This window comes from Terrisporobacter mayombei (assembly GCF_020748465.1).
Lineage (GTDB): Bacteria > Bacillota > Clostridia > Peptostreptococcales > Peptostreptococcaceae > Terrisporobacter > Terrisporobacter mayombei.
In genome coordinates, this window is the sequence record NZ_JAHZMP010000005.1 from 1 (window position 1) to 115,343 (window position 115,343).

Genomic DNA, 115,343 nt, shown 5'->3' on the forward strand with positions numbered 1-115,343 from the left:
CTTTCTATAAATAGTTTTAAATCCTCTTCTCTTGTTTGATTTAGCAAGAATTTTTTAATAGGGACTTGTGCCTTTTCTACTGCTTCCTCAAATTTTATTTCTTCATTCATATATGGCTTAATAGCCTCATTATTTATTGAGTTTATTGTAGGAGCCATAATAAAAATTGTTAATGACAATGCTATTCCAATTAATATTTGATTTGGAATAGATTGCGTAGCACCTAGAGCCGATTTAATAAATGAAAATGTAATAATGATTCTTATAAAACTCGTCATCATAAACACAATTGTCGGTAGAAACATCATAAGCGTTAAAACAATAAATAGTTCTATTAAAGGAGTAAGTTCTTGTTGATTATTTGAAATTATTTGTGTTAGTTCGTTCATTTTTTATCCCCTTTAATCTAAATTTTTTTATGTCTTTTAATTTTAAATCTATATTATTTCTACTATTATTTTTAACCTCTTCTTGTTTTCTTTCTATTTCTTCTATTTGATGACTTGTAAGTTCTTTTATTGTATCTGTTTTAGTAGGTGATGAGACTATAACACAGCCTTCATCACCTACTTTTAGAACATACACTTCGGTGTCTTTATTTAAGTTTGTTCTTTCTAAAACCTTTACGTATTTGTTTTTTGCTAATCCATTAATGCTTGACTTGCTAAGTCTTATAGTTATTATTATTAAAGCAATGGTAAAAGGTACAAATACTATTAAATTTATAATGTATTTTAGTATATTGTCCATTTTATTTCTCCTTTTGCTGTTCCTTAACTATTAATATGTCAACTCTTCTATTTATCGTTCGATTTTTTGTAGAATTATTCTCTACTAACGGCTTGTACTCACCGTATCCTTTAACTGCAAATCTTGTTGGATCTAATTTTTTCACTGAAACAAAATACTTTACAACACTAACAGCTCTTGCAGTTGATAATTCCCAGTTCGATTGAAACTCTTTGTTAAACATAGGAATATCATCTGTATTTCCTTCAATTAATACATCATTTGGTAGATCCTTAACAATTTTTGTAACCATATTTAATACATTTTGACTTTTCTTCTTCAAATCTGCTTTACCAGGGTCAAATAGTATTGTTTCATCTAATTGAAGTACAACCCCTCTATCTTCCTCTCTAACTTTAATAACGTCAGTAAAGGAATTTGCTTCAATTGTTTTATTTAACTTTTTCACTAAATCTTCTTGTGTTTGCTCTATATTTTCTTTATCATTAGTAGCTATTTCATTAATATCTGATAGTTCTTCTACTTTAATATCACCTTTTAAAGATTTTTGCAGTGCATCTGATAATTCACTTAGTTTCTTAGAATCAATAGATGACATTGAATATAACAGTATAAAAAATGTAAGAAGGAGTGTTATTGTATCAGCATAAGTATCTAACCACGCATTAGGGTTAATATCATCACCTTTTTTTTTCTTACGCGACATCTCCATCTACCTCACTATCGTCAACTTCTCTTTTAAAGTAATTTTTCTTTTCTGAATTACTTAAATATGTTAATAATTTTTCTTCAATAATTCTTGAACTTTCACCATTTTGAATGCTTCCTATTCCACAAATCATCATTTCCATAAGCTGAACTTCTTTTTCACACTTAATTTGTATATTATATCCTATTGGATTAAGGACAGTATTTGCAAGTATTGAACCGTAAAAAGTTGTTATTAACGCTTTCGCCATTCCCGATGATATAGCAGTTGCATCATTAAGTCCTCCTGCAAGCATTTGTATAAGACCAATTAGCGTACCAACCATTCCCATTGCTGGAGCAAAAGAACCCCATAGTTTAAATATTTTAGAACTATTTTCATATTTACTTTCAAATATATTAATTTGATTTTCTAGTATTTCTTCTATGCTTTCTGTATCTAAACCATCAATAACAAGCTCTAATCCATTTTTCATAAATTCATTTTCTATCTCTTCAACATCATCTTCAATTGATAGTAGGCCGCCTTTTCTAGCTTTTCTAGATAATTCTTTAAACTGACTAACTAAATCTACCTTATTAGTTCTATTTATCTGCATCGCTACTTTTATTGATGCTGGAATCTGTTTTAAATCATCAAATGAAAATGTAATTAGCACTGCAGCTAATGAGCCTCCTACTGTTATAATAAAGGATGGCATATCTATAAATGCCGCTACTCCTGCTTTATCTTGTCCAATTCCAAAGATTAGCACAGCTAATACAAATAAAAAACCAATAGGAGTTAATATGTCTGGCTTTTTCATGTCTTACCCCCCTCTGTTTTCTATCTTTTTAGATTAATAATTTCTTGTAATAACTCATCACTAGTAGTTATAACCTTACTTGCTGCCTGAAAGGCTCTTGTTGTCACTATCATCTCTGTAAATTCTTCTGATAAATCAACATTTGACATTTCTATGGCACCTTGTTTTACATTCCCGTAAGCTGCATTTACAATAGGATCTCCAGAGTTAGCTGATACTCCATAAAGGTTACTACTTAATGCTTCAAGACCTTCTGGATTTTGAAATATTGCTATACCTAGTTTTTGAGCTGCATTTCCTGCTTCTGGATATTTACTCCCGTCTGCCAAAAGATATGATACTTCTCCCTCACTTGATATGTTATAAGACAATACTTTTTGACCATTTTGTTCTTTAGGTATTTGAATAGGTTTTTTATCAGTTCCAACTACTTTATATCCATCAGCTGTAACTAAATTACCATCTTTGTCAATGTTAAAAGATCCATCTCTAGTGTATGCATATTGATTTTGACCAATTTGAATAGTAAAATATCCATCTCCATCAATAGCTAAATCAGCACTTCTACCAGTTGGTTGTATATTTCCTTGTATTGTATTTTTAAACATACCACTTACTTTAGTTCCTATACCTACTTGTCCTGGACTTACTCCACCAACTATAGTTCCTGGTGAACTACCAAATATTAAAGTTTGATATAATGCATCACTAAATCTAACATTACTTTTCTTAAATGCTGTAGTTCCTACGTTTGCAACATTGTTACCAACTACGTCCATCTTAGTTTGATTTGCCTTCATACCACTTATTCCTGAATACATCGATCTTAGCATTTAAATTATTCCCCCTTATTATCTTCTTCTACATTTGTATTAGTGCCCTTTACTTTAGTAAGTGCTCCATATTCAACTTCTACCAATTCTCCACTCTCGAAATCTCTTACATTCATATATACAACTCCATCTTTTATATGAACACTTTCAACTTTTCCTGACATTGTCTTTGTAGTATCATATCCTTCTTCTGTAGGAGGATATACTTCAACATCTTTTCCTATTAATGCTGATGCCGAACCCATTGCTGAATTTACCAAAAGCCCATTTGTCATTCCTATTAAGTACTCCATACTATCATTAAGAGCCATAGTTTGTTCTAACATATTAAATTGTGCTAACTGAGTTACATACTGAGTTGGATCTTGAGTGTTAAATGGATCTTGGTTTGTCATCTGAGCTACTAGTAATTTTAGAAATAAATCTTTATCTGTCTTATCACCTGAGTCAACAACCTTTGTCCCCTTTTCAGTTACTGTACTATTTCTACTTACACCTGTTATATCACTCATTTACTACTCCCTTAAATTAAAATATTTATATTATCTTCCATTTCAACTTCTTCAATGTCCTCTAACGATTCATCTACTGATCTGATATTTTTTTTGCTACCATGTTGACTTCTCTTATTATTTCTTTCAAATTCTTGATTCAAATTTGATGAGAAGCTATTTTGAGTATTTCCTTTCATTTCAACTGATATCTCTTTTACATTAATATTTAAATCTTTTAGATGTTTTGCAATCTCACTTTGATTTTCATTAACTAAATTGAAGACGTCACTTTTACTTATTACAATTGCAACACTAGCTTCCTCATGATTATTAATAAGTTTAATAGTCATATCACCTAATTCTCTTGGACTTATCTTAATTGTTATTTCTTCTTGCCCACTAGATTTTAAATATTTAACAGTTTTAATTATGTCTTCTCCAATATATTCTTGTCTAATTGTTGGAATTTCTTGTCGTGAAGTAACATTTGTCGAATTTATATCTTTATTAGTTAGTTGATTATTATTTAAAATAAAATTGTTATCATTATCTCCATTTAAAATGTTCTCTAAGGTATTTAGTTCTTTATCAATTTCTTCATTAAATTCATTATTTCTAATCAAGTTAAGTTTATCTGTTGTATTGCTAGTTTCCAGTTGACTAAATTCTTCATTATTAACTATTTCTTCATTATTAACTATTTTTTCATTAATTCTATTTTCACTGTTCTCTAATTCACCATCATCTAATTTATTTATTTGAGGTAATTCATTATTATTTTCTATTTTGTTATCTGAGATAATATTATCTAATTTTTTTAATAATTCAATTTCTTTATCACTTAGCTCAATTCCAATATTTTCATTATTTATTATTTCAAACTCATTTTCAAAGTTTTTTTTCAAGTTACTTAATATTTCAAGCTCTTCACTACTTAGTAGGTTCGTGTTAATCTCATGACCATTTGATATTATATTAAGTTCTGTTTCATTGATGTTGTTGAAAATACTATTTGAACTTTCCACATTATCTGAGCCAGTATGAACTTTCTCCATATGCTGTGAATTTTCTTGATTATTAAATAATTTTAGATTATTTAGTAAGTTCAAAATCAAGTTATAATCTATATCCTCCGATTTATCACTATCTTCAAATATTCCTTCTAATACGTTATCAAATATTCCTTGTTCTGTTTCCCCTGAGATATTTTCACTATTTCCTTGGAAATAATTAATAATATCTGCTACACTTGTTGATAAACTTAAATTAAATTCCATATTTACCACCTTTTTGTGAAACATTTACATTATTTCGTATATATGCATAGAGAGCAAACTCATCATTTCTAATTTGTTCTATTCTTGCTTCTTCTTTTCTTACTCTCTCTATTTCTTTTTCTTTAAGAATTTCTAATGATTTTCTTTTTATCTGCTTTTTTATTAGGTCATTTTGAGCTTCAATGACTTTTTTTTCTTCCTCTTTAAGTTTCTCATCTGTAAACTTTATAGACTGTGTAAGAGTAGCTAAATAGTTTATTGTAACCTTTTGTGAGATTACATCATCAGCTCTAGTAATATCCGAATATTTTTTATAATTTTCTTCAAGTCTTTCCAAATTTTTTTCTACTATTATTTTTTCATTTTGAGCCTGAGTGTATTTTAACTTGCTTTCATCTTCCTCTTTTATATTTATGTCTAATAGCTTTTCTAGTTTGAACTTAAATTTTTTCAACTAAACTACTCTCCTTTAGGAAAACATATTTATCAATGAATTTTTACTGTCTTCAAATAATGTGTTCTCATTTACATTTTGTTTTAAAAAATTATTAACAGAATCAATATATTCAATTGACATATCAATATTTTTATTAGACCCTTCTTTATAGGCTCCAATATTTATTAAATCTTCTGCATCTTTATAAGTTGCAAGTATATCTCTCGCATAAGATGCAGCTTGATTATGCTTGTCATCCGAAATCTCTTTCATAAGTCTACTTACACTATTTAATATATCTATTGCTGGATAATGATTCTTGTGGGCCAATGTTCTTGATAAAACTATATGTCCATCCAGTATACCTCTTACAGTATCTGCAATAGGTTCATTTAAATCGTCACCATCTACTAAAACTGTATAAAACGCTGTTATGGATCCCTTGTCTGAAGTTCCTGTTCTCTCCATCAATTTTGGTAACATAGCAAACACAGAAGGGGTATATCCCTTTTGTGCTGGTGGTTCTCCTATAGCTAGTCCCACTTCTCTTTGTGCCATTGCAAATCTAGTAACAGAATCCATCATAAGTATTACTTTTTTCCCTTGATCTCTGAAATACTCAGCAATAGCCGTTGCAGTTAAAGCTCCTTTTAGTCGTACTAAAGGTGATTTATCAGAAGTAGCACACACTACTACTGATTTTTTCATTCCTTCTTCGCCTAAATCTCTTTCTATGAAGTCGAGAACTTCTCTTCCTCTTTCTCCAACTAGAGCAATTACATTTACATCAGCTTCTGCTGTTCTTGCTATCATTCCTAAAGTTGTACTTTTACCTACTCCACTTCCAGCAAATATTCCTATACGTTGTCCCTCACCACAAGTTAAAAAACCATCAATAGCTCTTATTCCTGTTGGCATTATATTTGTGATTCTCGGTCTTTTCATAGGATCTGGTGGCTCATTGAGCAAACTGTATCTTTCTCCTGATATGATTGTTTCTTCATCAATGGGGTTTCCTAATCCATCTAAAACTTTCCCTAAAAGATCGTCACTACATCTTACACTTAATGGTATTCCTTGAGCTACAACTCTACATCCTGGACCTATTCCTGCTAACTCTCCAAGTGGCATCAGTATAACATCTCCATCCTTAAATCCAACAACTTCACAGTTAATTGTGTCATTTCTATTATTATAAACATGACACAATTCACCTACAAAGCATTTAACCCCTTCAACCTCTAGTGTAAGCCCTATGATTTTTTTTACTTTTCCCTCACATATTACTGAAGGAATATCTTTAATTTTTTTTACAAGTTTTTCAAACTCTATATCAATCATAGTAACTCCTCTTTTATCTTTCCTACTACTCCGTCAATTCCTACTATTAAGCTTCCGTTGACATTATCTATAATTGCATTACCAGCTTCAATAGACTCATCTCCTAGAACAAAAACATCTCCACTAATCTTATAAGATTCTTTTAGCGCTAATACTTGTTTATCTAAACTTTCTTTATATGTAGGATTGACTTTTATAACAAAGTTTTCTTTAAGTTCATATTCTTCAATTACATTTCCTATTAAATTATCCATTGCTGAAATATCTTCAAATTTTTCTTTTAATACTTGCTCTGCTATGCTAATACTTATGTTTAAGATATTATTTCTATTTTCTTTCATATAGTTTGATATTTCATTATTTGCTTGGATTAAAATGTTGTTAGCGTTTTCAATTATTTTATTTGCTTGTTCTTTGGCTTTCTCAACGTACTCTTCATAAACTTCTTTGTATCCATCTTCATATCCATTTTTTAGCCCTTGTTTATGTCCTTCTTCGTATGCTCTTTTTTCTATATTGCAAACTTCTTCTTTGCTTTGTTCTATAATTTTTTGTCCCTCTGTTTGCGCATCTTGGATAATTTGATCACCCTGCTCTTTTGCTTCATTCAATTTCAACTCTATCTCTTCTTTGATTTGTGACATTTCATTTTCTCTTTTCATATCAAATTCATCACTTTCAATTCCAAAGTTAGACTTATTTGAGTTGACTTTTATTTTTCTTTTGCCAAGTATCTCTACTTCTTCTGATTTAATAATATTACACAATAAATTCATCATCTGAGCCTCTAGTTAAATTTATTTCTCCCATATCTTCAAGACGTCTAATAGTATTCACTATATTTTGCTGAGCTTCTTCCACTTGAGATATTTTTACCTTTCCTAATAAATCAATTTCTTCCCTAAGAGCTTGAGATGCTCTATGAGATTGATTTTTAAATATAGTTTCTGAAACATCTTTAGAAGCACCTTTAAGAGCAAAGGCAATATCCTTAACATTAATTTCTTTAAGTATTCTTTGAATTGCAATATTTTCAAGTCTAACAATATCTTCGAATATGAACATATTAGATTTAATTTCTTCTGCCAATTCATCATTTCTATCTTCTATATACTTAATAATACTTTTTTCTGTTTTTCTATCAACATTCCCAAGTATATTTACAAGGCTATCTACTCCACCACTGCTTTCTATTTCTCTTTGGCCTAGATTAGCTAGTTTCTTTTCAACAGCTTTATCTATTGCTTTTATAACATTTGGTGAAATAGAAGATGCTGAACCTATCTTTAAAGATACTTCATTCTTAACCTTTTCGGGAAGTTCGGCTAAGATTACAGCTGCTTTATCAGGTTGAATATGTGTTAAAATCACAGCTATAGTTTGAGTACTTTCTCCTTGTATACAAGCTAATATTTGTTCTGGTTCAGCTTTTCTTGCTCCCATAAACAATTTTGTATATGCATCATATTTGATTCCTTCAAGCAGCTTTCCAGCTCTCTGACTGCCTAATGCTCCATGAAGTAATGATGTAGCACTTTCTATACCACCTTCCATTACATATTCTTTACCTTTGTTTAGCTCAATAAATTCTTGTAATATTTCTCTTCTTTCTCTTGCGTTGATGGTATTTATATTTGCTATTTCTACTCCTATTTTTTGTATCTTCTTATCTGATAAATTTTTCAATACTTCAGTTGAAGCTTCTGGGCCTAAAGTCATCAATAATATTGCTGCTTTTCTTGCCCCTGTTACACGCCTTACCTTTGGTATATTACCTAAGTCAAAGGCATTTTCTGATTTATTAATTTCTGTATTCAAAATAAACTCACCCTTTTATACATTTAACCAACTATTTATTAAATCTGTAACCCTATCAGGATTTTCTGAAGCATATTTTCTTACTTCTTCTTCTAATGTAATATTTTCCTCTTCTTCTTCATTCTCTAATTTCGAAGAACCTTCCATTTCTTCTATTTTTCTATTAATTAGTTCTATTTCATCTACATCATCATAGTCTTCGTATTCTTCTTCTTTTTTCTTTTTAATTCTATTTATTATGAAGAAGGCAACTATGCCTGCTAAGGCTACTGCTAATAATATAAATCCTAATAATTTCATATTGTCACTTATGCCACTTTCCTTTGATGCTTCGTCGGCATTTGCACCAAAGTCCATTGCTACGACTTTTACATCGTCTCCTCTTTTTGCATCCATACCTATAGTATTTGCTACCATATCATTAACATTTCTAATCTGTGCAGCTGTAAGTGTTCCATCTATTGCAACAGATGCTGTTATTTTATTTAACTCACCTTGAGCTTTTGTGGTTTTTGTCTCTTTTCTTCCAGTATCATACTCAATACTTTCATCTTTACTTGATGTAATTCCATTATTACGACCTGAGACATTGTTCATATTATTGTCTACTGTACCGCCTGTATTTTTTTCTTCTGTAGTTTTGTTTTCACTTCTACTTTCCTTCATAACTACTGTTTTAGGGCTTATTGACGTCTCAGTTATCTCACTATTATCAAAGTTTAAATCTGCATTTACTGTGGCCTTAACCTTTCCTGCTCCAAATATAGGTTCTAGTAAACTAACAATTGATTTTTCTAGATTACGGCTTAGTTCTTTTTCTGCTTTCAGCGCAATATCTATTCCATTTGAATTTGAAGTATTTCCTTTATCATCAAATAACCCCTCTGATAACAAATTCATTTTTTGATCTACTACTTCCACATTTTGCTTTGGAATATTCGTACTACTTGCAGAAACTAATGACATAATGGATCTTATTTGTGATGGTTCTAGAGATTGACCTGCCTTCAAAGTTAATGCTACAGCTGCACTTCCAGGAGTTCCTTCATCTGAAAACACTGACTCTTGACCTTGGGTTATGTTAACTCTAACATCCTCTACCTGTTGAAAAGTTTTTATAGTCTTTTCTATCTCTCCTTGAACCATTCTTTGTTTCTTAATACTAAATTCTTCATCTGTAAGACCAAATGAAGAAGTTTCATCCATTAATTCAAATCCTTTTGATCCATTTGAAATACTTCCTGATAACTCAAGCCTTAACTTATCTACCTGTTCCTTTGGTACATAAATACTATCGCCTTCAACCTTCATCTCTACCCCTTGATTTTCAAGTTCTTTAGTGATTGAATTTGCATCATCTGATGTTAGACCTGAAAAGAGAAGTTGATATTTACTATCACTTATATACTTGGCTCCAAATATTAATGCCAGTATAACCGCTATAACCCCTACTACAATTGCTATTTTCTTTTCTTTTTTAAGTTCCTTAAATTGTTCCTTTTTCTTCTGAAAAATATCTTTTACTTTGCTTATAATTCCTTTAAATTCCATGTGTTTGCTCCTTATTTATAGGCTACAGTTGCACTCCACTTAATTCTTTGTATGCCTCAAATAATTTATTTCTTGTTTCTAACATAAGTTGCATTGATATTTGGGATTCCTGCATTGATAACATCACATCATGCATAGAAACATCTTCTCCCTTTATAAGGGCTTCTACCATATTGTTTGCTTCTACCTGAGTTCCATTAACTTTATTAATAGCTTGTGATATAACATCACCAAATTTAATTTTTGAGTCGTTAACTGGTTGTTTTTCATTTAAATTTTTGTTCGTATAATTGTTATCTATTATATTCGAAAATATATCAGAATTTATATTTATACTCTCAATACCTTGCATCTAATTCCCCCTTATTTTCCAATTTCTAAAGCTTTTGAAATCATATTTTTTTGTGCATTTAATGTATCTATATTTGATTCATATGATCTTGATGCTGATATTAAATCAGTCATTTCTACTAGCAAATCAACATTGGGATATTCTACATATCCCTCTTCATCTGCATCTGGATGACTTGGTTCATACACCCTATTCATAGGTGAATTGTCATCTTGTATTGATACAGTCTTTACCCCAAGCATTCCTAGTTTTTCATCGTAATTTTCTTCAAATGTAGCTATTTTACGTTTATAGGCATCTCCATCTCCAGTTCTTGTTGTTTTCACATTTGCTATATTAGAAGATACAACATCCATTCTCATACGCTCTGCTGATAAACCACTGGCACTGATTCTCATCCCACTAAAAATACTCATTTATTTACCTCCCCGAAATTATACTTTTTGTCATTGCAATTTTGGTATTAGTTAAACTGACTAAGGCATTATATTCTAGAGTTGTAGCAGCTTGATTTACTTTTTCATTTTCCAGATCTACATTATTTCCATCTTCCCTCATAGATGTATTTTTCTCTGTTTTTACTTCAATTTTGGCATCTTCTAATTTATTTGTTAACGTATCTTCAAAATTAACATATTTTCTCTCATAGCCTACAGTATTTATATTGGCGATGTTATTTGCGATTACCTTACTTCTCAACTCTGTCGCATCCAAGCCCATTTTCATCAAACTGTATATTTCCATATATACCTCCCTAATTTCCTAATTTGAACAACTGTCTTAATAGCGTTTTCAACTTATCTCCCCTAACATTGCATTTTTATGGATTTTCAAATGTAAATTTAATTAAATTCATAGCTTTATTTATGCACCCCACATAAATTTATTTTTGCATAAATGTGAATTTTTTACATTTTTTGCCATCACCTTTTCTATTATACACTTTTTCCTGTTATTTATTTTAAAAAAAATATATTTTTTCGACTTTTTTGCAACTTTTTACCGACATTTTTTTACATTTCAATCATTTTTCATTTATTTGTTTAAGTTTTTTGAAAATAATCAGTATTCTTTATATTAGTGCAGGTAATAAAAAAACTATCCCAAACAATAAGGATAGTCGCCATCGAAAATATAAAAAAAATCACATTAATATTATATAAGTATATATGGTATTTATATAACACTTATACAATTAATTAATAATTTTCATAATAACAAAGAATGTGAACTCTTTGGCAACTGGCTGGCATAGTAAATTTGTATTATTCATGATAATTAATTTTACCGTAGCCCCTTTAGCTTTGCGTCTTTGAATTTCTTCAAATTTGCCAATATATTACTTTTATGTTAAGAATATCATATTTTATATTCTTTTTCAACAATTTCTGCAAATGAGATAAGAATATATATTATTTCTTCAATTTATACAGTATAATGATAAAATTATACAATATAATAATAAAATGTTCTTATAATAAACGCTTATTATCTCTTTAAGAATATATAAATAGCTACATTATATTTCAGAATCAAATACTATATTTTTATATCTACAATAATTCCTGTATTTAAATCCCCACTTATACTTATAAAATTTAGTGGATTTGATATTATATTATCATCTATATTTGCTTCTACTTTCTTTTGTGTTAAGTCCAATTCATTCTTACTTTTTTCTACTAAATATTCAAGATTAACTAATTTTGATTTGTACTGTTCAAGTTTACTCTTAACATTATTTATTTTATCTAGAGCTAGACTTATCGCCTCAATTATATCTTCTGACTCTTTTAGTTCTGTTACTTCTGTTATATATTCGTTATTCAAACTATTTACTTCTTTTTGTATCTTATTTATTTTAACTTTCTCTTTTTCTTCTTTTCCCTTAGCTTTGCTTATAGTGCTTAGATAGTATGATTTTATTCGATTTAATGATTCTTCCATATTTTCTACTTTTTGCTGCTGAGTTTGAATTTCGGATACTTTTTCTTGAATATGTCTTTTATCCCTATTTACTATACTGGCTTTATTTTTTAGGTTGTTATACATGTCATTGTTGCTTGTTTTTGATTCTTTTCTTATCACTTTAGTTGACTTTATCTCGTCATTGTGTTCTTTTATAATTTTATTGACATTATTATCAATATCTAGTTCTTTAATTTCTTTTTTATCATATGTTTTTAAATATGCCTTCTCCCCTATTATAATCATAGTTTTCCCTCACTTTTATAAAACATTTATTAATTTATGTACTTGGTTATACACTTTACCATAATTTACCTAATATTTATTGTACGGTATATTTTTTATAAACTTTATGATTTATACATATCTTACAAATTAAGTAATTTATTAATAATTATTTATAACTTATATCTATATGTTTTTCTCTAAATTTTATTAATTAAACTCATATACTTATATTTACTATTTAGTTGGATTCCACCACATTTTGTTTTTCAAGTACCATTCTATTGTTTCTATTATTCCATCTTCAAATATATATCTAGGTTCCCATCCTAATTCATTTTTTAATTTGCTAGAATCTATTGCATACCTTAAATCATGCCCAGCTCTATCTTTCACATAAGTAATAAGCTCTTCAGATTTACCTAACCTTTCTAATATACACTTTGCAACTTCCAAATTTGTTTTTTCATTGTTTCCGCCAATATTGTATACTTCTCCTATTCTTCCCTTATGCAAAATTAAATCTATTGCTTCACAATGATCATTTACATGTAACCAATCTCTTATATTTGCCCCACTACCATATATAGGCAATAGTTCATTATTTAAAACTTTTGTAATACTTAAAGGTATAAGTTTTTCACAGTTCTGATATGGCCCATAATTATTAGAACATCTAGAAATTGTTGTATGCATATTATACGTCTTATTATATGAGTTTACTATAAAGTCTGCTGACGCTTTAGACGCAGAATATGGAGAGCTGGGATTCAACGATGTATTTTCTGTAAATAGCAATTCCTTTTTATCTAATGGTAATTGACCATAAACTTCGTCAGTAGATACTTGATGATATCTCTCTATACCATATATTCTACATGCTTCTAATAAAACTTGTGTTCCTACTATATTAGTTTGCATGAATATACTTGGATAGCTTATGGAGTTATCTACATGTGACTCTGCAGCAAAATTTACAACCATTTCAAATTTTTCTTTTTCAAATAATTTTAGTATAAATTCTCTATCACTTATATCTCCTCTTATAAATTCATAATTTTTTTTACCTTCTAACTCCTTTAAATTATTAAGGTTACCAGCATAGGTTAATAAATCTAAATTGACTATATTATAATCATCATATTTATTTATCATATATCTAATAAAATTACTACCTATAAAACCTGCTCCACCTGTTATTAAAATTTTTTTCATTTTTACTCCTTATATACTTTTATAATTCTTGTTTTTTTATATAAATCACAGTTTGATTTTTCTTTTTATGACATTCTAGTTATAAAAATACTAAACTTATTATATAAAATAACAAGTTTAGTATTTTTTAATATTTTGTTAAATCAACTAAATATTTGCCGTATTCAGTTTTCATTAGAGGTTTAGCTAGCTCTAACAATTGGCATTCATCTATATACCCTTTTCTATATGAAATCTCTTCTATACAAGATATATATAATCCTTGCCTAGTTTGTATTGCTTCTACAAAATTAGATGCTTCTAGTAAGCCACGATGTGTACCCGTATCAAACCACGCTGTTCCTCTACCTAATATTTTAACATTCAGTTTATTTCTTTTTAAATACTCTTCATTTATAGATGTTATTTCTAACTCTCCTCTTTGTGAAGGTAGTATATTTTTTGCTATTTCTATTACATCATTATCAAAAAAATATAACCCTGGAATAGCATAATTAGATTTAGGTGACTCTGGCTTTTCTATTACTGATAACACATTATAGTTCTTATCAAATTCCACAACTCCAAAATCTTGAGGATTATTCACATGATAACCGAATATAGTAGCCCCTTTACTATCCACTGCTTTTTGTAATACGCCACTAAGCCCTGCTCCATAAAATATATTATCTCCTAATACTAATGCAACTTTACTGCTACCTATAAATTCCTTTGCTATTATAAATGCCTCAGCAATTCCTCTTGGGTTTTGTTGAATTTTATATTTAATACTTATACCCAGATTACTACCGTCTCCAAATACACCTTTAAATAAATCTATGTCATTAGGTGTTGAAATGATTAATATATCTTTTATACCAGCTAACATTAATACTGATAATGGATAATATATCATTGGTTTATCATACACTGGCAATAGTTGTTTTGATATTGCCAGTGTCAAAGGATATAACCTAGTCCCTGATCCTCCAGCCAATATAATTCCCTTCATTTCTTTTTCTCCTGTAAAATAATTTTAAATGTATAGTTATTAATTGAGTCACTAAACAATTAAGTCACATAATTCAATATATCTTTTAGATAAACGTAAAAGAATTTCTTTCTACTTTATATTTATCCATTATTCATATCTCCATTTGACTTAGCTTATCTAATAAAATTAGATTGAAATATATATCCACATGTGCATCCTGGACATTCTCTTTTTATCATTTTTTCAATATTTTTTGAGTATTTTTCCCCTCTTAAGATGTGTATTACCTCATCTTTTCTTATATTACCTATAGGTTCCAATGCCCAACATCCACTATAGACGTCTCCATTACTTCCAATATATAAATCTGTATATCCCAGAGGACATTCACCTATTATTGGCTCTTTTTTAAGGTATTTATTTATATACTTTATTGAATTATCAGTTAATAATACTGGTTTATTGCTTAATTTCCATTCATTCAAATTATGTATAATTTCGTCCATATTTTTACAAGATATTGCATATTCATCTTTAGGTGTATTTTCAAAAATAGGAATAGAATCATCTGGTAATTCTATGTATAATTTGAAATTCAATTTTTCACAATATTTAATCATATCCTCTATAACATTGACTGTTTCATTTGTAAATAACATACCAACTTTAACATAAATATCCTTGTAGTTCGATATACTACTTAGTATACTTAAGGCTCTTCTAATATTCTTTTCACTTTCTTTAACACCTGTAAACTGAGTGTGATTACCTATACCATGATATGATATGGTAAATCGATTTACACCATTTTCAATTAATTTCAGTGCATCTTCTTCTTTTGTTATAAACGTTCCATTTGTTGTTATTGACACATTTTCACAATATTTTTTAGCAAAAGATACAATTTCTAGTATATCTTTTCTTAATGTGGGTTCTCCTCCTGTAAAAGCTATATTAGAAATGTTACTTTCATTACATACAGTTGATATAGTATCAAAAATTTCCTGTGTTGTGAGTTCCATCTCATCTTTAATATTATAGCTATTACACATTTTACATCTTTGGTTGCATTTTTTAGTTAGCTGTATATTTAATCTACACATGCTTAATTCGTTTAAGTTCATATTACACCTCCATACTAATACATCTGCTCTTTCTGATACTATAAATACTACTTCTTTTAATTATTTCTACTATCTTATCTATATCCATATTCTTCAAGCTATCATATAATGGTAAACATAATATTCTTTCTGATATATCTTCTGAATTAGGCATTACTTCATTACAATGAATATAGTTCAATTTATTTAATGATGGATAAAAGTACCTTCTAGGAAATATGTCCTCGTTGTTCATATTTTTTAGAGTTGTTAGCATCGTTTCACTATCTTTAAATACTATAGGCAAATAAGAGTAGTTTATATGTGAACTTTTATTTAGTTCTTGAAAACTTATTAAATCAATATTCTCTAATTTTTTTATGTAATATTCATATTTTTCTTTTCTTCTACTTGAAATTTTATCTATATCAGATAGTACACATAACCCCATTGCGGCCTGGAATTCATTCATTTTAGCATTTATTCCAATTTCTTCTATATAACCATTTGCACAAAATCCAAAGTTTATCATTCTCTTAGCTTTTTCATACAATTCATCGTTATTTATAATCAAAGCTCCACCTTCTATGGTGTGAAATAATTTTGTGCTATGAAAACTTATAGTTGATATATCTCCATAATTTAGTATACTTTTACTTTTATACTTCACTCCAAAACAATGAGAGGCATCATAAATAACTTTAAGATTATGCTTTTTAGCTATCTCCTCTATTTGCTCTACATCACATGCATTTCCAAATACATGTACTGGTACTATGCCCGTTGTATATTCAGTTATCTTTTTCTCTATCCTATTAGCATCAATATTATAGTCATTTTTATTTATATCTACAAAAACTGGTTTTAATCCTTGCCAAACCATTGAACTAGTAGTTGCTACAAAGGAGAATGGTGTTGTTATTACCTCATTTTCTAAACCTAAAAGCTTGTATGCAATATTAAGAGCTACAGTTCCATTTGATACTAATACTATGTTTTTTACGCCTAAATACTCTTTTAGTTTTAATTCCAACTTTCTAACCAAGTCTCCATTATTGGTAAGCCAACCGGTTTCATAGATTTTATCTATATAATCCTTATATTGATTTATATCTGGTAAATAAGTTTTTGTAACAGGTATCATCCTTTATCTCCTATATGTTATTACTTAATATAAATATGGGTCTTTTATAAAATTCGCTATTATTATATACTTTATATTCTTCTAAGTAAGCATTAAACAACTCTACATCGTATTTATTAAATTCACCAATATTTATCCCATATTCCAATAATGATTTATATTCCTTATCCCTATTAGTCGCATATGATATATCTATAATTTTCCATCCTGTTTCTTGTATTAAATCAATTTGATAGTCAAACATTTTTTTTATTTCACTTGGGCTTATTATTGGTTTTAACTTATTTCCACCATGATTATATCCCATCTGAAAAATCAATATCTTGCATTTATTTTTTAATTTTTCTAAATATTGATTAGCATATTGTTTAAAATTCAAATTACTAACATCTAAATTAACATCAAAATCTACACCTGCATGGTGTATTACATTTAAAAACATGTATATATCTACTTCACTTAAATAATCTATCCCTTTTAAATCTACACCTTTATTAATAATTTGTATATTTTCGAGATTAAAATTTTCCTTTATTGTATTTATAAATTCTACATGATTGTTATTTATTTCATATGATATGACTTTTTTGTCCTTCATTTCATTTGCCAAAGATAAAGAGAAGTAGCCAGTATTAGCTCCTATATCTCCAATTGAAGTAAAGTCTATATTTTTTAATTTATCATATATATAAGTTAATCTTGATGTATCACCTCTCCAGTTTTCATCCAACTGTACTTTGTATTCTATTCTATCTGATACAAATTTAGGTATATTTTGATATACGCTATGCTTTGAACCGTCCTCATAAAGTTCTTTCAACTCTTCTAAATTCATTTTTTCTCCTCATTTATTTCTATATTATATATTCCCTTTGTATCAACCCTATTATATACATCATATTTTCTATATTTAATTTTATCATTTTCTAAAAATTCACCATGATAAACCAAACTTCTATTTTCTCTTGCTAACTTTTCTATTCCACCTTCCCAAAAATACATTGCATCATAATTAATATCTTCTTCATATATATTTAAATCAAAACCTAAATCTTTTATAAATAATTCAAATAAATTTATATTTGCATCTACAAATAATTGCGAAGGTCCCCATAATCTAGGATTAGCTTCTATCATATAAAATTTATCATCATATTTTTTTAGTTCTATCATTACTAAACCTTTATATGATATATTGTTAAATAAATTTATAAATTTATTGCTTATATTATATAAATGTATCTTGGAAGCTTTAGCTGCAATTATAGATTTTCCTCTATCTTGTTGAAGTATATTTTGCTGTGAAAAAGATAGTACTTTTCCATTTTTCGAGAAATAATATAATAAGTAATATGACTCACCTTTTATAAATTCTTGAATATATACATCTTTTAAATTATTATTTTGTAAAAATAATTTAAGTTGTGACTCTTTTTCTATTATTACAGGTGATATTATTTTTTTATTTGTACAAAAATATTCTTTTGGCTTAATAACTACTGGAAAATTTTTAATAGATTCACTATATATCTCTTTAGGTACATGTATTCTATTCTTTCTACACATTTCTCCAAAACTATATTTATCAGATATTAAATTATATAATTTACTTTCAACTAATGGTATTTCAAATCCCATATCTTCCAGTATAATTTTATTTTCCAATATAAATCTGTTTATATACTCTGAACTAGGTAGAATCGTCATCTTCTCATAATCTTTAATTGTCATTCTTATTTTTTTTAATAATTCCAAGTCAAAAGTACTATCTTTTCTTTTATACACAACTTGCCTTTTGTATACAGTATGTTGTATCGTATCATCGTAAGAGCTTACTAATTTATAAGGTATATTATATTTTTCGCATACTCTGCAGAAAGAAATTATTGATCTTTGATTATATCCAGAAAAAATAAGTATACATTTTTTATTTACTTTCATAGTTTATCCTTTTCCTTAACCTATTTATTTCTACTGAACTGTCATACTTAAAATTCAATACCCTTACCTGCCACATATAATTTTATTTTTTCTTCATTACTTAACTTGTTGTAAAATTTTTTAAACGTTCCACTTGTAATCTTATCAAGTCTTCCATTTTGCAAAAGTATGCCACATACGTAAAATATTACATCCTTAAGATTCTTATCTTTTCTGATTTGTATTTCTTCACTATACTTATAATCTGTGTATTCATTTATGCTATCTAACATTTTAGATACTCTACTAAAATGTTTTATTCTATCTTTAGAAAAGTACACTCTATTAGACCATGACCCAGGTACACCAACTCTATATGTAGCCATACTCTCATCCATGTAGTAGACCTCTCCATTAATTGCAAGGAAAATTTGCAATGGATAATCTCCTACAGGAGCATCAAAATACCAATCAGGAGGATTATCCATTAGTCTCTTGCGATATACAATAGAATTTGTTCCTATAAACATACCCCCTCCTGCTATAAATTCTCTTGAGTCTATACGAGAATTGGAGTTCTTAGGTCTAATTATATTCATTATCTCTTCACTATTTTCATCAATTATGTCTACTGCATGAGTACATAATGAACAATTTGCATTGGATTCCATATACTCTATCTGTTTTTGTAATTTATATGGATCTGTCCAATAATCATCTCCCTCACATAAAGCTATATATTTCCCTTTAGCTCTCTTGTGATTAAATGTATAATTTATTATAGTTACTCCCTTTGACCATTGATTTTCTTTTTGTAATAACGGCTTGATTATATTAGGATATTTTTTATGATATTTTTTTATAATTTCTGGCGTTGAATCTGTTGATGCATCATCATGTATTAATATTTCATATTTAAAATTCGTTTTTTGCATAAGAAAACTCTGTATCGTTTGTTCTATGTATTTTTCATGGTTATATGTTATACAACTAATGCTTACCATTATTTCATCTGCCATTATTCTCATCCCCAACTATTGTATTTTTCGTAATATAACCTTCCAAACATTCATATATGTCTTTAAATATTTCTTGATTATACCAATCAATTTCAATGTCTTCTATACATTTCCTAAATTGTTCATAGGCATCATAATACATTTTATAATTCTCATTACCTACAGCATACATTAAACATGCAGTGTTTCGATTAACTAATGGTGACGTGGATAAATTAATGTCATTCTTTAATATTTGAGTATATTTTTCTAAAGCCACATCATATCTTTTTAATTCAAAATTATAAAAAGCCAATTTATAATCCACATTATTGTTAAACATAGATTCTACAAGCTTGTAATTTTTAATCATCATATTTGTAATAAAGTCAATCAATTCATACTCCCCTATAGAATTTAGATAAACCAACTCACACCTATACACATCTTCATAATAATCACTATTTATAGCTACAGATATTAAATTGTTGTAGTCCTTAATTCTACTTAACAACGTTATGTATAATTGGTATATTTCTTCAGTATTATATTTTTCATAAATCTTACTTACAATTTCTACACAATTCTTTATATTATCATTTTCCGTAGCTATCAAATATAATTCTTTCGTATATTGATCTTCTATATTTTCCAAATAGTTTTTCATATTATCATTGATTAACTTACTATCAAATTTATAATAATTTTTTGATATATAATCTAATGTACATTTTCCTGTGTCTTTATTGTCTACTAAACATACATTTTCTCTTTGCTCTATTATCTTTTTACAGTTATAAATGTTTATATCTCTAGCCATTATCAAATATGCACTATCACAAGCTTCCTTTTCAATAAACATGTCTATACCATGATTTGAATAGTTACTTTTATCTACATAATAGTTTTTGCTTGGAAAATATAATATTTTAACTTGGTCCTTCAAATTGTTTACTATAGATGATTTTCTTATGTCACTATATAATATTATAGGATTTTCATTTGTTTTTATTAAATACTTTAATATATCTTTTATTCTAGTAGAGTTAACTTCATAAATCTTTATCCCATCTTTTTTGTATATTTTTTCAGATGTAATATCTTTATTTTCAACTATTTTTATTATACTATTTTCGCTATTGCTCAGTTCTTTTAGTATAACCTTATCTTCATCTAAAACAATTATAGAGTATGTGTTAGAGTTAAATTCTTTTCTCATATGTTTTACTACTTTACAAACTTCATTTTTTAAACTTTCATCATCTGTATTTAATATACATTTTTCATAATAGTATATAGCTTGCTTGCTATCTCCTAAAAGCGTATATAAGTATGCCATATTATATAACAAATCCACATTTAAGCTATCTAATTCTAATCCTCTTTGGAAGTTTTTCAAGGCTTGTTTTAAATTATTTTCTTTTATACTAATTATTCCTGCCATTGAATATATGCTAACATTGCATATATCATAATTTTTATATATGTCCAGTAGTTTTTTAGCTTCATCTATACAATCATTTTCTATTAAAGTTTGTATTTTTACTTTCAGGTCTTTACTATAAAATTGTGTATCTAAGTAATTCCAAATTCTTTCACTTGCTCCACCATCTAAATATTTATGATAAACCTTTCTTAATTCACTTCTTTTTTCTAAATAATAGTCTTTATTCTTTAAACTTTTGTAAATCTCTTCAAATAATTCTTCTTCACTTTGAACTTTAGGACCAGCAGTCCAAAAATCATATGGTTGTAAAGCAAGACCTTTATTTTTCGAAAATTCATCGATGTCAGTATTTATAAATACTGTAGGTTTATTCATAAATAAGAAATCTCCATATATAGATGAATAATCAGTCAATAGCAAATCTCCTGAGTTCAATATTTCATATAAGTCTAAATTATTTTTCCCTAAGTCTTCATTTGAAATAGTATATATATTTTTAAATCTATCAGATCTATTCTTGCATAAAGTTTTTTCTTCTCCATGGTGAACTTTTAGTATGCATATATAATTATTCTCACCTAAAAACTCATCAAATTTATCATAATTAAATTCTTTAATTTTAATAAAACTATTTAAATCTTTATCTCCATCAACTCTTCCACTATTTTCATGAACTGTAAAGGTAGGCATATTAAAGATTACTTTTTTATTATCCAGTTTTATATTTAATATTTTTTCCAAATTTTTTCTTCCGTTACTATTCAATAAAAAATCCGTTCTTGGAATACCTGATATAAAAAATTTATCCTTTGTAACATGAGTAAATGATGCAAATAAAGTCATATCTAAGGCCGAACTAACGCAATAAGTATCTACATTTTTGTATTCGTTAGGCATAAAAGCAAATCCAGGTATATTATCCATTACACCACATGATTTAAAAGGTACCGCTCCATGGCCAACTTCTATATTGTGCATTAATTCAGGGCAAGGATAATATAAGAATAATCCATGTCCTGATACACTATATTTAGCCATAAGAGGTACTATTGCCATGTTTCTTATATTAAGGTCATCACTACCTCTCATCAATAAAGTATTAAATTTGCATTTCATCTTTTGAGGCATATTTTTGTATAGTGCATATACATTTGAATCACTTTCATTAAGATAATGAAAAGCTATAGTAGAATCTCTATCAATATTTTTTATCTCATCAAATGTTTTTTCTTCTATTTTTACTAAATATAACTCTTTTGAATATTTAATAATTACAGAAAAACTTGATAAATCATATTTAATTAAAGTATTAATAGCTTTTATGTAATTTTTGTTCAAAGGTACTATTATACTAATGTCTCCATCTCCTAAGGAACATTCTTCTAAATTTATTAAATGAACATATTCGTCATTAAACATTACCATATCATCCACTAAATAACATAAATTCTCTTTTTTATTTGATAAAATATCTTGTATATAATTTATATTTTCCCTGCTTTGCAATAAGTCTAAGTCATTCAATATATTATTTATCATTATTTCAGAAAGAGAATCCTTAACCTCATAAAGCATTTTTTTATACTTATCACATAAATCTTGATTTTGTAAATAATCAGATAATGTTATAGCACTAGATATCGCATACGTATTTTTGTTATTTAAATTTATCGCTTTTTCACAGCAAATCAACGCTGTATCATATTCTGATATAAGTATGCAAAGCTCTGCTCTTAATGTCCAGTATGTTGAATTATTTTCATATTCTTTTTCACACTTCATTATTAAGTTAAATGCATCTTCTATATTGCGTTTCTTTAAGTATGTATGTATTTTTTTTAACATTTAAACTTCTCCTACCCATTCTTAAGCATTTACTTTAGTCTATTAAAAACTTAATTTTTACCCTTTGTCTTTATATATCAAATTAGCTTAGGCTTTCTTGTAATAATTTAATTTTTTCTTTAGCTTCTAAAATCAAACTCTCATCTTCACTGATATCCATTATTTTATTGTAAAACATTATAGCTTCTTTATTTTCATGTTTTACCTCTTTCAAATACGCTATATTGAAAATCGTATTTATATTTGTGAAATTTAAAATAAATGATTTTTTCAATAATTTTTCTGCTTCTTTATAATTATTATTTAATAAACATACAATAGACTTCATGTTTATTATCTCAATATCTTCTGAATACATATTTTCATATTCATTTATCATAATTAATGCATCCTTTATATTTCCTGCATTTATACTATTTTCTATAAGTAATTTATACTGTATCTTAAGTTTTTTTATTTGTTCACTTTCATTAATATCTTTAATAAACTTATCAATAAGAATTTCTATTGCTTTTTTATATTTTTCATTATCTAAAATCAGTTTTTTTATTTTTTTTATATATTTTAATGGTTCTTTATCTTTTAACTTTTGTACTAAATTAATTTTAACTACAAATTCATCATCTTTATCTTTTAATAAGCATATAATTTCTTCATCTGATAAATTTGGATTATATACTTGTTTTATAAAATTATATCTATATGTTATATACATATAAAATATTTTTTCGTATTTATCATTAGCAAAACCTTTATCAATCAATAAAACTTCAGATATACAACTACATATATTAAGTTTATGTAAATTCAATGTATTAGGTACTTTTAGTAAAAATTCATATAACTTTGGTAAGCAGTCTCGTTTATTCTCAATTATATAGTTAAAATAACCTTTCATATACGAATAACTTACATTTTGCAATAATTCTAATATATTTAAACTATTTTTAATAGCATAATAAATAATTTCACCATAATATGATTGCTTTCCATCTAATAACAATCTATTTAAGGTTTTTACTGTGAATTTTTCTCCTAACCTTGTTTTATTTAATAAGCCATAGTCATTATCTATATTTGATAGTACTTTATATATTTCACTTTTATCACTTTCTTTTGTTTTTAATATCATACTTTCCAGACTAATCTCTATATATTTAGTATCTACCATTGATGATATCTTCTTATTATATATTTCTAATATTTCACTTACTTTATTTGCCTTATATAAGCTTTCAAATAGAATATCATATACATCTTTCATTTCTTCAAAATCCATATTTTTATATTTTTCAATTACTTGTTCATATCGTCCTAAATAATAATAATTTTTAAGTATATTCATTTGTGCATATTCTTTTAATCCGACTGTAATTCCATCAGCATATATACTATTTGCTTGTGTTGATATATCATAGTTATCTACTAAATATATATATCTTTCATAGCAATTTAAACTTTCTTCATATTTATATAAGAAACTTTGACTAAGTGCCAAGAAATAATATATATCTATATTTTTATCATCTTTTTTTTGTAAATATTCTATACAAATTTTTTCACACTTATCAAATTGTTTTAATTCAACATAAAATTTGGCTAAGTTGGAGTAAATATATGATGGTATGTTTTTACATTCTTCATATAAATTCATAGATTTTTCCATATAATACAATGCTTCTTCTTTTTTGTTTATTGCCATAAAATTTTTACCTAATTGAAAATTTATATAAGGATCATCAGGATTCTTTTTCAACTCTTGTAATAAAATGTTTTCATTTCTTTTAAGTTTCTTATGTTTAAATTCCTCATCCACATATAAATAACCATAATGATTAAATACTGCTATATTATTATATATAGGTTCTTTATACATAGGTTGTTCATGTATCGCACCCTCATACCTAAAACCTTTTCTTTTAAATAACCTTAGATTTGCAGATTTACTATAAGATTTCCCATCTTCTGAGTTTATATTTTTTAACTCTACGGATGCTGAGTTATATTTTTGATGTAAATCTGTTTTAAAAAAATTAATCATTTTTTCATATTCTATTAGTTCTTCATCTGCATCTATAATAAGTAACCATTCACCATTAGCATAACTTATTGATTTATTTCTCATATCAGCAAAGTCATTATTCCATGTTTCAAAATAAACTTTATCTGTATATAACTTAGCTATTTCCACACTTTTATCTATAGAGCCTGTATCTAGTATTATTAATTCACTTTCAACTTTTTCTCTTATCTTATTTAATGCCTTTAATGTATTATCTAAAAATTTTTCTTCATTTTTCATCATCAATACTATACTTAGTAACATATTTATCACCCTTTTAAATTTATTAAATATAAAAAATAAAGAGTAAAGCATAAGCTCTACCCCTTAGTTTAAAATTTAATACTTATTTAAATTATCTTAATAATTGAGTTACTTGTTCTGGTTGTTGCTTAGCTTGAGCTACCATAGCTTGAGAAGCTTGAGTTAATATGTTAAACTTAGATAACTTAACCATTTCTTTAGCAACATCTACATCTCTTATTCTTGATTCTGCTGCAGTTAAGTTTTCTGTTGATGTTGTTAAGTTTGAAGAAGTGTACTCTAATCTATTTTGTACTGCTCCTAATTTAGCTCTTGATTCATTTATTTTTGCTAAGTCAGTAGTTGCTGCATCCACAACAGTTTTAGCTTTTGCTGCATCCGCTACATCTGAAGTTACTGTAGTAGCTAATGCTCCTACTTTAAATGTTCTTGTTTCACTATTAGCTCCTGCTTGTATTGTTACTGTTGTATCAGCAAATACTGTAGTATTATTAAACTTAGTATCTGAAGCTATCTTACCTATTTCTTCTGTTAATTGCTGTAATTCTACTGATATTTTATCTCTATCTGCAGTTTCTAATGTTGTATTACCAGCTTGTATTCCTAACTCTCTCATTCTTTGAACTATATTTCCTGCTTCTTCTAATGCACCTTCTGCAGTTTGTACCATAGATACACCATCTTGTACGTTTCTATCAGCTTGTTCCATACCTCTTATTTGAGATCTCATTTTTTCAGATATAGCTAGTCCTGCAGCATCATCTCCAGCTTTAGTTATTCTTAAACCTGTTGATAATTTTTCCATAGAATTTCCTGCTAAAGCAGTGTTTTTTGCCATTTGATTAGTTGATATCATAGCATTTAAATTAGTGTTTATTCTCATTTTTATACTCTCCCTAGTTTTTACGACATCCTTGTCTTATTTTTTTATACAAATACTTGGCCAAGTATTGCTTACACTATATGTATCCGGCATACTTTTAAAATACTTTATACTTTTTTATTAAAAATATTTAAATTTCCTTTATTATAATTCATATAGGAGTTATTAACTTTTTTTGACAATCTATATTCTTTTATTTCTTGCTTTATTTTTGCCATATTATTTTTTAATAGTTCATCTATCTGTCTATCTATATCAATAATTCCTTCATTAATTAACTTATGTTTAAATTCATTATTATCAATTTGATTATCTAATATTTCTTGCCTTTTATCTAATAATTTTCCTAATATATATATATCTTCATTTTTTAATGATTCAACAATTTGTAATGATATTTCTTTATATAAATTAATTTTTTCTGTCATATAACATTCCCCTAGATTTACATTTGCGCAAAATAATTCATCTGAGAATTAAATTTATTCATATTTGACTCTAATAATCCAAACTTCTTATATAAATCATTTTCTTTATCATTCATTTTTCTTTGTAGTTCTTTTATAGACTCTGCATATTTTTTTAATTGTTCTGAATAAAAATTATTAGTTGCTGATGCAGTTTTTTCAAGACCAGCTTTTTTAGCAAAAATAGAAGAAGAGTTACCTACATATTTACCTATGGTACTTTTCATATTTTCCATCACACTGGAACTTCCCTTTGCAAATATATCATATACTTTGTCAGAATTATTTTCTAATGCTTTTATAAACTTACTCTCATCTAAAGATATTTGACCTCTTTTGTTATAGTTTTCGTGAGATTTTAATCCCATTTCATTTAATATTTGCATATTATCTCCAAATATTGATTTTTGCATATCATCCATGAATTTTCTCATATCAGAATCATTTCTAAGCAGACCCTCTTTAGACTTTTCTTCCCATTTTTTTATCTCATCTTCATCCATGTCTTTTTTTTGAGATTCAGTCAATGGTGGATAGCCTCTATTAGGTTTTTGAATTAAAGTATCATATACTCTTTCCATTATTTTGTTATAATCTTCTACAAATGCTTTCATCTTATCGACTACAGGCTGTACATCTTGTTTTGAATTTAATTCAGATGTCCCTTCTGCATGAACATTGTACTTTATACCATCTATAGTAAATGAGTTTGATTGTTCTTCCAATGTTTTTGTAAACGAACCATCTTTTGATGTTACCACTACTTCTGAATTAGTCCCAGTAAAAGTTTTTCTCCCAAATCCTAAAAAATCTAAAGATCCACTTTCAGTTGTCCCATCTTCCGAAACTATTTTAAGGAAACTGTTACTTCCTGTCTTAGAAGATTCTATAGTAAACTTACCTGTCATTTCACTATAAGATGCTTTTACTTCGCCCGATGTACTATTATTTATTTTTTTCACTAAAGTTTCTATAGTATCAGCTGGTTGATCTAGTACATCTATTTCTTCTGTTTCATAAACAGGTTTTCCATCTGTATCTACCATTGGATTTCCATCTGCATCTAATTTTTGTACATAAACAGGTTTTCCATCTGCATCTACCAAAGGTTTTCCATCTGCATCTACTTGTTGTTTTGGTACAATTTCTTTTTTATACGTATTCTCAGTTCTTATAGTTATAGGTTTTGAAACTTCGTTTTCTCCATCACCATATCTAATTACAAATGTAGTTTCTCCTGATAAACCTAAGTCTTTTAAGCTATTTGTTTTATTTGTAGCCTTAGAAGATTCAGCTATAGGAGGTTGAGCTAATTTTTTTACCTCAAATTTGTAATCAACTTTATTTGCTCCAGGCGTACCTGTTGCAGTTATCACATTTGAATTAGAGCTATTTATAGTTAATGTATTCCAAGCATTACTAACTAGTATGGAGTCTTTAGATGTGAAACTAAAATATTTATCATTAAAACCTTTTACATCCTTTATAACTTCTCTATAAATTTCTTGCTGCCACTTTATAGTTTGCTCTTTTTGTTTGGCTTTGTCTATTTTATTTTGATCTCCAGTAAGCATTTCTTTTACCATTGTTTCAGTATCCATACCCGTCGCTAAACCAGGTAATCTTATTCCACTTACACTTGACATAAAAATTTCCTCCTACTTCCCAGTTTTTATCTTTTTATCTGTTTCATACCATATATCCCTGATTTCTTCTATTATAGGTAAAATATTATCAATTATCTTTACATCTTTCTTTATATTTGCTCTTCCCAGTTCATTTTTTATAAAATCATATAAATTATATAACTCTTCCATATACTTGCCAGCACTTTTGTCCATTGTAACCATTAATTCTAAAAATATATCTTGAACTCTAACCAATTCCTTATGAGCTTTAGCCATGTCTTTTTCTTGTATCGCTGTTCTTGCTATCTTTGTATATTTCACAGAGCCATCTAGTAGCATCAATAGTAATCTTTCTTTTGAGGCCATATTTACTGAATTTTGCTTGTATGTATTATACGGGTTTGATGTATACATAAATATTCCTTCCTTACTTTAACAACTTTAATATTTCATTTGTATTTGCAACTGCTTTAGTATTTTCTTTTCTTACATTTTCATATACTTCTTTTCTAAGTATAATTTTGTCCTTTGGGGCATCTATTGCAATTTTTACGCTTCCATCATCTATTTTTACTATTTTTATTTCAATATCATCACCAATTAATAAAGATTCTTCCTTTTTTCTAGTAATTACTAACATCATCCCACTCCTTATACTAAAGGTTCTTTTATGCTATACTTATCATCTTGCAATATTAATTGCTTACCTTTGTTATTTTTTATATTTATAATAACAGGAGCTTTTAAATTAACCGTACTTTTCTCTAAAGTTTTTCCTAGAGTTATTAAATTTAACACTAATACATCCTTTGGGCTATCTATTTGTAATTCTTTTATTATATCGTCACTTAAGTTTAGTTCATAATCCTTTTTCATTTCAAAAGGAGATATGGCTATGAATCCAATATTTGAATCTTCTATAGATATTATAAGCTTAAATTTTTCATTGCTTTCAACTTGACTTATTTCAAATTTGCTATATTTCTCAAGTCCTGGTATTCCCTTTTCAAAAAATATTTGCATAGATCCCTCCCACATTTTATAGATAATCTAATATAGTAGGTTGCATTAATGTACTCCCTACTTTTATAGATGCTTGATATACTAATTCAGCTGATTTTAACTCTATAAATTTATTAACTTGATCCACATCTTGGTCTAGAGATAATACTTTCTTCATATTTAATATATTTTCTTCATTAAGTCCCTTTACTTTTTCTGCTGTACTTACTCTAACACCTAAAGAGGTTCTTTCATCTAGAGCGTGATTATACAAGTTATCTATATTATCCTTAGTCGTTCCTAATAATTGTTGTTTAGCTTTACTTTTTTCATCACCAGTTCCATTTGCTATTTTATTCATAAGTTTAGATACATTATTAATTTCTTCAAGAAAATTTATTTGTTTACCATTATTATCTTTTCCATTAAAAATTTCACCAGCTGATATATTATAATCTATATTTATACCATCAGATATATCAGCTCTTAAATCACCTATATTTGAATTTGGATTGATTTTTAAAGTAACTACACCATCTTTGCTTTCCATTATTATAGGTGGCTCATTCACATTAGTCCCACCAAACATGTATTTTCCACCATAAGTAGTATTCATTACATCTGCAATTTCTTTTATTTTTTCATTCATTTCAGCCTGAATAGCTTTAAACTCTTCATCAGAATACACACCATTTCCAACCTTTAATATATCTTCTTTTATATCTCCAAGCATATTACCTAAATGTTCTAAAGATCCGTCTGTTGTGTCCATCCACCCAACAGTCTCATCAATATTATAATTATATTTTTCTGTATATCTTATTTCATTGTTTAAGTTCATTATCCTTATAGCTTTATGTGGATCATCAGAAACTCTATTTATCATTTTACTAGTGCCTATCTGCTCATTTGTTTTATTCATTCTAGTTAAATTTTCTTGAGTATCATACATGTGATTCCTTATCATTGAAGTATTTGTTATTCTCATATTTACCCCCCTATCTCTTTAGCCCATTTACAACTACATCTAAAAGACTATCTATAGTAGATACAACCTTTGCACAGGCACTATATGCATGTTGAAATTGTATTAAATTTACCATTTCTTCATCTAAAGATACCCCTGATGTGTTTAATCTTGTATTATCTATTTCTTTAATTATTTTGCTTTGGTTACGCTCTTGTCTTATTATTTCTTGTGATTCATTACCTAGTTTTTGTATCATTTGATTGTAGAATTTATCTATAGTAGTTGTTTCTCCTCCTATAGTTATTTTTTCATCCTTTAATTTATACATTGCTAAGGCTGTTTCTGTTGAGATTTCAAAATCTCTAGGATTATCTGATAAACCTTTATTTACACTTAATATTGGATCTTTACTTGCGTCAAATACAAATAAATCAGATGGTTTAGCGCCTCCATCTGCAAGTACTTTATTAACACCTTCAGCTATACCTTTTGCTAATTCTGTTAAAGTTGCTGTATATTCATTTATTTTATCTATCATGTCTAAAGAACCTTGTATTTCTCCTGATACATTATCCAAACCTTTGATATCATCTGCAGTTAACGGTGTAAAATTACCGTTCGCATCGTATGTATTATCTAAAAGTTTTTTAACATCTTCGTTATTTAGATCTAGCTTCATACTTAAATCATCTAAAACTTTATCTCTTTCATCCATCAAGTCATTAGGAGTTTTCCCACTGCCTTCAACTATTTTTATCTGTTTATCTAATTTTTTAAGTTGTTCAAGCATATTGTTTACTTCTTTAACATCATCGTTAAGCTTCTTATTAGCCTGTTGTGCCAGACTATCTAGTTTTTTCTTTATATTACTAATATTGTCTGCAAGATACTTAGTATTTTGAACCATAATATCCTTAGATCCTACATCAGTAGGATTCTTTGATAATTCTTGCCAACTAGAAAAGAAGTTCGCTATTGATGCTGAAATCGACGTTTCTGAAGGCTCATTGAATATGGTCTCCATATTTGTATAGTATTGATACTTTGTACTTATTTCACCGTAGTTATGAGATTCGCTTCTGTACTGATAATCATAAAAAGTATTTCTTATCCTCATAATATTAGTAGCCTCTACACCTGTCCCTAATTGACCTGCTCCAAGACTACTATTAAAACCTGGGTTACTATAAGCACTTCTTGCACTTTGTTCTACTCTTTGCCTAGTATATCCAGGTGTATTCATATTGTTAATGTTGTGAGATGTAGTCTGTATTGATGCCTGACTTACATCCATTCCCGATTTAGCTGAGTGTAAACTCCCTAATAATCCAGCCATATGTATCCCCCTATCCTATTTACCTACTTGTCCATAAGCGTTATATGTACCTATTCCTTTGTTAGGCTTGATGCAATTTATCATTTTTCTTGTAAAGAATAATCTTTGTTTTATAAGTATTTCATTTGCTTCTTTCTGTATTTCTATCATCTTTAAGGTAGTTTGTATTTCTTCATAAGCTTGCTTTATTTTTTCATCATTGCTAGCTTCAACAACTTCTTTAATGCTAGCTTCACTACCCATGATATTTCTTCTTTTTATTTCTATTCTTGCTAAATCTTTAGATACTTCATCTAATTCTTTTGCAATTTTATCCATCTTTATAACATCTTTATCTATTATAAAGTTATACTGTTCATCTAAAAGAGTTAATAAATTTTTAATAATATTTTTTTCTTCAAATATTATTACTTTTAACTGTGAATTCAATTATTATCACCTTCCATCCTTTCTATTATTTTTTTTGCTAAAGCTTTCGAATCTACTGAATATGTTCCATTTTCAATTCTTTTTTTTATATCATTCACTTTATCCATATTTACATCTTCTTTACTTATATTTACTTCATTCAAATATTTTCCCAAATCTGATATTTGTACTGAATCTGATTTATTATTTTTATTATTTATATTTTCAACTCCCAATTTTTTAGTTCTATAAACATTATCAATATTTGTAAATTTAATACTATTAATCTTCATAGTGCACCTCCTTGTATTAACTAAATATCTTGATTTACACTTTTAATCTGTGAAAGCCTAACTGCTAATTTATTTTCTATAATTATACTTTCTCCACTTGCTATCATTCTTCCGTTAACATTTATGTCAAGTGTTTCTTCAACATGCTTATCAAGCACTATTATGTCTCCCACTTTATAGTTAGCAATTTTACCAATTTTTTCTCTTGCACTTCCCATAGATATGGTTATATCCATAAGTGCTCCAAATATTTGATTAGCACTATCAGTTGGTATTTTTTCACCTTCTACTAATTGTTCAAATTCTACTGAATAAATATTATTCATATTTCCTCCTTTATAAATACATATCGACTAAAAGACCATTTATCTCGTCTATTTTTGTGGCCAAATCTATATTATCTTTCTGATCGTATAATAATTCTTTAGTAATACTCTCTAATTTTTCGTCTACTATTTTTACTGTTTTAAAATAATTTCCATCCCAAAAACTAGAATCTTGATTTAAACTATACATATAATCTACTACTGACTTTAAATATGATTTAATGGCCTTTTTATAATTTACCACATCGCTATAGTTTTGATTTGCCACTACTTTTTCACCAATTGATTTTATTTCTTTTATATATAGTTCTATCTCTTCTTTACTTTTAAATCTATTTGCCAGATTAAAACTATCATTAAAGCTACTTTTTTGTTTGTTTCCTCTATTTTCTATAGTATTAATATTCCTATTTATACCTACCTGTTCTACTTTCATATTTATCCTCTATATTATAAATATTTTAATTATTACCCTTTATAGTACTTCATTACTTTTGGTACATAGTTTTGAGTTTCTTTTGGCATTTTATATAAATCATTGATAGATTTGACTCCTCTGCTAGCCATCCTTCCCGGTCCGCCATTAAAAGCCATCAATGCCATTTGTTCATCCCCTCCATACATATCTAGATATTCTTTTATATGTCTTGTTCCACCGTCTATATTTTGTTCAATGTTAAATGGATTTTTAACTCCTAAGTCAGTACAGTTAAATGGCATTAACTGCATTAAGCCTTTTGCACCAGCACCAGACACACAATTAGGATTAAAATTTGATTCAACTTTGATTATGGCTTTAATCAAATTTTCATTTACCCCGTATTTTTTAGCACATTTTTCTACAGCATTTTCAATTCTTTCATTTACACTTTTATCCTTATTAGTTGCTTTTATTTTATTTGTATTTTGGCTACTATTTAATGTTTCTAGTCCTGAGACATTCTCAAAATTTTTATTATTTAAGTTTATATTTATATTTATATTTTGTGAATTAGTTGTAGAGATTGCTTTTAACAAACTTATCATTACCATGTCAAAAGAACTACTACTAGATTCACAACTACATTTATTTAAACCAGTCAAAGAATTGCTTAGCTGGCATTTTAATAAGTCAATGCTATTAATCATATATTCTCCTCAACCTTTTTATTTTTATAATACGTACATTTCTAGATTATCTTTATACAATAAATTATTTTTTTATTAAAGTTTAGCATTTTATCTTCAAATAAAAATGAGCTATTTACTAATTTTTTAATAACATAGCTCATTCATATTTTCTATTTGATTTGCACTTCTTTAATAAGGCCCTTTTTGTAAGCAATTATTAACATTTTCAAATCATTTACTTCTTGCTGAATTTTCATTCCATCATAAGTATCCCTTACAAACATTCTATTTACTCTATTTTCCACAATTATTGATGTGGATAATATATCTTTTTCATTAAATATAGAGTCTTCTGCTGATGAGAAGGGCTCATGTGATACTAATTGCATCATTTGTGAGTTATATATCAAAGTATATCCTGCTATCCCTGTTTTCCCTTGGTAAGCCCTAGAAAAACCACCATCAATAGCTAAAATTCTTCCACCTGCTTTTAATGGACTTTCACCATTTTTACTCTTAACAGGTACATGACCATTGATTATGTGTCCACTCTCAAAATCTAAATCAAACTCATCAAAAATCCTCTTTAAAATTTGATCTTCTTCTCTTAAAGTATAATATGGATTTTTATTTTCCCTTTGAGCTTCTTTTTCACCTATAAAATATCTTTCATATGTGGTCATATCATCTTTTCCAAATAAAGATGAACATTTGCCTGTCCATAAGTACCACATCATATCTTTTCCATATTCTTTTTCTGGATGATTTTTATCAAAGAAATATCCTTTTCTAATATAAGATTCCATCTTGTCCATTAGCGCTTTACCCTTATACTCTTTATTGTCAATTTTCATTGACATAAAGTCACCATCATTAGTTAAAGGTATACATCCATGAACAAGTAAATTACCATTAGTTTTTAAATAAATACTACCCTTTGAAAATAAAAAGCCTACGTGTTTTTGAAGTTTATCACTATTTTCAAAAGATGTAGCCAATTTCTCTATTACAATTTCTTCTCTTTGTGTTAATTTATAAGGATCTTTTGGATCTATTGTTGGGAAATTTGTGTCTTTTAATTTATAAGTTTTTCCCTTTAACCCTATTGTGCCTTCTTTATAGTCTACTTTATTTAATAATACTCTATGATCCATTTCAAACTCAGGTCTTCTTTTTATTATTTCTGCTTCTAACTTAAATTGAATTATACTAATTGCTTTGTGCATTTTTGCTATTAATGATTTTTCTGTTGTAGAAGCCTCATCATCACTAATCTTCGGCATAAATTCTGTACATGGATCATCTTTGTATACTTCTAGGGCAAATGTTGCTAAAGGTAATATATTAATTCCATAAATATCTTCTACTATATCTAAATTCGCATATCTTGCAGATATTCTTATGGCATTAGCTACACATACTTTTTGTCCTGCTGCAGCTCCCATCCATAATATATCGTGGTTCCCCCACTGTATATCCACATTGTGATAATCCATCAAAGTATCCATAATAATATCCGGTCTTGGTCCCCTATCATAAATATCTCCAACTATATGTAATCTATCTATAACAAGTTTTTGTATTGCCTTAGAAACCTCTATTATAAACACTCTTGCTCTATCTATTTCAATAATATTATCTACTATACTTTTATAATATTCATCTTTATGAGGGCTAGTTGAATCTGGATGCAACAACTCCTCTATAATATATCTAAAATCTTCTGGAAGGAATTTTCTTACTTTTGATCTTGTATATTTGCTTGAAGCATATCTTAAAAGTTCAATTAATCTATTAATACTTATTCTATAAAAGTCTTCAATTTCTTTTTGACTTTCTTGTTTTTCAATTAAATCTAGTTTTTGTTCTGGGTAATATACAAGAGTAGCCAGCCTTCTACGCTCACTTTCTATCATGGAATTTCCAAATAACTCTTCTATTTTTCTTTTTATTACTCCCGATGCATTTTTTAATACATGAACAAAAGGCTCATATTCTCCATGAATATCTGACAGAAAATGTTCTGTCCCCTTAGGAAGATTTAATATTGCTTTTAAATTTATAATTTCAGCACTTGCTTCTGATATGCTTGAGTATTGTTTAGATAATAATTTCAAATATTTAAGCTGACTATTTAAATAATCATCTGAAACTTCATATATTTCTTTCATATAAAATTCCTCCCTATTAATTTTCTTACTCTAAATTATTATAACATATATTTTTATATTAATTTTTCTTATAGTTACTCTTTATATTTTATTCCAAATGTTAATAATATATTTTTATACAAATAAAAAAGAATGAGATATCTCATTCTTTTTTAGGGAAGGTTAGATTGTTAAGAAATTATTGTTTATGGTTACACTGATTTGCAGATGAACACCCATTGCAATCACTAGAGCACTTACTTTCTCCACTTCTAGCATTCTTTATAAAATTTTTACAAGTTAAAATTACTATTAAAGCTGCTCCTATTCCAATTAAGTAATTTATCATAATATCATTCCTTTATTTAAAAAATAAACCCACATATTGTATATACTAAAAATGCAACTACCCAAGCCACTAACATTTGAAAACCTACTGTACAAAGAGTATCTTTCCAAGAACCCATTTCTTTTTTAATAGCTCCAACGGCTGCAAAACAAGGCATACAAAGTAAGTTAAATGCCATATATGAAAATGCTGATGCCTGGGTAAAGGCTGCTGCCACACCTGGAATTGCCGCACTTCCTTCCATAGCCGCCTCTGTTATTGCATCACTTGCTCCAAATAATACTCCAAATGTAGAAACTATATTCTCTTTAGCTATCCATCCTGTCACTACACCTACTGATGCTTTCCAGTTTCCAAATCCAAGTGGTGCAAATATCCACTGAATACTTCTGCCTATTGATGCTAGTATACTATCTTCCATTTCACACATACCGCTGAAGTTGAAGTTTGATAATAACCAAATCAATATTGTAGATGCTAATATAACTGTACCTGCTTTTATCGCAAACCCTTTAACCTTTTCGAAACCATGTATAAATACACTTCTTAAAGTTGGTACTCTATATTGAGGAAGTTCCATTATAAAATTTGAAGCTTCACCTTTTACTACAAATTTACTTAGTATAAGTGCTGATATTACTGCTACAACTAAACCTAGCATGTAAATCGAATAGATGATTAAAGTTTGATTACTATTTGCAAATAATGTTGCTGCAAACATTAGATAGATTGGTAATTTAGCTCCACAAGACATAAAAGGAGTAATCATCATTGTTATTTTTCTATCTTTTTCATTTTCTAAAGTTCTACTTGCCATAAGTGCTGGCACTGAGCATCCAAATCCCATAAGTAGCGGTATAAATGATTTTCCACTTAAACCAAATTTTCTAAAGATTTTATCCATAACAAATGCAACTCTTGCCATATATCCGCTGTCTTCTAAAACTGACATTAACAAGAATAACACAAGAATTTGTGGTAAGAATGATACTACACCACCAAGACCTGCTAAGATGCCATCACCTACTAGAGATAATGCCCATTCACTAGCTCCCATGTTTTGTAAAGACGTTAGTATTGTCTCAGTTAATGGTCCATCCCAAAAATCAACAACTATAGTTTGAAGCCATACACCTATGCCTAAAGGTCCTTCACCAAACGTTATAGAGAATAATCCGTACATTATCACTAAAAATGCAGGTATAGCTATTATTCTATTAGTTAGTATTTTATCTATTTTATCTGATGCAGTTTCTACTCTATTGCCATCTGCTTTTTCTTTCTTTTTAACAGTTTTTCCTACTACGTTAGAAATAAATTTGTATCTTTGATCTGCAATTTCACCCTCTGCATCTCCATTTAATTTTTCATTGGCTATGCTTAAAATAGATTTAATTTTTTCTTTTTTATCTTGTGAAAGTTTTTGAATTTCTATTGAATCCTCTTCTAATAATTTAATACTTCTCCATCTACTATTTATCTTTTGAATATCATTATCATCTATATGACGTAAAATTTCTTCTCGAAACTCCTCTACATCTTTAGAGTAAATTTTTAAATCTTTATTCTTATCATTAGATACCTTTTTAACTTCTTCCATTAACAAATCTATATTTTTACCATTTCTAGCTGCTATAGGTACAACCCTAACCCCTAAAAGTTTTGATATTTTATCAATGTCTATTTGAGTTCCACTATTTTCAACTTCATCCATCATATTTAATGCCACTATAGTCGGGATCTCTGTTTCCAATATTTGAAGTGTTAAATACATATTTCTCTCTATATTGGTAGCATCAATTATATTTATAAGTACATCTGGCTTTTCCTCTACAATATAATTTCTTGCCACTATTTCTTCTGCTGAATATGGCGAAAGAGAATAAATCCCTGGTAAATCCACTATATTCATTTCTTTATTTTTTTTATATTTTCCCTCTTTTTTCTCTACTGTAACTCCTGGCCAGTTTCCAACATGTTGCTTTGAGCCAGTAATTTCATTAAAAAGAGTTGTTTTTCCGCAGTTTGGATTTCCTGCTAATGCAATATTTAAACTCATTTTATTCCCCTTCTTTACTATAATTGATTTACTATTATTTGATTTGCTTCATCTTTTCTTAGACTTAACTCATATCCTCTTAAGTTCACTTCTATAGGATCACCTAGTGGGGCTACTTTTACTATTTGTATTTCTACTCCTGGTGTAATTCCCATATCCATCAGTCTTCTTCTTGAAGGCCCTCTTTCTCCTAAACTAGTTACTGTTCCTTTTTGTCCAGGACTTAAATCTCTTAACGTTTTCATTAATCTTTCCTCCTGCTATTCTACTACTATTTTATTTGCCATTGCTTTATTTATAGCTATTTTTGTGCTTTTAATTAATAATATAATCCCACTTGGATTTTCTGATATTACTTCAATTTTTTCGCCTGGAAGAAATCCAAGGCTCTGTAAATGTGTTTTTACTGAATCTTTTCCTCTTAACTCTTTTATTTTCTTAATTTCTCCTAAAGAAACCATTGATAATAACATATAATCATCCCCTTATATTTACATAAATGATATTTAATATTTACTGATAATCAATCTCATACATATAATAACTTTCAATTTTTCCCACGTCAATAGTTTTATGAAAATAATTATCATTATTATCGTATACATATATGAATGTCTATGTTTTTCTCTTATGTATTTTATATAAAACTCTTGGTTTTTTTAAAATTATATTTACATGATGAACATTCTCCATTACATTCATCTACTTTATCAAGGCATTCCAAAAAAGATACTTTACTGTTATTGTAATGTCTTATAACAGGTATATTTTTTTTCTTTGCTTGAGTTTCTACTACAGTTTTTAACTTATGAGATACTGTAGAAGTAAACATTACAACTGCATTTGGACTTCCAAAATCCTTAAGAGCTTTTGATGACATATTCAATATTACTTTTGTTTTGTATCCTTTTTCTTTTCCTAAATTAATATAGTCTCTCCTCATTCTTTCATTTCCACCTACTACCAATAAAGTCATTTATCTTTCATCCTCCCTTTCGAAATTGATAATGATTATCATTAGTATTTATAATATTATCATCTCATTTCCAACCTGTCAACAAATACAGGTTTTTTTCACAAATTTTACATAAAAAAACAATTATAGATTGGCTATTTTATAAGAATAATAAAACTATATAACTTTTAAGGACTGATTTTAAATGATAGATAAATTATTAATAAAATATGCTTCACCGACTTTAGCTGGAGTAAAAACGGGTAGCTTATTCAAAGTTTACACACATAATAAATCAAATTTAAATATTGAAATTAAAAATTATAATCTGCTTTTAAATTCTTTAGATGTATACTTAGATATTATTTATACTTGCGATAAATATGATTTAATTTACCTTTATAGATCAAAAATGCTTCTTAATGATTTAAAAAATAAAAGCGTTATAGATTTTTTAAGTACTTATGGATATGAATGTATTAATATAGAAGATTACATTTTTCACTTAAAAGTAAGATTTAAATTTTTTCATAAAACACCTCATGAAATCGGTGTTTTTCTAGGTTATCCTTTAAATGATGTAAAAGATTTTATTAAATATAAAGGAAATAATTTTAAAATTTGTGGTTGTTGGAAAGTTTATAACGATGTTGAACTTTGTATCAATAAATTTAAAATTTTCAAAAAATATACTCAACTATTTACTTATCTTTATGACGATAATTATCCATTAGAAATATTAATTCATAGTTGAAAAAATTTTAATTATAAGTTGTTGACAAAAAACATTCAATGTAATAAAATAGTTTGCATAAGAACAAATTAGTTTCTATGCAAACTATTTTGTTTAATTAAATTGATGAGGAGATTTTTTAATGAAACATGATTCATTTGAAATAGCAATGTTAATTAAGGAAATATACGCAAGTACAATTGAAATTGTTAACCAAAATTTAAAAGGAAGTTCCCTTACTCATCAACAAACCATGGTTATTAAGTTAATAGCACATAAAGGAAAGATCACAATCTCTGAGTTGTGTAAAGAAATGTCCTTAGCTAAGGGTACTATATCCGGAATAGTTAGTAGACTAGAAACTGCTGATTACGTAAAAAAGGTAAAATATGACAATGACAAAAGAAATACCTATGTAGAGTTTTCAAATAGAGGTTATGAATATGCTAAAAACTTTAGAAATGAAATAAATAAAAGTTTTGATAAAGTTTTTGAGAATTTTACTGATGAAGAAGTAAAAAAAACTAAGAAAGATTTAATTGAATTAAGAGATAAATTAAAAGGAGATAATAAAAATGAGTAATATTTTAATTTTTGCAATAGTAGCTATAACTTTAGCTCTAATATTTTATACAATAGGAGTATTCTCTGAAAGAAGAGCTAAAAACCTTAATAAAAATCATGTAATTATATTTTGGCTAGGTTTAATATGTGATACAACAGGTACTTTAACTATGAGTAAAATAGCCAAATCAGGTGCTGATACAATGAGTGCTGCGGGTCTAACGTTACACGGAATTACTGGATCTTTAGCAATTGTACTTATGTTATTCCATGCTGTTTGGGCCACATGGGTATTATATAAAAACGATGAAAAGAAAAAAGAAACATTCCATAAATTTAGTATTGTAGTTTGGCTTATATGGTTAATTCCTTACTTTATAGGAATGATGTTAGGAATGGGAATATAGTATTTTCATAATAAAAATAACAACTATATAACATTATATAGTTGTTATTTTTATTATATAGTAATTCTTATTTTAGTCATTTAATAAAATATTTAAAAACTTTTCTTTGCTATTTAAAAATGATTTTGTTATTTGAAAATGCTCCGTTTCCTCCACATTCACTTCTCTAATTTTGCTATCTTTAATCTCATATATTGTAGAATCAGGATAAGTCATAAGTATTGGTGAATGAGTACTTATAATAAATTGACAGTTTTCTCTTACTAATTCATTTATCCTAGTGAGCATTGACATTTGTCTACATGGAGACAGGGCAGCTTCTGGCTCATCAAGAATATATATACCATTTTTTGAAAATCTATTTAACATTACAGAGAAAAATGATTCTCCATGAGATTGATCATGAAGAGATTTCCCTCCATATGAATCAATCACTCTAGCTCCTGGACCAAGAACACTATCTAGTTCATCTATATTAGTAGCCAAGTTATACATTGACTCTGCTCTCAAGAAGAATCCATCTTTTGGACTTTTTATTCCTTTTACTAAGGTAATATATTCGTAAAGTATGGAGTGGCTATTTTTTGTATAAAAATTAAAGTTTTTGGTACCACCTTCCGGATTAAATCCATACGCTACAGCTATAGCTTCCAATAAGGTTGATTTTCCACTACCATTTTCTCCTACAATAAAAGTAACTTTTGGATGCATTTTTAATCTTTCTAAATGCTTTATTATAGGCAAAGAGAAAGGATACTCATTAATATTTTCTATCTTTTCTTTATTAATTTTCACTTCTCTTATAAAAGTATTATAATTTATTTCTTCCATTTTGCATTTGCCTTTCAATATATTAGAATCCTATTAATTCACTACTGCTAACATATCCATTTTTAAGAGCATCTTCTCTAAGATAAGCATATAACTCTGCATTTGTACTTTGTACATAAGGATTAACATAGAAAATACCAAGTATACCTATAGTAAAGATTGATAATATCTCCCATCCTAAGAATGATAAGTCCAATACAAAAGTATTCCACTTATTACCACCCATCATTCTTTTACTTATTTCAAAAGCCCTTTGTCTACTTATATCTGGATTTTCACTTAGTATATATGGTATCATTCTATATTCATAAGCCTTTATTATTCCTGGAATTATAAATAACAATGACCATAAAAACTGGAATAAACCTTTCATAAACATTGTAAATATTGTATTTTTAAGTTGCCCACTTTTGTAAATAAAAATTAAGCTGTCCAATGTCTTTTCTTCTTCTCTTATTCCCATAAAGAAATTATTTTTACCTATTTCTATTGGATAAACAATTAGTAATTTAATAATAAATAATACAATAAAAATAAGTATAAATATACCTATAAACAATAAAAAGAATCCACTAGCAAAAAATTCCTCCATTATATTAAAAGAATCTGATGCTTCTTGATCCAAATCTTCATCATAATAATATTCATCATTGCCATAATAGTAATCGTCTGTATAATTATAATCGTTATGCATAAATGAATCGTAAGTATCACTTACTCGGCTACCAGCTCCACTTCCTAAACCTCCACTTAATAGTAAACATATAAAACATACTAGCACTGCTTTCCAGTAAAATCTTTTAAAAGTAATTTTTCCTCGTTCTTTCAGTTCGCTTCTAATCCACATAATATTTCCTCCCTTTACCATAAGTATATTATATGCTAGTTTTTATTTGCATAATATTACAATATTGTATTATTTAAAATGCATAGACTTACCTTTTAATAATTTTTAAATAAAAATGGTGGATTAAAATAACCCACCATTTCTTTTTATATTAATTAATTAAATTTTATATTTATATTAGTCAGCTAATCTCTTATAGCTATCTAATCTATCTTTAGCAGATTCTTCAGCCATTGTGAATAATTGTTCTGCTTCATCTGGGAATTGTTTAGCTATAGCAGAGTATCTTACTTGTTTCATTAAGAAATCTCTGAAGCTTTCTGTTGGCTCTTTAGAGTCAAGTGAGAATGGATTCTTACCTTCAGCTCTAAGAGTTGGGTTATGTCTGTATAAATGCCAGTATCCAGCTTTAACAGCTTGTTCTTCGTTAGCTACAGTTCTTCCCATACCTTCTTTTAATCCATGAGATATACATGGAGCGTAGCATATGATTAGAGATGGTCCATCATAAGCTTCAGCTTCTACAACTGCTTTTACAAATTGGTTGTAATCAGCGCCTATAGAAGCTTGAGCAACGTATACATTACCATAACTCATAGCCATCATACCAAGGTCTTTCTTTCTAGATCTCTTACCAGCAGCAGCGAATTTAGCCATAGCAGCAACTGGAGTAGCTTTAGAAGATTGACCACCAGTATTAGAGTAAATTTCTGTATCAAATACAAGAACATTTACATTTTCTCCTGATGCAAGAACATGGTCAAGTCCACCATATCCTATATCATAAGCCCAACCATCTCCACCAAGTATCCATTGAGATCTCTTAGCTAAGTAATCTTGTCTTGATTTAACAGATTCGATTAATGCTTTAGTTTCTTCATCTTTTGGTTCAGCTTTATTTATTAATTCAACAACAGCTTTACTTGCTTTAACAGAAGCATCACTGTTATCTTTAGCATCTAACCAGTTATTGAATACTGTTGCACCTTCTTCACAACAAGGATTTGCAGCAAGTTTTTGTATATCTTCAACTAGTCTACCTCTTATTTGTTCAACAGCTAAATGTTGTCCTAATCCATACTCAGCATTATCTTCGAATAATGAGTTTGCCCAAGATGGACCTTTACCTTCGTGGTTGCAAGTATATGGAGTTGATGGAGCAGATCCTCCCCATATAGAAGAACATCCAGTAGCATTAGCTATCATCATTCTATCTCCAAATAATTGAGTTACAAGTTTGATGTATGCAGTTTCTCCACATCCTGCACAAGCTCCTGAGAATTCCATTAATGGTTGTCTAAATTGAGAACCTTTAACAGAGTTTACGTTCATTACATCACCTTTTGGAGCAACTTTGTCAGTATCTACTGAATAAGCCCAGTTTTCAACTTCTACGTCTTGAGTATCGAAAGGTTCCATAACTAAAGCTTTTTCTTTAGCTGGACATACGTCAGCACAGTTTCCACATCCTGTACAGTCCATTGGAGATACTTGTATTCTATATTGTAATCCTTCAAGTCCTTTACCTATAGCTTTTTTAGTTTTGAATGCCTCTGGAGCATTAGCTAATTCTTCTTCTGTTACAAGAACTGGTCTTATACAAGCATGAGGACATATGAATGAACATCTATTACATTGTATACAGTTTTCTGTAATCCATTCTGGAACATTTACAGCTATACCACGTTTTTCATAAGCAGCAGTACCACATGGGAATGTACCATCTTCGTATCCTAAGAATGTACTTACTGGTAAATCATTACCTTTTTGTCCACTCATTGGTCTTAATATATCTTTTATGAATGCTGGTTCTTCACAAGTTGTTGCTGCTTCATCAGTAGCATTTGCCCAAGAAGCTGGAACATTAACTTTAACTAGTGAATTTATACCTGCATCAACAGCTTGATAGTTCATGTTAACTACTTTTTCACCTTTTTTACCATAAGCCTTTACTATAGAATCCTTTAGATATTTAACAGCATCATCAACTGGTATTATATCAGCTAATTTAAAGAATGCAGATTGACATATCATGTTTATTCTATTTCCAAGACCTATTTCTTGACCTATTTTAACAGCATTTATTGTATAGAATTCTATTTCATTTTCTGCTATATATTTTTTCATTTCTGCAGGAAGGTGCGCTTCTAATCCTTCTTGGTCCCATATAGTGTTAAGTACGAATGTACCACCTTTTTTTAGTCCTTGTAGTAAATCATATTTGTAAACATATGATTGGTTATGACAAGCTATATAATCAGATTCATCTAAAAGATATGTAGATCTGATTGGAGTATCACCAAATCTTAAGTGAGACATTGTTATACCACCAGATTTTTTAGAATCATAGTCGAAGTATGCTTGAGCATATTTATCAGTGTGGTCACCGATTATTTTTATTGCTTGTTTGTTAGCACCAACAGTACCGTCTGATCCTAGTCCCCAGAATTTACATCTAACTGTTCCTTGAGATTTTATTTTAATTGGTTCAGCTTTAGGTAAAGATGTATTTGTTACATCATCTACTATACCTATAGTAAATCCAGTTCTAGGTTCTTCTATGTTTAAGTTTTCAAATACTGCATGTAAATCAGTTGGAGTTGTATCTTTTGATCCAAGTCCGTATCTTCCACCTACTACTAATGGAGATATATCAGATTTAGCAAGTACATTTACTACGTCTAAGTATAATGGCTCACCTGGAGCACCTGGCTCTTTAGTTCTATCAAGTACACATACTCTTTCAACAGTACTTGGCATTGCTGCTAAGAAATGTTCAGCTGAGAATGGTCTGAATAAGTGAACTTTTATCATACCAAGTTTTTCACCTTTAGCATTTAAGTAATCTATAGTTTCTTCTAAAGCTTCTGTAACAGAACCCATAGCAACAACTACATGTTTAGCATCTTCTGCTCCATAGTAATCAAATAAGCTATGTTTTCTTCCTGTTATTTCGCTCATTCTTGCCATATTTTTTTCAACTATTCCTACTATATCATTATAGTATTTATTAGAAACTTCTCTTGTTTGGAAGTATATATCAGGGTTTTGAGCTGTACCCCTAGTTACAGGATGATTTGGAGATAAAGCTTTATCTCTAAATGCTTGAACAGCATCTTTGTCTAATAATTGCTCGTAATCTTCATTTTCCATTAATTCAACTTTTTGAATTTCATGTGAAGTTCTGAATCCATCAAAGAAATGTATAAATGGTAATGAACCTTCTACTGCAGACATATGTGCAACTGGCGCTATATCAGCAACTTCTTGAACTGAACCAGAAGCAAGCATAACAACACCTGTTTGTCTTGCAGCCATAACGTCCTGATGATCTCCAAATATTGATAATGCTTGAGCAGCTAGTGCACGAGCAGTAACATGGAATACACCTGGTAATAATTCACCAGCACATTTATACATATTTGGTATCATTAATAATAAACCTTGAGAAGCAGTAAATGTTGAAGTTAAAGCTCCAGCTTGTAATGAACCGTGGAATGCTCCAGCAGCTCCTGCTTCAGATTGCATTTCAACAACTCTTACTTTTTGTCCAAAGACATTTTTTCTCCCTTGAGATGACCATTCATCAACTAATTCAGCCATAGTTGAAGATGGTGTTATTGGATATATAGCAGCAACTTCTGTAAATGCGTAAGCAACATGAGCAGCAGCTGTATTTCCATCAACTGTTTTCATAAATTTAGCCATTTTATGTTTCCTCCTTAATTTTACCCTAAATACTATACAATTTATATTTGTATGTTTATAAAACTATTAATTGCGTCATTGCTATAAGTGCTAGTCTGTTTTATAAAACATTGTTTACATTTATTAACAATATTCTGCATAATAATTTAAAGTCCTTCATAATTCTGACAATTTTTAAAATTCAAACAAAAAAATAATTTTTAATACAAAATTATTTTTTTAAAGTCACATTTAATACATTACCCATAAAATAACAAATCAAATCACATTAACTTCTATTGGTTAAAATTTCCTAATAACATGCTTTTAGCTTTATTTAATTATTGTCATATCTCTTTAATGTTTTGTTAATTAGATAAATTCTAACTAGTAGTTTTAATATCCTATGGTATCTGTTTTTTCTCCAGTAGCTATAGATATAGAAGCACTAGCTCCTATTCTAGATGCACCAGCATCTATAACTTTTATAGCATCTTCTGTAGTTCTAACACCGCCAGATGCTTTAACACCAATATTTGGTCCAACTACATCTCTCATTAATTTTATATCTTCAGGAGTTGATCCGCCAGTTCCAAATCCAGTTGATGTTTTTACATAATCTGCTCCAGCTTTAACTGATAATTCACATGCTATTTTCTTTTCATCATCAGTTAAATAGCAAGTTTCTATTATTACTTTTACTAATGCTTCTTTATTAGCTGAATCTACTACTGCTTTGATATCTTTATAAACAAGATCATAGTTTTTATCTTTTAATGCACCTATATTTATAACCATATCTACTTCATGAGCACCTTTTGCTATAGCATCTTTCGTTTCGAAAGCTTTTACTTCACTAGTATTTGCACCTAAAGGGAAGCCTATTACTGTGCAAACTTTTACTTTACTTCCTTCTAGTTCTTTCTTAGCAAGTTCTATATGTGTTGGGTTTATGCAAACTGAAAAGAATCCATGTTCTTTAGCTTCTTTACAAACCTTTATGACATCTTCCTTACTTGAAAAAGCTTTTAGTACTGTGTGATCAATCATATTGGCAATATTTTGTTTCATTATTATAACTCCTTTATATTATGTAATATTTCCTATATACATCGTAAATATGTATTCTTCTATTTATGATGTAATCTGCTGTTAATAAATATACTTTCATTAATATGTTAGCACATATAATTCTTTTTTTAAAGAAGAGTTTCCTTTATTTTCATAATTATATTTACATATAATTATTTTTTTTCTTTAAAAAAGAAAGTATGTTTTTCACAATGAATGAAAATAAAGTATTTTTGAGTAAAATGAAATTATTTGTTTAATTATTTACCCTGTAAAAATATTTTACAGGGTAAATATAAGAACACTCAATTTAATTTTAACAACTATTCATTTCACTTAGTTTGAACATTTTTATATGTAAATATTTTATAAAAATAAAATTTTATTTTTATTTCATAAAAAAAAGATATGTATAAAAATACATACCTTTTTCATTTTTAATATTCGATAATTATTTAACTAATTCTACTAATTCTCCGTTTTTAACTCCTGCAGCATTTCCTTCTTCTAAATCAACGTGCATTTCTAATGCGAAAGCAGCATTAGCTCTAACTAATACATTGTTGAATAAAAGTGCTCTTTCTCCTTCAGTTTGAACTGAAACTATATCTTTATCTTTAACTCCGAATTTTTCAGCATCTTCTAAGCTCATATGTATGTGTCTAGAAGCTACGATAACTCCTCTTCCTAATTCAACTTCACCTTTTGGTCCTACTAATTTACATCCTGGAGTTCCTTCAACATCTCCTGATTGTCTAACTGGAACAGCTAAACCTAATCCTCTAGCATCTGCTAAAGATACTTCTACTTGAGATTCTGGTCTTGTTGGTCCTAAAACTCTCATTTTAGTTGATCCTTTAGGTCCAACTACTTCTACCATTTCTTCACAAGCGTATTGTCCTGGTTGAGATAAATCTTTTTTATGAGTTAATTCGTATCCTGCTCCGAATAAAGCTTCAACATCAGCTTGGCTTAAATGTATATGTTTATTTGATAATGCTATTTGTAATTTCATGAAATATAACCTCCCAAAAATTTTCTTGTATATAATTATTTCTAATTACTATCTGCAATTCAATTATACATAAATTTCTATGTAAAATCAAACCATAATGATTATTTTGATAATTTCTTCAGCAAATTAAAGTAACCTGGAAAAGAAATATCAATGCATTTGTCACTATCTAGAATGACTTTATTGTTGCTAATTAAATTTGCAATGGAAAATGACATGGCTATTCTATGGTCATTAAAGGTTTGTATTTTACCACCTTGTAAATGAGTTTTTCCTTTTATTATCATTCCATCTTCTAGCTCAATAGCTTTAGCTCCTATTAAGTTTAGATTATTCACAACAGATTTTATTCTATTACTTTCTTTTATCTTCAATTCTGATGCATCTTTTATAATAGTATCTCCTTCTGCTCTAGTTGCTAAAACTGCAATTATTGGAATTTCATCTATTAATTTTGGAATCAACTCTTTATCTATGGTAGTACCTATTAAATGAGGACTATATTTTACTAAAATATTTCCAACTTTTTCACCACAAATTTCCTCTTCATCTATTATTTCAATGTTTCCATTCATTTTTTTTATCACTTCTATAATTCCCACTCTTGTATCGTTTAAACCTACATTTTTTATTAATACTTCTGAGTTTTCACTTATTAAAGCTCCTACCATTATAAATGCGGCCGAAGATATGTCTCCTGGTACATAAATATCTTTATTAAATAATTCCTCCACAGGATTTATTTTTATTTCTAAGTTATTTACTTCAATATCTGCTCCAAAAGATTTAAGCATTATTTCTGTATGATTTCTACTTCTCATTTTTTCATGAATAAAACTTGTATTATCTCCGTATAAACTTGCTAAGATTAATGATGATTTTACTTGTGCCGATGATACGGGCATATGATAATCTATATGAGTTAAATTTCCACCTTCCACAGTTATAGGTATTAAGTTTGCATCATCTCTTCCACTTATAATAGCTCCCATTTTTTTTAGTGGATCTGTAACTCTTTTCATAGGTCTTTTTCCTATAGACTCATCTCCTATAATTGTAGTTTTAAAGTCTTGTCCTGCAAGAATTCCCATCATAAGTCTTATTGCTGTACCTGAATTTCCCACATCTAAAAACAATTTATCTTCAAATGATTTTAATCCTTTTAGACCATTTCCACTTACATATACTTCATTATTATTTATTTCAATATCCACACCCATTTTTCTAAAGCAATTTACTGTAGACAAGCAATCTTGCCCCATAAGAAAGTTGCTTATTTTATTTTTCCCTTTCGAAATGGAAGAAAACATAATTGCTCTATGTGATATGGATTTGTCTCCAATTAACTCAAAACTTCCCTTAAGCATTATTGCACTCCTTTATTACTTTTAGAATAAGTTCTTCTTCTATATTGTCAAATACTTCAACCCTTCCTCCACCTACTGGAAGAACAAGGTTTATTTTAAAGAAACTATTTTTTTTATCATTTTTCATTATATTAAATACTTCATTAATATTTTCATATTCAAAAGTAGTAGGTAAATTAAATTTTTCACATACATTTATAAATTGATTGTAGTATTCTTTATTTATTAGATCTTTTTCAATAGACAATTTAAATGCCATATTCATTCCAATAGAAACAGCTTTACCATGACTTATATGACATAATTTTTCTATTCCATGTCCAAAAGTATGCCCAAGATTTAGTATTTTTCTAAGACTTCCTTCTTTTTCATCCTTATCTACCACATTTCCTTTAACTTGTGCACAAATTTTTACCATTTTTAACAATGTTGAAGTTTTTCTATCTAAAATATCTTCGCTATTTTCTAATAAAAAATTTAAAAAGTCCATCTTTTCTTCACAAATATTATCTTCTATAAAAGCATATTTTATTACTTCGCCCATGCCACTTAAATATTCTTCTTCTGGTAAAGTTTTTAATGCTTCCACATTTATATATGTAATCTTAGGTTGGTGAAAAGCGCCTATTATGTTTTTACTATTACTTAGATTTATTCCCGTTTTTCCTCCTATGGAAGAATCTACTTGAGAAAGTAATGTAGTTGGTATTTGTACCACATCTATCCCCCTCATGTATGTTGCTGCTACAAAACCGCCTAAATCTCCAACTACTCCTCCTCCTAAAGCTATTACTAAAGATTTTCTACTAAGATTTACTTTTATACAATAGTTCATTATTCTTTCGTAATCTTCTATGGATTTTGAATCTTCACCAGGGTTTACTATGTATTCATAAACATACTTTCCCTTTAAGTGCTTCATCATTTCATGCAGTTGAGTATTGTATGTATTGTAATCACACATTACAAAATAAGCATCATAAATTTTATTTAATTTTTCTATAGACTCCACATTACAGGCTTCACATAGACTTTTTTGAAAATTTCTATATCCCTCATCAACATATATTTTACAGGTATTATTGATTATTTTTTCCATCCTCTATCACCTAACCTTTTTATATAAGAATTATAATTACTTTTTAAATCTTCTAAGGAGTCTCCCCCTATTTTATCTAAGAAAAATTTACAAATTACAAAAGCCACAACATTTTCACATACTATGGAACAAGCAGGCACTGCACACGAATCTGAACGCTCAACACTGGCTTTATATTTTTCCAATGTATTTATATTTATAGTGTCTAGAGGTTTGTATAAAGTTGGTATAGGCTTCATTGCACATCTTATGATTATTTCATCTCCCGTTGTCATTCCGCCTTCTATTCCACCCAAATTATTGCTCTTTCTTATTATACCGTCTTCTTCATTGTATAATATTTCATCCATAACTTTTGACCCCATAAGTGAAGATGATTCAAACCCCAATCCTATTTCCACACCTTTTATTGCTTGTGTTCCCATCAAATGCATAGCTAAATGTGCATCTATTTTTTTATCAAAATGAGTATAAGACCCAAGACCTGGTATTAAGTTTTTTACTCTAACTTCTATTATTCCACCTAGAGTATCTCCTTCTTTTTTACACTCATCTATTTTCCTTTTTATTTTTTCTTCTAAATCTTCATTTACACACCTTATTTCACTATTATCCACACTATCTTTAATATAGTTAAAGTCATAAATTTTGTCATCTTTTATTTGTCCAATTTGTACCACATGAGATACAAACTCTATGTTAAAATTTTTAAGAACTTGTTTACAAATAGCTCCTACACCTACCCTTGATGCAGTTTCTCTTGCTGAAGATCTTTCTAATACATTTCTAGCATCATCAAAATCATATTTTAAACAACCTACTAAATCAGCATGTCCTGGCCTTACATTTTCCACTATTTTTCCTTGTTCATCTACTTCCTCCATAGGAGACATATATTTTGTCCAGTTTTCAAAATCCTTATTTTTTATTTCAAAAGAAATTGGAGCTCCAATAGTTTTCTTTCCTCTAACTCCTCCTATTATATTAATTCTATCCTTTTCTATTTTCATTCTACCACCACGGCCATATCCACCTTGGCGTTTTCTTAGTTCTTCATTTATTTCTTCTATATTAAGTTCTATATTTGATGGTATCCCATCAATAATAGTTATTAAGCTTTGTCCGTGAGATTCTCCACTTGTTAAATATCTAAGCATATTGTTCTCCTTATCTTTTTTACTTATTTTATTAGTTTATCAAAATAAATCAAAAAAAGACATATTAGTTTTACATAAAAAAGACTAGCTATTAGACATAATCTTATAGCTAGTCTCTTATATTCTTACTTTTAATGCAAATAAAATAGTTATCACAACAAGATTAAGTGAAATCCCACTGTAATAACTATTATATAATAACGTTATTAATAAAAATTTACGTTTATTTTTTAGCAAATAATTAAACTAGGTTAATAGTTTCACCATTGTTAAGATTTAAACAAGTTTCAGGTTCATCATCTATTTTAGCTATTTTAAATTTACATGCAATTAAAATTAATGATACTATTGGATTTATGATGTTTAATAATGCATATGGAGCATATACAAATGCTGATACCCCTAGTGTTCCAGCTATATAAGCGCCACATGTATTCCATGGTACCAATGGAGAACTCAATGTTCCACTATCTTCCAACGCCCTTGATAGCATTTTAGGGTGTATACCTCTTTTTTCATATTCTTTACTATACATTCTTCCTGGTATAACAATAGACAAGTATTGTTCACCTGCGATAGCATTTGTAAAGAAACATGTTATCATTGTACAAAATACTGTTCCAAATACACCTTTTGCAAATCTTAATAAAGATGAAGCAACTACTTCAAGCATACCTGTTTTCTCTAATATACCGCCAAGAGATAATGCACATATTGTCATAGATACTGTAGACATCATATTCATAAGCCCACCTTTAGATAATAAATCATCTACTATTGCTACCCCAGTCTGGGACATATAGCCATTTTGAGCTGATTCTAATATGACACCTATTGATTGTCCTTGTAAGAATATTGCAAACAATATACCTGTTACAGCTCCTACCAATAATCCTGGTATGGCCGGAACTTTAAATACAACAAGACCTATTACTATTACAGGTGCTAATAATAATACTGGCGATAATGTGTTAAAAGAAGATAACAATGTGGATCTAATTAATTCAATTTGACTCACATCTAAAGCTTGTCCTGAATATTTCATTCCAATTATACCATATATTACTAAACAAATTATTAGTGATGGTATAGTAGAATAAAGCATATATTTTATATGTGTAAATAAATCTGTTCCTGCCATTGCTGGAGCTAAGTTAGTCGTATCAGATAGTGGTGATATTTTATCTCCAAAATAAGCACCCGATATTATAGATCCAACAACTAGTCCAATAGGAATACCTAAACTTTGACCTATACCTAAAAGTGCCACACCAACTGTACCCATTGTACTCCAAGATGATCCTGTTGCAAGAGATACAACAGCACACACTAAAACTGCTGCTACTAAAAATATGTTTGGCGATAAAATTTTTAAACCCCAATAAATCATACATGGGACTACTCCACTAACTATCCAAGTCCCTATTAGTATACCTATTATCATAATAATTAATATAGCTTGCATAGCCATCTTAATACTATCAAACATACTTGTTTCAAGGTCTTTCCACTTGAATCCCAGTCTATAGACACCTACAATTCCTGCCACTGCTGTAGCGCCTACTAATGGAACATGAGGTGATGCTCCATACATAAATATTCCCACACCTAAAAATAACATCAAAGCTATAATTGGTATCATCGCTTCAAATAGAGTTGCTTTCCTTCCACTTTGTTCCTTCATGAAATATTTCCCTCCTATTTTTAAATAACTTAACCCTACTATTTATTACTTTCAATACATATCTACTTATTCAATATTAATTTATACAAGTCTGTTGATATCGTTTTTCTAACTCTAATTTTTGCTTCCAAAAAATTTCTATACGGAATTTAAAATCAGCCTTTTAATAAATTAGTTATTGTTTTGTATACCAATATAGGGGCAACTTTAAAACTATACTCTTTTTCTATACGTTCAGTAAATTTATGAGCATCCTTTCCGAAACTTCCTATGTCTAATACAGGTAAATCAAGTTTTTGCATATCTTCCAATGGTAAATGATACTTACTTCCAAAACCAGGCATATTATTTTTCAATGCGCTTATTATTTTGGGGTCTTGCGGAGCTGCTCCATAGCTCAAATCACTAATATATGGGAAAAATTTCTTATACACAATTTTATATTTAGTCTTTGTATCATCTACTGCTTTTTTAACTGCATCTAATAAATCTTTTTCTTTTTCATTTTTTCCTTCTATATATATATGAGGATAATATGGTGGTGTAAAATATACAACTACTACAGGATTTTTATCTGACCACAAGCTATGCAGTTCCTCAACCATTTTTAAAGAAAAGTCCCTTTGATCTATTGAATTATCCCTTAACATTTCCTGTTCAAAAATTTGCATATGGTTTTTTGCTTTTTCTCCCATTTCTTCTATTACTTTATCATATAGTTCTGTATAAGTAAGTACCTTTGATTTAAAAGATAATTCTTTATATTCTCTTTTGCTCATTTGTGTAAATCTTCTGTATTGATTATTTAAACTATCTATAACATTTTGAAAAGCTTCATCTGCTGCATTTTTCATTTTTAGGAGTACTTCATCTGGTGTGCTACTATGAGTTGCATAATTGAAGAATAACGTAGCTGTTTTAGCTATTTGTACTGAGTACTCTGGTTTTAGATCTCTTTGTTTTAAAGATATAGGAGGAAGAGACACTTCTCCTTCTACTTCATCACAAAAATCCACATTTAAATTTATTTTTTTTAGTATTTCTGATGATATACTATTTGGATCTATTCCTTTAAAAGATTCTCCTACATGTGTTTCTTTTCCTACTATGTAGAAGGATGGCATTAGCTTTCCTACTGTACCTATATATACGTATTTATTTTCATCACCTTCATACTCTGATGTCATATAGTCAGTATCTAAAAGAGCCAAGTATTCCAACCCTTCTTCTTCCTTTATTTTTACCAATTCAGGTATACAAGAAAGCATTCCTCCAGAATTTCCTTCTTCGTCACATACTGCACAGAAGATTAAATTCCCCTCAAAATCTTCAAGATTTTTTGATATTTTCTCCATAACCGCCATTATTATGGCATCACCAGTTTTCATATCAAATAATCCTCTTCCAAAGAGATAATCCCCAGATTCTAAATCTTTTTTAGCTTCTTCTGGAATACTTACTTGCTTAAACATTTCTGTTAATTCATAAGGCTTATTTGCATATTCCTTTAAGTTTCCATAATCAGATATACCTACTGTATCCGTATGACCTATCATTATGACTGTATTATTGCTATTTCCTTTTTTTCCTCTCAACATTGCCATTACTGATTTTCTTTTCCACGGATCATTAGGCACATCTACAAACCTTAGATCATTAGGATTTTGTTTATAATAATCCATTTCACTAAATATTTCATACACTTTATTTACAGAACCAATTTCTCCTGTTGTTTCAACAACACTTAATTGCTCAGTTAATGAGATTGCAATTTCTTCTATCCTTTTTGATATATCTAATTCCATTTTTATCCTCCTAATAAAACCAAAAATTATTACTTATTACCTATCAACTCTTTATTATTAAAGAAGCTATCTGATTCTTCTTTTACTTCTTTTCTAAGAAGTAAAACCCCAATCATATTTGTAGCTATTACTCCAGCTAAAGTAAAATCTAATAATACAATAATTTTACTTAAATCCATAGTCGATCCAACTATTATAAATAATAAATAAATAACTCTCATTATTTTAGAAAACTTACTTCCAAATAAATATTCTGCTTGTTTTTCTCCGTAGAATATAATAACTACTATAGTAGAAAATACAAACATAAGCATACAAAGAGTTATTATACCCCCGCCAAATGCATTACCAAATGTAGTCTGTATAGCTGCTGATGGCATTGCTGCCGCTTCACTAGCACCAAACTTATGCCAAACATCTGTAGTTAATACTAATAAAGCAGATAAACTACAAATCATTAGAGTAGAAACTATTACTTCAAATATTCCCCATAAGCCTTGTCTTGCTGGATGATCAGTTATCGCTGCACTATGTGCTATAGTAGAAGTACCCATTCCAGCTTCATTTGAATATGCTCCTCTTGCAGCTCCTGCTTTTATAGTTTGAACTACTGCAGCTCCTGCAAAACCGCCAAATCCTGCTTGCGCTGTAAACGCTCCTTCAAATATTAATGCAAATGCCCTAGGTAATTGATCAATATTTATTATTATAACTATCAAAACCATTATCATATATATACTTGCCATTATAGGTACTAGCTTTTCAGATATTTTTCCTATTCTTTTTATTCCACCGTACACAATAAATCCTACAAATAGTATTAAAAAAGCACCCGATACGATAGGAGCTATATTTATAGTTGATGCACTCTGAACAAATGATGCTGTTTGTGTTGCTATGGATGGCGCTATTTCTATCATTAAGAAAAATGCGAATAAGGTACCTAGCCATGGCAATTTAGCTCCATCTCTTATGTAGTACATAGGCCCGCCTACGTATTCCCCATCTTCATTTTTAATTCTATACTTTATACCTAGTATTATTTCTGAGTATTTAAGGGAACAACCAAACAATGCAATTAACCACATCCAAAATACCGCTCCAGGTCCACCTGTAGCTATTGCTATAGGAACACCAACAATATTAGAAGCTCCTATAGTTGAAGCTAATGCTGACGTAGCTGCTTGAAATGGACTTATTGTTCCATCACCACTAGATTTGCTCAGTATTTTTCCAAATGTTTGTTTTAAGATAAAAGGGAATTTTGTAAATTGAAAAAATCTTAATGTAATTGTCATAATAATTCCCCCACCTACCAAGACTATTAAAACTGGATATGTCCATAACCAATTTGTTATGCTCTCCAATAAATTAAACATACAATCACTCCTAATAAATTATTTTTTCTACATATTCGCTTGTACTCGTTGACATTAGACCTCCGTAAGTTAGTAGAAATTCGACTTCATCCCCTACCCTATAGTCATTTTCTGATTCGCTTATATCTAATATCATGTGGTCTGAACTTGCTCCTAGTATTTCTATAGAAGTGTCTATTGGCATTAAAGAATCTGTATCTATATCTTGCTTACCAATTGCTACAATTGCTCTTTTTAAAATTCCTTTATCTTCGTAAACCGGCTTATTACCAAATGCATCAATTCCTATTTCCCCTACAGGTAATGATGGCTTTTCTTTACACTCAACTACTTCACATACAAGTTTAAACGCATCTTGGTATGCCCCTTCTATGCTTTTTCCATATGCGGTTTCTCTTCCAAGTACTATAGATTCTCCTACTCTAAGATTAGTTACACCTTTTGGCATGTTATCATTCATCATTAAATCTAATGAACTCGAATTTCCGCCAGATACTATTTCTAACTTCAACCCAAAGTCATTTTCTACCTTTTTTGCTATTTCAACTAATCTTCCTGTATTTATTGGAGATGGTATAATCGCACCGTAGCACGTTAAATTTGTTGCTATACCAACTATTTTAATATTTTTAAGTTTCTGAATATTTTTTATATTATTAAATAAATCCTCCTCATAATAATATCCTTCTCTTAGATCCCCTAAATCAAACATTAGAACTATATTGTGAATTATACTTTTACTTTCACATATTTCATTTAATGCCTTTATTGTTTTCAGTTCTGAATTAAAACTTATATCGCTATATTTTATAACATCTCCTAACTCACTTATCATTGGTATTCTAATTAGTATTTTAGGTAAATCTATATCTTTTAATTTTTTTAGATTATTTATTCTTGAATCTGCAATATAATCTATACCTTCTTCAACTAGCTTCTCTACTATTTCCTCTCTTGCGCAGAATGATTTAGTTACAAAAGCTAAACTTATATTTTTATCATGGCACATGTGAGAAATAATTTTAACATTGTGTTTTAATTTATTTATATCTATTTCTAATTTAGGGTACATAATTTTTTCTCCTCAAAATTTAAACTTTTTAGCATAAGTTTTAAAGATGCCTCTTCATATTTTTTAGATAAAACACCAATAGAGGCCATAATATAATCGTTGTCTATTAATATCTTTGTTTTTTCTTTTGGCAGCAGTAATTCATTATTCTTGTTGTACCTAGTTACATATTCTAAAATTTCAAATCTATTTGGAAGTCTAGTAAGTGCTCCACCAGTTCCGATTATATAGTTAACACCTGTTAAATCCTTACCTTCTGCTATTTTGCTTTTTCCATTAGTGCCATAAATGTTTCTTATTCTTCCTGCATGTCTTATAATAGCTTTTATAACAGCCTCTTTTGTTAATCTCTCAACAAACAAAATTTCTTCTTTTGATTTTGGTATTGGCGGATAATTCTCCATTATAGAATCTATATCTATTGATAGTTCTTCTTGTAAACTTTCTTTACCTATAACATCTACTATATTGTTCATATTTACATATACACCTAAATCCCCTTCTACACTTCTCTTTGAAATTGGTTCTGGATTTACTAGTATTTTGTTTATATAATCACTTCCTTCTGTTGCAGAATGGACATCCGTAGTTGCTCCACCCACATCTAATGTCAATAAATCACCAATGTTTCTATAAAGAAGTTTAGATGCCTCCATTACTGCACCAGGAGTTGGTGTTATATTCTCATTCACCATATCCTTTATATACTTCATTCCTGGAGCGGTAGTTATGTGTTCTTCAAATACGTCTTGAATAATTTTTCTTGTTGGCTCTATATTTAGTAAATCAATTTTTGGGTATACGTTTTCCGTTATATAAAGCTTGTAATTACTATCTTCAAATATTAATTTGATTTCTTCATGATTTTCCACATTTCCAGCATATATAACTGGTATTCCTAGATTTAAAGATGCAATCATTTCTGCATTATATATGGCAGTATCTCTTTCTCCATAATCCACTCCACCAGCTATTAAAATTATATTTGGTTTTATTTCTTTTATTTTTTTCAAATCAGTTCTTTTTATTTTTCCCGCTGTAACTTGCTTAATAACTGCTCCTGCCCCTAGAGCTGCTTCCTTTGCTGCTTTTGCCGTCATATCATAAACTAATCCATGAACAGTCATTTTTAATCCTCCAGCAGCGCTTGATGTTGCAAACATATCCTTATATTTAATTTCACCTACATTTAATTTACTCGCTAAATCTTTAATGGCACCTGATAAACCGTTTCTTACATCTCCACCTTCAAAAACTGTAGTAGGTGCTTGACCCTGACTTAAGAATTCAGGGTCTTCACCATTAATATTATTGAAAGCGTTTACAACTGTTGTTGTACTTCCTATTTCTGCAACTAGAACATCTATTTCTAATATGCTATTCGGCATTTTGATTCATTTCTCTTCTTTTTTCTACTAAGAAAGTAGCTACATTTATTCCTTTGCTGTTTCTTCCAAAACCTGCATCTACTCCTTGTTCAACGGCCATTTCAGGTGTTACTTGTGTTCCTCCACAAACAATCATTACTTTATCTCTTATACCTTTTTCTATACAATACTCATGTAACTTCTTCATATTTTTGTAATGTATATCATCATGACTTATTATTGTAGATGCCAAAATAGCATCAGCATTTAATTCTATTGCTGCATCTACTAGTTTTTCTACTGGCACTGAAGTTCCTAGATAATGACACTCTATACCATATTTTTCTATGCCACCATGTTTTATATCTATTATTTCTCTTAAACCAACTGAATGTTCATCTTCTCCCACTGTTGCTGCAACAATTTTCATAGGTTTTACATCTATGTCTTCTCTTATTTCTTCATCAGTTAGTACTTTTGGTTCTTCTGGTATAACTAAATCATTTATATCTATTTCAAATGGAACTTTACCTTTCATTTCAATTCTAGTACCTTCAGACTCATGCATAACTTCTCTACTTATAACTTCAATATCTTCTAAATTCATCTTTTTGCCAAATTCAAGCGCTGCAAATTCAGCTGTTCTTTTATCTGTTGGAAGCATCATTGTTATCATAACAATACCATCTGCACACCACTCCATCTCTGGCTTTATTTTTGTTCCAAGTCTATATCCTTCTGACTCTTTTAATCTTGTTTCCACATTATCAAAATCATCAAGTTCATCTATATATACTATTTTTTCTGGATTTTCAAAAGTAGAACCTCCTATTAATGAAGCCGGATTATCTATAGCATTTTCGTCATATTGAGCAACGTTATTATATCCAAAGTGAGCAGTTACAGGAGCGAAATAGTCTTCATCTCTTTCGTAAACAGTTCCTTCTCCAACTCCTCCTTTTATTTTTCTTGATATTCCATCTCCATTTCTTTCTGGATAATTTCCTGAATCAACAAAGAATCCTTGCTCAACAGCTTCAAAATATCCACCAGCTTCAATTATTTCTTCCATGTATAATACAGCTCTTTCTTTAATCTCTCTAGACTTATCTCTTAATTCCCCCACATTTTTAAGTTCTATCATATCCATAAGTCCATCCATACCAATTAAAGCTTGTTTAGCTGTATCACATGCTTCTATATTATAAATATGCCATGGAACATTTCTACCTTCGTCAGGAGTTATAGTTGATTGTACATCAGCTCTAGTTAATACTGATGTTAATAAGTTCAGCACATGAGTAACTGTTGCTTCTCTAGTAGATGAATCCATATATTTAGTATTCATTTGAGCTCTCATTTTATAGTCGCTGAAAAATTCTCTAAGTGCAACAGCGTAAGGTAAGTCAATTCTTAAACAAGGTGCAGGAGGAGCTGTTGGAGGAACTGTTGATAAACAAATATTAGATTTATCTATTCCTATTTTTTCAGAGAAAATTGAGTTTAAAGCATGTTGTACCATAAGTTCTGGCATTACCTTCCAAGCTTCTCTAGCAGTTGCATTGGCATTATGAGCTCCATCTATTTGAGCCATATTCGCAAAAGACATTATCTGTTTAGCTTCACAAGCATCAACAAAAGATCTTATCATATTTATATTTCTATATAAAACATTATATTGTGGATCTTGGTGTGCTCCATTTATACCTTCTTCAGCAAACATTACAGCCACTTCTGGCCCTGCAATACCACTTACATATGAATGATAATTAATAGGTCTTCCAACTTCTTCTTCTATAAAATCTAAGGCTTTTCTTTGAGCTCTAACTTGCTTTCTTGTTATTGGAACACCACCAATTCCTTGAGGGGTACCTTCTATAAGACCATCGAAGTGTGATTGTCCAGCAGTTCTTATAACCATTAAGTGATCCGCACCATGGTGAGCTGCCATTCTCATTCTTCTTATATCATCTTCAAATCTTCCTGATGCAATTTCAGTAGTTATAACAGGTACCGGTTGAGGATCTATATTATTAAAATATTTAGCTGATGGTAATGCAACACCGTCTGTTAGAGGTTTTGTAGCTTGCTTGTATTCAAATGGACCCATCTCAAGATTTTCTACATGTTCTCTCCATGTCCATCCTCTTCTTTTGGGTCTATATTTATCTAGATCTTTAAGAATATAATCTATATCTAATTTTTTATTTTCTTTTAGCATTCTACTGTTTCCCCCTCTCCAGTTACTTCCATAGTTGATTTTTCATTATTATGAAATAAATCTACTACTTCATCCCAACATTCACCATTTATTAACATTAATCCTGCTTCTCTAACTGTTATACCTTTGTTTGTTGCTAATTTATAAACTACATGACCAGCACCTTTTCCTATTAATCCTCTTTCCATAACCCCCTCTAATATTGGTTTTACTTCAAGAGAAGAAAATCCCATTCTAAGTAAAATAGATCTTTCTATTGATGGTGTTGTATTTTTTCTACCTAGTTCTACCATTGGCTCAACTATTTGACTTGCTAATTGCCAGAATCTATCTTTTAATTGTTGATCACTTAGTTCTTGAAGATGTTTTCTTCTAACTTCAAAATCATCTTGTCTTTTTTGCATATATATCCCCCTCATTTATTTACCACTATAACTATGGCTTTCACCTATTTATATTTATATTTATTTAATAAATCTTATTTCAAATTATCCAAAACTTCTATTACAAACTCCCTAGAGCTTTTTGTCTCTCTCATTAGAAATTCGATATCTTCATTACTTAAATTATTAACATCACCTATTTTATTGTTTAATACACAATTTTTTATATAAGATTTTCTTATTTTGTTCATATCAACATCTACACATTTTAATAACTCTGGACCTTGTGGTAGTATTAAATTTTCACCAGCTATTTCATCTTTTGGATTACCAAATTCTATTTCTATTCCGTTTTCTTTGGCAAAAGTAAGTTGAGGATTAATATGTTTTCCTGCTCCAGTGTATTCAGTTTCTTGAACTACGATAATTTTATCCTCATCTAATTCTTGCGCTAAGGAGAATGCTGCTGTTAAAGATGTATTTCCTGCAGGACCTCTTTCAATACCTTCCAACTGTGCCAACAACTCAGTTATATAAAATACTTCTCCTTGTTTAACTAACACATATCTATCCATATATCTAAGTGGTCTAGCTGCTGATCTAGGAACATCAGATCTATCTGGCCATGTACAAAATGGAATTCCAAAACCTGTATGTCCTGTAGTAAAGGATTTTCTATTGAATTGACTATCGCTAGCCATATGTAATCCTTTTAAGTCAACGCTAGCTCCTACAACTTGAGTATTTAATGAATTTGCTTTTATTAAACCTCTGGCTGTACCTGTAAGATTACCACCACCTGCATTAGTACAAACAACAACATCAGGATTCTTGCCATATCTTTGCTTAAATTGAGCAGACAATTCATCTCCTAAAGTTTCAACACCTGCTATACCAAATGGAGAATATAAAGAAGCGTTAAAGTACCCTGTTTCCTCCAGTAAAACTAAAAATGTATAAAATAACTCTGGCCCAACTGTTAATTGAACAACTTCTGCACCATAAGCCTCACATTTTCTTGCTTTTTCTATAATTTCTGGCTGACCTACTCCATTAGAATCATAACATTCTTGAACTATTATACATTTTAATCCTTGCATAGCTGCTTGAGATGCTACAGCCGCACCATAATTACCACTAGTTGCTGCTATTACACCTTTGTATCCCATTTTTTTTGCATGATATACAGCAGTAGCTGCTCTTCTTGCTTTAAAACTACCAGAAGCGTTCATCGCCTCATCTTTTATGAAAATTCTAGCTCCTTTTCCTTTTGGAGCACATTTTCTTGCTAACTTAGTTAAATTTTTAAGTTCTATTATGGGAGTGTTTCCTACTGCATATTGTGATTGAATAGATTCTATTTCTTCCAATGTATATCCAGTTTCACTCATCATTTTTTCATAATCAAATCCAATGCCATCTTCTTCAAAGGAAGAGTAATCTAATCCTATAGCATTTTTCATTATTTCATTTTTTCTTCCCATAACAGCTTCATAACTCATATTTTTTTCTAAAACACTACTACTCATTATCCTCACCTCCAAATAATATTTTCTTTGCTTGAATTCCTATTTGAAGTAACTCTGGTATGCACTTACCATAGTCATGAGTATAATATGGATTCACTTGAACTAAATTACCTTTCACAAGTCTTCCTGTTATAGTTTTTACTTCAACCAAATCCCCTACATTAGCATCTTTTTGTATAAATCCTTTAACCCACATTTCCAATGGCACTTTCTTAGTATCATCTGGAACTTGTGGAGCTCTTTCATCAGGAGTTAATACTAGGTTGTGTATGATAACCCAATCATTACATTTCGCATCCATTTTGTTCTCCCCCTTTGCCTACTATCTACTTTTTAAACTTCAATCCTTATATCTCTACTTTTACATCTTCTTCTAATTCAACTTCTATTTGATCTCTTACGTCACCCATTATTGCTCTTGGTACTGGTATATCTAACATAGTTTTTAGACCTGGTCTTGCATTTATTATTAGAGGTATAGAGTTTACTATCATTGCATATGTTCCTATGCCTCCAGGTATTTCAGGATTTATTTGTAAATCTATATTTGGTATTCCTTTTATTGATATATAGTCTCCTGTTTTAGTTCCTTCAGCTTCTGGTATTATTTGTTGTGGATGTTCCATTTCTACTAAAACTTCTCCATTTACATATCCGTATCCGCATTGTCTACAACCAGCAACATTTCCTGCTAAAGCTTCTCCATATTTAGATTTTCTGTCTATTGTAGTCATTATTGGCTCTTTTGTTTGTTCTATTTTATCTAACTTCCATCCTAATCCATCTGTAATCATATTTATTGATTCCACAAAACCAACATGACCTGCTATTGTGTCATTTTCTACACCTTTTAAGAACTCTTCTTTAGTTACACCTACTCCTTGTTCTACCATAACTGCTTTTCCAAATGGAGATAAATCATTTACTCTTTTAGCACTTATACTATCAACTTCTTCGCAAGTTCCTGATAAAGCTAAAACTAATAAATCTAATACAAATCCTGGATTTATACCTGTTCCTAAAACACTTACACCATTCTCTTTAGCAACTTCATCCATTTTTTTAGCTAAGTCTGGATCATCAGCTTGTGGATATGCCATTTGCTCAGCAGTAGAAATAACATTTATTTTTTTCTCTAATAAATAAATTATTTTATCAAAAGCCTTTTTTGTAAAAGAATCAGTTGCTAATAAAACAACATCACAACCTCCTTCTGGGAAAGCTTCTTCATAATTACCATTTATAATAACTTCGTTTCTGTTTCCTCTTTCTATTTCTAAAACATCATACATGCTTTTACCTGCAGTACTTCTGCTGCAAACTGATACTATTTCCATACCTTCTTTTTTTAATATCATATTTGCCATTCCTGTTCCCATTGCTCCAAATCCCCAAATTCCTATTCTTACTTTTCTCATTATTACATCCTCCTAAATAAGTTGTTTTAATTTTCTTACAATTTTATAAAGCATAAATTATGCCAACTCTAGATTATCAATCTTAATTTCTTATCAAACCTTGTATTTAACTCATATATTTATTTTTTTCTCTTAGCCTTTTTTCCTAATTGATTTTTTGAAACAAAAAAAGAGCAAAAAGTTTTGCTCTTACGCAAATTTTTTTGCTCTTTTTATTTATTAAAATTTTTTATATTGTACTTTTTCATTTTATACTGCAAATTTTGCCTATTTATTCCCAAAATAGCTGCTGCTTTACTAACATTATATCCCGTTTTTTCTAAAGATTCTATTATATATCCTTCTTCTATATCTCCTATAATATGATCTAATGTTTTGTATTCTAAGTCGTCCAAAGAATAGTCATCATTTATTTTTTTTTCTTTTAAATGATAATAGTCATTTAAATGAATCATTTCAGGAACTATATTTTTTTCATTGTCCATCATACTCATAGTAGAATATATTACATTTTCTAATTCCCTTACATTTCCTTGCCAGGTATGTTTTTTTAAATAATTAATACTATCATAAGAAATACCTTTTACATTCTTATTCAATTTTTTATTATATTTTTTAATAAACATATCACAAAGTAATGATATATCTTCTTTTCTCTCTCGTAATGGTGGTATTTCTATATTTATTACATTTAGTCTGTAGTATAAATCTCTTCTTATTTTATTTTCATTTAATATTTCAGTTGGACTTTCATTAGTTGTTGCTATAACTCTAACATCAACAGGAATGTTATTTGTTCCCCCAACTCTTCTAACATAGCCTTCCTGTAGTACTCTAAGTAGCTTTGCTTGTAGCGTCATCGGCATTGAATTTATTTCATCTAATAATAAAGTTCCTTTGTTAGCTTGTTCAAACAAACCAGGTCTATCGACTGCTCCTGTAAATCCTCCTTTTATCGTTCCAAAAAGGATTCCTTCAAATAAAGATTCTGGTAATGCTGCACAATTTTGTGCTATAAAAGGATGCTCATTTCTATTACTATCATAATGTATAGATTGGCTAATTAATTCTTTCCCAGTTCCAGTTTCTCCATATATAAAAACTGATGCATCAGACTTGCTTGCTTTCTCACACTTTTTAATAGAGGCTTTCATCAACTTACTGTTTCCTATGATGTCTTCAAACTTATATCTTCCTCCTGATTTATTTTCTTTATTTGTTAAATTATTTTTTAAGTTTGTTACTTGTTCAGATAAAGTTTCTATTGTTGTAATATCCTTTGATATTTCTAAAGCACCTATGAAATCATTTCCATTTATAATTGGGATTGTAGTATTTAATGTAGTTATTTCTTTTCCATTTTTATCAACATACCTTTGCATATTATTTTCTATGGTCTTTTTTTTATTTAATACCTCTAATAATGTGCTATTTTTTATATTCATTTCATCAACAATATCCATAAATGACTTACTCATTACATAAGTTTTACTCATTTTTTCTATTTTTTCCATGCAGTCATTATAGATTATTGTTTTACCCTTATTGTCTATAAAATGTATCCCCTCATCAATATTTATTAATATTTCCCTCATTAATATTTCATATAGTTCTAAATTCAATAACTCCCCCTCCAAAATAACTGACTTAATTATGAATTTTATTATTCTTACATAAGATCATTTATTTCTTTTATGTAATTTATCACCGCCCCATTGAGCTCTTCTTGAAATACCTTATTTTCATCAAATGGTACTTCATCACTATTACTCATATAGACATTTGAAATTAATTTAGTATTTATACACTTAAAGAATAAATCCATTACAAGTTGCCCACCTAAAAATTGATTTTCATATTTAGGTTGACCTCCTACAGCTATAAACATTCCTCTACGTTCTTTTTTTACATCTATAGACGGTTTCTTTAGTATATATTTACTTGAGTAAAATACCTGAGTTCTATCTACTAATGTTTTCACCTTTGTAGAAATACTTTGGAAAAACATAGGACTTACCACAATAGTTCCTATAGATTTGTCAAAGTCTTCATATAGCGGGGTCATGTCATCTTTTATAACACATTTTCCAGTTCTTTCACAATATCCACAAGCCGTGCAGTAGTCTATATCCATTTTATAAATATTTAATACTTCGTAGTTAATCTTGTTTTCTTCTAACTTTTTAGTTATATTTTCAATTATTTTACTACAGTTTTTACTTCTTCTTGGACTACCATTAACAATTAAAACTTTATTTTGTTTATTCATAACCCCTCCTAAATATTTTTTAACATTAAAATTAAAATATCATCATCAAAATTATCATTTCCAGTAAATTTTTCTGCTTCTTTTTTAAAGTTTTCCACAATTTTGTTCTTATTATTTTTATAGTTATTTTTTATAAAACTCTTCAACCTATCGATACCAAACTCTTCCTTATAATTATTTTTAATTTCTAATATACCATCTGTAAACATAAATATCATCGGATAATTTTCTACACTAAATGTATTACTGTGATATTCGCCCTCAGGCAATACACCTATAGGAATTCCTTTTTTACAATTAATACTTTCCACTACTTCTCCATTTTCATAAATAATTATAGGACTATAATGTCCTGCATTAGAAACAGATAATATATTTCTTTCTGTGTCAAACACATTTATTAAAGCTGTAGCAAATACACCCATTTTATCAAACTCTTCATATAATATTTTATTTAGGTGAGTTGCTATTTCTCCAGGTGTTTTATACTGATAGCATAATGTTTTAAAAGCACCTTTAATCATGGCAACCATATAGTTAGCCACTATACCATGTCCCATAACATCTGCAATAATATAAGCCACCCTTTTATCATCAATTTTGTGCGCATAGTAAAAGTCTCCACCTACAACTGTCGCAGGTCTATGATAAAATTCCAATTCTTTCTTATTGTTACATTCCATCTTACTATCGTTCATTATAAGTTTTTGTTGTTTATTAAGAATATTCAATTCTTTGGCAATTAACTTATGCTTTACATTTTTTTCACTATAGTCATAAAGTTGCATAGCAACTGCAACCTGTTTAGATAATATACTTAATATATTTAAATCATCATCTTCGTATTTTTTTCCATCTGTACATAAAATCACACCAATAGGCTCCGATTCATTAGACAATTTATAAAAAATATATGTATCCACATCTAAGTTTATTTCCCTCGATTTTTCTCTATTATTTACATACTGGCCTTGAACACTTTTTGATAAAAGCAAATTAACCGTATCTTCAATATTAGAATCTCTTTCATCCAGTTTACAATAAGATCTAAATATTTTATTTTTGCAATTATTCTTGTCTATTAATATAACTGAATCTTGGCTCTTTGTAGTTTTTTTAGCTATCTCGCTTAAATCTACTAAGAACTCATCTATATTTTTATTTTGATGAAGTTTTCTAGTAGCTTCACTTATCAACTCTAAAGAACTTCTAAGTTTATCAATTACAAAATTCTTTTGACTATTTTTTTCTGTTATTTCTATAGATAAAGCTATTAAAGATGCAATAGAAGACACAAAGTCTATATCCTCATCTTTTAAAATATCACCTTCATCTAAGAAACAAGTCATAAATCCTACTGCTTTTTTATTATATATTAAAGGAAATACAATTCTTCCTGTATATTTTTCATGTCTTGCTAAATCTCTTTCCTTTATAGCGCTTTCATCTTCAAATACATTTTTTATATAAATTATTTTCTTAAATTCTACTGCGTCATGAATATAATCAGGATAATCTTCATAAAAATCAAACTTCACACCTTTAGCTTCATCTGGTTTAAAAGTTTCTCTTATGTATCCTAAGCTATTTGAACATACCAAATAAGCATGCTTATAGTCATCATTATAAAATAAGTTGACACAAGCTTTTCTAGGAAAAACAACTTCAAGCATTTTTTCTATTATTTTGTCCTTTATATCAAAAAAATTAGTAGATTCTGTAACCAATGAAGATATCTCTACTAAATTTTTCATTTTCATACTAATATCGGTCATAAGTATACACCCTTCCCTCCTATAAGATTTCCTTTTTTCTAAAACTTATTGTAACATAATATTATTTATTTATATAGATATATTACCTTTTTACATCTTTGGGGAATAAAGATATATTACTATTTAAATCTAGTATTTCTGTAGCAATTCCTTTGTCACTTGGAATAAATGTCAAATTAATTTTAAAATTTTCGATATACACATTGTTAATCATATTGATTTTGAATCTTAATAGAAATTCTAAATTACCAACTCTTTTTAAATTGTCTATATCATTATAATTTGTGTGAAATCCATTAAGAGTATCAATAACTGGTATTATATGTTCTCCTTCTTCTAAATAGATTTCCTGGGCAAACCATAGGTTTTCATTGCACTTAATATAACTTTGTTCTTTATTACATACCTGATACAAACATGGCAATATACTTAAAGTACAAGATTTTTTTACTTTTACTTTAATATTTCCACTTAAATTAACTATATAATTTCTTTTTAAAGGTATGGAATAATATACATTTTCCATAGTAATATAATTATTTGATTTTAGAATTTTGTATCCTTCTTCATCACTTTTATTTCAATTTAAAAATTTATTGAATGGTTGAGTATTTGCATAAATCTCCGTACTTTTTTCCAATTTAGAAAATTCAATTATAAAATTTCCTAAAAACTCCACATACTTACACATATCCTTATTATCTCTATCATTACCATGAAGGTTTTTCCTCCATTCAAGACAAAGAGCCGGTACTTTATATTTTTAACATACATATTTACTAAAAACAGGTGAGATAGAAGAACCAAAGATAGTTCTATTTTCCTTAGAATTGAATTTTTTAAGTGTTTCTATAAATTTTCCTAAATAATTATCTACAAATCTAGGATAATAAACTATTCTTTCTGCCTCTACAGATATAATATTGTGTAAGTCTATTAATCCTACTAAATTATCTTCAGAATATGTATCTTCTACTAATTTTTTTATGCTTTTCATTTCTAAAGGACTTTCACCCTTATAATAAATTTGACCTTTTTTAGACTTATAATTATTATACTCTTGCCACAAATAATCACTATTCCTATTTAGATCTACAGCATTATAATTATTTCTACGATTATTTTCAAACCCCCAAGGGTTTACACATGGAACAAGAATTAACCTTACTTTATTCTTAATATAATTTAAATCTTCATGGTTTAATTCATCTCCACATAGTAGTTCTAAAAATCTAGCTACACCAAAAAGGGGTATATTCATTTCCATGTATACCCGAAATTAAAATAATTGTTTTTTCGTATTTTATTGGTTTAAAATCATAGCTATAAATATTGTATTTATTTGATGAATCCCTACTCAATATTCTTTTGTGCACGTATTTATAATCTACTAGTTTATTTAATATAGCATCTAAAGATTTTTCATAATCTTTATTTAGAGGAATATCATAATCACCAAAATTAGTACTTTTTATATTTAGATTTATTTTTTGTATTTTACTCCCCTCTATAATATCCTATGTTATTATATAATCATTTTCATTGCAAATAAAAGTATTTATTTATAAAATTATCATTATATTTTTTATTGTTTAAACTCTTCGTATATATTTCTAATCGTATAGATAAATACAATTATAAAACTTATACCTATAAAATAATTAAATCCTGTAAGCACACTTATAATAAGAAGAGTTATTAATAAGTTAATGCCTCTCTTACCATTTTCATTTATAAAGTTGTTTGCTGATATTTCTATGTTATTTTTTGCATTTTCAATTACTTCTTTTACTTGCTTTTCATAACTGACTTTGTATACTAAATAAGTTACCTCTACTAACAATACTCCTACTCCAAGAAGCATTTTAACATTAAAGGATAAATAAAGTATGAACAGTGCTAAAATTATTTTTAATCCTTTAAATAAATAACTGTCTATTTTTAATGTAATATTTCTAAATTCTTTACATCCTTTTCTAAGCTCATAATCTTTATTTGGCATATTACTCATTTTAGTTTTTACTACTTCTGAGTAAAACAATTTAATTATGCTATTTATCATAACTTCACTTCCTTTTAATATATTTATTTTTATTATTGGTAAAATTTTGAATTTATATACTTTAAGGCTTAAATAATAATTTCACTACAAGTTTTAGAATAATATAATATTCTTATAAGTAAAAATTTGCTTAACTAATGTTTCATTCCTTAACATAAAAAAAGCCCTAAAAGGGCTTTTTTTATTACAAGTATTAAGTTGTGTCAATATTATGTTATTTTTGTACAAAAGTTTGACAAGATGCATCATTTGCATTTATTCTAACGTCATCTGCTGTACAGCATTGATTTTCGTTGTATTTGCAATTACAAGCTTCACATTTAATATTTTGTGGCTTTGTACATCCACAATCTGCAGAGTTAGTAAATCCATTATTAGCTATATCAACAAAAGAACTACAGCCTGTTTCGCTAGTAGTAATTGCTTCACGTCCTGCAACATTTATTGCTCCTGCTCTACATTCACAGCTTTCATTGTGTGCACAGTTAGTAGCATTACATTTTAAGTTTCTATTTTGCATAAATTACACCTCCTAAAGTTATCTACTTTATTATGTGCAAAGTTTAAAATATAATTATGTTCTCTTTAATTAATTGAGTCTATGTTATAATGAAATATTTTAATCTATTTCTTTATATGTTTTAATTTTCTGACAAAAAGTATGCAAATTTCAAATTTGGTAACAATAAAATATAAGAACTTATTTAAAATAGGAGTGGTCCCTTATGGAGATAAGAGAATTAGACTTAGAAACACGTAATAAGATTTATAGCCACACCAAAAGCATTTTGAGAAAATACCAAAAGGGGATAGTTACTGGTAAATTAACTGCCGATAAGTTTGCACAAAATCTCTTATGTGATGATTATATAAATCATATATTAAGCGAAGATTTATTAAACGAAGAAGATTTTAAGTCTTCTTACATAGAATACATAAATACTCTTATTGATATGCAAAATGAAAACTTAGCAACTTGTCGCAAAAGAAAAAAAGAAAAGAAAAAAATATTGCCACCCAACATTTCTCAAAAAGTAAAACTTAAAAATCTTTTATTAGATGAAGGCTATGATTTAATTATTCCCATACAATATCTAAATGGTAATGATATGGATAGCATAATTAAATATATTGAAACAGGAGATATAGAGTTAGGAAATGAAAGAATTTACAATTACATACGAAAAACTAATCTTAGTTAAAAAAAGCACTACTAAGCTAATTCTTAGTAGTGCTTTTAAAATTATAATTTCTGTTTATCCCATAGCTTTTTCTAACTTAGATAAATATTGTATAGGATAATATCTTAATAATTCTCTAAATTGTTCTACACTTAATCCTTCTGTAGTAGTATATATTCTTATTTTTCCATCTACATCCGCATTAATAAAGTCTTGTTTAATTTTGTTAAAATCTACTACTGCCATAATAACACTCCTTATGTATTTAATATTTTACATCTAGAGTTATTTTAACCAAGACATGTATTTTTATTTATTTTTTCTATGAAAACGGGAAAAAACCTAAATGTTCTAATAATATTTTAATACCCATTAATATTAAAATAGCTCCTCCTGCAAATTCTGCTTTTGATTTGTACTTTGTTCCAAATACATTTCCTATTTTAACACCTATGCCAGATAAAATAAAAGTAACTATTGCTATAAATGACACAGCTGGTATTATCTCTACTTGTAAAAATGCAAATGTTACACCTACTGCAAGAGCATCTATACTAGTGGCAATAGCAAGCATAACCATATTTTTGAATCCAAGTTGATTTATTTCTTCTTCTCCTACAGCTGCTTCTGTTAAATCTACAATTCCGCAATCTTCATCCTTTTCCATAGACTCTCTTATCATGTTTATTCCTATAAATGATAATAAAATAAATGCTATCCAATGATCTATGCTAGTTATATAGTCCTTAAATTGCACTCCTAATATAAATCCAATAAGAGGCATTCCTCCTTGAAACCCTCCAAAGTATAGACCTACTTTTCCACACTCTTTAAAAGTAACCTTTCTAAGAGATAATCCTTTACAAATAGATACTGCAAAAGCATCCATTGAAAGTCCTACTGCTAATATGAATAACTCAATTAAGCCCATATTTTTCCTTCCTTCCATTTATTAAAATTTCATTCTACTTTGATATATTCTTCCCAAAATTAACTCCATTAAGCCACAGTATGGGTTTTAAATTTCAGATACCCAACCATTTATCTTTACTTACTTCAAATAAAAAAAGACCCACCTATAGCCTTCGCTATAGATAAGTCTCATCATTCAAAACAAAGCCAGATAGTATAACTATCAGTATGTTGACTTTATTACACTAAAATATCAGTGCTAACTACTCCCTTATCAAAGTATTCTTTATTTTAATATATTTTATTTTATTAGTCAATATACTCTTTATTTTCTATTTCAAACAATTTTTATAATATATATGTTCATATTAAAATAAAGAGGTAAGTAAAAAGGAGTTTACTCCTTTTTACTTACCTCTACTTTTAACTATCTATTATTTTATATTTTCTAGTTATTGTTGACCTTTTCCAGCCATTTGTTGTTCTGCCATTTCAACAAGTTTTTTAGTCATGTATCCACCTACATAACCATTTTCTCTTGCTGTAAGATTTCCTTTATCTACTTGTTGATAGTTAGACATACCAAGTTCATTTGCTATCTCTAATTTCATTTGATTTAATGCTGCTTTTGCTTCTGGAACTACCTTTGTATTATTAGTGTTAGTTGCCATGTTATTACCTCTTTTCTTTTTTAATATTTGTTTCTAATACTATTATGTTACAATTGAGATTTAACATGTATGCAATTTTTGACAAAATTTTTAAGAATTGGTTCCAGCTAAATAAGCTGTTGAATAAGCTATTTGTAGATTAAATCCTCCAGTATATGCATCCACATCTATAATCTCTCCTGCAAAGAAAAGATTATTTATTATTTTAGATTCCATAGTACTCGCATTAATCTCACTTACTTTTATTCCACCAGAAGTAACTATAGCTTCTTCTATTGGCCTATATCTCTTTACAGTAAAAGTAAGATTTTTTAATAAATAAACTAAATTCAATCTTTGTTTCTTAGATATTTGATTTACTTTTAAATGTCTCGGTATTTCACTTAATTCAATTATTATTGGTATAAGTTTTTTAGGAAGTAAATCATCTAATGAATTTTCAAAGTTTTTGTTTGTATACTTTGCAAAATCTTTAATAATTCTTTTATCTAACTTTTCATCATCTAATGCTGGTTTTAAATCAAGGATAATTCTGTAATTTTCTTTACTAGTATCTTTCATTCTACAACTAGCAGATTTTATTATAGGTCCATCTAGACCATATTTTGTAAATTCCAATTCTCCAAAATCATCATATATTTTTTTATTTTTACTATTAATCACAGTGATAGCCACATTTCTAAGAGCTAATTTTTCTAAATCTTTAACAAAACCTTCTTGGACTTCAATACCAATTAAGGAAGGTTTTGGGTTTATTATTGTATGTCCTAAAGACTGTGCAAACTTATATCCATCACCTGTAGATCCAGTAAGAGGATAGCTCATGCCTCCCGTAGCCAGTATTACACTGTCACATTTTATTACCTCATTATTGTTATAAATGACTTTTTCTATTTTATTATCTTTTGCTATGATTTTATTAACCTTAGCGCTTAATATAATTTTTACTTTTTTATTTTTAACTTGTTTTTCTAAAGCTTTTACCACGTCTAATGCTTTATCACTTTCTGGGAATACTCTTTTCCCTCTTTCAGTTTTAGTTGCAAGCCCAAGGGAATTAAACATAGTTATTGCATCATAATTTGTAAATGTGTAAAAAGCACTATATAAAAATTTACCATTTGTAGGTACATTTTCTATCAATTCTTCAACATCACAATCATTAGTAATATTACATCTTCCCTTTCCTGTAATTAAAAGCTTTCTTCCTAATCTATGCTGCTTTTCTAAAAGTATAACATTGGCTCCATTATCAGCTGCAGTTGATGCTGCCATCATTCCAGCCGGACCTCCGCCTATAACCACTACTGTTTTCAAATAATCATCCTTTCCTCATAAATAGGGAAATTTATGCTAGCTTAAATAATTTAAATAACGCTGGAGCACCTGCTACACCCCAAAATACTACAATTGTATATTTTAAATATTTGATAATATTAATTATCTCTTCTGCTTTATTGACTATTAAATTATCTTGCACATAATTAAGCAATAAATAAACTGCTAATAATGATATTATCCCTACTATAAATCTAAGTATTTTTTTGCCTAAACCTTCATTTTTTGAAGATTTTTTAGCAAATATATTTTTTCTTCTAGTCTCACTTTCTGTACTAAAGTTAATAAAAGTATCTTCTACCATATAACCTAGTGCAAAACCTGTGAAAAGACCAAACATTTTGTATAAATCTTCTCCACCAATAAAATATGTGCAAATTCCAAATATTAACATCAATCCAACTAATATATAGTAGTTTTTACTATCATCTATATAGTCAAACAATTTTATAAATAATACACTTAAAACTATACCAAATCCCCATGCAACAATTACGTCCATTGGCCAATGAACACCTAAGTATAGTCTTGATATTCCTGCTCCTAAAATCATTAATATTCCTATAATATATATCCATGATTTTCTAAATAAATACATCGTAGAAGTCCAAAAAGTTGTAGCCGTTTGTGTATGTCCACTAGGGAAAGAATAACCTGTGGCTGTTTCTATTCTTAATGATTCTAATCCTTTTGTACCTATAGGTCTTGGCATTTTAACAAAATTTTTAACCCCTGCATTTATATTTAAACTTCCACAAAGAGCAAATAACGTTCTTTGCCCTGCTTTTTTATTTATACACCAATATATTATCCCTGTTAGTACAGTTATTACTGGCACTTCTGTGCATACAGTAAAGAATGTAAATACACCTGTAAGTAACTCATTTCTTATACTTTGTAAATACATTAATATGTCCAGTTGATATCCCATAATTTACCACCTTTCAATAAAATACTTCTTCTTTTCTATTTTACATAATTTTTAAAAATAAATATATATTTTTTGACAATAAATATAATATTTTGTTATTTTTCTTATAATTTACATTTTGAAATATGCTAAAAGGAGTATAAGATTCACTCTTATACTCCTTTTTTATTATGTTCTTATATATCTTCAACAATACCTATATAAGGAAGATTTCTATATTTTTCAGCGTAATCTATCCCATATCCAACTATAAATTTGTCTTCAATCACATATCCTACATAATCAACCTTAATATCTGATGTTCTTCTTTCTGGCTTGTCTAATAATGTACATAGTCTTAATGATTTTGGCTTTCTAGTTTTTAAAGCTGCAACTAATGAACTTAAAGTTAAACCTGAATCAATTATATCTTCAACTATTAATACATTTTTATTTTCTATATCTACATCTAAATCTTTTATTATTTTAACTGTACCTGATGAAGCAGTTGATGTTCCATAACTTGAAACAACCATAAAGTCCATTCTTACATCTAAATTTATCTCTCTTATTAAGTCAGCACAAAAAACACTAGCACCTTTTAATATTCCAACTACTAGTAACTCTTCTCCAGCATAATCTTTTTCTATTTGACTTGCTAGTTCTTTAACTTTATTTTTTATTTCTTCTGCTGAGTACAGAACTCCATTTAATTTATACATAATTTCCTCCCAGTAATGATGAATCATGTTTATTATAACATATATTTTGCCTTTTTCAAATATTTTCATTCGTGTTTTATGTCACATTTTTTTATTAAATATTACAGCTATTGTATTAGTACAATATTCTTTTTATTTTTGTACATATCTACATATATTTAATTTATACTATACTATATTAAGAATCAAAAAAATTGGAGGGCTAATTATGAGTGTAAATCATGGTGCTAATTTATATGATTTGTCAAAACAATACGGTTTTTCAAAAGATGAATTTTTAGACTTCAGCTCTAATATTAATCCATTTGGCACATCGACTTTAGCTAAGGAATATGTAATTAATGATATAAATATGGTATCAGTTTATCCTGATCCAGAATATGTTGAATTAAAAAAATCAATTTCATCTTATTGCAATTGTAATAAAGATAACATGGTTTTAGGAGGTGGCGCTACAGAGCTTATATCTTCTTTTATAAGTACTATTGATCCTAAAAAGGCAGTTCTTATTTCTCCTGCATATTCAGAATATGAAAAAGAACTTAAGAAAATTAATTGTGAAATAATTAAATATTTTTCTAGAGAATATAATGATTTTGAAATAGATCCTGTGGAATTTGTTGATTTTATAAATAAGCATGAATGTGATTTAATCGTCATTTGCAACCCTAATAATCCAACAGGCTTCTCTTTTTCTAAATTTGAAATAGAAATTATATTAAAAAATACTAATGCTTTTGTTATGGTTGATGAAACATATATTGAATTTACAAATACTAGTATTTATTCTTCCACACCTTTAGTTGATCAATATGATAACTTATTTGTAATTAGAGGTACTTCTAAATTTTTCTCTACACCTGGTATTAGATTAGGATATGGGTTAATTGGTAATGAAAATATAAAAAATGAAATCAACAAGAATCTTGATTTATGGAATATAAATATTATTGCTTCATCTATGGGCGAAATAATGTTTACTGACAATAACTATATTAACAGCTGCGTAAATACAATTTTAGCCGAGAGAAATTATCTATATAATTCTTTATGTGAGTTTAATAATCTTACAGTTTATGAAAGTAAAGGCAATTTTATATTATGTAAATTAAAAGATAAAACTATAACAGCTAGTGAACTTAGAGAAAAGTTGATACCTAAAAAAATTATAATAAGAGACTGCGAGTCCTTTGACGGACTTGATGAATATTTCTTTAGAGTGTGCGTTTTAAAACCAGATGATAATAGATATCTTATTAATTCTTTAAAAGAAATTTTATATTAGTCACTAAATAATAAAAAGGACATAATGTGATATGTCCTTTTTATTATTAATCAATTTCCATTTTCGTAGTATAAGTACTATTTATTTTCATTTAAGTATTTTATAATAGCACCTTTTGCAGCTTCATCTGCTAAATCATTGTACACACTTTCATTACTATGTGCCTTCACTTTTACAAAGCAAATATTCAATTCTTTACTCATGTTTTCTATATATTTTACATATTCTTGAGTATATTCATTCTTTGCCTGCCACTCACCACTTGCCCATAAAGCTATATTTTTTAGATCATGGTAAATAGCTATATTTTGCATTCCTAATTCTTTAGCTTTATTTATAGCGACTTTAACTGATTCTAACTCTCCCACTATATTCCATTGATCCCATTTGTCATACCCTGCATTATGGTAAGTTTCATGAGAATTATTATTAGGGTCAAGTACAATCACACCAGAGCCAAAAACTTGATTTCCTCTGTCATAACTTCCATCTACAAAAGCAATAAATTCATAATCATCAATAATTTCTTCTGGATTTATATATGATTTACAAGTTTTAACCTTTGCAGTACTTCTAATAGGCTTCACATCATAACCTTCTTTTAGTGGTTTAGTATTTGTTGGAGCTTTTTCCGTATGCAATACGTTCTCCTTAACTGTAGCTTCTTTTTCCATAGATTTTATATTATCATCACCTATAAAAGCCATGGCTTCTTCAATAGTTGGAAAACTTTTGTATTTTGCACCTTTATATCCTGTTACCTGTGCAGAACAGTCAACCCAAGTGAAATATATCCCTGGAGTTTTTCCAACTTTAACTGCATAGAACTTCTTTTTTGACATATTAAAATTCCTTTCATTTGTTCATCATAAACATATATTATAATATCATTAATAATACTAAATTGTATAATTAATATCTATAAGAATTATTTATTTTTTCAAATACATAATCATTAACATGTACAAAATACTCCTTTGTTCTTTCTTTTGCATGCTCTATAGTATCATAATCGATAGTATTAAATATTTCTTTTAATATGTTTTCAGTTGATTCTAGCTCTTCTATATAAATTTTTTCAGCAAAGTTTTTACTCATATTTTTCATTTGTAAAAAAATTTGTTTAAGCGTCTTTACAGCTTCTTCAATAAATTCTAATTCAATATTACCTGCCAAAAATGCTTCTTTAAGTAAAAAAATATTATAAGAATTTTCTACGCCTAAATTTCTAATAAAATCATCAATAGTAAAATTATATTGATTGTATTTATCCATTTTTTTATATTGTTCAATCATTTCTAGGGAAAATTCTATATCTTTATAATCCTGAGAAAGCTTTTTATAAAATTCATAAGTATTTTTATTGGTGCATGAAAAATATATAGTTTCTAGATCTTTAGAATCATACTTCTTCACCATTTTCCATGCTGCATAATAGGCTATATTAGCTGACTTTTCTAAAGGGAATTTATTATTTCCTGAACTGATGGAAGGAATTGCTACAGTTTTATTGTCGTATTCTACTGCCATATCTATAGAGTTTTTATAGCAGGAATATAATAAATGGCATTCATCTTCATCTCCACTTTGCCATTTAGGTGTACAGGTGTGAACTATACTTTTTACATTTAAATCATATCCCTTTGTAATAATACTATGACCTACTTGGCAAATTCCACTTTTGGATAACTTCTTACTAAGTTTTGGTCCAGCATTCTTTTGAATTAACTTATCAAGTCCATCGTTACCACTAAAACACTCATCTGTTGGATTTACAATGGCATCCACTTTAATGTCTATAACTTCTTCTTTTATAATTTTAATTCTGTTATCTATACTGTCCATATATACACCCCATTTTCAACAATAAATTATTTACTTTTCATACATTTTCTATAAAAAAGTATAAAATCCCTTTTTATTATTGACTCTACAATTTAATTATAAACATTTTTGTTAAAATTATCATAAATCAAAAGTAAAAAGTTAGACAAATCTAACTTTTTCTATATACTTAAATTATTTAGTTTTGTATATATCATCATCCTCTAACAGTCCTATGGAAAGTTCCATATAAGATAAATTTTTATATTTACACATTGCTTCTTTGAAAAATATCTTTACTATACATTTTAGTATTCTCATGTCATGCCTCCGCTGGCTTTTAACCCTATCTAACATTTACTTTTTAGGTTTAATATATATTATGAAAAATAAATATGTGGGTTACTAATAATGTAAATCATATAAAAATTAACTATTAAAAACACATATTTTAATATAAAATCGTTTATAATATCCAATATTTTATAATAATAGAAATATATGATAAAATGTTATAAAAAATGAGTTTTTATAAATGGCAGATTTTAAATATGATATAGTTGAACATTTAGGAGTCTTATCTGAAAATACTAAAGGATGGACAAAAGAGTTAAATCTTATTAGTTGGAATGGTGCTAAACCAAAATATGACTTAAGAGACTGGGGTCCAGAACACGAAAAAATGGGAAAAGGAATTACATTAAGTAATGAAGAATTTGAAGCCTTAAAAGAAATAATTAGCAATTTATAATTAGCAAATCATTATTTTTAAATAAATTTAAAGTAAAATAAAAAGCTGATTTCATAAGATGTATTTTCTTATTTTAATCAGCTTTTTTTATTTTTATTATAAAAATGATTATTATTCTATACTTGGCTAAATTCTTCTTTTTTCTCGTTTGATTTAACACATAATGTTATAACTTTTCTAAATTCACTTTCATTTAGTTTAGCATTATCAAAACCTTTAGATATCCACATTTTACTATCTCTGATTTCATCCATAGGACTATATTTTCCTAGCCAGTTGTCAGAACTATCAAATTCATTATCATGATATATTGTAGAAATTAAACCTTCCTCTAGTCTGTATCTTTCTTTTAATTCTTCCACTTCAAAACATACAAATTCAAATCTTTCCTTCATATAATTACTTATTTTTTCTTCCAAAATTGATTCGACTTCCATATCTCTAAGTTGTGCATATTTACTCTCATTAATTTTATCATTAAAATTTATATTCCAAATATACGAATAATAGTGTTCATTATAAGATAAAATAGACTTTCCTATATTTTTTCTAAAAAAACTGCTATCTTTAAATCCATTTTTATAGTGATTTTTAATTCTAACAATTAATTTATTATCCTTATCATGAGTACCTATTCTTACAATCCTATCCATATCATTATATTTTTCTTTTTTATCTAAAACTATATAAATACCATTGGTGAATGGAATTTCATCAAAATTATTGTGGTTATATCTTTTCATAGAATTAAAAAGTATATGTAGCTTTTCTCCATAGGAAATCTTTCCTCGATCTTCTTCATTTAGCTCTTCTCTTAAAAAATTTATCTTTTCTTCTACTGACAAGTGTCCTAAAGGCATATCAACTTTGTTTAAAAGTTCCACATAATTTTTGTAATAACTTTTATCTGATAAAATAATATATTCATCTTCATGTATATTAGTAAAATTGTTCAATTTTTTCAAAACTCCCAGCGACCATAATCTATTTTCCATTTCACTTGTAAAGCTGGTCGACTCATTATAAGACATGGTATAATCCCTTTCTTTTACAAGACCATATCTTGAAGTTAGTATATAAACTTCATCTGCAATCTTTTTTCCATAGTCCATAGATAACTTAAATAATTGACTCTCTTTATCTATATCCTTAACTAAATTAAACCCAGTCTTCTTTCCATTGGTGCAGGATATTAGTGCAATTTTACTCAATAATATCTCCCCCTAATTTATAATACATAAAACATTATTCCAAATAAATGAGCTATACTTCCAAGCAGCACAAATACATGGAAAATACAATGCATATAGCTTTTATTCCTTCCTATTCCATATAAAACAGCTCCAACTGTATAAAATATTCCTCCTGCTAAAATATACATAAATCCACTCCAAGTAAGAGCCTTAATAGCTACAGGAACTACTACAATTATTCCCCATCCCATTATTAAATTACATATCATAGAAAATACAGCGTATTTTTTTAAATCAATTGCATTAAATATAATTGCTATTATGGCAAGTGACCACTCTACAATAAATATACTCCATCCTACTATTGGATCTACTTCTCTTATTGAACAAAGTGCAATAGGTGTATATGTACCCGCTATCAAAATATAAATAGCGCAGTGATCTAAAACCTGAAATACTCTCTTCGCCATACCATCTTTTAAACCATGGTATATAGATGACATGGAATATAGTAATATCATTGTTATTCCATATACTACTGATGTAACTATTGCCATTATATTGTGATGCCACGCTGCAATTATTACACATATTACTAAAGCTATTACACCAATAGCACCACCTACTATATGAGATATATAATTAAATCTCTCCTCTGCTATAGAATAGTTAGGTAACTTTCTATCAATTAACTTTGTTCTCATATTATTCCTCCTACTTCTTTTCAAGTCATTTCTGTTTAGAAATATATGTATTTTATACACACTAATTATAGTACGATTTTCAACTTCGTAATTCCTTCTTATACAGAAATCTCATTCGTATTTTAAATCATTTAAACTAAGTTACCATAATTTATTTTGAATGTCAAAAATTTGGCTTTACAATGTTTTTTCATGATGATAGTATATTTTATAATAAGTAATAATTGGAGGATTAAGAAATGATAAAAATAGTATGTGATAGTATTTCTGATTTACCACAGGAGATACTTGAAAAATATAATGTTGATATAGTGCCCTTAACAGTAATTTTTAATAATAAAGAATATTTAGCTGGAGAAAATTTAACTACAAAAGATTTTTATAAAATGCTTAGAGAAAGTGATAGTATGCCAAAAACTTCTCAAGCTACTTATGTACAATTTAAATCTGTATTTGAAAAATATGATGAAAATACACAAATAATTTATATCTCTGGATCTTCAATAGCTTCTGGAACTTATCAAAGTGCCATGTTAGCTAAAAATGATGGACATGACAATGTTTTTATTTTTGACACAGAAAATTTATCTATAGGGAGTGCTTTATTTGTAATAAAAGCATGTAAAATGGTTGAAATGGGTTGCTCTGTTAATAACATTGTTTCAACTTTAGAAAAATATAAAAATAATGTTGAAGTAGCCTTCTCTGTAGATACTTTAGAATATTTAAAAATGGGTGGAAGAATTTCTTCTACTAAGGCTGCTCTTGGAAATTTATTGTCAATTAAACCTATTCTAGAAGTTAAGGATGGCTTAGTATCTCAAAAGTCTCAAGTTAGAGGTAAAAAACAAATTTACTCAACTTTAGCAAAAACCATAGTAAATAGATTTGGAGCAAATTTAAAAGATAAGACCATTATTTTAGGTTGTGGAGACAATGAAGATGATTTAGCAATAATGAAAGAAGCTTTAGAAAAGGAATCTGAAGTTAAAAATATTTATTTTGTTAATATAGGATGTGTTATATGTTCTCATTCTGGGCCAGGAGTTATGGGAATATCTTGTATGTAATAATTTTAATAAAAAATATCAAAATAGACTTAGATAGCTAACAAGTATACTATCTAAGACTATTTTAATTTTAATAATACTGCTTTTTAATATGTTTTTAAAATTTAACATATTGTAGTCCAAGTAATATTTTTAATCCTTCATACAAAGATAAATACTAATTAAGTATTTATATGTATAAGTATACTCTATCTAAAATTTCATGTATGTTGTTTAAACAACACTATTTAAGAATTTCAAATTCATTTTTTCTAAATTTTATGATTCCATCTTGTTGCATTAGAGATAATTCATGGGATAAAACACTCCTATTTACACATAAGTAATTTGCTAATTGATCTCTATCAAAAGAAATTTTAAACTTATTGGAGTTCTTGTTCTTTTTTTAAATTAATAAATAAGTTATAATCTTATCTCTTATACTTCGTTGAGATACTATTTCTATTTTATGGCATTTTTTTGCACAAGCATTTGCTAAACAAGCAATAATATTGTTATAAATTTTATAAGTATCTTTTTCAGATAAAATTATTCCATTTTCTAATATTTTTTTATCTATTTTCAAAATGAAAGATGGCTCAGCTGTATAAAAAATTGTAAAAACTATTTTGAGATAATGTACATAATATATCCATCCCAAAAACTTCATGAGTTTGTAATTTACCTATTATATCATTTTTATATACAAAAATTCATAATTCCAAGCGTTGACTCTTATATAAAAAATAAAAGTATGTTGTTAAAACAACACACTTTTATTTTTTATATCATTCTGTAATTTTTTATTTTATCTTGATTAAAGACTCTGTTATCACTTGCCCACTTTTATCATACTCCATAGATAAGATCCAACCTTCATCCTTTATTGTTCGAGTTTCTAATCTATTGTTTTTTTCTACCAAAATAGATACTTCTCTTTCTTTTTCGTCCACTATATTATAAACTCCACTATCCACATTTTTTATAATATTTCGAATAGTTTCAACACTTCCCATATTAATTAATATTTTTTCCACCTTTTGTCTCCCACTTTATTTTCATAATTTAGTCTATTTATATATTACAATAATTTAAAAAACAAAAGAAATATTATATTATTTAACTTTTATACTTTTTGAAGATGTTGCATAACCACTTTTAGACATTTTGACTGTTATAGATTTTCCTTTTGATTGTTTAGGAATAGACATTGAGTAAGTTCCATTTGATTTAACAGTAGCCTTACCTATTTGTTTATTATTAGCATAAGCTTTTACTGTTGCACCCTTTGAACCTTTACCAGTTATAGTTTTTTGTGTTGATTTTACAGAGTTAACAGTAAGCCCTTTACTGAAAACCTTTTTAACTGTTACAGTCTTAGATTTTGAAGTGTAACCAGTTTTATAGATTTTTACTGAAATCTTTCTACCAGAAGATTGTTTTTTTATCTTCATTGAGTATGTACCGTCTGATTTTACTGTAGCTTCTCCTATCTTCTTGCCATCTACAGAAGCTCTTACTGTCGCACCGCTTTTTCCTTTACCAGTTATTTTTGTAGAAGTAGATTTTACTTCATTAACTGTAAATGTAGAAAACTTAGCTTTTTCTACTTCAACTAAAGCTAACTTAGAGCCATAACCTGATTTTTCTATTTTAACTAATAATGTAGAATATTCTTCTTGCTTAGGAATAGTTAATTTATATGTATTATCTGATTTTACAGTTGTTGTATATGTTTTATAACTATCTGTCATAACACTTACTTTTGCACCAGCTACACCTGTTCCTGATAAAGAAGTAGTACCTGACAGTACTTTTTTTATAGTAAAAGGTGACATTGTTTTTAAAGTTTTTGTTGTCTTAGGACTTATTGTATAATTACCTTTAGTCGCAGTTACTAATATTGCATATTCACCTTTTTTTAATTTTAAGTTTACATTATTTGATACTTCTTTTGATTCATTTACCATTGTATCTGACCATATAATCGATTCCTCATCACTACCAACCATTGTTACTTCAAATAATTTTGAAGTTGATTTATAGCTAAGATTTATACTCTTGTCACTAGTTAGTTTAAATTTGTACATTATTAAAGATAAGTCTGCATTAACTTTATATTTTTTTTCAGTATCTAGTCTTATAGCTATAGGTTTTTCTTTAATATCTACCTCAGCGTTCTCGTCAAGTAAGATATCACCCAAAATATCTTCTATGCTTGCACTCCTTGGTCTTACATTTGTTACTTCATCTGCGAAAGACGATGCTGTTATACTTACTATCATCATAAGTGATAGTAGTAAAGATAATAATTTTTTCTTCATTAAATTTCCCCCTCATTGAAAATATTTAATTTAAACATACCATATTTAAATGTAAATTCCATATTTTTTTCAATATTGTAACTAATTTGTCAAAAATAGGTATATGAGCTTACAATAAACTCACCTACTTATTTTAATTGCATATTAAATTTAATAGTGTTTCATTGGGAGGTACTATTGGATAAACATCATAGTTCGTATTTATTACACATTCTAAAAATACTGGTTTATCTATATTTATCTCACTTAAAACATTCTTTAATTCTTCCATATTTGTTGCTTTATAACCATCTATTCCATAAGCTTTGGCTAACATTACATAGTCTACACTTGGATCAACATCAGTTTGGGAATATCGTTCATTAGAAAAAAGTTTTTGCCACTGTCTAACCATACCCAAAGTAGAGTTGTTAAGAAGCAATATTAGAACAGGTATTTTGTAAGTTGAAATTGTAGCCATTTCATTACAATTCATCCTAAAGCTTCCATCTCCTGTAACCAATACTACATTTTTGCTTGGTACTCCAATTTTAGCTCCTATGGCAGCACCTAAACCAAATCCCATAGTTCCAAGACCTGATGATGTTATAAAACTTTTACCAAGAGAAAAGTTCCAATACTTCGCAGTCCACATTTGATGTTGACCCACATCTGTGACTGCCACTGTATTATCTCCCATCTTTTTATTTACTAAAGATAATATATTTTGCGGGTGAAACTCATCTTCACTCATTATATTTTCTTTGTCTTCGTAAGTTTTTATTTCTTTTTTCCAACTAGAATTATTCTTTTTATTAACTTTATTATATAATTCCTTAAGTAATAAAGTTAAGTCTCCCACTAAATCAACTTCTGATTTTATATTTTTATTTATTTCAGAAGGATCTATATCTATATGAATTACCTTGGCATTTTTTGCAAACTCAGAACTCTTGCCTATTACTCTATCGCTAAATCTAGCTCCTATAGCTATAATTAAATCTGAATTAGATATGGCTAAATTTCCCTCTTTACTTCCATGCATCCCTAACAGTCCTAAGGATAAATCATCTCTTCTATCTATATCACCAAGACCCATTATTGTATTTAATACAGGAGTATCAATTTTCTTTGCAAAATCCACTAGTAATTTTTCCTCATTAGCAGATTTTACACCTCCTCCAGCATATATTATAGGTCTTTTACTTTCTCTTATTAAATCACAAGCTAAATCCACTTTCTTCTTATTTTCATACTCTTCTTTTAACTCATATTCACTTTTTAAAGGATTTTCAAAATTAGATGGAAGATAATCATCCATATCAAAATCAACTTCTGTCAACATTAAATCCTTTGGTATATCTATTAAGACAGGACCTTTTCTTCCACTATTAGCAATTTCAAATGCTTTTCTTATGGTTTTTGGTAAGTCTTTTGCTCTTCTTATTAAGAAGTTGTGCTTTGTTACTGATAAAGTAACCCCAGTTATATCTATTTCTTGGAAAGAATCTTTTCCTAGTAAAGCTGTCGGTACTTGACCGCTAAAACATACTAATGGAGATGAATCCATATAAGCTGTCGCTATTCCTGTAATCGCATTTGTAGCTCCTGGACCTGAAGTTAAAAAACATACCCCTACTTTACCACAACTTCTTGCATATCCATCAGCACCGTGAACTGCTCCTTGCTCATGAGAAGTTCTCACATGATATAGTTTATCTGTATAGTCATATAGAGCATCATAAAGAGGTATTACTGCTCCTCCAGGGTAACCAAATATAGTATCTACACCTTCCTTTATAAGACATTCTAATATTACTCTTGACCCATCCACCTAATTTACCTCCTTTTATATATAAATCTTATTTGTTTAAAAAAGTCATCATACTTCTTAAAGTTCTACCTGTTTCTGATATTTCTGCATGATATTGTTGTGTTCTTCTATTTAAGAAGTCTTCACATCCATCTTCATTCTCCTGTATCCACTCTTTTGCAAATTTACCATTTTGTATATCTTTAAGTACATCTTTCATAGCTCCTTTAGATGCATCATTTATTACTCTAGGTCCTGATACATATCCACCCCATTCAGCCGTATCACTAACTGAGTAGTTCATCCTTTCAAGTCCGCCTTCATACATTAAATCAACTATTAATTTCATTTCGTGTAAGCATTCAAAATAAGCAACTTCTGGTTGATATCCTGCATTTACTAAAGTTTCAAATCCAGCTTTTATTAACTCTTCACATCCACCGCAAAGCACTGCTTGCTCTCCAAATAAATCTGTTTCTGTTTCTTCTTTAAAAGTAGTTTTTAAAACTCCCACTCTAGTTCCACCTACCCCCTTTGCATAAGCAAGAACAGTATCACCAGCATTTCCACTTGCATCTTGATATACTGCAAATAAGCAAGGAACTCCGCTTCCTTCTTTATAAATAGATCTTACTAAATGACCAGGTCCTTTAGGAGCTACCATTACTACATCCACAAATTCTGGTGGATTTATTAAGTTATAATGTATATTAAAACCATGGGCAAAAGCTAGTGTTTGACCTTCTTTTAGGTTATCTTTTATATGTTCATCATATATTTTCTTTTGAGCCGTATCTGGCATTAGGCACATTACTATATCACTTGTTTTTGTGGCGTCTGATACACTAAGTACTTTGAATCCATCATTTTTTGCTTTTTCTATTGATTTACTAGTATCATGTAATCCTACTACTACTTCAACACCACTATCTCTAAGGTTTTGTGCATGTGCGTGACCTTGACTTCCATATCCAAGTACTGCTACTTTTTTCCCTTTTAAAACATCCATTTTTACATCATGTTCATAAAACATTTTCATTCCAATTTACCCCCTGTGTTTAGTTAAAATTTATAATTATGAATTTATCTGTATAGATATTACTTCATATCAATTTAATTGCTACATTACTTTTAAATCAGATATATCATGTAGTTTTCTCATATAATTAATTACATCTTCTAACGATGTTGTTTCGTCATTTATTGTTAAGTGCATTCCACAGCTTTCTGCAGACATACTCATGGACTCTACTTCAAGTTCTTTTCTTCTAAGAGTCATAGCTACTCTTAAAAATGAATCCATTCCTTGATTTAAACTTGCATATACATTTCTTTTCATATAAATTACCTCCTATTAAATCTTTACAATTTTACTTAAAATTTGCTTAGCTCTTAACTTTCCATGTAGCTTATAGAAATTGATTAGGTTTTTATATATTCTTGCAAATAAAAAAACTTCCGCCATTATAAGCAACATTTATTTGCTCATAAGGACGAAAGTTATATTCCGCGATACCACCTTATTTATAACCTAAAAAAACATACAGGTTATCTCTCATTTATTCTAGTCAGAGCTAATCTTAACTATAGCTAAGTAACGCTAGCATACGTTCATATTTACTAAGAAAACTTTTCAATATGAAAGCTGGGAGTGATTATTATATACTTAAATTAACACCAATTCTCAGCAACATTGGCTCTCTGTAATTAATTAGACTAAGTATTTTTGTCTCCGTCAAAGCTTTTAAATTTATTAATTTCAATTTATATCAGTAATTATATGCAGGTTATTGTTTAATGTCAACCTATTTTTAAAAATTTTCTGAATTTTCATTTCAATATACAATCTACATTATTTTTTCAAAGTGACTTTATCACTGTATTTCATATATAAAAACATTATAATACTTTTATATCACTGAGGAGGAAATTTAAATGGCAAAAATAAAAAGAAAAGCAATTATAGATAAAGATTACTGTGTAGCTTGCGGTAGTTGTGTAAAAGTATGTCCTTTTAATTTAATACACATAGAACAAGGTGTCTTTGCAGAGATAAACTTAGATAAATGTGTAGGATGCGGAAAATGTACAAAATCATGTCCTGCGTCGGTTATAAATATAGAAAAAGTGGAGGTAGAAGAATAATTATGAATAAAAGGAAAAAGAGATTCACCGATTATATATGGATAATAAGTCTCACATATTTAGCCTTAGGATTTTTTAATATATTATTCGCTTGGATAGGTTTATTATGTTTCTTAATACCTTTAATAATATCTCTATCTGGTCATGGTAAAACTTATTGCAATATTTACTGCGGTCGAGGCCAAATGTTAGATTTAATGGGAAATAAATTAAAATTATCAAAAAATAGAGATATTCCTAAATTTTTAAGAAGTAAGTGGTTTAGATATGGATTTTTAACATTCTTTATAACTATGTTTGTAGTTATGTTATTTAACACTTATTTAGTATTTAAAGGAACAAACGGCTTAAAAGAAGCTGTACAATTACTTTGGACATTTAAAGTACCTTGGGCATGGACTAATACTAGCATGGTAACTCCATGGGTAACTCAATTTGCCTTTGGATTTTATAGTATGATGTTAACATCAACAATTCTCGGAATAATAACAATGTTATTATATAAACCAAAATCTTGGTGTGTTTATTGCCCAATGGGAACTATGACACAATTAATATCAAAAGCAAAATATAGTGATAAAAGTAATACATCATGTAACAGTTGTAGTGGCTGTTCAAGTAAAGTTAGTTAGAACCTGTTTAAATATAAAAAACTTAGCTCTATAATTTCCGCCAGCTATTCTTATAGACTTATCTTGAGTTAAGGCTATTGCAACTTTTTCTCTGGCTGAATCTATAATATTTTAAAAAGTTTGTCTAGATACCTTCATTTTTTCTGCTCACTCTTCTTGATTTGATTTTTCAATATCTTCAATCCTCATGGCTTCTAGCCCTTCTACTTTTTCAAAAGAATAGAGGATATTTCTTATCCTCTATTCTTTATAATTATAAAATCGCTTCTAAACTTTCATCTCGATCACTTATTAATTTTTCTGCATTTTTTATACTGCTATAGGTTTTATATCCACCATCTATATTTGAAGTATTATATCCATATTGATTTAATATAGTACATGCAATATATCCTCTTAATCCAACTTGGCAACATACGTATATTTTTCTGTCTTTAGGTATTTCATTCAATCTATCTCTTAATTGTCCCAGTGGTATATTCATAGCATTTTTTATAGAACCATTTGACACTTCGTATTCTTCTCTTACATCAAGTATGTATTCTTCATTTTTTACTAGATTTTCAATTTCATACCACTGTGTATTTTTAACTATGTTTTCCATAATATTGGCACCACAGTATCCCATCATATTTACAGGATCTTTTGCAGAGTTGTAAGGTGGTGCATAACAAACTTCTGTGTCTTGCAAATCATATACTGTAAATCCTGCTTTAATTGAGTTTGCTATTAAATCGATACGTTTGTCTATACCGTCTTTTCCAACGCCTTGTGCACCTAATATTTTTCCTGTAATTGGATCAAATAACATCTTAAATGAAATTTGTGTTGCCCCTGGATAATACCCTGCATGAGATGCTGGATGAATATGAATCGCTTCATAAGGTATTTCCAAATCTCTAAGAGTTTTTTCATTATTTCCTGTGGCTGCAACAGTTAAATCAAATACTTTTGCTACTAATGAACCTAGAGCTCCTTTATATTCCACGTCTTTTCCTGATAATATATCTGCAACTAATCTACCTTGTCTATTTGCTGGCCATGCTAAAGGGATCATAGTTGGTTTTTTATTTACAAAATCCATAACTTGTATGGCATCTCCTACAGCATATATATCTTCATTCGAAGTTCTCATCTTACTATTTACTACAATAGCTCCCTTTTCATTTACTTCAATTCCAGCTTCTTTTGCTATCTTACTTTCAGGTGTTACTCCTATGGAAAGAATAATCATATCCGTTTCTATTTCTTTTCCACTTTTTAAAACAACTTTTTTACCATTATCTTCAATCCTAGCAGGTTTATCTTTTAATATTAATTTTACGCCTTTTTCGATTAAATGAGTATGAAGTACACTTGCCATCTCATAATCAACAGGCTTCATAACTTGCTCCCTTGAATGAACTAATGTTACTTCTACTCCTCTTTCATGTAAATTTTCAACCATTTCTAAACCTATAAATCCACCGCCAATTATAAGAGCTTTTTGTGGTTTATTAATATCAACGTAGTTTTTTATTTTATCTGTATCTGCAATATTTCTAAGAGTAAATAACTTTTCACAAGATTTTATTCCCTCTATATCAGGTATTTTAGGCATTGCCCCTGGTGAAAGTATTAACTTGTCGTAGGTTTCTTCATATACTTCTCCACTTTCATGATTTTTTACCTTAACTTTTTTATTATTTTTATCTATTTCTATAACTTCACTTAAATTTCTTACATCAAGTTTAAATCTTTCTTTCATTCCCTCTACAGTTTGAACAAGAAGAAAACCTCTATTTTTTATACTATCCCCTATGTAGTATGGAAGACCACAGTTGGCAAATGATATGTATTCTCCCTTTTCAAACATAATAATTTCAAAATCTTCATTCAGTCTTCTAAGCCTTGCTGCTGCAGATGCTCCACCTGCTACTCCACCTACTATCAAAACCTTTTTAGACATTAATTTACCCCCCTTAATAATTTTATCTGTTCACTTATATTATAGTCCAAATATATGTTATTTCTCATTTAATAAAGACTTTAAAATTGAATAATTATTAGAAAAAAGGCAGTTAATAATAATATACACATATAAAAAGAGCTATCCATAATTATTATTAACTATTCTGGATAACTCCTAAATTAATCTTTATAAAACACTTACTAATATAGCACCTTCTGATGTATAAGTTCCCATAACTGAACCGATTTCAGTTATGATAACCTCTTCAAAACTATGATTTTTTAGTATCATTTCCTTAGCTTTTTCGGCTTTTTCTAAACAGTTTGCATGAGCTATTGCTAGTGATGTATATTTTCCATTACTAATAATATCACTGGTTTTTCCTACAACTTTTTTAATAGAATTATTGCAGCCTCTTGCTGAATCTATTGGTTTTACAACACCCTCACTAACCTTTATTATTACTTTCATATTTAAAGCATTTATAAGTTTCCCTGCTAGAGGATTTACTCTTCCACCTTTGATAGCGTTTTCTAAAGTCTCCAATGAACCATAGAAAAATTTATCTTTCTTTAATTTTTCAATTGTATCTACTACTTCTTCAAAGTTTCTTCCTTCTTCTATTAATTTAGCCGCTTTTACTACAAACTGTCCATGTCCTATGGATCCTGCTTCTGTATCTATTACAGCTATTTTTTTATTAGGATTTTCCTCTAAGATCATATTCTTAGCAAGAATAGCTGCTGAGTAAGTACCTGATAATGCCAATGCTATTGTAAGTACTATCACATCCTCATCACCTTCATAACTTTGCATAAATTTTTCTGGTGATGGACATGAAGTCTTAGGAAGTTCCTTAGAATTTCTCATTTTTTCGTAAAATTCTTTGTTATCCAATTCTCCATCTATGTATACATCTTCTCCAAAAGAAACATTTAATGGTACTACTTTTATATTATATTTTTCAATTATATCCTTATTTAAATCACAAGAGCTATCTGTTATTATCTTTATTTTATTCATAATTTACTCCTTAAATTATAAAATTTCACAAGTCGGTCATCCGACCGATAATTAATTTAATTATATTATTTGATTAATCTAATGTCAACGTTTTATTTTGATTATCAATTTTTTACTATTAATATGTTTTAAAACAAAAAGAAAACTTTTATAGTATGTTTATATCATACTATAAAAGTTTTCTCATATTTCTTATACTTTATTCAATTTTAAATTATGGTCTTCTTGCACATATGTATTTTTTTTCATAATGTCCAGTTAAAGTTGATTTTTTCACTCCATCTCTTGGATTTGAAGCATGTATAAATTCATTATTTCCTATATAAATACCTACATGACTTACTCTTCCTTTTCCCATTGTGTCAAAGAATATTAAATCTCCTACTTGTAAGTCTTTTTGCTTAACATATTTTCCATATTCACTTTGTTCATATGATACCCTTGGTATATTTTTGCCTAGTGCTTTTTTATAAATATATTGAGTTAATCCTGAACAATCAAAATTGTTTGGTCCTGTTGCTCCCCACACATATTTTTTTCCTATTTGTTCTTTTAGTAAATCTACCGCTTTATCCATTTTAGTTTTACTTGTTGGATTAGCAACATTTTCAGTCTCTTTACTATCGCCAACTGATATTTCTATATTTGCTATTGTGTTAGCATTACTTGACTGAAGATCTTCAGGTTTTCCATAATTTATATTCACATTTATTCTATCGGAATTTATACTTCCAAGAAGTGTAGTAAGTGCATTTAAATCATTAGAATATAAATTATTATTATTTAAGTTACTAATATTATTCAATAAATTTCCTGCGCTATTACAAGAAGTACAAGAACCTCCTAAATTATTAGAATTTAGTAAACTATTTGATAAAACAGAAACAAAGTCATATGATGAATTACTAGATGAACTATTACTACTATTTAGACTTGCACTAGTGCTCATTGCCTGTAGCAGTCTACTTACAGCTATTTGGTTAATTTCACTCATATCTTACTCCAATTTATAATTTGTTTTTATAATTTATATAATACGGCAATTAATTTTCTTTATTTAGGCCTAAACTTATTTTTGTTATATTTCAGAATAATTTTTTTCACAAAAAGAGAGCCCACAAGGCTCTCCTTCTTATACAGTAGGTAGTTCATCATAACTACTTATTACTTTGTTTACTATGCCATACTCTACTGCTTCTTCACAATTTAACCAATAATTTCTATCTGTGTCATTTTCAACTTTTTCTAACGGTTGGTTTGTTGCAGTACTTATTATTTTATTTATTCTTTTACGAACTCTAGCAATTTCTAAAGCTTCTATATGAAGATCTGTTGCTTGACCTCTGCATTGACCAAGTGGTTGATGTATCATATATCTTGTATTTGGTAGAGAATATCTATTTTCTTTGTCAGCAGCAAGATATATTGTTATTCCCGCACTAGCTACCCATCCTGTACCTATAACTATAACCTTTGGTTTTACAAATTTAATCATATCATGGATAGTATCTCCAGCTTCCACATGTCCACCTTGACTATTTATGAATATCTTTATAGGCTCATCACCCATTTCTTGTAATATTAATAGTTGAGTAGATACTTTTTCTGCTAATTCTTGGTTTATCTCTCCCGAAATAAATATTGTTCTAGATTTTAATAATTTTTCCATTACCATACTAGATGTGTCTTTTCCTTTTTCCTCTTTCTCCCCTAAATAAATCATTTGCTTTCTCCTTTTATACCTTTTTAATATAAACCATGCTAAAGATTATTGTTAATTTGTCCCTTATTAAACATTATATATCTATCTTATTTGCCTTACAACTTTCCGTTTATTAAATTTTCTATTTCTTTTAATTTATTTTCACTTAATGATTTAAGATATTCTACGTAAAACTCTTCCCATTCATAATTAGTGTCTAATTTTTTAGAAAGAGTTTTTATTATATCTAACTTTTCCATTCTGTATTCTCCATAAAATATAAATTTACATAAAATACTTAGTTCTAAATTGCTCAAAGGCATAAATAGAAACAAATACTCATCTTCAAATATACAATTACTTTTCAACATATCTATATAATCTTTTATTGAATTTATTTTCTTATTTATTATATTTATTTTTTCATAAATATTATCACTGTCTAATATGTCTTCTATTATTACTCTAAAAGTCTCATCATCTAATCTACTTTCTTCATCAATAATTAACTGACTTTCATTATTTTCAATTTCATCTGTTATAACTAAAAGATTTATTAAATTGTCTCTTTTCAATTCATCTATTGTAAGATTTATAAGATCATCTTCATATTTTTTCAAGTAAGCTTTCTCATATTCGCCCAAATTATAATCTTTAATTATTTTATTTATCGATAAGCTAACCAAAATTTTTATTTCATTTTTATTTAACTTTTTCAATCTATTATTTAATTTCTCAAAATCCTTTTTACTTATTTCCAAAGAATTATTATTACAAAGTATAGAAAAAACTCCATTATTAATTGTCATTTCAAAAATATTTATAAGTAAATCTTTATAATCTATTTTATAAGTATCTCCATAAGATTTTAGAATTTTATGAATATCATCATTATTAAATTTGTTGCAGATTTCATTCTCCAAGTATAGATTCCATAAATAATTTTTTATATAGTAAAGTCCTGCCACATCCCAGTCGTCAAATGCAAGAGGATAATCTATATCTGCTACACTTTCATCTGGCTCAAATTCTAAATCATAGTACTTAAAAAAGTCCGAAATTCCAGGTAAAGTATCTTTATAAGCTCTTAAATCAGTATAAATTTGATTTTTTAATGTTTTTTCATATAAGTTTTTAGTATGAATGAAATCCTCTTTTAATATTATTTTTCCTTTTTCATAAATATATGAAATTTCCTCATTCTTTAAAATATTTATAGCTAGATTTATATTTTCCAAAGTATTCATATATGCATCTATTGTGTACCATATTCCAATTATAAGCTTTTCTGCTTTTTCCACTGTAACTGAGCTACTTTCCCCTCTTGTATAGCTCAATATTATATCTTTTAATATTTCTCCTATTTTAGTTTGTACATTATATAAGAAAGATTTGGATAATATTTCGCACCTTACACATTCGTTTATAAGGGAAATAGTGTATTTATATTTTGAAAGATTACTAGAGTTAAAATCTTTACTAATAAATTGTAAATTATTCATCCTCACTTACCCTTCCTAATCTATAATCTAGTGCAAATTTTTCAGTTAAGTTTTGTACATTGTCGATTCTTCCACTAGTTTTTTCATAGAATTCAACTATAATATCTATAATTTCATTATCACTTACTTCATCCAATGTTTCATTTTTTAAATAGTAAAAAATATCTTGTAAATCATTAATTATTTCCACATAATCATCTTTGTCTGTATATTGAGATGTATATATTTTATTTATTAATTTTTTAGTCACATCCATATTCAGATCTATTCTTCCATAAATTTTTAAGCTATACCCTCTTGATTTAATTATTTCTTCCACATCTCCAGGCGTTAAAATCAATCCATAGGCTGATGATTCTTCATTAATTTTTAAGATTTCATTTTTTGCTACAATAATAGATTCATTTTGTATTGAACTTAAAATAATGTTTTTTATCAACTTTATCATCTCCTTTTTAAAAATATATTGACTTTTTATTTTGTTTGTGATATACTTAAATCAATATATGTTTTATTTCGATTTCAAATCTAACCTTTAGTATATTACAATTATATATAGTTGTCAACAAAGCAAAGGCAGTTTACCTGCTATTTTTTTATGCATAAAAAAGGCAAGTTATAATAACTTGCCTTTTTTATTTGTTCATTTTTTATTAATAAATTACTACTGTTGTTGTATCTAAAACATTATCGTATATCCATTGTGCATTTTCCACTGCTAACCTTACACAACCATGACTTAAAGCTTCACCTAAAGTATCATCAATTATTTCTGTTCCATCAGCATTAAAAAGAATAGAATGATAATAATAACTTCCTTTTATTCTTGTAGCATATTTTACTCTATAAGTATCTGTTCCAAAGTATGGCTTTCTACCATTTATATAAAAAGTTCCCGTAATTGTTGGTGTACTAGGTTTTCCTACGGTGCAGCTCCATTTATAGAGTAACTCCCATTGATTATTTTCACCTTTTTCAAATACATAAGTTAATCTATTGTCCAAATTTGTAGTAATTAAGTTTATAGTTGGACTTTTTATATCATTATCATTTACAAATTTAACCATATCTGTATCAAAATAAGTAAAATCATATTCCCCTGGTTCCATACCATCATTACTTAAAAATACATTAAAAATATATCCTTCTTCATCGTCATAAATAACCTTACTCCAATCTCCATTTACATCTAAAACTTGAACCCTAGATTTTGCTGGAACTATGGTTACTGGATTTGATGCTGAGTCCGGAAAAGATCTTAATTCGGTATCTGTCCAAGTATATTGCGTTTTTGACAGGTACTCGTTATACACAAATCCTCTTAAACCATTATAAATCACCTCATACCAATCTTCTTCTGCATCGATAACATTAACTTTCGAGCCTGCTGGTATCACTGTAATAACATTAGCCTCAGTAGATTTTGCATCTCTTAGATTCAAATTGGCAAGAGTATATTTTACATTATCATTTAAATCTTGTTGTCTTTTAATTCTACGCATATTTCCACCCCATAATAAATATTTTTATACTATTTTATGAGATTAAAGCTATATTAGTTCATCATTTGTGTATATATCTAAAGAATAATTCTATAGCACTCAGTTAATCATCTTAATGCTTTAATAATTAATGGCCTGGTAACTTTAATACCAGGCCATCTTAGTTATTTACTATTTAATCTTTTTATATTTTTTTTCATATCTTGTATATTTTCTTTTACAGTTTCTTTTAATTTTTCTCCTTTTTCCTTACTAATAACTTTTTCACTCACCATTTTGTCTATTTTTTCACATTCAATTTTATAAATTCGTTCTTTAATTTCGGCTTCTTTTGACTCTCTATCCTTTGTCATATAGAAATTAATATTTTTCACATCATCTTCCGTAAGGCTACCCCTTTCTTTTAACTCATTAATGCTTTCTTTTAGCAAATATCCTTCAACTCTTGGACAAGGGCTATAATCAACATATGTACATGAAGTCATCGTATTTTCCGAAGCATTAGCTTTTAAAGTTCCTCCACATAATGTTCCAAATATTATTAATAGCGTAATTATCACCAAACCTACTGACTTATCATCTTTTTTCATATTTTACCTCCTTAAGTTTATAAAATCGCTTTTGATTAATTTTACTTTTCCCCAAAACCTTAATTAAACCTTAAGAAAATAAATTTTTATAAAAAATTCGCTTCGCTCATATCGCCAACGAGATACCTTAGCTACCGCTTCAGGCAATGACCTTGCTCAAAAAAGACCTACATTTTAAATATTTATGTAGGTCTTTCTAATTTATAATATGAATTTATCTACCACCAGTTAGTAACATGTAAACTTTTTTCATATATTTTCTCATAAATATGGCTACACAAGCACATATTGTTATTGTTATTATTGGTGCTACAAAGAAAATAATTAAGCTACTCGTTGAGCTTACTGGCATTACTTTGAACCACACCTTTTTAATAATTGATTGTAATGGAATATGGAAGAAATAAATAAATATTCCGTATTTAGCTAGTCTCATTTCTTTTCCTAAATCAAATTTATTCTTAAATCGTTCTCCAATTACATCGTAAACAAACCATGCAAATGGTACACCACATAAGATTATTATGTTTTCAACAAGTAATAATACATATTCATGATTTGGTATTTGAGGCATATACATTAAAATAGTTTTTAATATTATAGCCAGTATATAGCCCAACCCAAATAAATATCCCTTGTCCTTATATTTATTAAAGTATATATCAAAATCACCTATTGCAAAACATGCACCTATTGCAAACATTAATATAGGATAGTAAATAACATCAAAGAACAAGAACACTGTAATTACTAGTAAGGCTTTATCTTTTAATTTATCTATTACATAGTAGATTATTGGAGAAATCACTACGTTTATCATTAAGGCTCTAATATACCAAAACTGATATGGTAGAGGATAAATATATGTATTTTTAAATAATTCTACTGCATTATAATCAGCTATTATTCTATCTGAAAACATGGACCTACCAAAAGCAGTAAGTTCTACTAAATATAATATTATTAGCCATCCTGTACACCATATAAAATAAGGTATAAATAAACTTTTAAATCTTTTTTTGTATTTTGATAAAAAAGCCTCTGTTGATGGTCTAAATTTATAAAAGAATAGGTATCCTGATATTACAAAGAACATAGGTACAGCTATTCTTACAATTCCTTGTCCTACAATATTTTGTACTAATGTATTTACATTAAATACAGATGCATCTTCTAAGTTGTTAGAATGAAGAATAACAACAAAGAAAGTCATAATTAAAGACATATTTTTAATTTTATTACTAAGGTATTTGTCCATAAGTTCCCCTCTTTCTGCATTTTTACTTTTTTCGCTAAATTTCTAATAGTCTACACTTTAAAATACCATAATTTCTTGTTTTTATCAATAAAACAAATGTGACATTTATGTTATATTTCTAATATTTTATAAAAACGCTTTCTCTAACAAACTAATTTTAATCAAAATAAAAAAAGCTGTACTATTTATCTTATAGACAACTTTCTTTTATCTTATTCTCATCAAATTTATATTATATTAACATTCTTTAAATATTTGATAAAATCATCCACGTTACTTCTTGCTTCATTTAACTCTAAATCATATTTATCCATAACCATAGAAACGATTTCATCTTCATTTTTTGCACTTTCAAGATTATTCCAAATAAAACTTCCTATATTATTAACCTTTATTATTCCCTTAAAAGATAAGGCTGTTTCTCCTATTGGAACTAAAGTATTTTCTCCACAGATATTTCTCATACAAAATTCTTTTTTTATTTTCATAATTACTTCCCCCTTAAGTTTGCTATTTATATTAAAATAGCAACTTTGTTAAAAATATATTTATATTCTATAAATAATATATTAATTTTTCATACATGTCAACGAAAATCAAAAAACATTTTCTTGGCTATAAAATTTACTTTTTTAAGCTATTAATTTTCTTTTCTTAAAAAAATATAAAAAATCAAAAAAATACTATAAAGTACTTTAATTATTATTAGTCAAAAATGTCACTTCTCCAAGTTTATAAATTTAGAACATTTCAAATATTTTTGCTTAAATTATATATACTACAAAAGTAGATAAATATAACATGAGAGAGTTATTCTCTCCTGTTACAAAATTTATTCTAAAAGAAAGAATTGAAGATGATATACTATACGTAAGCAAAGTATTTTACAAAGGCAACAAAAAAACTTTAGCTTTGAAGATCCTATAATTTAACTTTTAAGTTAATAACTCTTTATAAATAATAAATTAATATTTTTCCAAATAAAAAGAAGGTGATGCTAATATTCACCTTCCTTTTTAAACATACTGTATATATTTACGCAACTTTATTTGCATTATTTTTATTTTTAATATATTTCTTTTCATATCTAGCATATAATAAATATCCTACTATAGAGAATAATAATGGCCCACCTATCATTGTAAGTGTCTTAACTAATCCTTGTGGACTAGTTATTACTGGTTCTATTATCGTAAATATGTTTGCAAATCCTATTATAGCAGTTACCATTGTTGCTGCTGCTATAGCTAAACCATAAGATTTATAAACAACAAATGGTTTTTCTACTTCTCCATTTAATTGCTTTTTCTTAAATTTAGGGAATGCTGCTGATAAGAACATATATGGTATAGTCATTGCTACGTTAGTCATTAATGTAAGAAGAGCAACGAATTCTTTTGCGTCATCTCCACCAAATGCAACTATTAATATCATTACTATTACTATTATTGCTTGCACTATCATAGCATTTATTGGCATTCCATTTTTTATTTCACCAAGCTTTCCAGGCCATACTTCTTTTGGTGCACCTTGGATAAGAGTTTTAAGTGGTGAATAAGTTAATGTGAAGAAAGCTCCTGTTAAAGCTAAGAACATTGAAAGACCAACGAATCTTGCTGTCCATGCTCCTACTGTTAATGCAGCCGCTTGAGAAAGCCCCATTCCCACACCTATTTTAAATCCTAAGTTACTCATTAATATGTAAGTAACATTTGCTAAGTTTACGTTACTACCACTCATTACCTCTGACCAGTTAGCAAACATGCCACATGCAAATATTCCTAATGCATATCCTAAAGATATTACTACTGCTGATATAGCTAAACCTTTTGGGAAAGTCTTTTCAGCATTTTCTGTTTGGTCTACTAATCCTCCAAGAACTTCTAAACCTCCAAATGCAAAAACTGCAAATGTTAAGAATGATAATATCGCTATTGGAGTTGAATACTCTGGATTTGGTGAAGTTGTAAAGCTTTGAGCTATATTGTTTATTGGCTCTGCTAAACCACCATTCATTAAGACTACTACAATACCTCCACCTAATAATACTATGTTAAGTATTGTTACTGCAGTTCCACCAACTGAAGTTATTTTACTTATTTTATCTACACCTTTTGTAGCTATGAAAGTAACAACGACTATCCATATTGCTGCTAATATTCCTAATGTTTGTACTGATCCTAGGCCAAATAAGCTCCAGCTACCAGTCATATCTGTACCAAATATTGCGTTTGATAATGGTATCCAGATAGTTGATGAAACGTTTACCATCCAAATCATATATGAAGCGTACCACATAAAGGTACCTATAAATGCATATTTACCACCAACTGATTTTTCCATCCATGAATACATTCCACCACTTTCTTTTTTGAAAGCTGAACCATACTCTGCCATCATAAATGCGTATGGAATAAAGAATAGTACCGCACTTATTACATACCATGGAATTGCTGAATAACCCATTAAGAAAAATGCCTTAGGCATATTAGCAAATCCAAATACAGATGTGAATATCATAAGTACAAGAGGTACTAATGTAAGTTTTTTTGTTTCTTTTGACATAACTTTTCCTCCTTATAATCCCCCATAATTTACTACAAGACAAACATTTTCTTCTGTAAATTCTGAGTTCACGAAGTAACAACTTTTTTTGTTACCCAAAATTGTCACAACTTATAATACCACTATTAATTTTATTTTTCAACGACATTTTTTATTTTATTATACTTTTGTAAATATACAGAATTATCTTGCTAATTACGACAATTATTGTCGATTATGCAAGCCAAGTGTCATAATAAAAAAGAATGATGCAACGCATGCATCATCCTTAGTTTCTACACCTTCTACAACCAATACATTATCTACTGCTATTAAACATCCTTGTAATTATAAATTTCAATAAAAAACTAAATAATAGTTTTTAAATAAAAAAAGACAGAGCTCTACTCTATCTTTCTTGCTATATATGTTATTTATTAGCTAACTTATTTATTTATATTATGTCTGCTGCTTCCAATTGCTTTAAAAAGCTCCCTAAATCTTTTTTAGCATCTGATTTTTTCACCATATATGTGTTAGTAATTAAGGAAATCATCTCCTCTTCACTTTTGCATTCTTCTAAATTTTCCCAAACTAAAACTTCTACTTCATTTAAACTAATTAGTCCATTATAACCTTTTTGTGATGTATTTTTGGGCATAAGAATATATTCTCCAGCAATTTTTTGCAGATTGAAATCTTTTTTAATTTCCATGATTCCTCCCCCTTGTTTTAAAGTTTTTCATCATTATAGTATATGCTAATTTGTTAAATAAATTTTACATAAACATTAACATGAAAAATAACCATCACTTAAATTTTACTTTAGTGTCTCTTTAATGTCAACAAGTGAGCCGTGATTTTTTAAATACTTTTCTTTACAAAATAAAGCATTATATTAAAATAGTTTATTTGTATTTGATATTTATTGGTTAATCTTATGATAAAATAAAGAAAGTAGTCACATTTTGCGACTACTTTTAATTACTTTATAATTTTATTCTTTTACAGATTCAACTTTTAGAATCTCACAGTTTTTATTAGAAAAATGTATAGTATTAGAACTTATATTTTTTCCACCTTCTACATTTTCAAATTTAGCACGATAAGTAATTCCGCCTAAATAGCATCCACCTGGAGAAATAGTTTTATAATATACATAAACTGTGTTTAAGTTTTTGTCACTTAAATTTTCCACAGTAATTTTTTTATCTTCTCTAGTTACAGCCACTTGAGACTCCATAGTAGATAAATCACTTATCATATTATGTTTTGAACTCATATATATATATTTATCCTCTGAGTTAAACTCTATTTTGCCGCTTGATTCCATTACAAGTGCACAAACTCCTGGCTTTAAATTAGTAATTTTAAATTTCATGGTATCAGTTTTACCTATTATTTTCATATTAATTTCACCATAATCGATAACCTCTTTAGAAGTATTTTTTACTATTATGGATAAAACATTGTCTTTATTAATATCACTACCATCTTCAACAAACTTTCCAGAGTATTGTCCTATACTTATAATTTCCATATTTTTATTCGGAATAGAATATGGAAGATTAATTCCTCCAACAGTTACAGCTTCACTATTTCCTTGCTCTAAGTTATTATTTGTATTATCTTGGCTTACTAGGTCTTCACCTGCAGTATATCCATCTATTTTATCAACATCGATTTTATCAGAATCGACTACCAACTTTTCTTCTTCAATAATTTGATCTACTTTTTCTTCAGTTTTTGCATTTGTTTTTTCAGCTGCCTTATCTTTCTCCACATAGTAACCTATGATGCCTAAACCTATTAGACATATTAAGATAGCAGATATTATAATTGTGAATACCTTTTTCAATATATCCTCTCCTTATTTGCCTTCTCTTGTGACAATTGTCTTTACAATATTGTTAACTTTAAAAATATAGTTTCTAATTGGTCTAAAAAACTGCCATATTTTTATTATACTTTTATATCTCCAATTGTCACAGGAAATCTCCCTATCATTTCTTATAATTTTAGAGCAAACTCCTATAACTTGATCATTTCTAACAGCTTCTACCCACTGTTGTGCATCACCATTCATAATAAAAGTATTATCATCTATTATTTTATATACTCTATGAAGGACAAATTGCCCTGTATGCCTTTTTATAAATACAATTTCACCTTTTTCAATAAATCTGTTTTCTGGCGATGTCAATATTACACTGTCACGAAGATGTTTTAATATAGGTGTCATTGAATATCCTGTTACCCTTAGTTTGCATTGTCCCCCATTTTTTATTATCTCTTCCATAATAGGTACTATTTCCTTACCATCTTTGCAGCTATATACATAGTTATCCATTGTATTCCCTTTGTTTACATATAATAATTTTATTGTATCTTATATTAGTAAGTTTTTCAAACAAAAAAATTCACTTATTTCTTATGTTGAAGCGCTTATCTTATCACACAAATTAAATAGTTAATTTGTGTTGAATTACTATATAAATATGTATAGTTTTTATGTTATAGTGTGTAAATTTACAATATTTGTTATAATACAATTATGAATTTCAATTAAATGAAAAACGGAGGGGATTTTTTGACGCAGAAAAACAAAAAATTTAAATTTACAAAAGTGGTAATTATATTATTAGCATTAATAATAACTATTCCTTTATTCACTTTTTATCATTTTTATAACAAGTTAAATACAACAAGCACTAAAGTTGAAAATGCTTACAAATCAAAATACGAAACTGTAGATGGCGTAACAAACATATTATTATTAGGTACTGATGGTAGAGAGAAAGAACTTGCTTTTCGTTCTGACTGTATGATGATTGCAACTATTGATGCTAAAAACAAAAATATTAAATTAACATCTCTTGCTCGTGATACTTATGTAAATATTCCAGGTAAGGGTAAGGGAAAATTGAATGCAGCTTATTTTTGGGGTAAAGAAAAGTTGCTATTCCAAACTATAGAGGAAAATTTCCAAATAAAGTTAGACAAATTTATTCAAGTTGATTTTGATAATTTGATGAATATTATATTTTTAATAGGTGGAGTAGATATAGATATTAAAGAATATGAAATTAAGTCTATAAATGAAATGATACCAGGTTCTTACAAACAATGTACTTATTCTAGTAAGGGTAATATGGAACTTATAACTCATTCTGGTAAACAAAGAATCAATGGATACCAAGCTATTGCTTATACGAGAATAAGAAAAGTAGATAGTGCCATATATAGAGATGAGAGGCAAAGAGAAGTTATGTTATCTGTTATAAATACTATGAAAGAAGAAGATTTTTCTAAATATCCTAGTTTATTAAATACATTACTTCCATACGTATCTACTAATCTTACACCAAAAGATTTAATAGATATAGCATTTACAGCATACAACTTTAAACCTTTAACTATAAAACAAGGAGAATTCCCAATAATTGATGATGTTCATGTTAAAGGTGGAAAATATAAAAATGCTGGTTGGGTTTGGTTATACGATTTAAACTCAAGAAAAGTTTTACAAGATTTTATAAATAATGATATTGACATGGATAAAAACGAGTATTTAAAAGATAATAGTAATATACAACTTAATTATTAATTTAAAACAAAAAGACTGTAGTAAAGATTTAATTTCTTATACTACAGTCTTTTTATAATTTCTACATTTTAGTCATAGAACCACCTGATAAAGTTGTTCTATATATATTGTCGCTAAGTATATCATCAAATTCATCATATTGGTCAAATACTATTCTGCCATAATACATTCTGCTGTTTGCAATATTAATGCCATAATTCCATTGATTCTTGCTCGCTTTTTTTATAGTTTTTCTACTACTTCCATCTAAATTCATTGAACATACACTACCACTTGTATTGATATAGTACATTTTATTATTGTACAAATTTATACCCGTAGTGAAATATTTTGATAAACATTTGTTATTTTTTCCAGTTGATGATACCTTATGCACTTCACAAGTATCGTCATTTTCATTATAAAGATCTTTATCATTATATACCGTATAGTAAATATTTCCTTCATAATAAACCATATTATTTATGTATGATTCTTCTTTTTTGCCAGATTGATATTTATAAACAGTTGTTCTTTTTTTAGTTTTTGTATTTATTTTGTATATTATAGAATTATCATATCCAGTAGCTGATATATAGATGTAATCTCCAGATAATGACATACTTTCTATATCTCTAGATGTTGTAGTATATAAAGTTGAAACAGTTTTTTTAGTTGATAAGTTGTAACTACGTAAAGACATTACTTCATCAGAATAACTATTTATATTTTCTTTTATATAATATAAATAATTATCTTTTACTATAATCGGACTATATTCATAATTATTTATTAATCTAGTTTTTCCAGTACCATCAGTTTTAACTCTATAAATACCATAGCTATTACCAGAATCATATACTCCTACATAATACATATATTTTCCAACCACATTTATGTACGGCTCTTCTGCTGCATTATTTACTATTTGTTTCTTTGTACTTCCATTTTTGTAAGTTCTGTAAATATAATAGTAATTTGAATCTTTAGTTTTTTCATATGCATTACTACTTCTTGCATATGAATAGTTTCCATTTGAAGCTGCATATCCTCCATTACTAATATTCGAATTACTGTTGCCGTATACAGAAGCTGCATCAACACTTTTTGCGAACCCGCAAGTAATTACCATACCTACTACTAATATTGTAGATAAAACTTTCTTTAATTTACTCATATATTCCCCCCACTTTTACTTTAAATCTAATATTACTATACATTAAAATATCGTTTTCCTCTATAACTTCTTTATAAATGTAATTTTTCTATAAATTATTTATTAAATTACAAGTTAAATTTTATTACTACATTTTTAAGCTTGACAAATTTCGACTCATTTTGTAGAATATTTTGTGGAACTCACATAAAATCAAATATTCCTTATCAAGAGAGGTGGAGGGACTGGCCCTATGAAACCCAGCAACCGGTCTAAAGACAAAGGTGCTAATTCCTACAGAAGAATTCTGGAAGATAAGATTACGTGTATAATCTCTTTCTTATCAGAAAGAGATTTTTTATATAAAAGTTCATTAATAAATTTTAAATATAAAGAAATGAATGGAGAAAAAAGAGTAATATGATCAAAATAGATACAAAAACAATAGTAACCATAGGTGTTGCTGCTGCTCTTTATGGAGCCTTAGGGTTTGTTGGAATTCCCATAGGCCCTAACACACAATTAAAACCTGCTATAGCTTTACTTGCTATCTTCTCTGCTCTATTTGGTCCATTGGTGGGATTTTCAATGGGATTTTTAGGACATATGCTAACTGACATGATTGCCGGTTGGGGAATCTGGTGGGGCTGGGTTGCAAGCTCTGGTATTATGGGTCTTTTCATGGGTTTAGTTTTCAAATGTAAGAAGTTTAGTATAAAAGATGGATTATGTAATAAGTTTCATGTCTCATATCTTGTAATTACAGGTATGATTGGTATTATCTTAGCATTTATATTTGCTGCAGGCTTCGATGTAGTTGTTATGGGGGAGCCTCTAGACAAAATGAAAATTCAAGTGGCTCTTGCCATATTCACAAACGCAATAGTATTCTTAGGAGTTGGCGTTCCAACTATACTAGGATTTGTTAGAGCAAATAAAAAAAATAATGGCTTAAAAATTGAGGAGTAAAAGTCTCAATATTATTAACATTAAGGAGAATAATATGATAAGTTTTAAAAACTTTAGTTTTAAATATAACAATGTAGTTGATAAAACTTTAAAGGATATAAATATTACTATAGATAAGGGAGAGAAAGTCTTAATGGTGGGGCCAAGTGGTTCTGGAAAATCCACTCTTTCTCATTGTTTAAATGGACTTATTCCTTTTTCATACAATGGTGAAATGGAAGGTTCAGTTATAGTAGACAATATTAAACCTTACGAAGAAAGTTTATCAGATATAAGTAAAAAAATTGGTACAATAATGCAAGACCAAGACTCTCAGTTTGTAGGTCTTTCTGTTGGAGAAGATGTAGCATTTAGTTTTGAAAATGATGCAATACCAGTTAATGAAATGAAAGTGAAAGTTATTGATGCACTAGAATTAGTAAATATGGTTGATTTTATTAATCGAAGTCCTCATGAATTATCTGGAGGGCAAAAGCAAAGAGTTTCTTTAGCTGGAGTTCTTGGAAGTGATGCTGAAGTCTTACTTTTCGATGAGCCTTTAGCCAATTTAGATCCTGCTTCTGGAAAAGAAATTATGCAATTAATAAATGATATTCATAAAAGAACAAATAAAACTATTATAATAGTTGAACATAGAATAGAAGATGTTCTGGATCAACTCTTTGATAAAGTTATTATCATAGACAAAGGTAAAGTTAAAGCTATTGGTACACCTGATGATATTTTGAAATCAAATTTATTAGAAAAAAGCGGACTTAGAGAACCTCTTTACGTATCAGCTATGAAATATGCAAATTGTAATTTTAAAAAAATAAATAAATTAACGGACTTTAAGAAATTAGATGAGGAATCTAAGGAAAATATAAAAAATTGGTTTAAGAATAATTCTAAAAATACTTCTATAAAGGACAATAATAATGAAGAAAAAATTCTTGAGATAAATAATTTAGCTTTTTCTCATAACAAAAATAAAAATACTTTAGAAAATATCTCTTTTAATCTTAGTAAAGGTGAAATCTTAGCTATTTTAGGAAATAACGGTGCAGGAAAATCAACTTTATGTAGACTTATAACAGGAATTTTAAAATACAAAGACGGTAGTGTATTTTTAAAGAATAAATGTATAGATTCTTGGAGCATAAAGAAAAGAAGTTCTTCTATAGGATATGTAATGCAAAATCCAAATCAAATGATATCTCAACATATGATAAAAGATGAAATTGGCCTAGGATTAAAGTGCAGAGGATACTCTAAAGAAGAAATTGATATAAAGGTCGAGGAAGTGTTAAAAATATGCGGTTTATATCCATATAGAAATTGGCCTATTGGAGCACTTAGCTATGGCCAAAAAAAAAGGGTAACTATAGCTTCAATATTGGCAATAAATCCAGATGTTATAATTCTTGACGAACCAACTGCTGGACAAGACCACAAACACTACACAGAATTTATGGAATTTATAAAATCATTGGCAAATAAGGGAATTTCCATAATTCTTATAACTCACGATATGCAGTTAACTCTGGAATATTGTGACAGAGCCGTAGTACTTTCTAACGGTAAAAAAATAGCAGATAATAAGCCATCATACATTTTAACCGATGAAAACATTATAAAACAAGCAAACTTAAAAGAAACGTCATTATCAACTTTAGCAAAAGCAGTTAACATAAAAAATACAAATGATTTTGTACAATTCTTTATAGATTACGAAAGACAGGTGAAAGGCAATGAGTAGGGCCCAAACTCTTTATATTGATGGTGACTCTATTTTTCATAGATTAAGTGGTGTAAGCAAAATACTATTATTTCTTACATGGACAATTATAACAGTGATGTTTCTTGATATAAGAGTATTTCTAGTTATGGCAGCAGCTAGTATTATAATGCTTTATTTCGCAAAAATACCATCAAAAACATTAAAACCACTACTATGGATAATGGTTGTTTTCAATATAATAAATGTGATTTTTATACTACTAATCACTCCACAATACGGAAGCGAATTAGTCGGTACTAATACAGAATTAATAAACATAGGATATTCATATATAAACAAAGAAACTCTATTCTATGTTTTAACTATATCATTAAAATATGCAGTGCTAATGCCTATAACTGCCATATTTATATTCACAACACATCCAAGTGAATTTGCCAGCAGTTTAAATAAAATAGGTATTCCATACAAAATAGCTTATGCCGTAAACATTGCATTTAGATATATACCAGATGTTCAACGCGAGTACAGAGACATTCTAGATGCTCAACAAGCAAGAGGACTAGCTTTCCGTGAAAGTGAAGGTAGTATAAGTGAAATTTTGAAAAATTACACTACAATATTTGTTCCTCTAGTTTCTTCTTCTATTAAAAGAATAGAAACTGTTTCAAATGCCATGGAACTAAGATCTTTCGGTAAGAAAAAGAAAAGAACATGGTATAGCTATAAAAAATTGAAAGGTATGGATTTTGCTTTTATAATATTTTGCATCATGATTCTTGCTTTAGCAGTTTATTTAAAAAACAATGTAATAACAGGATTTTATTATCCTTTATAAAAAATTCGCTTCGCTCATATCGCCAACGAGATGCCTTCGTTACCACTTCAGGCAACTCCGTTGCTCAAAATTTACTTTTTTACTCTTCTAGGAACGTATTGGTAATACAACAATGTAGCAGTTTTTCACAGCCATAAAATCATTATAATCTCCTAGTAAGTAAAAAAATAACCCCTAAGTCGTAAAATATGACCTAGGGGTTATTTTTTACTTATCCTCAGGTGTATATACTTTATTAGAAAGATCATTAATCATTGCAGTTAATTTGTTTGCCATATAGCTAAAGTTCTTACTGTTTGAACTTCTATATTTTTTATTTATCTCTAATTGTAATGTAGGTACACCTAACTTTGAAGCACAATAAGTAGATATTGTATAAGTTTTTCCACCAGTGAAATATTTATTAACTGTATAGTTATTTTTGCCTAAAGAACTTTCTATTAAAGATAATATGTAGTCTTGTCCTAGTAAATTAATATTGCTACTATTTCCAGTTCCTATATCTATATCACTGTCTTTGTCCGAAGCAATACCATGTAAATCTATAATTAATTTTATGCCTTTTTTTTTAACTATTTCTTTTATTTTTTTACGATACTCTGTTTCTCTGGTTGTACAATTTTCATCTCCATTAGTCCTAGCTTTGTAAATTACGTGTGCTCCTGTGGATCTATGTAATGTTTTAGCTAGCGCTCCTGTATAAATATCTGCCTTTTTGCATTTTTCATTTCTCCATTGTTTAACTGTATGAGGTGCAGATATTAATATTGGTATATTTCCTGACTTGTATTCATAATCATTTTTACTATTTCCAAAATAATTATTGCATATAAATTGCTCTTCCTGTTTTTTTATGTATTCTGTACTGTATAGTTTGTTACTATTAGTCTTTAAATTGAAGATATTCATTATAGTAAGCATTGATGTTTTTATTTTCACCACTATTTCTCCTCTACTTAATATATATTTTCTTATATTATTAATACCTTAACATTAAATTGCCATTTTTCCAATCAGCTTATGTACATATTTCCTATTTAAATACAGTATATTTTGAGATTATATTTTAAAATCAATATTATTTACTAATAATAACAAAAGGATGTATCTAAGTAAAAAGATACATCCTTACAAATCTAAAGTTTAATTTTTACAGCATGCTAGTTCTTTATATCCATTAGGATTATTACTTTGCCATCTCCAAGTGTCTTTGCACATATCGTCCACGTCAAACTTAGCTTCCCAACCAAGTTCTTTGTTAGCCTTACTTGAGTCTGCATAGCACATAGCAACATCTCCTGGTCTTCTGCCTACTATTTTATAAGCAACTTCCTTGCCACTTGCTTTACTAAAAGCATTTATCATATCAAGTACACTATAACCATTTCCTGTTCCTAAGTTGTAAGTAACTAATCCTGGCAAACTATCCAGTTTATCTAGAGCTTTTAAATGACCTTGGGCCAAATCAACTACATGTATATAGTCTCTGACTCCTGTTCCATCAGGTGTATTATAATCATTTCCAAATACACTTAATTGTTCCAACTTACCTACTGCTACTTGAGAAATATATGGCATTAAATTATTTGGAATATCATTAGGATCTTCCCCTATTAGCCCACTTTCATGAGCTCCCACTGGATTGAAATATCTAAGAATAGATACATGAAAATTAGGATCTGCCTTACATATATCCCTTAACACATCCTCTATCATAAGTTTTGTTGCTCCATAAGGATTTGTAGTACTTAATGGAAAATCCTCTGTTATAGGACAAGTATGTGGATCCCCATATACTGTTGCTGATGAAGAGAAAACAAACTTGTTAACTCCATGTTTTTTCATCAGACTTAAAACTGTTAATGTATTACATAAATTGTTTTTGTAATACTCTAAAGGTTTTGCGACAGATTCCCCAACTGCCTTAAAAGCTGCAAAATGTATTACAGAATCTATTTTATTCTCTTTAAATACTATTTCCAAAGCGACTTCATCATTAGTATCTAATTCATAAAATTTAAATTCTTTTTTACTTATTTCTCTTATCCTATCTAAAACTATAGGACAACTATTTGAAAAATTATCAACAATAACTACTTCTTTTCCTTCCTTCAATAATTCAACCACAGTATGACTTCCTATATATCCGGCTCCCCCAGTTACTAAAACTGCCATTTATTAACTCCCCCTTATTCTCTATCTTTTATCTAAAGGGGGGCACAAAAATGTTACCCCCTTGCGTTAATTGGATTAATCAGATTAAATCATTAGTTTTTTTATATTAAACAGTTACCGCCACTTCATCTAGAATATTTTTTTCTATTTTTTCTAATTTACTTTTTAAAAATGATTCAAAATCATCTCTTAATTCTGGCCTCTTAAGTGCAAAATCAACAGTAGCTTCTAAGAACCCTAATTTATCACCCACATCATATCTTCTTCCTTCGAAATTGTATGCATATATTGCTTCCTTTGTAGCTAACGTTTGAAGGGCATCAGTAAGTTGGATTTCTCCACCTTTTCCTGGTTCTTGATTTTCTAATATGTTAAATATTTCAGGAGTTATTATGTATCTTCCTAGAATTGCTATATTTGAAGGGGCTTCTTCTACAGCTGGCTTTTCAACCATATCTTTTACTTTATATACTCTATCTTCTATATGTTTAACATCAAGTATTCCATATTTATTTACCTTATCTTTGTCTACTTCTTGAACACCTAATATAGAAGTTTTGTATTCATCGTAAGTATTTATCATTTGTTTTAAGCATGGAGTTTTTGCATCTACTATGTCATCTCCAAGCAGCACTGCGAAAGGTTCATTTCCTATAAATTTTTTTGCACAGTGTACCGCATGTCCAAGTCCTTTAGGCTCTTTTTGTCTTATATAGTGTATGTTGACCATGTTCGATATATCTTGTACCATTTCTAACATGGCAGATTTCCCCTTTTTCTCAAGTTCAAGCTCTACACTTCTATCGAAATGATCTTCTATACATTTTTTATTTCTTCCTGTAACTATTAATATTTCCTCTATACCAGACTCTATTGCCTCTTCTATTATATATAGTAGCGTTGGTTTATCTACTATTGGTAACATTTCCTTTGCTTGTGCTTTTGTTGCAGGTAAGAATCTAGTACCTAATCCTGCTGCTGGTATAATTGCTTTTTTTACTTTTTTACTCATATTATCCTCCATATCCCTTAAGTCCAACCCCATATGTTAGCTTGTCTAATTATCTACTTTTCCCCTAGCCAAGTGCGCTATTTGTAATATAGCTTAATTTGCGCTTATATTTTCTTTGTTTCTTTTTCTTTTTTTCATAAAATAAAGACCTAAGACCATAGCAACTAAAGCTATTAATATTAGTTCTATACTACTTCCATCAGCCACATGCATGAAAACAGTTAGCATAATAGCACCAGCTATGGCATTTCCTATAAATATTCCAAGAAATGCATCTACTATTCTCATCTTAAAAATAGATGCCAATGCTGAAGCAGACCAAGACCCCGTAGTAGGTAGTGGTACTCCAACAAAGACTATAAGTCCTATCATACTGGCAGTTTTTAACTTCTTAGCTCTTCCCTCTATTTTTTTATCAATCCATCTAATTACTTTATTAAAATATTTTCTATGTCTAAAAAAATCTATAACTTGCCTAAATGCTAGTACCACTGGTACTGCTATGATAGATGATCCTACAACACAAGTTATATATAGATATATTGGATTTAGATCCATTGCTATACCTAAGGGTATGGCCCATCTTAATTCTTTAATTGAAATCATTGATAAAAAAGTAATTTAATATATTGTTTACCCCTTTATTCTTAACTACTTTTAGTTTTATTTTACATGACAAAATATGATTTTGCAAAAAATTCTATTTTAACCATTCATACCCAATTCTAATTTTGTTAATTTTTAGCTTATTTTTATTGTGATAATGAAGATAAAGCTGATAAAAAATATTTTGATAAGTACATAAAACTGACTATAGAGAAACAACTCTAATACTCATTCCTACTAATTTATTTTCTTGTTCCTCAAAAAAACGTGTAAAAATAGAGAATATTAAACCCATAGAACAAGTGGAACAAGAAATACTATATGATATATAAAGCTTAAATACTATATACTATATACTATATACTATATGCCTATATATACCTCTATGTAGAGGTATATATAAGCATAGCAGTTTCTCTTGTTCTTGTTCCCAAATGGGCAAAAGCAATTGCTACTTATAAAGATGAGTAAGAACTATTTTTAAAAGGATAAGTAGTGCCAAGACTTAAAACGCACAGATTCTTATGTTATAGAATCAATTATAAATCGTATAGGTGGATGGGAAAGG

General features: G+C 28.4%; 117 protein-coding genes, 2 pseudogenes, 2 riboswitches and 1 other annotated feature. Of the genes and pseudogenes, 13 read left to right on the top strand and 106 right to left on the bottom strand.

Annotated features, from left to right (window positions below; genetic code table 11):
* From K0039_RS14960 to K0039_RS15175, 44 genes and pseudogenes are all read right to left on the bottom strand, one after another.
* A pseudogene (locus K0039_RS14960) lies at positions 1-389 on the bottom strand (flagellar type III secretion system pore protein FliP); the annotation flags it as partial.
* On the bottom strand, positions 358-750 hold the full coding sequence (locus K0039_RS14965) for a flagellar biosynthetic protein FliO (protein ID WP_228105877.1): 393 nt from the start codon (positions 748-750) through the stop codon (positions 358-360). The pseudogene K0039_RS14960 and the gene K0039_RS14965, both read right to left, overlap by 32 nt.
* Position 751: 1 nt before the next feature.
* Complete coding sequence (locus K0039_RS14970) at positions 752-1,456, bottom strand: flagellar motor protein MotB (RefSeq protein ID WP_228105878.1); 705 nt, start codon at positions 1,454-1,456, stop codon at positions 752-754.
* Positions 1,446-2,264 carry a motility protein A gene (locus K0039_RS14975; RefSeq protein ID WP_228105879.1) on the bottom strand — a complete coding sequence of 273 codons (819 nt, stop codon included), beginning with the start codon at positions 2,262-2,264 and terminating at the stop codon, positions 1,446-1,448. Before K0039_RS14975 ends, K0039_RS14970 begins: the two co-directional genes overlap by 11 nt.
* 20 nt (positions 2,265-2,284) lie before the next feature.
* Positions 2,285-3,097 (bottom strand): flagellar hook-basal body protein, encoded by an 813-nt coding sequence (locus K0039_RS14980; RefSeq protein WP_228105880.1) that lies wholly within the window; start codon positions 3,095-3,097, stop codon positions 2,285-2,287.
* Positions 3,098-3,102: 5 nt separating this feature from the next.
* Entirely contained in the window at positions 3,103-3,609 is a 507-nt protein-coding gene (locus tag K0039_RS14985) for a flagellar hook assembly protein FlgD (protein ID WP_228105881.1), read from the bottom strand.
* 11 nt (positions 3,610-3,620) lie between these two features.
* Complete coding sequence (locus K0039_RS14990) at positions 3,621-4,868, bottom strand: flagellar hook-length control protein FliK (protein ID WP_228105882.1); 1,248 nt, start codon at positions 4,866-4,868, stop codon at positions 3,621-3,623.
* Positions 4,858-5,322 (bottom strand): flagellar export protein FliJ, encoded by a 465-nt coding sequence (gene fliJ / locus K0039_RS14995; protein ID WP_228105883.1) that lies wholly within the window; start codon positions 5,320-5,322, stop codon positions 4,858-4,860. The genes K0039_RS14990 and fliJ overlap by 11 nt, the downstream gene beginning before the upstream one ends.
* A 15-nt stretch (positions 5,323-5,337) precedes the next feature.
* Positions 5,338-6,645: a flagellar protein export ATPase FliI gene (gene fliI / locus K0039_RS15000; RefSeq protein ID WP_228105884.1), complete on the bottom strand. Its 1,308-nt coding sequence runs from the start codon at positions 6,643-6,645 to the stop codon at positions 5,338-5,340.
* Positions 6,642-7,424, bottom strand: a complete 783-nt coding sequence (locus K0039_RS15005; RefSeq protein ID WP_228105885.1) for a FliH/SctL family protein — start codon at positions 7,422-7,424, stop codon at positions 6,642-6,644. The genes fliI and K0039_RS15005 overlap by 4 nt, the downstream gene beginning before the upstream one ends.
* Complete coding sequence (gene fliG / locus K0039_RS15010) at positions 7,405-8,463, bottom strand: flagellar motor switch protein FliG (protein ID WP_083399354.1); 1,059 nt, start codon at positions 8,461-8,463, stop codon at positions 7,405-7,407. The genes K0039_RS15005 and fliG overlap by 20 nt, the downstream gene beginning before the upstream one ends.
* 15 nt (positions 8,464-8,478) lie before the next feature.
* Positions 8,479-10,014 carry a flagellar basal-body MS-ring/collar protein FliF gene (gene fliF, locus K0039_RS15015; protein ID WP_228105886.1) on the bottom strand — a complete coding sequence of 512 codons (1,536 nt, stop codon included), beginning with the start codon at positions 10,012-10,014 and terminating at the stop codon, positions 8,479-8,481.
* Positions 10,015-10,036: 22 nt separating this feature from the next.
* Positions 10,037-10,366, bottom strand: coding sequence for a flagellar hook-basal body complex protein FliE (gene fliE, locus K0039_RS15020; protein WP_228105887.1), 330 nt, complete (start codon positions 10,364-10,366; stop codon positions 10,037-10,039).
* Positions 10,367-10,377: 11 nt separating this feature from the next.
* Entirely contained in the window at positions 10,378-10,782 is a 405-nt protein-coding gene (gene flgC, locus K0039_RS15025) for a flagellar basal body rod protein FlgC (RefSeq protein WP_228105888.1), read from the bottom strand.
* Between the two features lie 4 nt (positions 10,783-10,786).
* Complete coding sequence (locus tag K0039_RS15030; protein WP_228105889.1) at positions 10,787-11,110, bottom strand: flagellar basal body protein; 324 nt, start codon at positions 11,108-11,110, stop codon at positions 10,787-10,789.
* Positions 11,111-11,600: 490 nt separating this feature from the next.
* Positions 11,601-11,709, bottom strand: a riboswitch (cyclic di-GMP riboswitch).
* A 196-nt stretch (positions 11,710-11,905) separates the two neighbouring features.
* On the bottom strand, positions 11,906-12,580 hold the full coding sequence (locus K0039_RS15035) for a hypothetical protein (RefSeq protein WP_228105890.1): 675 nt from the start codon (positions 12,578-12,580) through the stop codon (positions 11,906-11,908).
* Positions 12,581-12,796: 216 nt separating this feature from the next.
* Positions 12,797-13,774: a dTDP-glucose 4,6-dehydratase gene (rfbB, locus tag K0039_RS15040; protein WP_228105891.1), complete on the bottom strand. Its 978-nt coding sequence runs from the start codon at positions 13,772-13,774 to the stop codon at positions 12,797-12,799.
* Positions 13,775-13,901: 127 nt separating this feature from the next.
* A complete protein-coding gene (gene rfbA / locus K0039_RS15045) occupies positions 13,902-14,765 on the bottom strand; it encodes a glucose-1-phosphate thymidylyltransferase RfbA (RefSeq protein WP_228105892.1) in 864 nt (287 codons plus the stop codon).
* Between the two features lie 155 nt (positions 14,766-14,920).
* Positions 14,921-15,871 (bottom strand): radical SAM protein, encoded by a 951-nt coding sequence (locus tag K0039_RS15050; protein ID WP_228105893.1) that lies wholly within the window; start codon positions 15,869-15,871, stop codon positions 14,921-14,923.
* Position 15,872: 1 nt separating this feature from the next.
* Positions 15,873-16,994: a DegT/DnrJ/EryC1/StrS family aminotransferase gene (locus K0039_RS15055; protein WP_228105894.1), complete on the bottom strand. Its 1,122-nt coding sequence runs from the start codon at positions 16,992-16,994 to the stop codon at positions 15,873-15,875.
* A gap of 10 nt (positions 16,995-17,004) precedes the next feature.
* The gene (locus tag K0039_RS15060; RefSeq protein ID WP_228105895.1) at positions 17,005-17,829 is read right to left on the bottom strand and encodes a class I SAM-dependent methyltransferase; all 825 of its coding nucleotides are present in this window, start codon (positions 17,827-17,829) and stop codon (positions 17,005-17,007) included.
* The gene (locus K0039_RS15065) at positions 17,826-18,935 is read right to left on the bottom strand and encodes an ATP-grasp domain-containing protein (protein ID WP_228105896.1); all 1,110 of its coding nucleotides are present in this window, start codon (positions 18,933-18,935) and stop codon (positions 17,826-17,828) included. The genes K0039_RS15060 and K0039_RS15065 overlap by 4 nt, the downstream gene beginning before the upstream one ends.
* A 47-nt stretch (positions 18,936-18,982) precedes the next feature.
* Positions 18,983-19,933, bottom strand: coding sequence for a glycosyltransferase (locus tag K0039_RS15070; RefSeq protein WP_228105897.1), 951 nt, complete (start codon positions 19,931-19,933; stop codon positions 18,983-18,985).
* On the bottom strand, positions 19,923-23,204 hold the full coding sequence (locus K0039_RS15075; RefSeq protein ID WP_228105898.1) for a CDP-glycerol glycerophosphotransferase family protein: 3,282 nt from the start codon (positions 23,202-23,204) through the stop codon (positions 19,923-19,925). The genes K0039_RS15070 and K0039_RS15075 overlap by 11 nt, the downstream gene beginning before the upstream one ends.
* Positions 23,205-23,286: 82 nt before the next feature.
* Complete coding sequence (locus K0039_RS15080) at positions 23,287-25,530, bottom strand: glycosyltransferase (protein WP_228105899.1); 2,244 nt, start codon at positions 25,528-25,530, stop codon at positions 23,287-23,289.
* A gap of 91 nt (positions 25,531-25,621) precedes the next feature.
* A complete protein-coding gene (locus tag K0039_RS15085; RefSeq protein ID WP_228105900.1) occupies positions 25,622-26,413 on the bottom strand; it encodes a flagellin N-terminal helical domain-containing protein in 792 nt (263 codons plus the stop codon).
* A gap of 107 nt (positions 26,414-26,520) precedes the next feature.
* Positions 26,521-26,841, bottom strand: a complete 321-nt coding sequence (locus K0039_RS15090) for a flagellar protein FliT (RefSeq protein WP_228105901.1) — start codon at positions 26,839-26,841, stop codon at positions 26,521-26,523.
* A 17-nt stretch (positions 26,842-26,858) separates the two neighbouring features.
* Positions 26,859-28,526 (bottom strand): flagellar filament capping protein FliD, encoded by a 1,668-nt coding sequence (gene fliD, locus K0039_RS15095; RefSeq protein WP_228105902.1) that lies wholly within the window; start codon positions 28,524-28,526, stop codon positions 26,859-26,861.
* A 12-nt stretch (positions 28,527-28,538) separates the two neighbouring features.
* Positions 28,539-28,922 (bottom strand): flagellar export chaperone FliS, encoded by a 384-nt coding sequence (fliS, locus tag K0039_RS15100; RefSeq protein ID WP_228105903.1) that lies wholly within the window; start codon positions 28,920-28,922, stop codon positions 28,539-28,541.
* Between the two features lie 13 nt (positions 28,923-28,935).
* Complete coding sequence (gene csrA / locus K0039_RS15105) at positions 28,936-29,148, bottom strand: carbon storage regulator CsrA (RefSeq protein WP_228105904.1); 213 nt, start codon at positions 29,146-29,148, stop codon at positions 28,936-28,938.
* Between the two features lie 11 nt (positions 29,149-29,159).
* Positions 29,160-29,531, bottom strand: a complete 372-nt coding sequence (gene fliW, locus K0039_RS15110; RefSeq protein WP_228105905.1) for a flagellar assembly protein FliW — start codon at positions 29,529-29,531, stop codon at positions 29,160-29,162.
* Positions 29,532-29,547: 16 nt separating this feature from the next.
* Complete coding sequence (locus K0039_RS15115) at positions 29,548-30,498, bottom strand: flagellin N-terminal helical domain-containing protein (RefSeq protein ID WP_228105906.1); 951 nt, start codon at positions 30,496-30,498, stop codon at positions 29,548-29,550.
* Positions 30,499-30,508: 10 nt separating this feature from the next.
* Entirely contained in the window at positions 30,509-31,816 is a 1,308-nt protein-coding gene (flgK, locus tag K0039_RS15120) for a flagellar hook-associated protein FlgK (protein ID WP_228105907.1), read from the bottom strand.
* A gap of 15 nt (positions 31,817-31,831) precedes the next feature.
* Positions 31,832-32,245 (bottom strand): flagellar protein FlgN, encoded by a 414-nt coding sequence (locus K0039_RS15125; protein WP_228105908.1) that lies wholly within the window; start codon positions 32,243-32,245, stop codon positions 31,832-31,834.
* Positions 32,242-32,517, bottom strand: a complete 276-nt coding sequence (flgM, locus tag K0039_RS15130; RefSeq protein ID WP_228105909.1) for a flagellar biosynthesis anti-sigma factor FlgM — start codon at positions 32,515-32,517, stop codon at positions 32,242-32,244. The genes K0039_RS15125 and flgM overlap by 4 nt, the downstream gene beginning before the upstream one ends.
* Positions 32,518-32,537: 20 nt before the next feature.
* Complete coding sequence (locus K0039_RS15135) at positions 32,538-32,843, bottom strand: FliM/FliN family flagellar motor switch protein (RefSeq protein WP_228105910.1); 306 nt, start codon at positions 32,841-32,843, stop codon at positions 32,538-32,540.
* 10 nt (positions 32,844-32,853) lie between these two features.
* Positions 32,854-33,279: a YaaR family protein gene (locus tag K0039_RS15140; protein ID WP_228105911.1), complete on the bottom strand. Its 426-nt coding sequence runs from the start codon at positions 33,277-33,279 to the stop codon at positions 32,854-32,856.
* Positions 33,280-33,311: 32 nt separating this feature from the next.
* Entirely contained in the window at positions 33,312-33,971 is a 660-nt protein-coding gene (locus K0039_RS15145) for a lytic transglycosylase domain-containing protein (RefSeq protein WP_228105912.1), read from the bottom strand.
* Between the two features lie 152 nt (positions 33,972-34,123).
* Positions 34,124-36,124: a fructose-1,6-bisphosphatase gene (locus K0039_RS15150; RefSeq protein ID WP_228105913.1), complete on the bottom strand. Its 2,001-nt coding sequence runs from the start codon at positions 36,122-36,124 to the stop codon at positions 34,124-34,126.
* 178 nt (positions 36,125-36,302) lie between these two features.
* Positions 36,303-36,452, bottom strand: coding sequence for a FeoB-associated Cys-rich membrane protein (locus K0039_RS15155; protein WP_228105914.1), 150 nt, complete (start codon positions 36,450-36,452; stop codon positions 36,303-36,305).
* A 16-nt stretch (positions 36,453-36,468) separates the two neighbouring features.
* Positions 36,469-38,511: a ferrous iron transport protein B gene (gene feoB / locus K0039_RS15160; RefSeq protein WP_228105915.1), complete on the bottom strand. Its 2,043-nt coding sequence runs from the start codon at positions 38,509-38,511 to the stop codon at positions 36,469-36,471.
* 17 nt (positions 38,512-38,528) lie between these two features.
* The gene (locus K0039_RS15165) at positions 38,529-38,756 is read right to left on the bottom strand and encodes a FeoA family protein (protein ID WP_228105916.1); all 228 of its coding nucleotides are present in this window, start codon (positions 38,754-38,756) and stop codon (positions 38,529-38,531) included.
* A 15-nt stretch (positions 38,757-38,771) separates the two neighbouring features.
* Positions 38,772-38,984 (bottom strand): FeoA family protein, encoded by a 213-nt coding sequence (locus K0039_RS15170; protein WP_228105917.1) that lies wholly within the window; start codon positions 38,982-38,984, stop codon positions 38,772-38,774.
* Positions 38,985-39,148: 164 nt separating this feature from the next.
* Entirely contained in the window at positions 39,149-39,487 is a 339-nt protein-coding gene (locus tag K0039_RS15175; protein ID WP_228105918.1) for a DUF2325 domain-containing protein, read from the bottom strand.
* Between the two features lie 184 nt (positions 39,488-39,671).
* Here K0039_RS15175 and K0039_RS15180 point away from each other — a divergent pair, with 184 nt between their 5' ends.
* The 3 genes from K0039_RS15180 (at position 39,672) to K0039_RS15190 (ending at position 41,170) form a co-directional block, all read left to right on the top strand.
* Positions 39,672-40,220 carry a DUF3793 family protein gene (locus tag K0039_RS15180; RefSeq protein ID WP_228105919.1) on the top strand — a complete coding sequence of 183 codons (549 nt, stop codon included), beginning with the start codon at positions 39,672-39,674 and terminating at the stop codon, positions 40,218-40,220.
* Positions 40,221-40,341: 121 nt separating this feature from the next.
* Positions 40,342-40,782 (top strand): MarR family winged helix-turn-helix transcriptional regulator, encoded by a 441-nt coding sequence (locus K0039_RS15185; RefSeq protein WP_228105920.1) that lies wholly within the window; start codon positions 40,342-40,344, stop codon positions 40,780-40,782.
* Positions 40,775-41,170 carry an HsmA family protein gene (locus K0039_RS15190; RefSeq protein ID WP_228105921.1) on the top strand — a complete coding sequence of 132 codons (396 nt, stop codon included), beginning with the start codon at positions 40,775-40,777 and terminating at the stop codon, positions 41,168-41,170. Before K0039_RS15185 ends, K0039_RS15190 begins: the two co-directional genes overlap by 8 nt.
* Before the next feature lie 72 nt (positions 41,171-41,242).
* On the opposite strand, the gene K0039_RS15195 is transcribed toward K0039_RS15190, so the two are convergent.
* The 25 genes from K0039_RS15195 to K0039_RS15315 all read right to left on the bottom strand — a co-directional run bounded on the left by K0039_RS15195 (position 41,243) and on the right by K0039_RS15315 (position 71,728).
* Complete coding sequence (locus tag K0039_RS15195) at positions 41,243-42,001, bottom strand: AAA family ATPase (RefSeq protein WP_228105922.1); 759 nt, start codon at positions 41,999-42,001, stop codon at positions 41,243-41,245.
* A gap of 22 nt (positions 42,002-42,023) precedes the next feature.
* On the bottom strand, positions 42,024-42,848 hold the full coding sequence (locus tag K0039_RS15200; RefSeq protein WP_228105923.1) for a DUF975 family protein: 825 nt from the start codon (positions 42,846-42,848) through the stop codon (positions 42,024-42,026).
* Positions 42,849-43,025: 177 nt separating this feature from the next.
* On the bottom strand, positions 43,026-46,556 hold the full coding sequence (nifJ, locus tag K0039_RS15205; RefSeq protein WP_228105924.1) for a pyruvate:ferredoxin (flavodoxin) oxidoreductase: 3,531 nt from the start codon (positions 46,554-46,556) through the stop codon (positions 43,026-43,028).
* Between the two features lie 375 nt (positions 46,557-46,931).
* Complete coding sequence (deoC, locus tag K0039_RS15210) at positions 46,932-47,606, bottom strand: deoxyribose-phosphate aldolase (protein WP_265589500.1); 675 nt, start codon at positions 47,604-47,606, stop codon at positions 46,932-46,934.
* A 451-nt stretch (positions 47,607-48,057) separates the two neighbouring features.
* Complete coding sequence (gene pduL, locus K0039_RS15215) at positions 48,058-48,621, bottom strand: phosphate propanoyltransferase (RefSeq protein ID WP_228105925.1); 564 nt, start codon at positions 48,619-48,621, stop codon at positions 48,058-48,060.
* 101 nt (positions 48,622-48,722) lie between these two features.
* Positions 48,723-49,988: a 3-phosphoshikimate 1-carboxyvinyltransferase gene (aroA, locus tag K0039_RS15220; RefSeq protein WP_228105926.1), complete on the bottom strand. Its 1,266-nt coding sequence runs from the start codon at positions 49,986-49,988 to the stop codon at positions 48,723-48,725.
* Positions 49,981-51,087: a 3-dehydroquinate synthase gene (gene aroB / locus K0039_RS15225; protein ID WP_228105927.1), complete on the bottom strand. Its 1,107-nt coding sequence runs from the start codon at positions 51,085-51,087 to the stop codon at positions 49,981-49,983. Before aroB ends, aroA begins: the two co-directional genes overlap by 8 nt.
* Complete coding sequence (gene aroC, locus K0039_RS15230; protein ID WP_228105928.1) at positions 51,075-52,244, bottom strand: chorismate synthase; 1,170 nt, start codon at positions 52,242-52,244, stop codon at positions 51,075-51,077. Before aroC ends, aroB begins: the two co-directional genes overlap by 13 nt.
* Before the next feature lie 241 nt (positions 52,245-52,485).
* Positions 52,486-53,928, bottom strand: coding sequence for a Na+/H+ antiporter NhaC (nhaC, locus tag K0039_RS15235; protein WP_228105929.1), 1,443 nt, complete (start codon positions 53,926-53,928; stop codon positions 52,486-52,488).
* Between the two features lie 155 nt (positions 53,929-54,083).
* A complete protein-coding gene (locus tag K0039_RS15240; RefSeq protein WP_228105930.1) occupies positions 54,084-55,733 on the bottom strand; it encodes a M20/M25/M40 family metallo-hydrolase in 1,650 nt (549 codons plus the stop codon).
* Between the two features lie 29 nt (positions 55,734-55,762).
* The gene (locus K0039_RS15245) at positions 55,763-57,112 is read right to left on the bottom strand and encodes an alanine/glycine:cation symporter family protein (RefSeq protein ID WP_228105931.1); all 1,350 of its coding nucleotides are present in this window, start codon (positions 57,110-57,112) and stop codon (positions 55,763-55,765) included.
* Positions 57,113-57,122: 10 nt separating this feature from the next.
* Positions 57,123-58,184, bottom strand: a complete 1,062-nt coding sequence (gene orr / locus K0039_RS15250) for an ornithine racemase Orr (RefSeq protein WP_228105932.1) — start codon at positions 58,182-58,184, stop codon at positions 57,123-57,125.
* Positions 58,169-59,572, bottom strand: a complete 1,404-nt coding sequence (locus K0039_RS15255) for a GlmL-related ornithine degradation protein (protein ID WP_228105933.1) — start codon at positions 59,570-59,572, stop codon at positions 58,169-58,171. Before K0039_RS15255 ends, orr begins: the two co-directional genes overlap by 16 nt.
* Entirely contained in the window at positions 59,562-61,772 is a 2,211-nt protein-coding gene (gene oraE, locus K0039_RS15260; protein WP_228105934.1) for a D-ornithine 4,5-aminomutase subunit OraE, read from the bottom strand. Before oraE ends, K0039_RS15255 begins: the two co-directional genes overlap by 11 nt.
* Positions 61,766-62,176, bottom strand: a complete 411-nt coding sequence (locus tag K0039_RS15265; protein ID WP_228105935.1) for an ornithine aminomutase subunit alpha — start codon at positions 62,174-62,176, stop codon at positions 61,766-61,768. The genes oraE and K0039_RS15265 overlap by 7 nt, the downstream gene beginning before the upstream one ends.
* Positions 62,177-62,250: 74 nt before the next feature.
* Positions 62,251-63,684, bottom strand: a complete 1,434-nt coding sequence (gene ortB, locus K0039_RS15270; protein WP_228105936.1) for a 2-amino-4-oxopentanoate thiolase subunit OrtB — start codon at positions 63,682-63,684, stop codon at positions 62,251-62,253.
* Positions 63,677-63,985, bottom strand: a complete 309-nt coding sequence (gene ortA, locus K0039_RS15275) for a 2-amino-4-oxopentanoate thiolase subunit OrtA (RefSeq protein WP_228105937.1) — start codon at positions 63,983-63,985, stop codon at positions 63,677-63,679. The genes ortB and ortA overlap by 8 nt, the downstream gene beginning before the upstream one ends.
* A 46-nt stretch (positions 63,986-64,031) precedes the next feature.
* Positions 64,032-65,102 (bottom strand): 2,4-diaminopentanoate dehydrogenase, encoded by a 1,071-nt coding sequence (ord, locus tag K0039_RS15280; protein WP_228105938.1) that lies wholly within the window; start codon positions 65,100-65,102, stop codon positions 64,032-64,034.
* 212 nt (positions 65,103-65,314) lie between these two features.
* Entirely contained in the window at positions 65,315-66,724 is a 1,410-nt protein-coding gene (locus K0039_RS15285) for a sigma-54 interaction domain-containing protein (RefSeq protein WP_228105939.1), read from the bottom strand.
* A gap of 47 nt (positions 66,725-66,771) precedes the next feature.
* A complete protein-coding gene (locus K0039_RS15290; RefSeq protein WP_228105940.1) occupies positions 66,772-67,371 on the bottom strand; it encodes a flavodoxin family protein in 600 nt (199 codons plus the stop codon).
* A gap of 8 nt (positions 67,372-67,379) precedes the next feature.
* Entirely contained in the window at positions 67,380-69,146 is a 1,767-nt protein-coding gene (locus K0039_RS15295) for a GAF domain-containing SpoIIE family protein phosphatase (RefSeq protein WP_228105941.1), read from the bottom strand.
* An 82-nt stretch (positions 69,147-69,228) separates the two neighbouring features.
* The gene (locus K0039_RS15300) at positions 69,229-69,672 is read right to left on the bottom strand and encodes a hypothetical protein (RefSeq protein WP_228105942.1); all 444 of its coding nucleotides are present in this window, start codon (positions 69,670-69,672) and stop codon (positions 69,229-69,231) included.
* Positions 69,673-69,909: 237 nt separating this feature from the next.
* A complete protein-coding gene (locus K0039_RS15305; protein WP_228105943.1) occupies positions 69,910-70,407 on the bottom strand; it encodes a M14 family metallopeptidase in 498 nt (165 codons plus the stop codon).
* 324 nt (positions 70,408-70,731) lie between these two features.
* Positions 70,732-71,208 carry a hypothetical protein gene (locus K0039_RS15310; RefSeq protein ID WP_228105944.1) on the bottom strand — a complete coding sequence of 159 codons (477 nt, stop codon included), beginning with the start codon at positions 71,206-71,208 and terminating at the stop codon, positions 70,732-70,734.
* Between the two features lie 214 nt (positions 71,209-71,422).
* Positions 71,423-71,728, bottom strand: a complete 306-nt coding sequence (locus tag K0039_RS15315) for a DUF1540 domain-containing protein (protein WP_228105945.1) — start codon at positions 71,726-71,728, stop codon at positions 71,423-71,425.
* A gap of 205 nt (positions 71,729-71,933) precedes the next feature.
* Here K0039_RS15315 and K0039_RS15320 point away from each other — a divergent pair, with 205 nt between their 5' ends.
* Entirely contained in the window at positions 71,934-72,410 is a 477-nt protein-coding gene (locus tag K0039_RS15320; RefSeq protein ID WP_228105946.1) for a hypothetical protein, read from the top strand.
* 54 nt (positions 72,411-72,464) lie between these two features.
* On the opposite strand, the gene K0039_RS15325 is transcribed toward K0039_RS15320, so the two are convergent.
* The 6 genes from K0039_RS15325 to hpt all read right to left on the bottom strand — a co-directional run bounded on the left by K0039_RS15325 (position 72,465) and on the right by hpt (position 76,942).
* Positions 72,465-72,635, bottom strand: a complete 171-nt coding sequence (locus tag K0039_RS15325; protein WP_228105947.1) for a hypothetical protein — start codon at positions 72,633-72,635, stop codon at positions 72,465-72,467.
* Between the two features lie 76 nt (positions 72,636-72,711).
* Positions 72,712-73,320: a manganese efflux pump MntP gene (locus K0039_RS15330; protein WP_228105948.1), complete on the bottom strand. Its 609-nt coding sequence runs from the start codon at positions 73,318-73,320 to the stop codon at positions 72,712-72,714.
* A 433-nt stretch (positions 73,321-73,753) separates the two neighbouring features.
* Complete coding sequence (locus K0039_RS15335; RefSeq protein ID WP_228105949.1) at positions 73,754-73,972, bottom strand: alpha/beta-type small acid-soluble spore protein; 219 nt, start codon at positions 73,970-73,972, stop codon at positions 73,754-73,756.
* 90 nt (positions 73,973-74,062) lie between these two features.
* Positions 74,063-75,289, bottom strand: coding sequence for a BaiN/RdsA family NAD(P)/FAD-dependent oxidoreductase (locus K0039_RS15340; RefSeq protein WP_228105950.1), 1,227 nt, complete (start codon positions 75,287-75,289; stop codon positions 74,063-74,065).
* Between the two features lie 31 nt (positions 75,290-75,320).
* Entirely contained in the window at positions 75,321-76,241 is a 921-nt protein-coding gene (locus tag K0039_RS15345; protein WP_228105951.1) for a phosphatase PAP2 family protein, read from the bottom strand.
* A gap of 176 nt (positions 76,242-76,417) precedes the next feature.
* Complete coding sequence (gene hpt, locus K0039_RS15350; RefSeq protein WP_228105952.1) at positions 76,418-76,942, bottom strand: hypoxanthine phosphoribosyltransferase; 525 nt, start codon at positions 76,940-76,942, stop codon at positions 76,418-76,420.
* 208 nt (positions 76,943-77,150) lie between these two features.
* Between hpt and K0039_RS15355 the strand changes: the two genes are divergently transcribed.
* Positions 77,151-78,227, top strand: coding sequence for a pyridoxal phosphate-dependent aminotransferase (locus K0039_RS15355; RefSeq protein ID WP_228105953.1), 1,077 nt, complete (start codon positions 77,151-77,153; stop codon positions 78,225-78,227).
* Positions 78,228-78,304: 77 nt separating this feature from the next.
* Here K0039_RS15355 and K0039_RS15360 read toward each other — a convergent pair whose 3' ends face one another.
* From K0039_RS15360 to K0039_RS22035, 3 genes are all read right to left on the bottom strand, one after another.
* Complete coding sequence (locus K0039_RS15360; RefSeq protein WP_228105954.1) at positions 78,305-79,069, bottom strand: ribonuclease H1 domain-containing protein; 765 nt, start codon at positions 79,067-79,069, stop codon at positions 78,305-78,307.
* 70 nt (positions 79,070-79,139) lie between these two features.
* Positions 79,140-80,072: a macro domain-containing protein gene (locus tag K0039_RS15365; protein WP_228105955.1), complete on the bottom strand. Its 933-nt coding sequence runs from the start codon at positions 80,070-80,072 to the stop codon at positions 79,140-79,142.
* 174 nt (positions 80,073-80,246) lie between these two features.
* Positions 80,247-80,372, bottom strand: coding sequence for a hypothetical protein (locus tag K0039_RS22035; RefSeq protein ID WP_265589502.1), 126 nt, complete (start codon positions 80,370-80,372; stop codon positions 80,247-80,249).
* A 214-nt stretch (positions 80,373-80,586) separates the two neighbouring features.
* Here K0039_RS22035 and K0039_RS15370 point away from each other — a divergent pair, with 214 nt between their 5' ends.
* Positions 80,587-80,802, top strand: a complete 216-nt coding sequence (locus K0039_RS15370; protein ID WP_228105956.1) for a YdbC family protein — start codon at positions 80,587-80,589, stop codon at positions 80,800-80,802.
* Positions 80,803-80,918: 116 nt separating this feature from the next.
* Here the strand turns inward: K0039_RS15370 and K0039_RS15375 are convergent, their stop codons facing one another.
* Both K0039_RS15375 and trhA read right to left on the bottom strand, forming a co-directional pair.
* Complete coding sequence (locus tag K0039_RS15375) at positions 80,919-82,013, bottom strand: GIY-YIG domain-containing protein (protein ID WP_228105957.1); 1,095 nt, start codon at positions 82,011-82,013, stop codon at positions 80,919-80,921.
* Positions 82,014-82,030: 17 nt separating this feature from the next.
* Positions 82,031-82,699, bottom strand: a complete 669-nt coding sequence (trhA, locus tag K0039_RS15380) for a PAQR family membrane homeostasis protein TrhA (RefSeq protein ID WP_228105958.1) — start codon at positions 82,697-82,699, stop codon at positions 82,031-82,033.
* Positions 82,700-82,938: 239 nt separating this feature from the next.
* On the opposite strand from trhA, the gene K0039_RS15385 reads away from it, so the two are divergent.
* On the top strand, positions 82,939-83,769 hold the full coding sequence (locus tag K0039_RS15385; RefSeq protein WP_228105959.1) for a DegV family protein: 831 nt from the start codon (positions 82,939-82,941) through the stop codon (positions 83,767-83,769).
* Positions 83,770-83,992: 223 nt separating this feature from the next.
* On the opposite strand, the pseudogene K0039_RS23895 reads toward K0039_RS15385, so the two are convergent.
* The 7 genes and pseudogenes from K0039_RS23895 to K0039_RS15420 all read right to left on the bottom strand — a co-directional run.
* A pseudogene (locus K0039_RS23895) lies at positions 83,993-84,127 on the bottom strand (helix-turn-helix domain-containing protein); the annotation flags it as partial.
* 27 nt (positions 84,128-84,154) lie between these two features.
* On the bottom strand, positions 84,155-84,334 hold the full coding sequence (locus K0039_RS15395) for a hypothetical protein (protein WP_228105960.1): 180 nt from the start codon (positions 84,332-84,334) through the stop codon (positions 84,155-84,157).
* A 217-nt stretch (positions 84,335-84,551) separates the two neighbouring features.
* Positions 84,552-84,785: a hypothetical protein gene (locus K0039_RS15400; RefSeq protein ID WP_228105961.1), complete on the bottom strand. Its 234-nt coding sequence runs from the start codon at positions 84,783-84,785 to the stop codon at positions 84,552-84,554.
* A 78-nt stretch (positions 84,786-84,863) separates the two neighbouring features.
* Positions 84,864-86,072 carry an Ig-like domain-containing protein gene (locus K0039_RS15405; protein WP_228105962.1) on the bottom strand — a complete coding sequence of 403 codons (1,209 nt, stop codon included), beginning with the start codon at positions 86,070-86,072 and terminating at the stop codon, positions 84,864-84,866.
* Between the two features lie 133 nt (positions 86,073-86,205).
* Positions 86,206-87,885 carry a biosynthetic-type acetolactate synthase large subunit gene (gene ilvB / locus K0039_RS15410; RefSeq protein WP_228105963.1) on the bottom strand — a complete coding sequence of 560 codons (1,680 nt, stop codon included), beginning with the start codon at positions 87,883-87,885 and terminating at the stop codon, positions 86,206-86,208.
* A gap of 28 nt (positions 87,886-87,913) precedes the next feature.
* Positions 87,914-88,903: a ketol-acid reductoisomerase gene (ilvC, locus tag K0039_RS15415; protein ID WP_228105964.1), complete on the bottom strand. Its 990-nt coding sequence runs from the start codon at positions 88,901-88,903 to the stop codon at positions 87,914-87,916.
* A gap of 81 nt (positions 88,904-88,984) precedes the next feature.
* Entirely contained in the window at positions 88,985-89,203 is a 219-nt protein-coding gene (locus tag K0039_RS15420; protein ID WP_228105965.1) for an ACT domain-containing protein, read from the bottom strand.
* A 147-nt stretch (positions 89,204-89,350) separates the two neighbouring features.
* Positions 89,351-89,612: a binding site (T-box leader), on the bottom strand.
* A gap of 187 nt (positions 89,613-89,799) precedes the next feature.
* On the opposite strand from K0039_RS15420, the gene K0039_RS15425 reads away from it, so the two are divergent.
* Both K0039_RS15425 and K0039_RS15430 read left to right on the top strand, forming a co-directional pair.
* Complete coding sequence (locus K0039_RS15425) at positions 89,800-90,009, top strand: DUF362 domain-containing protein (RefSeq protein ID WP_228105966.1); 210 nt, start codon at positions 89,800-89,802, stop codon at positions 90,007-90,009.
* Positions 90,010-90,011: 2 nt separating this feature from the next.
* On the top strand, positions 90,012-90,641 hold the full coding sequence (locus tag K0039_RS15430) for a 4Fe-4S binding protein (protein WP_228105967.1): 630 nt from the start codon (positions 90,012-90,014) through the stop codon (positions 90,639-90,641).
* A 253-nt stretch (positions 90,642-90,894) separates the two neighbouring features.
* Here the strand turns inward: K0039_RS15430 and K0039_RS15440 are convergent, their stop codons facing one another.
* From K0039_RS15440 to K0039_RS15505, 14 genes are all read right to left on the bottom strand, one after another.
* Positions 90,895-92,589: a CoA-disulfide reductase gene (locus K0039_RS15440; RefSeq protein WP_331476765.1), complete on the bottom strand. Its 1,695-nt coding sequence runs from the start codon at positions 92,587-92,589 to the stop codon at positions 90,895-90,897.
* Positions 92,590-92,778: 189 nt separating this feature from the next.
* Positions 92,779-93,615 (bottom strand): DegV family protein, encoded by an 837-nt coding sequence (locus K0039_RS15445; protein ID WP_228105968.1) that lies wholly within the window; start codon positions 93,613-93,615, stop codon positions 92,779-92,781.
* A 214-nt stretch (positions 93,616-93,829) separates the two neighbouring features.
* Positions 93,830-94,609 carry a C40 family peptidase gene (locus K0039_RS15450; RefSeq protein WP_228105969.1) on the bottom strand — a complete coding sequence of 260 codons (780 nt, stop codon included), beginning with the start codon at positions 94,607-94,609 and terminating at the stop codon, positions 93,830-93,832.
* A gap of 138 nt (positions 94,610-94,747) precedes the next feature.
* The gene (locus K0039_RS15455) at positions 94,748-95,338 is read right to left on the bottom strand and encodes an ATP-dependent Clp protease proteolytic subunit (RefSeq protein WP_228105970.1); all 591 of its coding nucleotides are present in this window, start codon (positions 95,336-95,338) and stop codon (positions 94,748-94,750) included.
* A gap of 95 nt (positions 95,339-95,433) precedes the next feature.
* Positions 95,434-96,819, bottom strand: coding sequence for a DUF6179 domain-containing protein (locus tag K0039_RS15460; RefSeq protein WP_228105971.1), 1,386 nt, complete (start codon positions 96,817-96,819; stop codon positions 95,434-95,436).
* On the bottom strand, positions 96,812-97,267 hold the full coding sequence (locus K0039_RS15465; RefSeq protein ID WP_228105972.1) for a DUF6323 family protein: 456 nt from the start codon (positions 97,265-97,267) through the stop codon (positions 96,812-96,814). Before K0039_RS15465 ends, K0039_RS15460 begins: the two co-directional genes overlap by 8 nt.
* Before the next feature lie 205 nt (positions 97,268-97,472).
* Complete coding sequence (locus K0039_RS15470; RefSeq protein WP_228105973.1) at positions 97,473-98,321, bottom strand: L,D-transpeptidase family protein; 849 nt, start codon at positions 98,319-98,321, stop codon at positions 97,473-97,475.
* 164 nt (positions 98,322-98,485) lie between these two features.
* On the bottom strand, positions 98,486-98,911 hold the full coding sequence (locus K0039_RS15475; protein ID WP_228105974.1) for a hypothetical protein: 426 nt from the start codon (positions 98,909-98,911) through the stop codon (positions 98,486-98,488).
* A 214-nt stretch (positions 98,912-99,125) separates the two neighbouring features.
* Positions 99,126-100,169, bottom strand: a complete 1,044-nt coding sequence (locus tag K0039_RS15480; RefSeq protein ID WP_228105975.1) for an acyltransferase family protein — start codon at positions 100,167-100,169, stop codon at positions 99,126-99,128.
* A gap of 227 nt (positions 100,170-100,396) precedes the next feature.
* Positions 100,397-100,657, bottom strand: coding sequence for a PqqD family protein (locus tag K0039_RS15485; protein WP_228105976.1), 261 nt, complete (start codon positions 100,655-100,657; stop codon positions 100,397-100,399).
* Positions 100,658-101,204: 547 nt separating this feature from the next.
* Positions 101,205-102,734, bottom strand: coding sequence for a glutamate/gamma-aminobutyrate family transporter YjeM (gene yjeM, locus K0039_RS15490; RefSeq protein WP_228105977.1), 1,530 nt, complete (start codon positions 102,732-102,734; stop codon positions 101,205-101,207).
* A 433-nt stretch (positions 102,735-103,167) separates the two neighbouring features.
* Complete coding sequence (locus K0039_RS15495) at positions 103,168-103,428, bottom strand: PqqD family protein (RefSeq protein ID WP_228105978.1); 261 nt, start codon at positions 103,426-103,428, stop codon at positions 103,168-103,170.
* Between the two features lie 282 nt (positions 103,429-103,710).
* Positions 103,711-104,571, bottom strand: a complete 861-nt coding sequence (locus K0039_RS15500; RefSeq protein WP_228105979.1) for a hypothetical protein — start codon at positions 104,569-104,571, stop codon at positions 103,711-103,713.
* A 12-nt stretch (positions 104,572-104,583) separates the two neighbouring features.
* A complete protein-coding gene (locus K0039_RS15505; RefSeq protein WP_228105980.1) occupies positions 104,584-105,063 on the bottom strand; it encodes a S24/S26 family peptidase in 480 nt (159 codons plus the stop codon).
* A 240-nt stretch (positions 105,064-105,303) separates the two neighbouring features.
* On the opposite strand from K0039_RS15505, the gene K0039_RS15510 reads away from it, so the two are divergent.
* Positions 105,304-106,320 (top strand): LCP family protein, encoded by a 1,017-nt coding sequence (locus K0039_RS15510; protein ID WP_228105981.1) that lies wholly within the window; start codon positions 105,304-105,306, stop codon positions 106,318-106,320.
* Between the two features lie 61 nt (positions 106,321-106,381).
* Here the strand turns inward: K0039_RS15510 and K0039_RS15515 are convergent, their stop codons facing one another.
* Positions 106,382-107,476, bottom strand: coding sequence for a DUF5050 domain-containing protein (locus tag K0039_RS15515; protein WP_228105982.1), 1,095 nt, complete (start codon positions 107,474-107,476; stop codon positions 106,382-106,384).
* A gap of 200 nt (positions 107,477-107,676) precedes the next feature.
* Positions 107,677-107,776, top strand: a riboswitch (SAM riboswitch).
* A gap of 99 nt (positions 107,777-107,875) precedes the next feature.
* On the opposite strand from K0039_RS15515, the gene K0039_RS15520 reads away from it, so the two are divergent.
* Genes K0039_RS15520 through K0039_RS15530 form a run of 3 tightly spaced genes read left to right on the top strand, consistent with a single transcriptional unit; the run spans position 107,876 to position 110,982 of the window.
* A complete protein-coding gene (locus K0039_RS15520; RefSeq protein WP_228105983.1) occupies positions 107,876-108,424 on the top strand; it encodes an ECF-type riboflavin transporter substrate-binding protein in 549 nt (182 codons plus the stop codon).
* Between the two features lie 34 nt (positions 108,425-108,458).
* Positions 108,459-110,162, top strand: a complete 1,704-nt coding sequence (locus K0039_RS15525; protein ID WP_228105984.1) for an ABC transporter ATP-binding protein — start codon at positions 108,459-108,461, stop codon at positions 110,160-110,162.
* On the top strand, positions 110,155-110,982 hold the full coding sequence (locus K0039_RS15530; RefSeq protein ID WP_228105985.1) for an energy-coupling factor transporter transmembrane component T family protein: 828 nt from the start codon (positions 110,155-110,157) through the stop codon (positions 110,980-110,982). Before K0039_RS15525 ends, K0039_RS15530 begins: the two co-directional genes overlap by 8 nt.
* Positions 110,983-111,189: 207 nt before the next feature.
* Here the strand turns inward: K0039_RS15530 and K0039_RS15535 are convergent, their stop codons facing one another.
* From K0039_RS15535 to K0039_RS15550, 4 genes are all read right to left on the bottom strand, one after another.
* Positions 111,190-111,921 carry a hypothetical protein gene (locus tag K0039_RS15535; RefSeq protein WP_228105986.1) on the bottom strand — a complete coding sequence of 244 codons (732 nt, stop codon included), beginning with the start codon at positions 111,919-111,921 and terminating at the stop codon, positions 111,190-111,192.
* 204 nt (positions 111,922-112,125) lie between these two features.
* Positions 112,126-113,157 (bottom strand): UDP-glucose 4-epimerase GalE, encoded by a 1,032-nt coding sequence (gene galE / locus K0039_RS15540; RefSeq protein WP_228105987.1) that lies wholly within the window; start codon positions 113,155-113,157, stop codon positions 112,126-112,128.
* Positions 113,158-113,263: 106 nt separating this feature from the next.
* Positions 113,264-114,169: a UTP--glucose-1-phosphate uridylyltransferase GalU gene (gene galU, locus K0039_RS15545; protein ID WP_228105988.1), complete on the bottom strand. Its 906-nt coding sequence runs from the start codon at positions 114,167-114,169 to the stop codon at positions 113,264-113,266.
* Between the two features lie 93 nt (positions 114,170-114,262).
* Positions 114,263-114,775, bottom strand: a complete 513-nt coding sequence (locus K0039_RS15550; RefSeq protein ID WP_228105989.1) for a COG2426 family protein — start codon at positions 114,773-114,775, stop codon at positions 114,263-114,265.
* Positions 114,776-115,343: the final 568 nt, after the last annotated feature.

What these genes read in the sequence shown, in the direction of transcription:
- K0039_RS15530 (WP_228105985.1), top strand. Translation starts at nt 110,155, where the DNA reads ATGAGTAGGGCCCAAACTCTTTATATTGATGGTGACTCTATTTTTCAT.
- K0039_RS15030 (WP_228105889.1), bottom strand. Translation starts at nt 11,110, where the DNA reads ATGGAAATATACAGTTTGATGAAAATGGGCTTGGATGCGACAGAGTTG.
- K0039_RS15070 (WP_228105897.1), bottom strand. Translation starts at nt 19,933, where the DNA reads ATGGCAGATGAAATAATGGTAAGCATTAGTTGTATAACATATAACCAT.
- aroB (WP_228105927.1), bottom strand. Translation starts at nt 51,087, where the DNA reads ATGGAAAAAATAATCAATAATACCTGTAAAATATATGTTGATGAGGGA.
- K0039_RS14970 (WP_228105878.1), bottom strand. Translation starts at nt 1,456, where the DNA reads ATGTCGCGTAAGAAAAAAAAAGGTGATGATATTAACCCTAATGCGTGG.
- flgC (WP_228105888.1), bottom strand. Translation starts at nt 10,782, where the DNA reads ATGAGTATTTTTAGTGGGATGAGAATCAGTGCCAGTGGTTTATCAGCA.
- K0039_RS15245 (WP_228105931.1), bottom strand. Translation starts at nt 57,112, where the DNA reads ATGTTTAATTTATTGGAGAGCATAACAAATTGGTTATGGACATATCCA.
- K0039_RS15385 (WP_228105959.1), top strand. Translation starts at nt 82,939, where the DNA reads ATGATAAAAATAGTATGTGATAGTATTTCTGATTTACCACAGGAGATA.
- K0039_RS15430 (WP_228105967.1), top strand. Translation starts at nt 90,012, where the DNA reads ATGAATAAAAGGAAAAAGAGATTCACCGATTATATATGGATAATAAGT.
- K0039_RS14990 (WP_228105882.1), bottom strand. Translation starts at nt 4,868, where the DNA reads ATGGAATTTAATTTAAGTTTATCAACAAGTGTAGCAGATATTATTAAT.
- fliE (WP_228105887.1), bottom strand. Translation starts at nt 10,366, where the DNA reads ATGCAAGGTATTGAGAGTATAAATATAAATTCTGATATATTTTCGAAT.
- K0039_RS15465 (WP_228105972.1), bottom strand. Translation starts at nt 97,267, where the DNA reads ATGATAAAGTTGATAAAAAACATTATTTTAAGTTCAATACAAAATGAA.
- K0039_RS15335 (WP_228105949.1), bottom strand. Translation starts at nt 73,972, where the DNA reads ATGGCAACTAACACTAATAATACAAAGGTAGTTCCAGAAGCAAAAGCA.
- galE (WP_228105987.1), bottom strand. Translation starts at nt 113,157, where the DNA reads ATGGCAGTTTTAGTAACTGGGGGAGCCGGATATATAGGAAGTCATACT.
- K0039_RS15090 (WP_228105901.1), bottom strand. Translation starts at nt 26,841, where the DNA reads ATGACAGAAAAAATTAATTTATATAAAGAAATATCATTACAAATTGTT.
- rfbA (WP_228105892.1), bottom strand. Translation starts at nt 14,765, where the DNA reads ATGAAGGGAATTATATTGGCTGGAGGATCAGGGACTAGGTTATATCCT.
- K0039_RS15330 (WP_228105948.1), bottom strand. Translation starts at nt 73,320, where the DNA reads ATGGGCTTAATTGAGTTATTCATATTAGCAGTAGGACTTTCAATGGAT.
- K0039_RS14980 (WP_228105880.1), bottom strand. Translation starts at nt 3,097, where the DNA reads ATGCTAAGATCGATGTATTCAGGAATAAGTGGTATGAAGGCAAATCAA.
- K0039_RS15470 (WP_228105973.1), bottom strand. Translation starts at nt 98,321, where the DNA reads ATGCGTAGAATTAAAAGACAACAAGATTTAAATGATAATGTAAAATAT.
- K0039_RS14975 (WP_228105879.1), bottom strand. Translation starts at nt 2,264, where the DNA reads ATGAAAAAGCCAGACATATTAACTCCTATTGGTTTTTTATTTGTATTA.
- feoB (WP_228105915.1), bottom strand. Translation starts at nt 38,511, where the DNA reads ATGAGTTTAAATATTGCATTAGCAGGAAATCCAAACTGCGGAAAAACA.
- orr (WP_228105932.1), bottom strand. Translation starts at nt 58,184, where the DNA reads ATGTACCCTAAATTAGAAATAGATATAAATAAATTAAAACACAATGTT.
- K0039_RS15265 (WP_228105935.1), bottom strand. Translation starts at nt 62,176, where the DNA reads ATGCAAAAAAGACAAGATGATTTTGAAGTTAGAAGAAAACATCTTCAA.
- K0039_RS15305 (WP_228105943.1), bottom strand. Translation starts at nt 70,407, where the DNA reads ATGAATATACCCCTTTTTGGTGTAGCTAGATTTTTAGAACTACTATGT.
- K0039_RS15505 (WP_228105980.1), bottom strand. Translation starts at nt 105,063, where the DNA reads ATGGATAACTATGTATATAGCTGCAAAGATGGTAAGGAAATAGTACCT.
- flgK (WP_228105907.1), bottom strand. Translation starts at nt 31,816, where the DNA reads ATGGCTGGATTATTAGGGAGTTTACACTCAGCTAAATCGGGAATGGAT.
- K0039_RS15155 (WP_228105914.1), bottom strand. Translation starts at nt 36,452, where the DNA reads ATGATAAATTACTTAATTGGAATAGGAGCAGCTTTAATAGTAATTTTA.
- K0039_RS22035 (WP_265589502.1), bottom strand. Translation starts at nt 80,372, where the DNA reads ATGAGAATACTAAAATGTATAGTAAAGATATTTTTCAAAGAAGCAATG.
- K0039_RS15080 (WP_228105899.1), bottom strand. Translation starts at nt 25,530, where the DNA reads ATGTTACTAAGTATAGTATTGATGATGAAAAATGAAGAAAAATTTTTA.
- nifJ (WP_228105924.1), bottom strand. Translation starts at nt 46,556, where the DNA reads ATGGCTAAATTTATGAAAACAGTTGATGGAAATACAGCTGCTGCTCAT.
- K0039_RS15460 (WP_228105971.1), bottom strand. Translation starts at nt 96,819, where the DNA reads ATGAATAATTTACAATTTATTAGTAAAGATTTTAACTCTAGTAATCTT.
- K0039_RS15060 (WP_228105895.1), bottom strand. Translation starts at nt 17,829, where the DNA reads ATGAATTTAGAAGAGTTGAAAGAACTTTATGAGGACGGTTCAAAGCAT.
- K0039_RS15315 (WP_228105945.1), bottom strand. Translation starts at nt 71,728, where the DNA reads ATGCAAAATAGAAACTTAAAATGTAATGCTACTAACTGTGCACACAAT.
- K0039_RS15075 (WP_228105898.1), bottom strand. Translation starts at nt 23,204, where the DNA reads ATGTTAAAAAAAATACATACATACTTAAAGAAACGCAATATAGAAGAT.
- pduL (WP_228105925.1), bottom strand. Translation starts at nt 48,621, where the DNA reads ATGAAATTACAAATAGCATTATCAAATAAACATATACATTTAAGCCAA.
- fliF (WP_228105886.1), bottom strand. Translation starts at nt 10,014, where the DNA reads ATGGAATTTAAAGGAATTATAAGCAAAGTAAAAGATATTTTTCAGAAG.
- K0039_RS15065 (WP_228105896.1), bottom strand. Translation starts at nt 18,935, where the DNA reads ATGAAAGTAAATAAAAAATGTATACTTATTTTTTCTGGATATAATCAA.
- K0039_RS15005 (WP_228105885.1), bottom strand. Translation starts at nt 7,424, where the DNA reads ATGATGAATTTATTGTGTAATATTATTAAATCAGAAGAAGTAGAGATA.
- aroC (WP_228105928.1), bottom strand. Translation starts at nt 52,244, where the DNA reads ATGCTTAGATATTTAACAAGTGGAGAATCTCACGGACAAAGCTTAATA.
- K0039_RS15035 (WP_228105890.1), bottom strand. Translation starts at nt 12,580, where the DNA reads ATGATTATAATAGGGGAGAAGGCATATTTAAAAACATATGATAAAAAA.
- K0039_RS15345 (WP_228105951.1), bottom strand. Translation starts at nt 76,241, where the DNA reads ATGGGATATCAACTGGACATATTAATGTATTTACAAAGTATAAGAAAT.
- K0039_RS15360 (WP_228105954.1), bottom strand. Translation starts at nt 79,069, where the DNA reads ATGTCAAAAAAGAAGTTCTATGCAGTTAAAGTTGGAAAAACTCCAGGG.
- ilvC (WP_228105964.1), bottom strand. Translation starts at nt 88,903, where the DNA reads ATGAAAATGTTTTATGAACATGATGTAAAAATGGATGTTTTAAAAGGG.
- K0039_RS15320 (WP_228105946.1), top strand. Translation starts at nt 71,934, where the DNA reads ATGGAGATAAGAGAATTAGACTTAGAAACACGTAATAAGATTTATAGC.
- K0039_RS14985 (WP_228105881.1), bottom strand. Translation starts at nt 3,609, where the DNA reads ATGAGTGATATAACAGGTGTAAGTAGAAATAGTACAGTAACTGAAAAG.
- K0039_RS15475 (WP_228105974.1), bottom strand. Translation starts at nt 98,911, where the DNA reads ATGAAAAAAGATGATAAGTCAGTAGGTTTGGTGATAATTACGCTATTA.
- K0039_RS15185 (WP_228105920.1), top strand. Translation starts at nt 40,342, where the DNA reads ATGAAACATGATTCATTTGAAATAGCAATGTTAATTAAGGAAATATAC.
- K0039_RS15180 (WP_228105919.1), top strand. Translation starts at nt 39,672, where the DNA reads ATGATAGATAAATTATTAATAAAATATGCTTCACCGACTTTAGCTGGA.
- K0039_RS15290 (WP_228105940.1), bottom strand. Translation starts at nt 67,371, where the DNA reads ATGAATAAACAAAATAAAGTTTTAATTGTTAATGGTAGTCCAAGAAGA.
- ord (WP_228105938.1), bottom strand. Translation starts at nt 65,102, where the DNA reads ATGAGAAAAGTAAGAATAGGAATTTGGGGATTTGGAGCAATGGGAACA.
- K0039_RS15445 (WP_228105968.1), bottom strand. Translation starts at nt 93,615, where the DNA reads ATGAATAAAATAAAGATAATAACAGATAGCTCTTGTGATTTAAATAAG.
- K0039_RS15450 (WP_228105969.1), bottom strand. Translation starts at nt 94,609, where the DNA reads ATGAGTGAAATTAACCAAATAGCTGTAAGTAGACTGCTACAGGCAATG.
- K0039_RS15195 (WP_228105922.1), bottom strand. Translation starts at nt 42,001, where the DNA reads ATGGAAGAAATAAATTATAATACTTTTATAAGAGAAGTGAAAATTAAT.
- fliW (WP_228105905.1), bottom strand. Translation starts at nt 29,531, where the DNA reads ATGCAAATATTTTTTGAAAAGGGAATACCAGGACTTGAGAAATATAGC.
- K0039_RS15405 (WP_228105962.1), bottom strand. Translation starts at nt 86,072, where the DNA reads ATGAAGAAAAAATTATTATCTTTACTACTATCACTTATGATGATAGTA.
- oraE (WP_228105934.1), bottom strand. Translation starts at nt 61,772, where the DNA reads ATGCTAAAAGAAAATAAAAAATTAGATATAGATTATATTCTTAAAGAT.
- K0039_RS15145 (WP_228105912.1), bottom strand. Translation starts at nt 33,971, where the DNA reads ATGATTAATAGCATTGACTTATTAAAATGCCAGCTAAGCAATTCTTTG.
- K0039_RS15370 (WP_228105956.1), top strand. Translation starts at nt 80,587, where the DNA reads ATGGCAGATTTTAAATATGATATAGTTGAACATTTAGGAGTCTTATCT.
- K0039_RS15115 (WP_228105906.1), bottom strand. Translation starts at nt 30,498, where the DNA reads ATGAGAATAACAAATACTTCAATGATAAGGAATCACATGTATGATACT.
- rfbB (WP_228105891.1), bottom strand. Translation starts at nt 13,774, where the DNA reads ATGAAAAAAATTTTAATAACAGGTGGAGCAGGTTTTATAGGTAGTAAT.
- K0039_RS15295 (WP_228105941.1), bottom strand. Translation starts at nt 69,146, where the DNA reads ATGACCGATATTAGTATGAAAATGAAAAATTTAGTAGAGATATCTTCA.
- K0039_RS15515 (WP_228105982.1), bottom strand. Translation starts at nt 107,476, where the DNA reads ATGAGTAAATTAAAGAAAGTTTTATCTACAATATTAGTAGTAGGTATG.
- csrA (WP_228105904.1), bottom strand. Translation starts at nt 29,148, where the DNA reads ATGTTAGTAATTACTAGAAAAAAGGAAGAATCTTTATTAATTGGTGAT.
- K0039_RS15165 (WP_228105916.1), bottom strand. Translation starts at nt 38,756, where the DNA reads ATGAAAACGTTAAGAGATTTAAGTCCTGGACAAAAAGGAACAGTAACT.
- ortA (WP_228105937.1), bottom strand. Translation starts at nt 63,985, where the DNA reads ATGGATGCGAAATGTAATGATTGGGTTATCATACACAACCTAGTATTA.
- K0039_RS15140 (WP_228105911.1), bottom strand. Translation starts at nt 33,279, where the DNA reads ATGAAAGTAGAACAGGTAGGTATAAATAGGAATATTAATACTATAGAA.
- K0039_RS15495 (WP_228105978.1), bottom strand. Translation starts at nt 103,428, where the DNA reads ATGGAAATTAAAAAAGATTTCAATCTGCAAAAAATTGCTGGAGAATAT.
- K0039_RS15200 (WP_228105923.1), bottom strand. Translation starts at nt 42,848, where the DNA reads ATGTGGATTAGAAGCGAACTGAAAGAACGAGGAAAAATTACTTTTAAA.
- K0039_RS15135 (WP_228105910.1), bottom strand. Translation starts at nt 32,843, where the DNA reads ATGAATAATATTTATTCAGTAGAATTTGAACAATTAGTAGAAGGTGAA.
- K0039_RS15050 (WP_228105893.1), bottom strand. Translation starts at nt 15,871, where the DNA reads ATGAACTTAAACGAATTAAGCATGTGTAGATTAAATATACAGCTAACT.
- K0039_RS15365 (WP_228105955.1), bottom strand. Translation starts at nt 80,072, where the DNA reads ATGGACAGTATAGATAACAGAATTAAAATTATAAAAGAAGAAGTTATA.
- K0039_RS15085 (WP_228105900.1), bottom strand. Translation starts at nt 26,413, where the DNA reads ATGAGAATAAACACTAATTTAAATGCTATGATATCAACTAATCAAATG.
- galU (WP_228105988.1), bottom strand. Translation starts at nt 114,169, where the DNA reads ATGAGTAAAAAAGTAAAAAAAGCAATTATACCAGCAGCAGGATTAGGT.
- K0039_RS15170 (WP_228105917.1), bottom strand. Translation starts at nt 38,984, where the DNA reads ATGTTATTATCAATGGTTTCTTTAGGAGAAATTAAGAAAATAAAAGAG.
- hpt (WP_228105952.1), bottom strand. Translation starts at nt 76,942, where the DNA reads ATGTATAAATTAAATGGAGTTCTGTACTCAGCAGAAGAAATAAAAAAT.
- K0039_RS15190 (WP_228105921.1), top strand. Translation starts at nt 40,775, where the DNA reads ATGAGTAATATTTTAATTTTTGCAATAGTAGCTATAACTTTAGCTCTA.
- K0039_RS15440 (WP_331476765.1), bottom strand. Translation starts at nt 92,589, where the DNA reads ATGTCTAAAAAGGTTTTGATAGTAGGTGGAGTAGCAGGTGGAGCATCT.
- K0039_RS15425 (WP_228105966.1), top strand. Translation starts at nt 89,800, where the DNA reads ATGGCAAAAATAAAAAGAAAAGCAATTATAGATAAAGATTACTGTGTA.
- K0039_RS15525 (WP_228105984.1), top strand. Translation starts at nt 108,459, where the DNA reads ATGATAAGTTTTAAAAACTTTAGTTTTAAATATAACAATGTAGTTGAT.
- K0039_RS15255 (WP_228105933.1), bottom strand. Translation starts at nt 59,572, where the DNA reads ATGCCGAATAGCATATTAGAAATAGATGTTCTAGTTGCAGAAATAGGA.
- K0039_RS15175 (WP_228105918.1), bottom strand. Translation starts at nt 39,487, where the DNA reads ATGACTTTATTGGTAGTAGGTGGAAATGAAAGAATGAGGAGAGACTAT.
- yjeM (WP_228105977.1), bottom strand. Translation starts at nt 102,734, where the DNA reads ATGTCAAAAGAAACAAAAAAACTTACATTAGTACCTCTTGTACTTATG.
- K0039_RS15325 (WP_228105947.1), bottom strand. Translation starts at nt 72,635, where the DNA reads ATGGCAGTAGTAGATTTTAACAAAATTAAACAAGACTTTATTAATGCG.
- nhaC (WP_228105929.1), bottom strand. Translation starts at nt 53,928, where the DNA reads ATGAAGGAACAAAGTGGAAGGAAAGCAACTCTATTTGAAGCGATGATA.
- K0039_RS15480 (WP_228105975.1), bottom strand. Translation starts at nt 100,169, where the DNA reads ATGGACAAATACCTTAGTAATAAAATTAAAAATATGTCTTTAATTATG.
- K0039_RS15455 (WP_228105970.1), bottom strand. Translation starts at nt 95,338, where the DNA reads ATGATTTATTTAGGGGAGAAAGAGGAAAAAGGAAAAGACACATCTAGT.
- K0039_RS15310 (WP_228105944.1), bottom strand. Translation starts at nt 71,208, where the DNA reads ATGATAAATAGCATAATTAAATTGTTTTACTCAGAAGTAGTAAAAACT.
- K0039_RS15150 (WP_228105913.1), bottom strand. Translation starts at nt 36,124, where the DNA reads ATGAAAGAAATATATGAAGTTTCAGATGATTATTTAAATAGTCAGCTT.
- deoC (WP_265589500.1), bottom strand. Translation starts at nt 47,606, where the DNA reads ATGAAACAAAATATTGCCAATATGATTGATCACACAGTACTAAAAGCT.
- fliD (WP_228105902.1), bottom strand. Translation starts at nt 28,526, where the DNA reads ATGTCAAGTGTAAGTGGAATAAGATTACCTGGTTTAGCGACGGGTATG.
- K0039_RS14965 (WP_228105877.1), bottom strand. Translation starts at nt 750, where the DNA reads ATGGACAATATACTAAAATACATTATAAATTTAATAGTATTTGTACCT.
- K0039_RS15420 (WP_228105965.1), bottom strand. Translation starts at nt 89,203, where the DNA reads ATGAAAAGAAATGTATATGCAAGTTTAAATCAAGGAATGGATTCATTT.
- ortB (WP_228105936.1), bottom strand. Translation starts at nt 63,684, where the DNA reads ATGAGTAGTAGTGTTTTAGAAAAAAATATGAGTTATGAAGCTGTTATG.
- K0039_RS15240 (WP_228105930.1), bottom strand. Translation starts at nt 55,733, where the DNA reads ATGGAATTAGATATATCAAAAAGGATAGAAGAAATTGCAATCTCATTA.
- K0039_RS15355 (WP_228105953.1), top strand. Translation starts at nt 77,151, where the DNA reads ATGAGTGTAAATCATGGTGCTAATTTATATGATTTGTCAAAACAATAC.
- K0039_RS15055 (WP_228105894.1), bottom strand. Translation starts at nt 16,994, where the DNA reads ATGATACCTGTTACAAAAACTTATTTACCAGATATAAATCAATATAAG.
- K0039_RS15300 (WP_228105942.1), bottom strand. Translation starts at nt 69,672, where the DNA reads ATGGAAAATGTATATTATTCCATACCTTTAAAAAGAAATTATATAGTT.
- trhA (WP_228105958.1), bottom strand. Translation starts at nt 82,699, where the DNA reads ATGAGAACAAAGTTAATTGATAGAAAGTTACCTAACTATTCTATAGCA.
- K0039_RS15550 (WP_228105989.1), bottom strand. Translation starts at nt 114,775, where the DNA reads ATGATTTCAATTAAAGAATTAAGATGGGCCATACCCTTAGGTATAGCA.
- fliS (WP_228105903.1), bottom strand. Translation starts at nt 28,922, where the DNA reads ATGTATACATCAAACCCGTATAATACATACAAGCAAAATTCAGTAAAT.
- flgM (WP_228105909.1), bottom strand. Translation starts at nt 32,517, where the DNA reads ATGAAGATTAATAGTATTAAATTTACAAATATTGATAATGTTTATAGA.
- K0039_RS15520 (WP_228105983.1), top strand. Translation starts at nt 107,876, where the DNA reads ATGATCAAAATAGATACAAAAACAATAGTAACCATAGGTGTTGCTGCT.
- K0039_RS15485 (WP_228105976.1), bottom strand. Translation starts at nt 100,657, where the DNA reads ATGAAAATAAAAAAAGAATTTTGTATGAGAAATATCTGTGGAGAAAAT.
- fliI (WP_228105884.1), bottom strand. Translation starts at nt 6,645, where the DNA reads ATGATTGATATAGAGTTTGAAAAACTTGTAAAAAAAATTAAAGATATT.
- aroA (WP_228105926.1), bottom strand. Translation starts at nt 49,988, where the DNA reads ATGCTTAAGGGAAGTTTTGAGTTAATTGGAGACAAATCCATATCACAT.